The organism is Pantoea sp. UBA7232 (assembly GCF_002473195.1).
GTDB classification, from domain to species: domain Bacteria; phylum Pseudomonadota; class Gammaproteobacteria; order Enterobacterales; family Enterobacteriaceae; genus Pantoea; species Pantoea eucrina.
In genome coordinates, this window is record NZ_DKTK01000005.1 from 1 (window position 1) to 115,343 (window position 115,343).

The window sequence follows — 115,343 nt, forward strand, 5'->3', positions numbered from 1 at the left end:
CTTTTTTACGTCTGCAGAAAATAACTTTTACGTTCGCTCACGGGTATTGCTGAAGCATCAGCATGCTATGGGTACTTTTTTTACCTCAAAAAAGATCTTACCGTCTCGCTTTTAGTGCCGGCGAAATTTCCTTTCTTCTCTGTCGCTGTCGGTTATGCCACATTAAGCTGAAACATTTTCATAAATAGCATGAAGTCTCGACATTCCGCGTATGCCAGGCTAATCTCGGGCATCTGGATGTCTAAACGTTTATATGGTTATCAGCAAGAGGTGAGCAGGTTATGCCAATCAGGGTGCCCGACGAATTACCGGCAGTGAATTTCTTACGTGATGAAAATGTGTTTGTGATGACCTCATCGCGCGCCCGTGTTCAGGAGATCCGCCCGTTAAAAGTACTGATCCTTAACCTGATGCCAAAAAAGATCGAGACTGAAAATCAGTTTTTACGTCTGCTCTCCAACTCACCGCTGCAAATTGATGTGCAGCTATTGCGGATAGACAGCCGCGAATCGCGCAATACTCCCAGCGAACATCTGAATAACTTTTACTGCAATTTCGAAGAGATACAGCACGATAACTTCGATGGCCTGATTGTGACAGGTGCGCCGCTGGGTCTGGTTGACTTTAACGACGTCGCCTACTGGCCGCAGATCCAGCGCGTGCTGCACTGGGCAAACGAGCATGTCACCTCTACGCTGTTTGTCTGCTGGGCGGTACAGGCTGCGCTGAACATTCTGTATGGTATTCCCAAGCAGACGCGGCAAAACAAACTGTCAGGCGTCTATGAACATCAGATCCTGCATCCGCACGCTTTGCTGACGCGCGGCTTTGATGACAATTTTCTGGCGCCGCATTCGCGCTATGCGGATTTTCCCAGCCAGCTTATACGCGACTACACCGATCTCGAACTGTTTGCTGAATCTGAGGCAACCGGCGCTTATCTGATGGCGAGCCGGGACAAGCGGCTGGCCTTTGTAACCGGGCACCCGGAATATGACGCGCTGACCCTTGCAGGTGAATTTCACCGGGATAATGATGCGGGTCTGCAGCCGGAAGTCCCGTTTAACTATTTCCCGCAGAACAATCCGGCCCTGCCGCCGCGTGCGACCTGGCGCAGCCACGGCAACCTGCTGTTCTCTAACTGGCTGAACTACTATGTTTACCAGATCACGCCGTTTGATCTGCGCCATATGAATCCGACTCTCGACTGATCTCTTTTTAGCTTCTCTCCACCGCGATCGCCCTCAGGCCATCGCGGTTTTTTTATGTCTTTTCCAAAGCAGAAACCATTGCCTTTATTTTGATACTTTAAATAACAGTATATACAGAGAGTTAATGCTTATCTTTTCATAAAATGGAAATAGTTTTTGAAATAAAAATTAAAATGCATATGCTCTGATCCTGTCGGTTACAAAACATCCAGTATTCCGATCCCGGCAGTAAACCAGGATCGCTTCAGGAGAGAGCCAGCATGACAGACACGATTATTCACTCTACGCTGACCTTCACTCAGCCCTTCTCAGACGGGGAGCAGCAACTGCTGACGCCGGCGGCTATCGATTTTCTGCAGGCGCTGGTCGTGCGCTTTGCCCCGGAACGCGATCGACTGCTTAAAGCGCGGCAGCAGCGCCAGCGGGACTACGATCGCGGAGCGCTGCCTGACTTTAATGCGGAAACCACTTCCATTCGTGAAAATGAATGGCAGGTGCGCCCGCTGCCTGAGCTGCTGTGCGATCGCCGGGTCGAAATTACCGGGCCACCCGATCGCAAAATGACCATTAACGCGCTGAACGCCAACGTTAAGGTTTTTATGGCGGATTTCGAGGATTCGCTGGCTCCGTGCTGGAGCAAGCTGATTGAAGGGCAGCAGGTGCTGCGTGAAGCGGTCGCCGGTACGCTGCGATTCACGCGCGATGATGGCCGGATCTACCAGCTGCGCTCCGATCCTGCACTGCTGATGTGCCGGGTACGCGGATTACATCTGGCTGAAAAACATGTGGAATGGCGCGATAAAGCGATTCCGGCTGGCCTGTTCGATTTTGCCCTCTACGTGTTCCATAACGTGCGGGCACTGCAGGAGAAAGGGCACGCGCCGTGGTTTTATCTGCCTAAAACCGAACACGCCAGTGAGGTGGCATGGTGGCGTGAGATCTTCCGCTTCAGCGAAGATCGATTTGATCTGCCGCGCGGCACGATCAAGGCCACGGTACTGATTGAAACGCTGCCCGCGGTGTTTCAGATGGATGAGATCCTGTGGGAGCTGCGCGACCACGCGGTGGCGCTTAACTGCGGCCGCTGGGATTACATCTTCAGCTACATCAAAACGCTGGGCCAGCATAGCGATCGCATTCTGCCCGATCGGCAGCAGATCACCATGGATCAGCCCTTTCTGGATACGTACTCCCGGCTGCTGATTAAAACCTGCCACCGGCGCGGCGTACTGGCAATGGGCGGCATGTCTGCACTCATTCCGGCGCAGGAAGAGACGCGCAATGCGTGGGTAAAAGATAAAGTTGAGGAAGATAAAGCGCGCGAAGCGGGTAACGGCCATGACGGGACATGGGTTGCGCATCCTGGCCTGGCAGATATTGCCATGAAGGTGTTTGATCGCCAGCTGGGCGATCGCGCCAATCAGCTGCATGTGACGCGTGATACCGATTCGCCGGTAACGGCTGAGCGGCTGCTGCGTCCCTGTCGCGGTTTACGTACCGAAGCGGGCATGCGCGCAAACATCCGCGTTGCGCTGCAGTATCTGGAAGCGTGGATTAGCGGTAACGGCTGCGTGCCGATTGAGGGACTGATGGAAGATGCGGCAACGGCTGAAATCGCCCGCGCCTCTATCTGGCAGTGGATCCGTCACAAACAGATCCTGAGTGATGGCCAGCTGGTCACCGCTGCCCTGTTTGAGCAGTTTCTTGACGAAGAGCTGGCCGCGCTGCGTCAGCGCTACGGCGACGAACGTTTTCAGCAGGGACGCTTTGAAGATGCAGCCGCGCTGATGGCGCAAATCACCACGGATAACGAGCTGGTTCCATTTCTGACGCTGCCAGGCTACCGCCTGCTGCCCTGACCCCGGAGAGAGTGCTATGAATCGGACACAACAGATCACACAGCTGGAAATGAGCTGGCAGGATGCGCGCTGGAACGGTATCACGCGTCCCTATCGGGCGGAGGAGGTCATCAGCCTGCGCGGATCGGTGACGCCGGCCTGCACGCTGGCAGAGCGGGGCGCCGTCAGGCTCTGGTCGCTGCTTAACGGCGGTGCGGCAAAAGGTTATATCAACAGTCTCGGCGCATTAACCGGCGGTCAGGCGCTGCAGCAGGCGAAAGCCGGTATCGAAGCTATTTATCTCTCTGGCTGGCAGGTGGCGGCGGATGCGAACCTCGCCGGGCAAATGTATCCCGATCAGTCGCTCTATCCGGTTAACTCTGTACCGGAGGTGGTGCAGCGGATTAATCAGAGCTTTCAGCGCGCCGATCAGATCCAGTGGGCCAGCGGCCTGTCGCCGGAGGATGACGCGTATGTCGACTATTTTCTGCCGATAGTGGCCGATGCGGAGGCGGGCTTTGGCGGCGTACTGAACGCTTTTGAGCTGATGAAATCGATGATTGTGGCCGGGGCTGGCGCCGTGCATTTTGAAGATCAGCTGGCGGCGGTAAAAAAATGCGGCCATATGGGCGGTAAGGTGCTGGTGCCAACGCAGGACGCGATTCAGAAACTGATAGCTGCACGCCTTGCGGCTGATGTCATGAATGTGCCAACCGTGCTGATTGCGCGCACCGATGCGGACGCTGCTGACTTAATTACTTCTGACTGCGATCCGAACGACAGCGCGTTTATCACCGGTGAACGTACGCCGGAGGGATTTTATCGCACCCGTGCCGGGATCGAGCAGGCGATCAGCCGCGGTCTTGCCTATGCGCCCTATGCCGATGTTTTATGGTGTGAAACCTCCGCGCCCGATCTGGCGCTGGCGCAGCGCTTTGCTGACGCGATACACGCGCGCTATCCCGGCAAACTGCTGGCCTATAACTGCTCGCCTTCATTTAACTGGAAGAAAAACCTCGACGATCGCACCATCGCACGCTTTCAGCAGGCGCTGAGCGACATGGGCTATCGCTTTCAGTTTATTACGCTGGCCGGGATCCACAGCATGTGGTTCAGCATGTTTGACCTGGCGCACGCGTACGCGCAGGGCGAGGGGATGCGCCACTACGTTGAAAAAGTGCAGCAGCCGGAATTTGCGGCGCGCGACAAAGGCTACACCTTTTCATCGCATCAGCAGGAAGTGGGCACCGGTTACTTTGATCGCATCACCACGGTGATTCAGGGCGGCGCATCTTCTGTGACGGCCCTGACCGGCTCAACGGAAACCGCGCAGTTCTGATCGGATCGGCAAGAGAGGCGCCGCTGCTGTGCAGCGGCTCATGGCCACCGCGTACCGGAGATAACTGATGTCACCCGGAGAATCCCTTATTGCCCATACCATTCTGCAGGGCTTTGACGCGCAGTACGGTCGTTTTCTCGATATCACCGCCGGTGCGCAGCAGCGGTTTGAGCAGGCGGACTGGCCGGCGGCGCAGCGCGCCATGAAGGAGCGCATACATCTGTATGATCATCATGTCACCCTGGTAGTCAGTCAGTTGCGCGTGCTGAACGGGCAGGCGGAGTGGGATACCGCCTTCTGGCTGCGGGTAAAGGCGCACTATGAGACGCTGCTGCCGGGCTATCCGCGCCATGAAATTGCAGAGAGCTTTTTTAACTCCGTTTACTGCCGGCTGCAGGGGCACAGCCATCTGTTTCCGGAGCGGCTGTTTATTCACTCCTCGCAGCCGGGTTTGCAACAACCGGAAGCGCAGCGTCCACTGTCGCGTCGCTATGCTCCCCGGCCGGACTGGCAGAGTGCGCTGCGGCAGCTGCTGTCCGATCTTCCCCTGCGGCTGACGTGGCAGGATCGGGCACGCGATATCCGCTGGATTGAGCGGCATCTGAAGGAGCAGTTCAGCGCGGCGCAGCTGGCCGGTGCCGTGCTGGAGGTCGCCAGCGAACTTTTCTATCGTAACAAAACCGCGTGGATTGTCGCGCGGCTGCAGTTCCGCAGCGGTGAGATCCTGCCCTGTCTGCTGCCGATCCAGCGCGACAGCGATGGACAGCTGTGGATCGATACCTGCCTGATGGATCGCGATGAGGCGAGCATCGTATTTGGCTTCGCCCGCGCCAGCTTCATGGTTTACGCCCCGGTGCCTGCGGCGCTGGTGGCGTGGCTGCAGCCGCTGCTGCCAGGCAAAACCCTCGCCGAGCGCTATATCGCCATTGGCTGCCAGAAACACGGTAAAACCGAGAGCTACCGCGAATATCTGCACTATCTGGCACACCATGATGACGCATTTGCGCCTGCGCCTGGCGTGCGCGGCATGGTGATGCTGGTGTTTACTCTGCCGGGCTACGATCGGGTATTCAAGGTCATTAAAGACCGTTTCGCGCCGCAAAAGGAGGTAACGGAAGCGCAGGTGCACGACTGCTACCGGCTGGTCAAAGAGCACGATCGCGTCGGACGCATGGCGGATACGCAGGGGTTTCGCTATTTTGCCCTGCCGCGCGCGCGGATCCCGGACGCGCTGATGGCGGAGTTCATGCGCGATATACCGGAAAAGATCACGCTGCGCGATGAGAACGTTATCATTCGTCATCTCTGGCTGGAGCGTCGCATGGAGCCGCTCAACCTCTGGCTGCAGCACGCCAGCGAGGCGCAGCGTCGGCATGCGCTGGAGGAGTATGGCAATGCCATCTGTCAGCTGGCGGCGGCTAACATTTTTCCCGGCGATATGCTGTTTAAAAATTTCGGTATGACGCGCCACGGGCGCGTGGTGTTTTATGACTACGATGAAATCCGCCTGATGACTGAGCTGATATTCCGTGACGTTCCGCCCGCGCGTTATGAAGAGCAGGAGCTGCAGGCAGAGCCCTGGTACAGCGTCGGGCCCGATGACATATTTCCGGAGACGTTCCGTTACGCGCTCTGCAGCGAACCCGCGACCGGCAGGCTGCTGCAGACGCTGCATCCGCAGCTGTTTGACCCCGGCTGGTGGCGATCGCTGCAGGCGCAGATCCGCAATGGCCATGTTGAAGAGGCGATGGCGTGGCGTAACGCCCGGCGCTTCAGCGTGCGCTACGCCACGGTAGCAGTTTAACGCCCGGCGTACGTCTGCGTGACCGTTCGGGCGGCGCGGATCACCAGCGCACCCAGCTCGGTAATACGATCGTCCGTCATACGGGCCAGCGGGCCTGAAATAGAGATCGCGGCAAACGCGTCGCCGTGCTCGTCATAAATAGGTGCCGCCACGCAGCGCAGCCCCAGCGCATGCTCCTCATCATCATGCGAGAAGCCCATTTTGCGGATCAGCGCCAGATTCTCTTTCAGCGTATGCGGCGACATCAGCGTTTTAGGCGTATAGCCGTGCAGGCCTTTCTGATGCAGCAGTGCAGTTACCTGATCGTCATTCAGATGGGCCAGAAAAGCTTTCCCGGCGCCGGAAGCGTGCATCGGCAGCTTGCCGCCAATCGGGGCTGACATACGCATCAGCTGCGTGCACTGCACCTGATCAACAATCACCGCCTGATAATCACTCAGGTCCAGCACCGCCAGATTCACCGTCTCGCCAGCTTCCTCCATCAGTCGCCGTAACACCGGATGCACAATGGCCAGCAGATTGCGGCTCTGCAGAAAACTGCTGCCCACCACAAAGGCGTGGGCGCCAATCGTCCAGTAGCCCAGATCGCCCACCTGATGCACAAAGCCCTGCTGCTGCATCGTGGAGAGCAGACGATGCGTGGTTGAATTTGGCAGGCCCGCCTGCTGCGCCAGCTCGGTCAGCGCCACGCTGCCGTGCGCGTCGGCAATTAGCTCCAGCAGACGCAGGCCGCGCGTCAGCGACTGAACCTGACCGCCAGCCGGCGGCGTAGCCGCAGGGGAGGTAACGCGAGGTTTTTTTCCGCGTTTAGCCGGTACCGGGGTAGCCATAGTTGCTCCATTTCAGCGTTGTACGTGGAAACCATTTTCGTTTTAACCATTATGGAGGCAAATGCAGTTGTGCTGGTCGGATCTGTGAGCAATGAGGAAAGAAAGCGTGCGGAGTCTGACTGATGCCAGGGGAAAGAGGGGTGGAGAGCATCAGCACAGATAGAGTGCGCGGGTGTTACCCCGCGCCCGATCTTAATTAAACCGCGCGTCGCGATCGGCGGTCAGATCGTAGAGCTGATATTTACGACTCAGCATCTGGCCACCATCACGCGTCAGCGGCACCCAGTTCACCTGTGCACGGCCGCGCGTTGGCGTGACGGTAAACAGATCCATCGGAACCGAAATATAGAAGCCTTTGGTAAAGTCGCCTTCGCCATACGCTTCAGATGAAACGTTGGTTTTGGTGGCGTAGAAGCCCACGGTGACGCCGCTGTCGTAGCGTTTGGAGATATCCAGCGTGGCGCCTTTATCCTTCGCCAGGTATTGCCCCACGCTCGCTTTCACCAGCACATCCTGCATAAACCACGGGCGCCAGTAGGCGGTCAGATGACCGGTTGGCGCTTTGTAGTCGCGGAACTGCATCATGTTGTCCCAGTCGCGTTGTTTGACATAGTTGGCATCAACGCCCACCGCCCAGTTGCTGTCTACCGGGCGGTAGAGCACTTCAGCACCGGCGCCGCCATACATGGTCTCCAGATAGCCGCCATAAACCTGACCATACAGGTTATTACCGAGGTAATGCATATAGTTGGCCTGCAGATCGTTTACGTAGACATTGTTTTTCACATAGTCGCGGATATGGGTACGCACGCGCGGCAGCGTGGAGTCAGAGGGCGCGCCGTTATAATTGAAGCGGTCATAGTTGTTCACGATATTGCCGAACAGGCTGCCGCCCACCAGCAGGTGATCGGTCAGCCAGTAATCCGCGTTTGCCATCGCGCCAACCTGATACATATAGAAGCTTTCCGGCCCGCCAACTGACTGGTTGAGCACCGGTGACAGGCTGTAGTTCAGGCGATCTTTACGCATAAACAGGCCCTGCTCGGTTACGCCCGGATCGACCGGATTAACGCGCGACTGCTGCAGCGGCTGCTCATGCCCCAGCGGATAGCCGCTGAGCGTATTATGCAGGCTGGCAACCTGCGTGCGCGTCGTCACCTGCGGCATATTAAAGCGCGACTCCGTGACGGCAATCGTGTCAATGCCGGTCGGCAGGTGATTCATCATAATACGATTGGCGCGATCAACGCCTTCGCGCGTATCGCGATATTTGATCTGCTCACCGCTGACGTAAAGGGTAGCGCCTTTGGTCTGAATGCGCGGGCCATTGAATCCGGCGTCATACTTCAGTGCGCTAAGCTGGCTGGCGACCACGGCAGAATCCAGCAGATCGCCCTGCGGATGCGGGTCGTAAGCAGGCTTCGGCGTATCGATATGCGTCTGGCGCAGATCGTTGAAGTTGGTGCGAATGGTGACGCCAAACATAAAGGTGTTGCCGCGCTCATAGCTGGCATTGATATCTGCCCAGTCAGTAAGGCGATAAATCGCACCGGCGTTGACTTTGCTGCGCTGCTCCAGCCGTCCGGCAAAGTCATCCTGATAGTCGTTGCCCTCATACTCCAGCTTAAGGCGCAGCGGCTGCCACGGCGTCTGATACTCCACGCCGCCAAACAGGGCAGCAGGGCCATGAAACAGCTGTGAGCCATTGACTGAACCAGCCGTGCCGCCACCGGTGCGGCTGCAATAGCTGTCGCTGTAAGAGCAAAACGGGTTTTTCACGGTGCCGCTGTTGCCGAGATAGCCCCAGCCAAGGCCCAGCGTAAAATCGAACGGCCCCCAGGCTTTAGACGCCACCAGATATTCGCTGTCAAACAGCCCGGTACCGCCGAGGTCGCGTGAACCCACCGCCACCTCCGGCAGCCAGTAGCTCTCCTGCCAGAGGCGCAGTTTCAGATCGAACGCTTTATCTTTATAACTCTGGTTGCCGCTGAAATCTTCCACGCCGCTGTAGCGACGGGTCCGCACATCGGTATAGCGTACGGTGGTTTCCAGCCACGACAGAAGCTGAAGCGAGGCGGAGTAGTAGCGATACTGATCGTTATCCCGCGCGTTAAGGCTGAATTCACCCTCTTTCGCCATGCGGGCGGTAGGCGTCTGCAGCAGGCCGACGCCGCCAAAATCGGATTGTGAAGGACCCACCGGCTGCGGCCAGGTTTCAGCCTGCACCTGGCAGGCGGCAGAGACAGATGCAGCCAGCAGGCTGAGCAGTAGTTGTTTTTTCATTATTGCGGGATCCGGTGAGTCAGAACAGAAATCAGACGCGTATTTAAATCTGCCTGGCCCCACGGCAGGCTCCATGAGGTAAAGCCGAGCCAGATAATGCTGCCGGGTTCAACTTCAGCATGACGCTGATTCCAGTAGGCGACCGGAACCTGACGGACCTCGCCAGATGGCGCAATAACGGTGGCCACGCTGCGATCGCCGCCGGTCAGGCGTTCGTGTGCGGCGAGATAGTCGCGTACGCTGCGTCCGGGCTGCCAGCTCTCTGCGCCAGGCCGGGCGAGGGCGCCCATAATCAGTACCTGGTGCGGTTCCGGCAGGGTATAGAGGTCATAACTGCCCTGCAGCGCACGATCCGCTTCCGGATGCAGCCGCAGCCAGTCGATATCCAGCGAGGTAAACTGCCGGCCGGTAACCGGCAGCGCGTTGAGCTGCCGGATCACTGCACCGATGGTTGCGCCGAGTGCGGCATCGCTGCTGCCCTGCCAGGCGCGCAGATCGGTCAGCAGCTGGTGGCGCTGTTGCTGTACGGCAGCGGTAGCACCGCGCTCTGCTATGACGGTGCCGGGCCACCAGGTATTGAGGCCGGGATGCGTCAGCAGCTGGCTCAGACGCTGAACGTCATCAATCTGCATGCTGCTATCGCCTGTCGCAGCGTGCACGGTAATCTGGCCTGCGGCCAGCGCGTTGCCTGCCGCAGGCAGAGCCAGTGCAGCCAGCAGAGTGATTATTTTTTTCATGATTTAGCCGGCTTCAGAAGGGTGGTTACAACAGGAAACTGGTCAGCGGCAAGCATCTGCTGCGCCTGCAGCACCGTGCCGTCGCGGTTGTCGATCCAGAACGTGTTCTGCCAGGTGCGGTTCAGGCTCGCCATCGACACATTTTCCTGCCAGACGCGGCACGGTATCGCTTCTCCCGCCAGCGTCAGCACTTCATCTGTGCCGCGCTCAAACTGCGAGACCGCCGTTGCGGCGCGTACCCGATCCTGTTCACGCCACTGCACGACGCGTGTCCAGCTGGCACCGTTCTGCAGATGCAGCGCATCAGCCAGCGGATCCCCGGCGAGGTTGCTGACCGCCTGCAGGTTGTCGCGCAGTCCCAGCGTTTTCACCAGGCGGCCATGCTGCATCACCAGCATGGCTTTGTCCTGAGTCACCCACTTTTGCTGACCCGCTTCAAGGTAGCCGAGTACCACAAAGATACGTGCGCCATTGTCGATGCGGGCGTACATACTGGCGTAAGGGAGTTTCTGAATCTGTTCGGCACTGACCGTGACGTCGTCGGGACCATTGACGGCAAGCATAACGGTCTGCTCAAGACCTTTTTGCGTCTGTGTGCAGGCCTGCAGCAACAGACAAAGCAGCAGCAAAGAGAGTTGGCGCACTGTGTGTATCCCTGTCTAAAAAACAAAAGCAAAAAATAACCACACGGCGGTGTGGTCAGGAGTCAAAGCGTATTATCAGCGGGTCGTGCCCGTTGTGGTTGTTGTTGTACCGGTATTTGCGCCATCACCGCCGCCGCCGCCAGCAGCGGCAAGGCCGAGACCTACCAGCGCGCCGAGCGCGCCAATCCCCACCGCGGTCGATGCGCCAGAGGAGATCGCGCCCGCCTGTGCGCCGGCTGCTGCGCCGGTCTCTTCCGGTACGGCGTGGGCGGCAGAAGCGACCGCGAGATATAACAAGGCTGCACCGGCAGCCACGAGTTTTTTCATAACAGCGTTTCCTGCATTTAGAAAAAAATGAATGAAGGAGCTATCCTGGTTTCAGGCGCATTTACGTCAGAGCAATAAAATATCAGCCTGTAGCAGGCTAAAAAGCGCGCCTGTATCCGGCTGCTGTGGTATTGCAGTCAGAAAAAACCGGCGTGAATAGCTTTTTTCCGTGGCCCGTTTGCTGCTGCCTGAAGCGTAAATATGACGACATTATATACGGCAGGATTTTACACTTTTTTAGTAAAATTTGGCACGGAATAGGAATTATCGGATTTTCCTGATGGGTTGTAAATTTAAATCCGCGTGGATTCAGGGGGGCTGAGCGCCTGTTGCACACAATCAGATCCGGTAAAATCTGTGATTTTTGCAGAGGCTTAGCGCAACATCAGATTTTCTGTAGCCAGCCGAAGGGATATTTCATCAGCAATGAATGGCCGTATTAAAACCGGCAAATAAGCGGAATAAAAAAGGCGGCCAGCGGCCGCCCTGATGATCCTGATGCAAATTAACGCCAGGATTTGTAGCGATTGATCAATCCATTGGTCGAGCTGTCGTGACTGGCAATATCTGCGTCATTTTCCAGCTCAGGCAAAATACGATTTGCCAGCTGTTTGCCCAGTTCCACGCCCCACTGATCGAACGTGTAAATATTCAGAATGGCACCCTGCGTGAAAATCTTATGTTCATACAGCGCAATCAGCGCACCCAGGCTGTAAGGGGTAATTTCGCGCAGCAGAATGGAGTTAGTCGGACGGTTACCTTCAAACACTTTAAACGGCACAACGTGCGCCACGGACTCCGCCGATTTGCCGGCATCGGTAAACTCTTTCTCTACCGTATCGCGTGACTTACCAAACGCCAGCGCCTCGGTCTGAGCAAAAAAGTTCGACAGCAGCTTCTGGTGGTGATCGGCCAGCGCGTTATGGGTAATGGCCGGTGCAATAAAGTCGCACGGCACCAGCTTGGTGCCCTGATGGATCAGCTGATAAAACGCATGCTGACCATTGGTGCCAGGCTCGCCCCAGATAATCGGGCCGGTCTGATAGTCGACCGGATTGCCTTCACGATCGACATACTTGCCGTTCGATTCCATGTTGCCCTGCTGGAAATAGGCAGCAAAGCGATGCATATACTGGTCGTAAGGCAGGATCGCTTCGGTTTCGGCACCAAAAAAGTTGTTGTACCAGATACCGATCAGCGCCAGCAGCACCGGCAGGTTCTGCTCCGCCGGAGCGGTGGCAAAATGCTGATCCATCGCGTGTGCGCCGCTGAGCAGCTGCGTGAAGTTGTCAAAGCCGATGGAGAGAATAATAGAGAGGCCGATGGCCGACCAGAGCGAGTAGCGCCCGCCAACCCAGTCCCAGAACTCAAACATGTTGCTGGTATCAATACCAAACTCGCTGACCGCTTTGCCGTTGGTAGAGAGCGCGGCAAAATGTTTTGCCACGTGCTGCTGATCGCCCGCCGTTTTCAGGAACCAGTCGCGTGCGCTGTGCGCATTGGTCATGGTTTCCTGCGTGGTGAAGGTTTTTGAGGCCACCAGGAACAGCGTGGTTTCCGGGTTCAGATCTTTCAGCGTCTCAGCAATATGCGTGCCGTCAACGTTGGAGACAAAGTGCATATTCAGATGGTTTTTATAAGGGCGCAGCGCCTCAGTTACCATAAACGGACCGAGATCGGAGCCGCCAATGCCGATGTTGACCACATCGGTAATGGGCTTACCGGTGTATCCCTTCCATTCGCCGCTGATGATACGCTCAGAGAAGCCTTTCATCTTGTCCAGCACGGCGTTGACTTCCGGCATCACATCTTTGCCATCAACCAGAATCGGCGTATTGCTGCGGTTGCGCAGCGCCACGTGCAGCACGGCGCGCTCTTCCGTACGGTTGATCTTCTCGCCGGAGAACATCGATTTAATGGCGCCCGCCAGGTCAGTCTCTTTAGCCAGCGCCTGTAATTTTGTGAGGGTTTCCTCAGTGATACGGTTTTTTGAGAAATCCACCAGCATCTGGTCATCGAACGTAGCGGAGAATTTCGCAAAACGATCGGCATCCTGCTGAAAAAGATCGGCGATCTGCACTGATTTCATCTGTTCAAAATGCTGCTGCAGCGCTTGCCACGCTGCGGTTTGTGTCGGATTGATATTTTTCATGGCAACACTCTTGTTGATATAAGAACCGTCATTTCATCCGGGCGCGTTCCGCTGGCCCGGCATGCTTAGTTTCTCTTACGGCGCGCTGCTGATACCCCGGTGTGCGCCTGTTTATCAGGGGCATAACCGCGTCGGGTACAGTCGAACAGGCATCGCGCAAACGCATTTCAGTATGACCATAGTTGCAGGCGAAAGGAAAAATTTTGTGACCCTGGCCGCACGGTTTCAGTGAAATCCAGGCGCCAGTATGCCGCATGCGGAAAAGATAAATTCTGCGGCGCGTCAGTAAAAAGCCGCGTAAGCGGGCGCTTTTGTATCAGGGATCCCGCATCGGGCGCGGCGCGTATTTACAGCGGGGCTGCACGCGTTAAAAAATCATTTCTCCGGGTGCCACAAGGCTGGACAGCAGCACAATTTGTCGATAATTTATGCCCGCGACTTGCACCTCCGGGTGCAAGCCAGAAGAGGCGCGTCGCCCAGGCAGTGTGTTTGAGGATCCGTATCCGGCGAAAACACATCAGGGGGTGCGACGCCGAGATGGCATAACACGCGGAGTGTTGTGCTGTCGGCTGCAGGGGCTGAATCCTCTGGGTTGTCACCAGAAGCGTCCGCAGTCGGACGTTTCGCAAGGTGAAGTGCTTTTGGTGACTCATCTCCTGATCTTGTCTGTCCAATTCCGCTCTTCTCTTGTGCCAAGGCTGTTATCCCTGTCTTCTGAACCGAATTCCCGGCGGAAGATAACCTGACACGAGGTTTGTTACATGTCTCAACCGTTGATTGTGGCAAAATTTGGTGGCACCAGCGTTGCCGATTTCGATGCCATGAACCGCAGCGCAGACGTTGTGCTGTCCGATGCCCACACCCGTCTGGTCGTTCTCTCTGCGTCTGCTGGCGTGACGAATCTGCTGGTCGCGCTGGCCGAGGGCCAGGATCAGGCAGAGCGTACCCAGATGCTGGATGAAATTCGCCGTATCCAGTACGCCATTATCGATCGCCTTGCTGCGCCGGATGTGATCCGTGAAGAAATTGACCGCGTGCTGGAAAATATCACCATGCTGTCAGATACCACGGCGCTGGCCAATTCTCTGGCTCTTACCGATGAACTGGTCAGCCACGGCGAACTGATGTCAACGCTACTGTTTGTCGAGATCCTGCGCGAGCGCGGTGTCAATGCAGAGTGGTTTGACGTTCGCAAAGTGATGCGCACCAGCGATCGTTTTGGCCGGGCCGAGCCGCAGGTGGCTGAGCTGCAGACGCTGGCAGCGGCGCAGCTGCAGCCGCGCATTGCCGAAGCGCTGGTGGTGACTCAGGGCTTTATCGGCAGCGAGAGCAAAGGGCGCACCACCACGCTGGGCCGCGGCGGCAGCGATTATACTGCTGCGCTGCTGGGCGAGGCGCTGCAGGCTGAGCGCATCGATATCTGGACCGACGTGGCAGGTATCTATACCACCGATCCGCGCGTGGTGCCGGCTGCGCGCCGTATCGAAGAGATCACCTTCGAAGAGGCGGCAGAAATGGCAATTTTTGGCGCGAAAGTGCTCCATCCCGCCACGCTGCTGCCGGCGGTACGCAGCGATATCCCGGTGTTTGTTGGCTCCAGTAAAGATCCGGCCGCCGGCGGCACGCGCGTCTGCAATGAAACGCGTAATCCGCCGCTGTTCCGCGCGCTGGCACTGCGTCGCAAGCAGACGCTGCTGACGCTGCACAGCCTGAACATGCTGCACGCGCACGGTTTTCTGGCTGAGGTGTTTGCGATTCTGGCGCGCCATAATGTTTCTGTGGATCTGGTCACCACCTCTGAAGTCAGCGTGGCGCTGACGCTGGATAACACCGGCTCCACCAGCAGCGTGGATAGCCTGCTGACGCAGGCGCTGCTTACCGAGCTCTCTTCGCTGTGCCGCGTGGAAGTTGAAGAGAATCTGGCGCTGGTCGCTATTATCGGTAACAACCTGTCGAAAGCCTGCGGCGTGGGCAAAGAAGTCTTTGGTGCGCTGGAGCCGTTTAATCTGCGCATGATTTGCTACGGTGCCAGCAGCTACAACCTCTGTTTCCTGGTGCCGACGCCAGATGCGGAAGCGGTGGTGCGCGCGCTGCATCACAATCTGTTTGGTGCCTGATACCCCCCTTATGATGCTGATTAGCCGGACGCTGTCCGGCTTTTTTTCCGCCTGAACCCGCCATATCTGCTGGCGTTTGCCGCAAAGCGCAGTGTTATTTCCCGCTTCAGGGCGTAATACGCAGCAGCTGATAGGCAATTGCCGCCGGCACCGTCGTCGGCGATAACGAAATGTTATGATCCCTTCCGATTGCAGCGGTCGTTCCCCGTGCGATCTTTCACCTGTGGCACATTATCTAAAACCTCTCCGGCTCGTTTTTGTAGCGGACAAAGGTCTCTGAAAAAGGAAGTGTTTCATGCTCGCCAGTCTCACCCGCCTGTTCCCACTCTGGGCTGTACTGCTCTCAGTCGCCGCCTATTACTCGCCATCCACCTTTACCGGTATCGGTCCGTGGGTCTCTTATCTGCTGATGCTGATCATGTTTGGCATGGGCGTTACGCTAAATATTGATGATTTTAAACGCGTGCTGGTGCGTCCGGCTCCGGTGATTGCCGGCACCTTTCTGCACTATCTGGTGATGCCGCTGGCCGCATGGGCGCTGGCAAAGCTGTTTCAGATGCCGCCCGATCTGGCTGCCGGCATGATTCTGGTCGGCAGCGTCGCCAGCGGAACCGCGTCAAACGTAATGATTTACCTGGCGAAGGGCGATGTGGCGCTCTCGGTGACGATCTCTTCCGTCTCTGCGCTGGTGGGCGTATTTGCCACTCCGCTGCTGACCCGTTTTTACGTTGATACGCATATTCAGGTCGACGTAGTGGGGATGCTGCTGAGCATCGTGAAAATTGTGGTGATCCCGATTTCACTCGGGCTGATTATTCATCACACCATGAACAGCGTGGTGCGCCGCGTTGAACCCTGGCTGCCGGCGTTTTCCATGCTCTGCATTTTGCTGATTATCAGCGCGGTGGTGGCGGGTAGCCAGAGCTTTATCGGATCGGTGGGCCTGATGGTTATTCTGGCGGTGATCCTGCATAACGCCATTGGTCTGCTCGGCGGCTACTGGGGCGGCAAGCTGTTTGGCTTTGATGAGTCGACCTGCCGCACGCTGGCGCTGGAGGTGGGGATGCAGAATTCGGGGCTGGCGGCTACGCTCGGCAAACTCTATTTCTCACCGCTTGCTGCCCTGCCGGGTGCACTCTTCTCGGTCTGGCACAACCTCTCCGGCTCACTGCTGGCAGGCTACTGGTCTGGCAAACCCATAAAGAAAAAATCCTGAATGGTTGATGCGGGCGATGCCAGTCGCCCGCAGCCATAGCATGCGGTTATAACTTCAGATACGCCCGGATCCCATCCAGAAACATCTGCGTCGCCAGCATAATCAGGATCAGTCCCATCAGCCGCTCCAGCGCGTTAACGCCTTTGTCGCCCAGCAGGCGCAGAAACACTCCCGACAGCAGCAGAATGATAACCGTAGCTCCCCAGGCGATCAGCAGCGCGCCGACCAGATGGCTCATCTGATGCGGGTACTGGTGCGACAGCAGCATCAGCGTGGCCAGCAGTGAGGGGCCGGCGACCAGCGGGATGGCCAGCGGCACGAGAAACGGCTCCTCACCGGCCGGCAGGCCGCTGCTGCCGGTGTCGCCGGAAGGAAAAATCATGCGAATCGCGATCAGGAACAGAATAATGCCGCCGGAAATAGAGACCGTTTCGGTGCGCAGATTCAGGAACATCAGAATGCGTTCACCGGCAAACAGAAACAGCAGCATCAGACCGAGCGCAATCAGCATTTCGCGCATCAGCACCACGCGACGGCGTCTGGGTTCCAGATGTTTCAGCACCGACATAAAAATAGGCAGATTGCCGAGAGGATCCATGATCAGCAGCAGCAGCACGGTCGCAGATATCATTTCAGTCATGGGCGGTAAACCACTCCTTTCTGTTGGTGTTCACTATTATTAGCTCTGTTGCTGAAAAAACAGGTGTAATCGAATTAATTCACTTGCCAGAAGTGCAGCATTTTGTAGAGTTGAAGGTCGCAGGTAAACCTGAATATTACGCAGGCTCGCGCATCGTTAGCGCCGGGTCTGATACATGCACTATACAGGCCTCGGCCCGAGCTCCTGAGACGGACAGAAAATGAAGAATGTAGGTTTTATTGGTTGGCGTGGCATGGTCGGCTCTGTGCTGATGTCACGAATGAGCGAAGAACGCGATTTTGACGTGATCAATCCGGTGTTCTTCTCTACGTCACAGCTGGGTCAGGCTGCGCCCGCGTTTGGCGGTAAGTCAACCGGCGCGCTGCAGGATGCGTTTGATATTGACGCGCTGAAAGCGCTCGACATCATTATTACCTGCCAGGGCGGCGACTATACCAGTGAAGTCTATCCAAAGCTGCGCGAGAGCGGCTGGCAGGGCTACTGGATTGATGCAGCTTCTACGCTGCGCATGAAAGATGACGCCATCATTATTCTCGATCCGGTCAACCATCAGGTGATTCGCGACGGCCTGAACAACGGCATCAAAACCTTTGTCGGTGGCAACTGCACCGTCAGCCTGATGCTGATGTCGCTGGGCGGCCTGTTTGCAAACGATCTGGTAGAGTGGGCCTCGGTGGCGACTTACCAGGCGGCGTCCGGCGGCGGCGCGCGTCATATGCGCGAACTGCTGACGCAGATGGGTATGCTGCATGACCATGTCGCTCCGGCGCTGCAGGATCCCGCTTCCGCTATTCTGGAGATTGAGCGCAGCGTGACTGATTTTACCCGTTCCGGCACGCTGCCGACGGATAACTTTGGTGTGCCACTGGCGGGCAGCCTGATTCCCTGGATCGACAAGCAGCTCGACAATGGCCAGAGCCGCGAAGAGTGGAAAGGGCAGGCGGAGACCAACAAGATTCTCAACACCGGCAACATCATTCCGGTTGACGGCCTCTGCGTGCGCGTCGGTGCGCTGCGCTGCCACAGCCAGGCGTTTACGCTGAAGCTGAAAAAAGATCTGCCGCTGGCAGAGATTGAGCAGCTGCTTGCAGCGCATAACGAGTGGGTAAAAGTGGTGCCAAACGATCGCGAGATCACGATGCGCGAGCTGACGCCCGCCGCGGTTACCGGTCGCCTGACCACGCCGGTTGGCCGCCTGCGCAAACTCAATATGGGACCGGAGTATCTTTCCGCTTTCACCGTTGGCGATCAGCTGCTGTGGGGTGCCGCAGAACCGCTGCGTCGCATGCTGCGTCTGCTTATCGACTAAGCGCAGCGACATCAGACAGGCCGGGGTTTCCCGGCTTTTTTTTAATCAGCTGACGGGCAAAACATAAGGCAAATTGCCGCCAGCGAGTGATCGGCTTCCCTTTTTTGTTTTTCCGATAACAATTTTTCACGTTCCTCCCTGGCTTCTGCCAACCCCAAGCTATGATTTAACTGAGAAGTACCGATTGTTAACAGGTTGTACTTTGTAAGCGAATTAGTAGTGGTACCTGGCAACGAATTTTCCCATGGAGGGTGGCCTCTCTTGCCAGTGTACGTATGACTCAATGAAAAGCAGCGCACTTACAGCGGCACAGCTGCCCCTGCGGTCGCCTGCACAAAATCATAGGAAGAAAGTCATGTCAGAGTTTCCCGATCGCGATGCGATCAATGCGCTTTTTGCCGGGGATTACGCCGACCCCTTTTCTGTCCTGGGAATGCACCAGACCGTTCAGGGCCTTGAAGTCCGCGCGCTGCTGCCGGATGCGTCTGAAGTCTGGGTGATTGAAACCAAAACCGGCCGCAAATGTGGTCAGCTGAAGTGTCTGGATTCACGCGGCTTTTTCAGCGGGATTATTCCGCGCCGCAAGAACATGTTTCGCTATCAGCTGGCGGTGAACTGGCATGGTCAGCAGAATCTGATTGATGACGCCTACCGTTTTGGCCCGCTGCTGGCCGATATGGACGCCTGGCTGCTGGCTGAAGGTACGCACCAGCGTCCGTATGAAACCCTGGGTGCGCACGGCGCGACCATTGATGGCGTCAGCGGCATCCGCTTTGCCGTATGGGCGCCGAATGCCCGGCGCGTCTCTGTGGTGGGCGACTTCAACTTCTGGGACGGCCGCCGTCATCCGATGCGCTTCCGGCGCGAACTCGGTATCTGGGAGCTGTTTGTGCCGGGTGCGGTAAACGGACAGCTCTATAAATATGAGATTGTCGATTTACACGGGCAGATGCGTATCAAAGCTGACCCGTTTGCGTTTGAAGCGCAGATGCGCCCGCAGACGGCATCGATGATCTGCGGCCTGCCGCCGAAGGTTGAGATGCAGCCAGCGCGCAAAGCGGCGAACGGTTTTGATCAGCCTATCTCTATTTATGAGGTGCACCTCGGCTCATGGCGACGCCACACCGATAACAACTTCTGGCTGAGCTACAAAGAGCTGGCTGAGCAGCTTATCCCCTATGTCAAAGAGATGGGCTTTACCCATATCGAGCTGCTGCCGATTAATGAGCATCCGTTTGACGGCAGCTGGGGTTATCAGCCGCTGGGCATGTATGCGCCGACGCGGCGCTTCGGCACGCGCGATGAGTTCCGTCAGTTTATTGCAGCGGCACATGAGGCGGGTATCAACGTACTGCTGGACTGGGTACCGGGCCATTTTCCTGACGACGACTTCGGTCTGGCGAAATTTGACGGCACTGAACTCTATGAGCACAGCGATCCGCGCGAAGGGTATCATCAGGACTGGAATACGCTGATCTATAACTTTGGCCGGCGTGAAGTCAGCAACTATCTCTCCGGTAACGCGCTTTACTGGCTGGAGCGGTTTGGCATTGACGGCCTGCGCGTGGATGCGGTGGCTTCAATGATCTACCGCGACTACAGCCGTAAAGCGGGCGAGTGGATCCCGAATCATCTGGGCGGGCGCGAAAATCTGGAAGCGATTGCATTTCTGCGTCATACCAACCAGACGCTGGGCACGGCGGTACCTGGCAGCATCACCGTGGCGGAAGAGTCAACCGACTTCCCTGGCGTCACGCGCCCGAGCGAAAATGAAGGGCTGGGCTTCTGGTTTAAGTGGAACCTGGGCTGGATGCACGACACCCTCGACTACATGAAGCTCGACCCGGTACATCGCCGCTATCATCACAATCTGATGACATTTGGCATGGCCTACAACTACAGCGAAAACTTCGTGCTGCCGCTCTCCCATGACGAAGTGGTGCACGGCAAGCGCTCTATTCTCGATCGCATGCCGGGTGACGCCTGGCAGAAGTTCGCTAACCTGCGCGCCTACTACGGCTGGATGTGGGCGTTTCCGGGTAAAAAGCTGCAGTTTATGGGCAATGAGTTTGCTCAGGGGCGCGAGTGGAACCATGACGTCAGCCTCGACTGGCACCTGCTGGAAGGTGATGACAACTGGCATCACGGCGTGCAGCGTCTGGTACGCGATCTCAACCACACCTATCGCCACTATGCGCCACTTTATCAGCTCGACTTTGATCCGCAGGGCTTTGAGTGGCTGGTAGTGGATGACCACGATAACTCGGTATTTGTCTTTGTACGCCGCGACCGCGAAGGCAATGAGATCATTGTTGCCAGCAACTTTACGCCGGTCACGCGCCAGGATTACCGTTTTGGCGTCAATCAGGCGGGCAGCTGGCGCGAAGTGCTGAATACCGATCAGCACGACTATCACGGCAGCGACGTGCGTAACCACAGCATCGCCCGCACCGACGAGATTGCCAGCCACGGCCGCGCGCAGTCGCTGAGTCTGACCCTGCCACCGCTGTCGACCATCTGGCTGGTGCGGGAGGCGGACTGATGATCGAAGCGGGCCAGCCTGCGCCGCACGGGGCCCGCTATGATGGACGCGGCGTCAACTTCACGCTCTTCTCGCGTCACGCAGAGAAGGTGGAGCTCTGCCTGTTCAGCCGTGAAGGAGAGGAGCAGCGTCTGACGCTGCCCGCCCGCAGCGGCGATATCTGGCACGGCTATATTGTCGGGCTGAAGCCGGGCCAGCGCTACGGCTATCGCGTTTATGGTCCGTGGGATCCGCAGCGGGGACACCGTTTTAATCCGGCTAAACTGCTGGTGGACCCCTGCGCCAAAGCCGTTACCGGCAGCGTTGCGGATGACGCCGCGCTGTATGGCGGCATCGCGCAGCCTGACAATCAGGACAGCGCCGGCTGCATGCCCAAATCGCTGGTTATCGCTGAAGACTTTGACTGGGAAGACGATCGGCCACCGCGTACGCCCTGGGGCAAAACGGTCATTTACGAAGCGCACGTGCGCGGTCTGACGCAGCTGCATCCGGAAATTCCTGAAACGCTGCGCGGGACGTATGCGGCGCTCGGCCACCCTGCTATGGTGAAGTACCTGCGCGACCTCGGCATTACCGCGCTGGAGCTGCTGCCGGTGGCGGCGTTTGCCAGCGAGCCGCGGCTGCAGCGGACAGGGCTGCAAAACTACTGGGGCTACAACCCCTACGCGCTCTGGGCGGTACACCCGGATTATGCGTCAGGGGAAGCGGGCGTGACAGCGCTGCAGGAGTTTCAGCAGGCGGTGAAAACGCTGCACGCAGCAGGTATTGAAGTGATCCTGGACGTGGTCTTTAACCACTCCGCAGAGCTGGAAGAGATTGGCCCGACGCTGTCGCTGCGCGGGGTGGATAACGCCAGCTACTACTGGCTTGATGAGCAGGGGAATTACCAGAACTGGACCGGCTGCGGCAACACGCTAAATCTCAGCGATCCGCAGGTGGTGGCGTGGGCGCTGGAAGCGCTGCGATACTGGGTACAGCACTGTCACGTTGATGGCTTTCGCTTTGATCTCGCCAGCGTGCTGGGGCGTACGCCGGACTTTTGCGCTGAAGCGCCGCTGCTGGCGGCGATTCGCGCCTGTCCGGTTCTGTCGCAGGTCAAGCTGATTGCTGAGCCGTGGGATATCGGCGAAAACGGCTATCAGGTGGGCCGGTTTCCGCCAGGCTTTGCCGAATGGAACGACCATTTTCGCGACGCCGCACGCCGCTACTGGCTGCATGGCGAACTGAACAACGGCGAGCTGGCGCGTCGGTTTGCCGCCTCAGCCGATCTGTTTCAGCAGGCAGGGCGCCGGCCGCACGCCAGCATTAATTTTATTACCGCGCATGATGGCTTCACGCTGCGCGACCTGGTGAGCTATAACCATAAACATAATCAGGCTAACGGCGAGGATAACCGCGACGGCAGCAGTGACAACTTCAGTCATAACCACGGGCATGAAGGGCTGAAAGCGAATCCGAATGTCCTGCAGCGGCGGCGGCACAGCGCGCATGCGCTGCTGACCACGCTGCTGCTGGCACAGGGCACGCCGATGCTGCTGGCGGGCGATGAGCGCGGCCAGAGCCAGTATGGCAACAACAACGCCTACTGTCAGAATAACCTGCTGACGTGGCTCAACTGGCAGCAGGATGATGAAGGACTGGTCGACTTTACTGCGGCGCTGATCCAGCTGCGCCAGCGCATTCCGGCGCTGACGGCAGACTGCTGGTGGCAGGAAGGTGATGGTCAGGTGCAGTGGTTCAATGCCAGCGGCAAACCACTGGAACCAGAAGAGTGGGAGCGGGGTGCGCATCAGATGCAAATCCTGCTGTCGGACCGCTGGCTGATAACAATAAATGCAACAGATGCAATCAGTGACCTAGCCTTACCAGACGGAGAATGGCATGCCATACCTCCTTTCGCCGGGGAAGATAATCCCATTTTGACAACTGTCTGGCACGGGCCCGCACGCGGCGTGTGTGTGTTCCTAAAGCAATCATAAGGAGTCAGACATGGTGAAGTTAGACAGAAACGATCCTCTGATGCTGGCGCGCCAGCTCCCTACCCAGACAGTTGCCCTGATCCTTGCTGGCGGACGCGGTACGCGTCTGAAAGATCTGACCGCAAAACGCGCGAAGCCTGCCGTTCACTTTGGCGGCAAGTTTCGTATCATCGACTTTGCCCTTTCCAACTGCATTAACTCAGGCATCCGGCGCATTGGCGTTATTACCCAGTATCAGTCGCATACGCTGACGCAGCATATTCAGCGTGGCTGGTCACTGTTTAACGAAGAGATGAATGAGTTTGTCGATTTGCTGCCCGCTCAGCAGCGCGCCGCGACGGAGTACTGGTATCGCGGCACCGCCGATGCGGTGACGCAGAACCTCGATATTATCCGGCGCTATAACGCACAGTACATCGTGATCCTTGCCGGCGATCACATCTACAAAATGGACTACTCGCGTATGCTGCTCGACCACGCTGAACGCGGGGCGAAGTGCACTATCGCCTGTCTGCCGGTTCCGCTGGCGGAAGCGACCGCCTTTGGCGTGATGGCGGTAGATGCTGACAACAACGTGGTCGATTTTGTTGAAAAACCCGCGACTCCTCCCGCTATGCCTGGCGACGCAGATAAGGCGCTGGCAAGTATGGGTATCTATGTTTTCAATGCCGACTATCTTTATCAGTTACTGGAAGAAGATTTGCTGGTAGAGAACTCCAGCCACGACTTTGGCAAAGATCTGCTGCCAAAAATTGTGGCGAGCGGTGAGGCGTATGCACATTCATTCACGCTCTCCTGCGTGCAGAACGATGAGAATGCAGAACCCTACTGGCGTGATGTAGGTACGCTGGAGGCCTACTGGCGTGCGAATCTTGATCTGGCATCCGTGACGCCAGAGCTGGATATGTATGACCATGAATGGCCCATCCGGACCCATATGGAGCCACTGCCGCCGGCTAAATTTGTGCAGGATCGATCCGGCAGTCATGGCATGACCATGAACTCGCTGGTATCGGGCGGCTGTATTATTTCCGGCTCCGTAGTCGTGAATTCAGTGCTGTTTCCGCGCGTGCGCGTAAACTCATTTTGCAATATTGATTCAGCGGTGCTGCTACCGGATGTTGTGGTAGGCCGTTCGTGCCGGCTTCGCCGCTGTGTAATTGACCGTGCCTGCGCAATCCCGGAGGGCATGGTGATTGGAGAGAATCCGGATGAAGACAGCCGGCGTTTTTACCGATCGGAAGAGGGCATCGTACTGGTGACGCGCGCCATGCTGGCCAGGCTGGCCACCGCGGGTCAGTGAGTGGCGACAAGCATACAAAAAAACCGCCGCGTGGAACGCGCGCGATAACATAATAGGGGTTCAGGATGCAGGTTTTACATGTCTGTTCAGAGCTTTTTCCGCTGCTGAAAACGGGCGGGCTGGCTGATGTCGTCGGCGCATTACCGCAGGCGCAAATAGCCGATGGTACGGATACGCGGGTACTGATCCCGGCGTTTCCGGATCTGCGTAAAGGAATTCCTGATACTGACGTGGTGGCGGAGCTGCAAACTTTTGCCGGGCCCGTGCGCCTGCTGTTCGGGCAGTACAACGGTGTCGGTATTTATCTGATTGATGCGCCAGGACTGTATGACCGTCCCGGCAGCCCCTACCACGACACGTCGCAGTTCGCATACGTAGACAACTATCTGCGTTTCGCACTGCTGGGCTGGATGGGCGCCGAGCTGGCCAGCGGAGTAGATGGCCTGTGGCGTCCGCAGATTGTGCACGCGCATGACTGGCATGCCGGTCTGACCTGCGCCTATATCGCCGCGCGCGGCAATCCGGCTAAAACGGTCTTTACCGTACACAACCTTGCCTATCAGGGGCTGTTTAACGCCCGGCATCTGGATGAGATTCAGATCCCGCGCGAATATTTTGGCATGCATGGCCTGGAGTTTTACGGCCAGATCTCTTACCTCAAGGCTGGCCTGTTCTTTGCCGATCACATCACGGCGGTCAGTCCGACCTATGCGCTGGAGATCACCCGACCTGAGTTTGGTTATGGTATGGAAGCGCTGCTGGAGCAGCGTCTGCGTGAAGGTCGTCTGAGCGGTATTCTCAACGGCGTGGATCCGGGCATCTGGGATCCGGCTCATGACCTGCTGCTGACCGCCCGTTATGACCGCGAAACCCTAGAAAGCAAAGCGGAAAACAAACGTCAGCTGCAGATCGCCATGGGACTGAAGGTCGACGATAAAGTGCCGGTTTTCTGCGTCATCAGCCGGCTGACAAAACAGAAAGGGCTCGATCTGGTGCTGGAAGCGCTGCCGGGTCTGCTGGCGCAGGGCGGGCAGCTGGTGCTGCTGGGTCAGGGCGACGCCGAACTGCAGCAGGGTTTCCTTGCGGCCGCGGCGGAACACCCCGGCAGCGTAGGCGTGCAGATTGGCTATCACGAAGCGTTCTCACACCGCATTGTTGGCGGTGCCGATGTGATTATGGTTCCCAGCCGCTTTGAACCCTGCGGGCTGACGCAGCTCTATGGCCTGAAATATGGCACGCTGCCGCTGGTGCGTCGTACCGGTGGCCTGGCCGATACCGTACAGGATAGCTCTCTGGAGAACCTGGCGGATGGTGTTGCCAGCGGCTTCAGTTTTGAAGACAGCAATGCCTGGTCACTGCTGCGGGCTATTCGTCGCGCCTTTGTACTCTGGTCACGGCCTTCACTGTGGCGCTATGTTCAGCGCCAGGCCATGGCGATGGATTTCAGCTGGCAGGTGGCTGCGCAGGCCTACCGCGATCTTTATCAACGTATGCTGTAATTGAGAGATTGGGAGCCCGGATATGAATGCACCTTTCACCTACGCCTCACCCACGCTGACGGTTGAAGCGCTGAAGCACTCAATCGCCTATAAGCTGATGTTTACGATTGGCAAAGATCCTTCAATCGCGAATAAGCATGAGTGGCTGAACGCCTCGCTGCTCGCGGTGCGCGACCGTATGGTGGAGCGCTGGCTGCGTTCCAGCCGTGCGCAGCTGTCGCAGGATGTGCGTCAGGTTTACTACCTGTCGATGGAGTTCCTGATGGGCCGCACGCTGGGCAATGCGCTGCTGGCGATGGGCATTTATGACGATCTCAATCAGGCGCTGGATGAGATGGGACTCAATCTCAGCGAACTGATGGAAGAGGAGAACGATCCCGGACTCGGCAACGGCGGCCTCGGTCGTCTGGCCGCCTGCTTTTTAGATTCGCTGGCAACGTTAGGCCTGCCGGGACGCGGTTACGGCATCCGCTATGACTACGGTATGTTCCGGCAGAACATTGTCGACGGCCAGCAGCGTGAGTCGCCGGACTACTGGCTGGAGTATGGCAATCCGTGGGAATTTCAGCGCCATAATACCCGCTATAAAGTGCGTTTCGGCGGTCGTCTGCAGCATGAGGGGGCGCTCGTCCGCTGGATTGAAACGGAAGAGATTGTCGCGATGGCGTACGATCAAATCATTCCCGGTTTTGACACCGATGCCACCAATACCCTGCGGCTGTGGGGGGCGCAGGCGAGCAATGAGATCAATCTCGGCAAGTTTAACCAGGGCGACTACTTTGCGGCCGTCGAGGACAAAAATCATTCCGAGAACGTTTCGCGCGTTCTCTATCCGGATGATTCAACCTACTCAGGACGCGAGCTGCGGCTGCGTCAGGAGTACTTTCTTGTCTCCTCTACGGTGCAGGATATTCTGCATCGCCACTGGAAAATGCATGAAACCTGGGACAACCTTGCTGACAAAGTCGCTATCCACCTGAACGACACACATCCGGTTCTGGCGATCCCGGAGCTGATGCGGCTGCTGATTGATGAGTATAAATTCAGCTGGGATGACGCGTTTGAAGTCACCTGTCAGATCTTCTCCTATACCAACCATACGCTGATGAGCGAGGCGCTGGAGACCTGGCCGGTAGATATGATCGGCAAAATTTTGCCGCGTCACCTGAGTATTATTTTCGAGATCAACGATTACTTCCTGAAGACGATTCAGGAGCACTATCCCGACGACTGGGATCTGATGTCGCGCATCTCGATTATCGATGAGAATGATGGCCGCCGCATCCGTATGGCGTGGCTGGCGGTGGTGGTGAGTCACAAAGTAAACGGCGTCTCTGAGCTGCACTCCAATTTGATGGTGCAGTCGCTGTTTGCCGACTTTGCCCGACTCTTTCCGGGACGTTTTTGCAACAAAACGAATGGCGTGACGCCGCGTCGCTGGCTGGCGCTGGCGAATCCGGCGCTCTCCGGCGTGCTGGATGAAACCATTGGCCGCACCTGGCGCACCGATCTGTCACAGCTCAGCGAGCTGCAGCCGCATATCGACTACCCGGCGTTTATTCGCCAGGTTGCCGATGCCAAATTTGCCAACAAGCAGCGGCTGGCGGCATGGGTCGCCAAAAACATGGATATCGTGCTCAATCCGCACGCGCTGTTCGATGTACAGATCAAGCGTATTCACGAGTACAAACGGCAGCTGCTTAACGTGCTGCATGTGATCACCCGCTATAACCGGATCAAAGCCGATCCCGATGCCAGCTGGGTGCCGCGCGTAAATATTTTTGCCGGTAAAGCCGCCTCGGCCTACTACGTGGCAAAACACATTATCCATCTGATCAACGATGTGGCTGACGTGATCAACAATGATCCGCAGGTAAAGAACAAGCTGAAAGTGGTGTTTATTCCTAACTACGGCGTCAGCCTCGCGCAGATCATCATTCCGGCGGCCGATCTTTCCGAGCAGATCTCCACGGCGGGTACTGAGGCCTCCGGCACCAGTAACATGAAGTTTGCGCTAAACGGCGCGCTGACCATCGGCACGCTGGATGGCGCAAACGTGGAGATGCGCGAGCACGTGGGCGCAGAGAACATCTTTATCTTCGGCAACACCACGCCGCAGGTTGAGCAGCTGCGCAAAGAGGGCTACAACCCGCGCAAATACTTTGAGGAAGATGCTGAGCTGCACCAGGTGCTGACGCAGATTGCCACCGGCGTCTTCAGCCCGCAGGAGCCGGGACGTTACCGTAACCTGTTTGATGCGCTGGTTAACTTTGGCGACCATTATCAGCTGCTGGCGGATTACCGCAGCTATGTGGATACGCAGGATAAAGTGGATAAGCTTTACCGGCAGCCGGATGAGTGGCAGCGGCGTGCAGCGCTGAATATTGCCGGTATGGGCTACTTCTCGTCAGATCGCACCATTCAGGAGTATGCGGATGAGATCTGGCATATTTCGCCGGTGCGGTTATAAAAAAGGTCGCCATGAATGGCGACCCTGCAAAATATGGCCCGATGCGCATTAATGCGCATCGGGTAACGGCTTACTTCAGGGTAATGCTCTTCACAATGCTGTCTGCATCGCTCTGCGCCTGCTGCTGATTCTCTGCCGGCAGGGTGATCTGCAGCGTCAGCAGCTGGTTATCGACTTTTGCCAGCACCACCGTTGACCACGATGTCTGGTTGTTAGCGGAAATCACCGTATCCAGCTGCTGTGCCGGCTGGTCTTTCAGCGTTACCGCTTTATTCGACACCACCTGCAGCTGCGGATCGCGATTGCGCTGCTGCTGCTCCAGACGTTTTGAGAGCGTCTCAAGTGAGTCACTGGTCGGGTCGCCGGCAATCACGATAATGGCGCGCTGGCCGGTTTCATTAGCGTAGACGTGCATATTGGTGGATTCAGAGCCGAGTTTACCGCTCTTATCAGACATGCCCGCAGGCAGCGTAAAGCTCAGTTTCCCTTCCATCAGATTCACCGTCTGAGCGGACTGGCTGACGCTGGTACCGCTGTTGTCAGCAGCATCCTCTTTTTTCTGATCGCACGCCGCCAGGCCCAGCACCAGCAGGCCGATACCTGCATACTTCACTACGTTGCGCATTCTGTTCCCTTTTACAATTCCAGTCTGGCTTATACAAACGGAATCGGCGGTCAAAAGCAACCGCCGATGTGTCAGGAAATCTTAGCGCACCGCGCCATTTCGTCTATGGCACATTAGCCGAAATTGATCTGGCGGGCCTGATGCCGTTCCGCCATGCGCTTCAGGGCGGCATTCAGCAGCAGGCCGTAGGCGGGCAGGAAGAAGATCAGGCAGATCAGCACTTTGAAGCTGTAGTCCACCAGGGCAATCTCGACCCAGTGCGCTGCCATGAAGGGATCCTGGCTCTTATAAAAAGCGATAAAGAAAAAGGCCAGCGTATCGCTGACGTTGCCGAGAAACATGGCGCAGGCTGGCGCTATCCACCACTGCGGCAGCTGGCGCAGACGGTTAAAGACGTGAACGTCAAGGATTTGACCCAGCGCATAGGCCATAAAGCTGGCGCAGGCGATACGGGCGACAAACAGATTGACCTGCTGCAGCGACGCCCAGCCCTGCCATGCCCCCTGATAAAAGAGGCAGGAGATAGCGTACGAGATAAATAGCGCCGGGATCATCACCGCGAGAATAATGCGTCGCGCGAGCGGGGCGCCAAAAATACGCACGGTCAGGTCGGTTGCGAGAAAAATAAAGGGAAAGCTGAACGCACCCCAGGTGGTATGAAAACCGAAAATAGCGACCGGCAGCTGAACCAGATAATTGCTGGAGGTGATCACCAGCAGATGAAACAGCGACAGCCAGAAAAGGGCGTGCATGCGCTGACGCGCAGAAAAAGCGATCATATTGAGCCTTTTTTAACAATGGGGTGAGGGAACCCATCCCTTCATCGTTCGCATTTTTGCTGCGCTGGCTGCGCGTGCCAAAAGACTAACGATTTTGGGGACTAAGCAACGGTATTGAAAAATCGGACGGCATCTTAACCCGTTGCGCAATTTATGCAACGGTTAATTTTAACGCAATCGTTGTCGCCTTGCGCTGCGGAAATGGCGAGCTAGAATGAGCATCCCTGTTTACTGACCGATAAGAGAATCATGAGCGATCCTTTCTCTGCACCCGACCATACGCTGGACGCGCTGGGCCTGCGCTGCCCTGAACCCGTGATGATGGTACGCAAGACGGTACGCACGATGCAGGCGGGTGAAACGCTGCTGATTATTGCCGACGATCCGGCGACTACGCGCGATATCCCCGGCTTCTGCCGCTTTATGGATCACGATTTACTGGCACAGCAGACCGAAGCGCTGCCGTACCAGTATCTGATCAGGAAAGGCGCGGAGGCCTGACGGGGGGCTGGCGCAGCAGACGCAGAGCGTTTGCGGTCACCAGCGCCGTAGCGCCCGAATCGGCCAGCACTGCCAGCCACAAGCCGGTTAAGCCGAGCAGCGTCGTGAGCAGAAACAGCGCCTTCAGCCCCAGCGCCAGCGTAATATTCTGCAGTACGATGGCGCGGGCGCGGCGCGCCAGCGCGACGGTCTGCGGCAGAAGGGTCAGACGGTTCTGCGTCAGCGCAGCGTCGGCCGTTTCCAGCGCCACGTCGGTGCCGCTGCCCATAGCAATCCCGATAGCCGCCGCTTTCATCGCTGGCGCATCATTAATGCCGTCACCTACCATCGCCAGCGGCTGCTGCTGGCTCAGCGCGCGTACGGCACTGACTTTGTCTGCCGGCAGCAAACCCGCCCGATATTCAATATTAAGTTCTGCCGCTATGGCGGCGGCCGCACGCGGGTTATCACCGGTCAGCATGACGCTGGCGATCCCCGCGGCTCTGAGCTGATCGATAGCCGCCGCAGCCTCTTCACGCAGCCGATCCTGCAGCGCCAGCAGCCCCAGCGGCCGATCTGCCTGCAGCAGGATCACCACCGTGTTGCCCTCGCGCTCGTATTCCATCACACGCTGCCGCTGCTGATCGCTCAATCCCGGCGCGGCACGCGGTGTCAGCAGCTGATAAGGGACGCCGTCGATGCTCGCGCGAATGCCGCTGCCCGCCAGCGCCTGCTGCTGTTGCGCATCCGGCAGAGTCAGCTGCCGTTTCGCGGCTTCTGCGACAATTGCCTGCGCCAGCGGATGCCCGGACCCGCGCTCTGCCGCCGCCGCGAGGCGCAGCAGCGCCGCTTCATCAGTCTGACCAAAAGCGTGGATTGCCGTAACCTGCGGTTTACCCAGGGTCAGCGTGCCGGTTTTGTCGAAGGCGATAACCTGCACGCGGCTCAGCTGCTCCAGCGCGGCGCCACCTTTAAGCAGCACGCCCTGACGCGCGGCAGAGGCCAGCGCTGAAGTCACCGCCGCCGGCGTTGAGATCACCAGCGCGCAGGGGCAGCCAATCAGCAGCAGCGTCAGCCCTTTATAGATCCACGGCTGCCACTCTCCCAGGCCAGAGAGCGGCGGGACCACCATCACCAGTAGCGCCAGCAGCATAATGGCCGGCGTATAGATGCGGCTAAAGCGATCGATAAAGCGTTCTGCCGGTGCGCGATGGCTCTCCGCTTCATCAATGAGCTGCAGGATACGATCGATAGCGCTCTCTCCCGGCAGGGAGGTCACTTTTATCTGCACCAGCCGATCAACGCTGGTGGCGCCCGCCATCAGTCGATCGCCGGGCTGGTGGCTCACCGGCAGGGACTCACCGGTTAATGCGCTTTCATCAAAGCTGGCGCTGAACTGCAGCAGCTCGCCATCAACCGGCAGGCGGCCGCCGGCGGCAACTTCAATAATGTCGCCCGGCTGCAGCGCCGCCAGCGGGACCGCAACGCGCTGCGCGCCCTGCAGCCGTGTCGCACGCTCCGGACGCAGCGCCATCAGAGCGGTCACACCGCGTCGCGCCTGCGCTGCGGCCCAGGCCTCAAGCCGCTCACCGATTAAAAACAGCAGCAGCACCATCGCAGCTTCGGCATGAGCGCCCGTTACCAGCGCGCCGGCTGCAGCCGCCGTCATCAGCGTTTCGATTGAGAAAGGCGAGCCGCTGCGGATCCGCTGCCAGGCGCTGTGCGCGACCGGCAGGAGAGCGGCCAGCGCGGTCGCGACAAACAGGCGATCGCCCCAGATCGGCGACTGCTGACTTATCAGCCAGCTCGTCAGCATCAGCAGTGCCAGCAGCAGCAGCGCGGCGCGATCGCGCCAGCGTGAATCAGCAGGCGGGAGAGCGGGGGCATCAGCAGCGTGCAGCCTGAAGCCCGCCTGTTTTACCGCCTGTTCTATGACGGCCTGCATGGCGGCGGGGGCACAGACTTCCAGCTTTTCACTGGCAAAAATCACGCGCGCCTGCGTGACCTGCGGCAACTTTTGCACGGCGGTTTCGATAGTGCGCGCGCAGCCCGGGCAGTCCATCCCGGTAATTCGCCAGCGCAGTGCAGGCTGCCCGTTAGCAGAGTCTCTGTTTTCATCCGCGTCAGCTGACGCCGCGCTTCCGGCACAGCAGGCGGCGCCGGTCGTGACGGGCGTGGTCAGACGGGTGAAGCGGGCCGCGGGCAGGGGGCGCACGGCAGCGTGTGGCTGCAGTTTGCTACCCGGCCGGTCACAGCCGCAGGGGGAAATCTGTTGATGCATGAAGCCTCCGGTATCAGTAACGGGCAGCTGCCCGTTACTGAAGGCTACACTCTGGAGTCAGCTCCAGAGTCAAGCCCGGAATGGCCGGTGTATCAGGAGAGCCAGAGTGAACGCACGATCATAAAATGACCGGCAAAATAGCAGGCGGCGACAATGGCGCTGTCAGCGCTGAAGCGGCGGCGATAATGTGAAATAAACCAGATAATATTGGCCAGCAGCAGCAGGCCCGCACCAATCAGCAACGAGAAACTGTAGTCGGTCGGACGGAAAAAGTAGTTTTCAGCCGCCATCCAGTTCATCACCAGCGTCATGCCAATCAGGGTACAGATGGGCCAGCGCAGCTCCTCCAGCCGCGTCCAGAGCAGCGCAATGACCGCAACGCCGATAATCAGAAACGTCAGCGGAATAGGCCAGTAGAAGCTCATGGTCATATGGGCGGTAAAACTGATGGTGTAGAGCAGATGCGAAAGGAAAAACGCGCCCAGCGCATAAAGCATTTGCTGTCGGGGCAGCAGCATCAGCGCATCGCCTGCCAGCGTGGCAATCAGTCCGGCAAGGATCAGATAGTCAGTGGTGTTCACGGCAGGTGCCTGCCAGGCCCAGGCAACCAGCAGCAGCAGGGTAACAGGTTTAAACAGCCAGCGTTGCCACTGCGGACCGCGATAGGAGGCATCCACATAAAGCCAGCCGGAAAAAAGTACTGCAAGGAAAGACCAAAGCATTTTTTCTCCCTTTTGTAGACCAGATGTCCACACTGTTGAAATATCCCAGACTCTCTTTGAGTTTAAGTTACCGCTGGCAAATGTGACAATCGGGCAACTCTGGTTGTATGCTTTAGCTTCTTTTTTAATGATCAAATGAAGTGAAGTGCGAGCAAAAACATGAGCAAACCACCGCTAATCTTTTTTATCGTCCTGGCGATTATCGCCATTCTGGCGACCCGGCAGTTTATCAAGCAGCGGCGGGAAGCTGCGGTTAACGACGCCTCCCCGGTACGATCGCTGACCGTGCAGGTAAAAACCAAGCGTGAATATCCGGCACCGAATCGTCGTTCGCGTCAGCGCGAAGAGATTGCTGGTGAAGAGATGAAATATGAAGCCTGGTTTCATCCGCTGAACGGGGCGAGCGACATTAAAACCGCGGTCAGCGCCAGCGATTATCACCAGATGGATAAGGGCGTAAAAGGCGAGCTGAAGATGCAGGGCAGCCGTTTTGTCAGCTTTACCCCCGCGCGCTGAAACCGGAGCACCGGCAAAGGTGGTCCGGTTAGCGCCGGATCACATCTTCGGATAGTGCTTTTTCTGCCAGGCGAGCAGTTCAAATACCCCGAAAAAGAAAATCTTAGCCTGCGTGGCGCCGCTCAGCTTCGGCGCCTCTTTGGGCTGGGTGGCGCGCAGCAGCACCAGCTGCAGTCCATGCATAATCACCATGAAAAACAGGGCGACATGCACAAAATAGCGCAGCGGTGTGGGGAAAGGGTGCACCAGATTAAGCAGCAGAAAAGCCCAGACGCAAATCATCAGTAACCGTCCCAGATTAAGCCACATCATGCGCCTCCTGTTGGCGTTGATAGAGTCGATAGGCGACCTGACCGGCGATCTTCTCCCGGTAAAGCTGCCAGCTGGCGGGCACGTCAGGGGCCCCCTGTTCCACTTCACTTTCCACATAAATCAGCGCGTCTGCGCTCAGCCACTGATTGCGCTCCAGCAGCGCCAGTGTCTCCGCCAGCAGCCCTTTGCGAAAGGGCGGATCGACAAATACGATATCAAAAGCTGCGCCAGGCTGCGCCAGCCACTGCAGCGCGCTGGTCTGCACCACCGTCGCCTGCGTGGCGCGCAGCGTGTCGACATTGCGCGACAGCTGCTGCGCTACGCTGCGCTCCAGCTCCAGCAGCGTGACTGAACCCGCATAGCGCGACAGCGCTTCGAGACCCAGCGCACCGCTGCCGGCGAAGCAGTCGAGGCAGCGCGCCTGCGGAAGGTCGGGTGCCAGCCAGTTAAACAGGGTTTCGCGTACGCGATCGGTCGTGGGGCGCAGGCCTGCGCTATCCGGCACCGGAAGTTTACGGCCGCGCCACTGGCCGCCAATGATGCGGATCTGGCCAGCGCCGCCGCCGCTGCGGGGTGATTTACTCATTTTGCTCACAACTCGTCATAATTTGTTGCGTAGTTTAACGGGCGCGACAGGCAGAAGAAACGTAAAAAAGGGTGCTGTGGTGCGCTGGCCGGAAAGTGTTAGACTATTGAACGATACAGGCGTGCGTAATTCGCTGATTTTACGCCGCAGAAAGCTAAAAAACTGAATTTATATCCCCTGGGGACAGCGTGCTACCGGGAATAAGCCATCGAGGAGTGTAGTTACACAATGGCAAAAGAGAAAAAACGCGGCTTTTTTTCCTGGCTGGGATTTGGCAAGGAAGAGCAGGCACCCGCCCCGGCTGAAGAGCAGGTAAAAGAGCAGCCTGCAGAGGAGGCTCAGCCCGCTGCCGCTGAAGAGAGTGCGTCAGAGCGTGCCGAAGCGCAGGCAGCAGAAACCGTTGCGCTGACGGAGCAACTGGCGAAAGAGCAGGCGGCAGCAGATCAGGCAGCCCGGCATGCGCTGCCACCTGAAGAGGCCATCATCACCGCTCAGCCGGAGGAGATCCTGCTGGAAGAGGAGCCTGAGCTGACGCCGCTGCCGGTCAATGAAGAGATCCTGCCGGAAGAGGAGCCCGGGCTGGCGCCGCTGCCGGTTAATGAAGAGATCCTGCCGGAAGAGGAGCCTGAACGGGCGCCGCTGCCGGTTGCTGAAGAGACCCTGCCGCAAGAAGAACCTGAACTGGCGCCGCTGCCGGAAGAGATACCGGCTGCCACTGCCGGGGAGCCACCGCTGACAGCCGCCGTCGCGCCGGAACCGGTTCTGCCCGGCGATGAAAGCCAGCTGGCGGAAGCGGAACCTCTGGCAGATGAGGATGCGCCGCTCAGCGATGAAGAGCTGGAGGCACTGGCGCTGGCGGAAACCTACGCTGAAGACGCCGCTGCAGACTCTGCAGACTCTGCAGACACCGTAAGCGATCTTCCGCTGGCGGCCGCGCCTATTGTGGCGCAGGAGCAGGAGCGCCCGACTAAAGAGGGCTTTTTTGCGCGCCTCAAGCGCAGCCTGGTTAAAACGCGCACCAACCTTGGCTCAGGTTTTATCAGCCTGTTTCGCGGTAAAAAGATTGATGACGACCTGTTTGACGAGCTGGAAGAGCAGCTGCTGATTGCGGATGTGGGCGTGGAAACCACTCGCCGGATTATCACCAGCCTGACTCAGCAGGCGAGCCGCAAACAGCTGCGCGATGCTGAAGCGCTCTATGGTCTGCTGAAGGCGGAAATGGCCGGCATTCTCGATAAAGTCGATGCGCCGCTGGATGTCAGTGGCAAAACGCCGTTTGTGATCCTGATGGTCGGCGTAAACGGCGTTGGCAAAACCACCACTATCGGTAAACTGGCGCGCCAGTATCAGGCGGAAGGCAAATCGGTGATGCTGGCTGCCGGCGATACCTTCCGTGCCGCTGCGGTCGAGCAGCTGCAGGTGTGGGGAGAGCGCAATCATATTCCGGTTGTGGCACAGCATACCGGTGCGGATTCCGCCTCGGTGATTTTCGATGCTATTCAGGCGGCGAAGTCGCGCAATGTGGATGTATTAATTGCCGATACCGCTGGTCGCCTGCAGAACAAATCGCACCTGATGGAAGAGCTGAAAAAAATCACCCGCGTGATGAAGAAGCTGGATGAGGATGCGCCGCATGAAGTGATGCTGACGTTAGATGCCAGCACCGGACAGAATGCGGTGAGTCAGGCAAAACTGTTTAATGAAGCGGTAGGACTAACAGGTATCGCCCTGACCAAGCTGGACGGCACGGCGAAGGGGGGCGTTATCTTCTCTATTGCCGATCAGTTCGGCATTCCTATTCGCTATATCGGTGTCGGAGAAGGCATCGAAGATTTACGGCCATTTAAGGCCGAAGACTTTATTGAGGCACTGTTTGCCCGAGAGGAATGATTGGCATGATTCGCTTTGAAGAAGTCAGTAAGGCTTATCTGGGAGGACGCCAGGCGCTGCAGGGGGTCGATTTTCATCTGCGTCCCGGCGAGATGTCCTTCCTGACCGGACACTCCGGCGCGGGTAAAAGTACCCTGCTAAAGCTGATTTGCGGCATTGAGCGTCCGAGCGCCGGGCAGATCTGGTTCAGCGGGCACGATATCTCCCGCCTGCGTCACAGCGAAGTGCCGTTTCTGCGGCGCCAGATTGGCATGATTTTCCAGGATCACCATCTGCTGATGGATCGCTCTGTTTATGACAATGTGGCTATCCCGCTGATTATTTCCGGCGCCAGCGGCGAAGATATCCGCCGTCGTGTTTCAGCGGCCCTGGATAAAGTCGGCCTGCTCGACAAAGCGAAAAGTTACCCGATTCAGCTCTCCGGCGGTGAACAGCAGCGCGTAGGTATTGCGCGCGCGGTGGTTAATAAACCCGCCGTACTGCTGGCAGATGAACCCACCGGTAACCTCGATAATGCACTGTCAGAAGATATCCTGCGCCTGTTTGAAGAGTTTAACCGGGTCGGGGTAACGGTACTGATGGCAACCCACGATCTGGGGCTGATCGCGCGGCGCAACTATCGCGTGATGACGCTGAATCAGGGACGTCTGCACGGAGGCCACGATGGTCAATAAACGCAACAAGCGCCCGGCGGCGGCCAGAGCGGCAAAGCAGCCTAAAACCCCGTCAAAGCGCAAGGCGCTGAAAGGTGGCTGGCAGGAGCAGTGGCGCTACGCCCTGCGCAGTACGCTGTCTGATATGTGGCGCCAGCCGCTGGCAACGCTGCTTACCGTTATGGTTATCGCGATTTCACTGACGCTGCCCAGCGTCTGTTACATGGTGTGGAAAAACGTCAGCCAGGCGGCCACCCAGTGGTATCCGGCGCCGCAGCTGACGGTCTATCTCGACAAGACGCTGGACGACAGTGCGGCAGAAAGCGTCACCGCACAGCTTAAGCAGCTGGAAGGCGTCGACAGTGTGAACTACCTGACGCGCGACGAGGCGCAGAGTGAGTTTCGCAACTGGTCTGGCTTTGGCGGCGCGATGGATCTGCTGGAGCAGAATCCGCTGCCGGCGGTGGCTATCATCACGCCGAAGCTTAATTTCCAGAACTCCGACACTATGGCAAGCCTGCGCGATCGGGTGGCAAAAGTGCAGGGCGTGGATGAAGTACGGATGGATGACAGCTGGTTTGCCCGTCTGGCGGCGCTGACCGGTCTGGTCGGGCAGGTGGCCTCTATGATCGGTCTGCTGATGATTGTGGCAGTGTTCCTGGTGATTGGTAACAGCGTCCGGCTCAGCATCTTTGCCCGGCGTGACACCATCAACGTCCAGAAGCTGATTGGCGCAACGGATGGCTTTATCCTGCGGCCGTTCCTCTATGGCGGTGCGCTGCTCGGTTTTGCCGGTGCGCTGCTGTCGCTGGTGCTGTCTGAAGTACTGGTGCTGCGACTGCAGTCGGTGGTGGCGCAGGTCGCGTCGGTGTTTGGCACCGCCTTTACGCTGGAAGGTTTTGCGTGGGACGAAGGCCTGCTGCTGCTGCTGATTGCCGCCATTATTGGCTGGATTGCTGCCTGGCTTGCCACTGTACAACATTTACGCCGATTTACGCCGCAGTAACCCATGGCAACGATTTTTTGATATACTCTTCCTCTGCCGCCAGCGATGCAGGCGCAGAGGAATGCTCCGATTTTCCCCGCTGTCACCTGTGTGTAAAATATTCACTGCTATAATTGAACTTGTGGATAACCCTGGCGTCTAATTAGCACAGATTGCTGTTGGTTTTCGCCTGACGTTGACATACTGTAGCGTCTGCGTAAGGACACGCGCAGCAACTCCATTGAATTTGTGAGGGTTTGAATGACCAAAGAAATGCAAACTTTAGCGATTGCTCCTCTGGGCAACCTGGAATCTTACGTTCGGGCTGCCAACAACTGGCCGGTATTGACGGCAGAAGAGGAAAAAGCACTGGCTGAGCGGCTGCATTACCAGGGCGATCTGGATGCAGCGAAAACGCTGATCCTGTCACACCTGCGCTTTGTTGTTCACATCGCACGTAACTATGCAGGTTATGGTCTGCCACAGGCGGATCTGATTCAGGAAGGCAACATCGGCCTGATGAAAGCGGTGCGCCGTTTTAATCCGGAAGTCGGCGTGCGCCTGGTCTCATTTGCAGTGCACTGGATCAAAGCAGAGATCCACGAGTACGTGCTGCGCAACTGGCGCATTGTCAAAGTCGCTACCACCAAAGCGCAGCGTAAGCTGTTCTTTAACCTGCGTAAAACCAAGCAGCGTCTGGGCTGGTTTAATCAGGATGAAGTTGACATGGTGGCGCGTGAACTCGGCGTCAGCACGAAAGATGTGCTGGAGATGGAGTCGCGTATGGCGGCACAGGACATGACCTTTGATATGTCCTCTGACGATGAGGCGGGCGACGGCAAGCCAATGGCTCCCGTACTCTACCTGCAGGATAAAACATCAGACTTCGCTGACGGTATCGAAGAGGATAACTGGGACGCCCACGCAGCGGATAAGCTGAGTGATGCGATGCTCAGCCTGGATGAGCGCAGTCAGCATATCATCCGTGCCCGCTGGCTGGATGATGACAATAAAACCACGCTGCAGGAGCTGGCCGACCGCTATGGCGTTTCAGCGGAGCGCGTGCGTCAGCTGGAAAAGAATGCGATGAAAAAGCTGCGCATGGCGATTGAAGCCTGACAGTTCGCAGACGGTAATAAGGGCAACCTCAGGGTTGCCCTTTTTTATGTCCGCCGTCCGGCCGCGCAACGCTACTCTGCCACTTTTACCCAGCCATCTGCCTGCGCGCGGAAGCCACACGCCTGCATAAACGCTGCCCGGATCCCCTGGTCAGCATAGCCATCATCCGCAATCCACCAGTGATCCTGCGAACCATTCTGCGCCAGAGTCTCCTCCAGTAAGTAACGCCCGACGCCGCGCCGGCGCGTAGCCTCACGGACTTCAAAGTGCGTGATTTTGCCGTGGGTACCGCGGATTTCCAGCTGCAGCGCGCCCAGCAGCCGATCGTTAAACCGCGCGGCATAGAGCCGCTGCGTATCACTCAATGTCTTTTCCAGCTGCGCAATATCCTGCTGTGGCCAGATTTTAGCGAGATCGATGCGATCCTGCGGCGTAAGTGAAACGATACGCTGAATAGTGAGTTTCATAACCCGTACCTGTACTGGCAGAAAGGGCATAGTGTAGCGAATTTATACAGTCAGAGCGCTGTCACTTTTTTGCGATAAAAACAGGTCAAATGGCAGACACTTTGCCAGGATTGTGGAGTAAGCCCGCAACGATTGCCGAATAAGCCAGCATAACGCGCTACCCTGGTGCACAAATTACGGCCATAACCTCCAGAGTATTATGCTGTTCAGGCCGCTCATTACTGAATATGTCAGTTGATTTACAGCAGAAAATTCCTGTTTAATAACCTGAAAATAAAGCTGTTTTAACAAAAAAAGCCAGATAAGAACGCTAACTCCTTCTATCTGAATCAGTTTCCTCTTTCACTGGCTGAAATAAAACCAATCACAACAGACACGACATAACAGATGGGGAAGTACGCATGAAGATGAGTAAAGGACGCGCGTTACTGGCGGGCTGCGTTGCGCTGGCAATGAGCCATGCCGCGCTGGCTGCCGATATTAAAATCGCTATCGTGGGTGCAGCAACCGGCCCGGTGGCGCAATATGGTGATATGCAGTTCACGGGTGCAGCGCAGGCGATCAAAGATATTAATGCCAAAGGCGGCGTAAACGGCGACAAGCTGGTTGGCGTGGAGTATGACGACGCGTGCGACCCGAAACAGGCGGTTGCGGTGGCGAACAAAGTGGTTAACGACGGCATTAAATATGTTATCGGCCATCTCTGCTCCTCTTCTACGCAGCCTGCATCTGACATCTATAACGATGAAGGCATTCTGATGATTACGCCGGCCGCCACTGCCCCTGAGCTGACCGCGCGTGGCTATGCTGACGTCATGCGTACCACCGGCCTCGACTCCGATCAGGGCCCGACAGCAGCGACCTATATTCTGGAGCAGATCAAGCCGAAGCGTATTGCCGTCGTGCATGACAAGCAGCAGTACGGTCAGGGTCTGGCGGAGTCCGTGCAGAAAACCCTGAAGGCCAAAGGTGGCAACGTGGTGCTGTTTGAGGGCATCACCGCCGGCGATAAAGATTTCTCCACGCTGATTGCCCGCCTGAAGAAAGAGAACGTCGATTTTGTTTACTACGGCGGCTACTACCCGGAGCTGGGGCAGATCCTGCGCCAGGCAAAAACTGCCGACCTGAAAGCGGGCTTTATGGGACCAGAGGGCGTGGGTAACGCCTCACTCTCCAATATTGCTGGCGATGCGTCAGAAGGGCTGTACGTCACGCTGCCAAAGCGTTATGACCAGCTGCCGGAGAACAAAGCGATCGTTGATGCCATTAAGGGCAACAGCGCTTCAAACCGCAAAGATCCGACCGGCCCGTTTGTCTGGACCACCTATGCCGCAATCCAGTCGCTGGTGGCGGGCATTGAGCGCAGCAAAAGCGATGAGCCCGATGCGATTGCCAAAAACCTGAAAGAGGGCGCACCGGTGCCAACCGTGATGGGCAACCTGAGCTGGGATCAGAAAGGCGATCTGAAAGGGTTCGAGTTCGGCGTGTTTAAATGGCACAAAGATGGCTCATCAACCGCAGTGAAATAAGCGCTGTTAACCGGTTCTACCGCATAGCGTAACTATCTCCCCCTCCCGTGCGCGGGCGGGGGCAGGGAGCTGGCAGACGCGCCGCGAGCGGTTTGCTGCCCTGACCCTTTCTTACCCCAGAGAGGGAATCTCTGATCCACTTGCAGGTCCTCATTATGTCCGAGCAGTTTCTCTATTTTATTCAGCAGATGTTCAACGGGGTCACCCTCGGGAGCACCTATGCGCTGATCGCGATTGGCTACACCATGGTCTATGGCATTATCGGCATGATCAACTTCGCCCACGGCGAGGTTTACATGATCGGCAGCTATGTCTCTTTTATTGTCATTGCCGCCCTGATGATGATGGGCATTGATACCGCGTGGCTGATGATCGCCGCCGGTTTTATCATGGCAGTGATCATCTCCAGCGCTTACGGCTGGAGTATTGAACGCGTTGCCTATAAGCCGGTGCGCTCTTCCAAGCGGCTGATTGCGCTTATCTCCGCCATCGGGATGTCTATTTTCCTGCAAAACTACGTCAGCCTGACCCAGGGCTCGCGCGATCTGGCGCTGCCGAGCCTGATCACCGGCCAGTGGACATTGGGTGAAAGCAACGGCTTCGCCGCCACGCTCACCACCATGCAGCTGGTGATCTGGGTAGTGACGTTTCTGGCAATGCTGGCGCTGACGCTGTTTATCCGCTATTCGCGTATGGGTCGCGCCTGTCGCGCCTGTGCGGAAGATCTGAAAATGGCCAGCCTGCTGGGCATCAATACCGATCGCGTTATTTCGCTGACCTTCGTGATCGGCGCGGCGATGGCAGCGGTCGCGGGCGTATTGCTGGGGCAGTTCTACGGCTCAATCAACCCGTTTATCGGCTTTATGGCCGGCATGAAAGCATTTACTGCAGCGGTGCTGGGCGGTATCGGCAGTATTCCGGGCGCTATGATTGGCGGGCTGGTACTCGGCATTGCGGAAGCGCTGACGTCAGCTTACCTCTCGACGGAATATAAAGATGTGGTCTCCTTTGCGCTGCTGATCGTGGTGTTGCTGGTGATGCCAACCGGTATCCTGGGTCGCCCGGAGGTAGAGAAAGTATGAAGCGTCTCGGTCTGCTTAACGCCGTGCTCTCTGCGGCAATGCTGCTGGTGCTGGCCAGCTTCTTTATGGGCATGCGTCTCGACCTGGATGGCACCCGGCTGATTGTGGTCAGCGCGGGCGAGGTTCGCTGGAACTGGATCTTCGCCGGCTGCGCGGTGGTCTTTATCTTTCAGCTGCTGCGTCCGCTGTTTTCAGGCCGGTTTCGCCGCAGCGGTAAAGCCTTTGTGCTGCCGGCGTTTGATGGATCTACCGCGAAGCAGAAACTGCTGATGGCGCTGCTGATCGTCGCTGCCGTTGCGTGGCCGCTGTTTGCCTCACGCGGCAGCATCGACATTGCTACGCTGACGCTGATCTACGTCATGCTGGGACTGGGGCTTAACGTGGTGGTTGGCCTCTCCGGACTGCTGGTGCTGGGCTACGGCGGTTTTTATGCCATTGGCGCCTATACCTTTGCGCTGCTGAACCACTACTACGGTTTTGGCTTCTGGGAGAGCCTGCCGCTGGCGGGCATCGTGGCGGGCGCCTTTGGCCTGATGCTGGGATTTCCGGTGCTGCGCCTGCGCGGCGACTATCTGGCGATTGTCACGCTCGGTTTCGGTGAAATCGTGCGTATTCTGCTGCTGAACAGTACGTCGATTACCGGCGGGCCGAACGGTATCGCGCAAATCCCCAAACCCGGCCTGTTTGGCATTGAGTTTGGCCGCCGCGTCAGCGAAGGGGGCTGGACGACGTTCCACGAGCTGACCGGGCTTGCCTACAACCCCAATCACCGCGTGATTTTCCTCTATCTGGTCGCGCTGCTGCTGGTGGTACTGACGCTGTTTGTGATCAATCGCCTGCTGCGTATGCCGCTGGGGCGCGCATGGGAAGCGCTGCGCGAAGATGAGATCGCCTGCCGCTCGCTGGGGCTGAGCCCGACGCGCATCAAGCTGACCGCCTTTACCATCAGCGCCGTATTTGCCGGTTTTGCCGGGACGCTGTTTGCAGCGCGCCAGGGCTTTGTCAGCCCGGAGTCGTTTACGTTTGTTGAATCCGCTTTTGTGCTGGCTATCGTGGTACTGGGCGGGATGGGGTCTCAGCTGGCGGTGATCCTCGCGGCGATCCTGCTGGTGGTATCGCGTGAACTGATGCGCGATCTTAATGAGTACAGCATGCTGGTGCTGGGCGGCCTGATGGTGCTGATGATGATCTGGCGTCCGCAGGGGTTGCTACCGATGAAGCGTCCGCATCTGAAACTGAAAAAGAGCAAACAGGGAGAGCAGGCATGAGTCAGCCTTTATTAGCCGTTGAAGGCCTGATGATGCGTTTTGGCGGCCTGCTGGCCGTCAACAATGTGGCACTGGCGCTGCATCCGCAGGAAATTGTTTCGCTTATCGGACCCAACGGTGCCGGTAAAACCACCGTGTTTAACTGCCTGACCGGCTTCTATAAGCCGACCGGCGGCACCATTAAATTGCGCGATCGGCCGCTGCAGGGCCTGCCGGGACAGAAAATCGCGCGCATGGGCATTGTGCGCACGTTTCAGCACGTGCGGCTGTTCCGTGAGATGACGGTGATTGAAAATCTGCTGGTGGCGCAGCATCAGCATCTGAAAAGCGGCGTCTTTTCCGGCCTGTTAAAAACACCGGCGTTTCGCCGCGGTGAGAGCGAGGCGCTCGATCGCGCAGCCATCTGGCTGGAGCGTATCGGCCTGCTGGAGCTGGCAAACCGCCAGGCGGGTAATCTGGCTTACGGCCAGCAGCGCCGGCTGGAAATTGCCCGCTGCATGGTCACGCGCCCGGAGATCCTGATGCTGGACGAACCGGCCGCGGGCCTTAACCCGCGTGAAACGCATGAGCTGGATGCGCTGATCGCCGAGCTGCGCAGCGAGCACAAGGTATCAGTACTGCTGATTGAACACGATATGAAGCTGGTGATGGGCATTTCCGACCGCATCTACGTGGTCAATCAGGGAACGCCGCTGGCGAACGGTACACCGGAACAGATCCGCAACAACCCGGACGTGATCCGGGCTTATTTAGGTGAGGCGTAAGATGGCAAACCCGATGTTAACGCTGCAGGGTGTAAGCGCCCACTACGGCCCGATCCAGGCGCTGCACAATATTAATCTGCATATCAGTCAGGGGGAGATTGTCACGCTGATTGGTGCCAACGGCGCCGGTAAAACCACGCTGCTGGGTACGCTGTGCGGCGAGCCGCGCGCCAGCAGCGGCACCATTGTGTTTGACGGAAAAACCATCACCGACTGGCAGACAGCAAAAATTATGCGGGAGGCGATCGCGATCGTGCCGGAAGGGCGTCGGGTGTTTTCCCGCATGACGGTCGAGGAGAACCTGGCGATGGGCGGTTTCTTTGCCAGCCGGCATGAGTATCAGACGCGTATTGAGCGGGTTTACCAGCTGTTTCCCCGGCTGGCAGAACGCAAAGTGCAGCGTGCCGGTACCATGTCCGGCGGTGAACAGCAGATGCTGGCGATTGGTCGTGCGCTGATGAGCCAGCCGCGTCTGCTGCTGCTGGATGAACCCTCGCTCGGGCTGGCGCCTATCATCATCCAGCAGATTTTTGACACCATCGAGCAGCTGCGTAAAGAGGGGATGACCATCTTTCTGGTTGAGCAAAACGCCAATCAGGCGCTGAAGCTCGCCGATCGCGGTTACGTGCTGGAGAACGGTCACGTGGTGCTGGAGGACAGCGGCGAGGCGCTGCTCTCTAACGAAGCGGTGCGCAGCGCCTATCTCGGCGCCTGATCGACCTGCGGTCCGGTATCCTGCCGGGCCGCGGTTTTCCTGCCTGCCGCTTTTTTTGCTGAAAAATGTGCACAGCGTTCACGTTTTACCGTCTGGCTGGCGCGTTTCTGTGTGTCATATCTCTGTCATATTTCGGTTATTTTTCTATCATCTTCCCGTGTCATGTTACTCCGCGAACAAAAAATGCGTGATATTGCGCGTACCTAACAGCACAGGAAAACTTTATGACCGCTTTAACGCTTCGTCCCCGTCTGATGAGTGTGTTGCTTGGTCTGGCGCTCAGCGGTAACGCGCTGGCTGCGACCGAAATCCCTTTCTGGCACTCAATGGAAGGGGAGTTAGGCAAAGAAGTTGACTCTCTGGCACAGCGTTTTAACCAGGCGCATCCCGATTACAAAATTGTGCCCACTTACAAAGGTAACTACGAGCAGAGCCTGGCAGCGGGGATCGCAGCGGTACGCACCGGTAAAGCGCCTGCGCTGCTGCAGGTCTATGAAGTCGGTACGGCAACCATGATGGCCTCGAAAGCGATTGTGCCGGTGCATGACGTGTTCAGCCAGGCTGGCGTGCAGATGGATGCGAAGCAGTTTGTACCAGCCGTGGCGGGTTACTACAGCGACAGCAGCGGTCAGCTGATCTCTCAGCCATTTAACAGCTCAACGCCGGTGCTCTACTACAACAAAGATGCCTTTAAAAAAGCGGGGCTGGATCCGGAGCAGCCGCCGAAAACCTGGCAGGAGCTGGCAAAAGACGCTGCTGCGCTGCGTAAAGCCGGCATGAGCTGCGGCTATGCCAGCGGCTGGCAGGGCTGGATCCAGATTGAAAACTTCAGCGCGTGGCATGCGCTGCCGGTAGCCAGTAAAAACAACGGTTTCGACGGCACGGATGCGGTGCTGGAGTTCAACAAGCCGGTGCAGGTGCGGCATATCCAGATGCTCGAAGAGATGAACAAAAAAGGTGATTTTACCTACTTTGGACGCAAGGATGAGCCGACCGCCAAGTTTTATAACGGCGACTGCGGGATCACGACCGCCTCTTCCGGCTCGCTGGCGGATATCAAGCACTACGCCAAATTTAACTTCGGCGTAGGCATGATGCCGTATGACGAGACCGTGCCTGAAGCACCGCAGAACGCCATCATCGGTGGCGCCAGCCTGTGGGTGATGAAAGGCAAAGATGCGGCCACCTATAAAGGGGCGGCGGAGTTTATGAAGTTCCTCGCGCAGCCGGAGATTGCCGCCGAATGGCATCAGAAAACCGGCTACCTGCCGATCACTACCGCCGCCTACGAGCTGACCAGAAAGCAGGGTTTCTATGAGAAGAACCCGGGCGCGGATATCGCTACCCGGCAGATGCTCAACAAAGATCCGCTGCCATACACCAAAGGGATGCGTCTCGGCAATATGCCGCAGATCCGCACGGTGGTAGATGAAGAGCTGGAAGGCGTCTGGACCGGCAAGCAGACGCCGCAGGCAGCGCTGGATAACGCGGTTAAGCGCGGTAATGCACTGCTGCGCCGCTTTGAACAGCAGGTGAAATAAATCCGATCCACCGGGAGCGACGCTGGGTCGCTCCCGCTTTCAGCGTGAGTTCGCTATGCCCTCATCGTCTCGTCCGGTCTTTCGTGCCCGGCTGCTGCCCTATTTGCTGATGGCACCGCAGCTGATTATCACCGCCATCTTCTTTCTCTGGCCTGCCGGAGAGGCCCTCTGGTATTCGCTGCAGAGCATCGATCCGTTTGGCATCTCCAGCACCTTTGTCGGGCTGGAGAACTTCAGTCGTCTGTTCAGCGATCCCTACTATCTCGACTCCTTCTGGACCACGATAGTGTTCAGCCTGCTGGTCACGGTGCTGGGGATGCTGTTCTCGCTCCTGCTGGCCGCGCTGGTTGACTATGTTGTGCGTCTGCAGAAGCTCTATCAGACCCTGCTGCTGCTGCCGTACGCGGTGGCGCCGGTGGTCGCCGCAGTGCTGTGGATGTTCCTCTTTAATCCAGGGCTTGGGCTGCTCAGCCATCTGCTTAATCAGATGGGCTATAACTGGAACTATGCGCAGAACAGCGGTCAGGCGATGTTTCTGATCGTGCTCGCCTCTATCTGGCAGCAGATGAGCTACAACTTTCTGTTTTTCTTCGCGGCGCTGCAGTCGATTCCGAAGTCGCTGACTGAGGCGGCCGCTATCGACGGGGCCGGGCCGGTACGGCGCTTTTTTCATCTTTCTCTGCCGCTGATTACGCCGGTGAGCTTCTTTCTGCTGGTGGTCAACCTGGTCTACGCCTTCTTTGACACCTTCCCGGTCATTGATGCCGCCACCGGTGGCGGGCCGGTACAGTCCACCACCACGCTTATCTACAAAATTTATCGGGAAGGATTTACCGGTCTCGATCTCTCCTCATCTGCTGCGCAGTCGGTCGTGCTGATGCTGCTGGTGATTGGCCTCACTATTCTGCAGTTCCGCTTTGTTGAGCGTAAGGTGCAATATCAATGATTGAGAACCGACGCGGGCTGGATATTTTCAGCCACACGCTGCTGATTCTGGGCGTGCTGACCATTCTGTTTCCGCTCTATGTCGCCTTTGTCGCCGCCACGCTGGATAACACTGCGGTTTATCAGGTGCCGATGACGCTGTTGCCCGGCACGCATCTGTGGGAGAACATTTCGCGTATCTGGACGCAGGGCGTTAACGGCAGCGCGGCGTTTGGCATGATGTTGCTGAACAGCTTTATCATGGCGCTGGCGATTACGATCGGCAAAATCAGCGTCTCTATGCTCTCAGCTTTTGCGCTGGTCTGGTTTCGCTTTCCGCTGCGCACGCTCTTTTTCTGGCTGATTTTCATTACGCTGATGCTGCCGGTTGAAGTGCGTATCTTTCCGACGGTTGAGGTGATCGCCACCCTTAACCTGCTCGACAGCTACAGCGGGCTGACGCTGCCGCTGATGGCGTCGGCAACGGCCACCTTTCTGTTCCGCCAGTTCTTTCTGTCGCTGCCGGACGAGCTGATTGAAGCCGCGCGCATTGACGGTGCCGGGCCGATGCGCTTCTTTTGGGACATTGTTCTGCCGCTGTCAAAAACCAACCTTGCCGCGCTGTTTGTGATCACCTTTATCTACGGCTGGAATCAGTATCTCTGGCCGCTGCTGATTATCAATGATGCCAGCCTGAGCACCGCCGTAGCGGGGGTAAAAAGTATGATCAACACCAGCGGCGGCCCGACGCAGTGGAATGAAGTGATGGCGGCGATGTTATTAACCCTGATCCCACCGGTTGTGGTGGTTCTTGTAATGCAGCGCGCGTTTGTGCGTGGCCTGGTGGAGAATGAGAAATAGATGGCAGGCGTAACCTTACAGAGCGTGACGAAATCGTATGACGGCAAAAATGCGGTGATCCAGCCGCTGACCATCACCATCAACGAGGGCGAGTTTATGGTGATGGTGGGGCCCTCCGGCTGCGGCAAGTCGACGCTGCTGCGCATGGTGGCCGGACTCGAGCGCGTCAGCTCCGGCGACATTTTTATTGCTGAGCAGCGGGTCACGGAGATGGAGCCGAAAGATCGCGGCATTGCGATGGTGTTTCAGAACTACGCGCTCTACCCGCATATGACGGTAGGCGAAAACATGGGCTATGGCCTGAAAATCCGCGGCATGGGCAAAGCGCAGATCGCCCAGCGCGTGCTGGAGACCGCGCGTAGTCTGGAGCTTGACCACCTGCTGAACCGGCGACCGCGTGAACTCTCGGGCGGGCAGCGGCAGCGTGTGGCGATGGGACGCGCTATCGTGCGTGAACCGGCTGTCTTCCTGTTCGATGAACCCCTCTCCAACCTGGATGCGCGCCTGCGCGTGCAGATGCGTCTTGAACTGCAGCAGCTGCACCGCCGCCTGAAAACCACCAGCCTTTACGTCACGCACGATCAGGTTGAGGCGATGACGCTGGCGGAGCGGGTGATGGTGATGAACAAAGGGATTGTGGAGCAGGTTGGCACGCCGGTAGAGGTTTATGAGCGTCCGGCCAGCCAGTTTGTTGCCGCCTTTATCGGCTCCCCGGCGATGAACCTGCTGCCAGGAGAGATCAGCCGCGACGGCCTGCACTTTACGCTGGATGCGCTGAACAGCCTGCCGCTGGGCGAGAGACGGCCGCAGTGGGCTAACAGGCCGCTGACGCTCGGCATCCGTCCTGAGCATATTCATCTCTCTTCGCGTGAAGCAGGCGGCGTGCCGCTGGTGGTCGATACGCTGGAGATCCTCGGCGCAGATAACCTTGCGCATGGCCATCTGGGCCAGGCGCGGCTGGTGGTCCGGCTGCCGCACAGCGAACGTCCGCAGGCGGGCAGCACGCTGTGGCTGCATCTGCCGCCGGATGCGTTACACTTCTTCGATTCTGTTCATGGAAAACGTCTGGAATGAGTAACCACAACTGGCCCTACCCGAAAATTGTGGCCCATCGCGGCGGCGGTAAACTTGCCCCGGAAAACACGCTGGCGGCAATTGATACCGGCGCGCGTTATGGCCATACCATGATTGAGTTTGATGCCAAACTCTCGCAGGATAAACAGATCTTTCTGCTGCACGATGACACGCTCGATCGCACCAGCAGCGGCTGGGGCGTGGCTGGCGAACAGACGTGGGCGCAGCTGGCACAGCTCGATGCCGGCGACTGGTTCAGCGGGGCGTTTACGGGCGAGCCGCTGGCGCTGCTGACGGACGTGGCGGCGCGCTGTCGTCAGCACCGGATGATGGCGAACATCGAAATTAAACCCACCACCGGCACCGACGCGGAGACGGGCGCTGCCGTGGCGCTCGCCGCCCGTCAGCTCTGGCAGGGGCAGACACCTCCGCTGCTCTCCTCATTCTCACCTGAAGCGCTGGCGGCAGCACAGCAGGCTGCGCCAGAGCTGCCGCGCGGTCTGCTGCTCGATGAGTGGGATGACGCATGGCAGGCGCTGACCAGCCGGCTGGAGTGCGTGTCGATTCACCTGAATTACCGGCTGCTCGACGCGGAGCGCACTGCGCTGCTGAAGGCAGCCGGGTTGCGTATCCTGGCCTATACGGTTAACCGGCCCGCGCGTGCCCGCGAGCTGCTGAGCTGGGGTGTGGATGCCATCTGCACCGATCGCATCGACATTATCGGTCCCGATTTCAGTTAGTTGTTATTCGGCATGGTGCCGTTCTGCTGCGTATTCTGACCCGGCTGCGACTGCAGTACCTGCTGCCGGGTGCTGTCGCGTTTTTCCTGCAGCTGCCGCTGCATATTTTGCGTCTGCCGCTGCTGATCCTGGTGCAGCAGGCGCTGCTGCTGCTGCTGCTGGGTCTGCATCTGGGTCTGCATACGCTGCTGGCTTGGGTTATAGCCGGGCTGATTCACATTATTGTTATTCAGCGTATTTGCCATACCGCTCAGCGGCAGCAGGGCTGCCAGCGCAATAAGCCATGTTTTCATTATTCCCTCCGATCGTCTGACCTGCTGTGTAAACAGGCGGCCCGCAGGTCGTCTGCCTCTTAAGCATAAGTTTATGCGATATCACAAAGCCTGAAATCGGGCGTGCGTGCAATTTGCGTTAAGTGTTATGTTTTTACTGCTTTAGCAAACACTTGCATCGATAAATAACAAATGTAAACAACTGAAAAGGATGGTGGCAGGATGAGGACAGCAGGCAGGTTGCGCCAGTTTAGCTGGGCGATGTTAATGAGTTTTACCGTGGTGCAGGGGGCTGCTGCGGCGCCCGCAAGCGCGCCGCCGATCTCCTATGGCGTTGACAGCGACACCTTTCATCCGGTAAAGGCGCAGCACGGCATGGTCGCTTCGGTGGATGCGATGGCAACGCAGGTGGGCGTGGATATTCTCAGACAGGGCGGCAATGCGGTGGATGCGGCGATCGCCGTGGGCTTTGCGCTGGCCGTTACTCATCCGCAGGCGGGTAATCTCGGCGGTGGCGGCTTTATGCTGCTGCGCACGGCGTCCGGGCGGACTGCTGCTATCGACTTTCGTGAAATGGCGCCGGCGCGCGCCTCGCGCGATATGTTCCTTGATAAGCAGGGCAATGCGGATAGTAAGTTATCACTTACTTCTCACCTGGCGTCTGGCACGCCGGGTACGGTTGCGGGATTTGCGCTGGCGGCAAAGAAGTATGGCACGCTGCCGCTGCGCACGCTGCTGGCCCCGGCTATAAAGCTGGCGCGTGACGGCATTATCGTCAACGATGCGCTGGCGGACGATCTCGCCACCTATGGCAAAGAGAACCTGATCAATCACGCCACCAGCCGGGCAATTTTTTACAAAGCGGATGGCAGACCTTACCAGAAAGGCGATCGGCTGGTGCAGAAGAACCTGGCGCGCAGCCTGCAGCTGATTGCGCAGCAGGGGGCAGACGCATTTTATAAAGGCCGCATCGCTGATGAGATCGCCGGCGAAATGGCACAGCACGGCGGGCTGATTGGCAAAGCGGATCTCGCCGCTTACCGTGCCGTGGAGCGTAAACCGGTCAGCGGCACCTACCGCGGCTATGAAGTGTTCTCCATGCCGCCACCCTCATCGGGCGGGATCCACATTGTGCAGATCCTGAATATTCTGGAGAATTTCGATCTGGCGAAGTGGGGCTTTGGCAGCGCAGACGCCATGCAGGTCATGGCAGAAGCGGAGAAGTACGCTTACGCCGATCGCTCAGAGTATCTTGGCGATCCCGATTTCGTTAAAGTGCCGCAGCAGGCGCTGACCAGCAAAGCCTATGCCAGGACCCTGGCGCAGCAGATCGATGTCAGCAAAGCGCGGCCGTCGTCAGAGATCAAACCGGGTAAGCTGGCACCGTACGAGAGCAATCAGACCACCCACTTCTCGGTGGTGGATAAAGCGGGCAACGCTGTGGCGGTAACCTATACCCTGAACACCTACTTTGGCAGCGGGATCGTGGCGGGCAACAGCGGCATCCTGATGAACAACGAAATGGATGATTTCTCTGCGAAGCCGGGTACGCCAAACGTTTACGGTCTGGTCGGCGGCGAGGCGAATGCGATTCAGCCGGCGAAGCGTCCGCTCTCCTCCATGTCACCGACGATTGTGGCCAAAGAGGGGAAAACCTGGCTGGTCACCGGCAGTCCGGGCGGCAGCCGGATCATCACGACCGTGCTGCAGATGGTGGTTAACAGCATCGATTTCGGGATGAACGTGGCGGAAGCGACTAACGCGCCGCGTTTTCATCACCAGTGGCTGCCCGATCAGCTGCGCGTGGAGAAAGGTTTCAGTCCCGATACGCTGCGCCTGCTGGAAGCGAAAGGCCAGCACGTGAAGGTGCTGCCGGCAATGGGCAGTACGCAGAGCATCATGATCGGTCCGGATGGCATGCGCTACGGCGCCTCCGATCCGCGTTCGGTTGACGATCTCAGCGCCGGTTATTAATCGCCGGTAAGTCCGATACTGCTCACGGTATTGTTTAGCCAGCCTGCGTGCTGGCTTTTTTTATTGCCGATCAACCCATCCGGCGTGCGGGCGGGCATCAGACGCGGAAGCGGTAAAAATAGTGATAAACTCAGCCTATCTCTGGCCTCAGGTGCATACGATGAAGAAGAAAAGACCGGTATTACAGGACGTCGCCGATCGCGTCGGCATCACCAAAATGACCGTCAGTCGCTATCTGCGCGACCCGGAGCGGGTCTCTGCCGCGCTGCGTGACAAAATTGCCGTCGCGCTGGATGAGCTGGGCTATATCCCTAATCGTGCACCCGATATGCTCTCAAACGCCACCAGCCGCGCCATTGGCGTGCTGCTGCCTTCCCTGACCAACCAGGTCTTTGCTGACGTGCTGCGCGGCATTGAAACCGTGACCGATGAGGCGGGATATCAGACGCTGGTCGCGCACTTTGGTTACAATCCGGAAAAAGAAGAGCGGCAGTTGCGCTCGCTGCTGGGCTGGAATATTGACGGCGTGATCTTAACCGAACGCACCCACACCACCGGTACGCTGCGCATGCTGGAGGTAGCCGGGATCCCGGTCATTGAGATCATGGACAGCGTCACGCCGTGTCTGGATATGGCGGTGGGATTTGATAATGTCGAAGCGGCGCGACAGATGACGCAGGCTATCCTGAAGAAAGGGCATCGCCATACGGTCTATCTGGGGGCGCGGCTCGATGAACGTACGCTGCAGAAGCAGCAGGGATATGAACAGGCAATGCGCGAGGCGGGGCTGACGCCGCACAGCGTGATGATGGAAGACGCCTCTTCCTTCAGCGCCGGCGCGCAGCTGCTGTGCGAGGCGCAAAAGCGCTATCCGGCAACCGACAGTCTGTTCTGTACTAACGATGACCTGGCCGTAGGCGCCATGTTTGAATGCCAGCGTCAGGGGCTGCGCGTGCCGGAGCAGATGGCGATCGCGGGCTTTCATGGTCACGATATTACGCAGGTCGTGACGCCGCGGCTGGCAACCGTGCTGACGCCGCGCGAACGGATGGGGAGCGAGGCGGCTGCCATGCTGCTGGCGCGCATTGGTGGCGATCGTTCATTTAGCGGCCCGCTCGATATCGGCTTTGAGATTGCTGAAGGTGACAGCATCTGATTTTGGCGATTGTATGAGCCACTTCACACTTTTACGCTTTTCCGGCTGACGAGGGTTGTCAGCATCGGGACGCACTCCGACAATGAATGACAGATTTGTTATCGGTAACATTGGCAGAATAAGCTGCCGGAGCGCAAAACTATGATCACGCCATCTTCATCACATCACGTTTTTATCCTGATGGGTGTATCCGGCAGCGGAAAGTCTGTCGTTGCTAATCGGGTATCACACGAACTGAATACCGCTTTTCTGGATGGAGATTTCCTTCATCCGCGCAGCAACATCATGAAAATGGCGGAAGGCCATCCGCTGGATGACAACGATCGCCAGCCGTGGCTGCAGGCGCTGAACGACGCGGCTTTTGCCATGCAGCGCACTCAGGCGGTGTCGATTATCGTCTGCTCGGCGCTGAAAAAGTCCTATCGTGACATTTTGCGCCAGGGCAATCACAACCTGAAATTTATCTATCTGAAAGGCGATTTCGAAACCATTGAAACCCGCCTCAAAGCCCGTAAGGGTCACTTCTTCAAGCCGCAGATGCTGGTAACGCAGTTTGCCACGCTGCAGGAACCTGGCACAGATGAGGCAGATGTCCTGATGGTGGATATCAATCACTCGCTGGATGACGTTGTTGCAGCTACGGTTGCGACCATCAGGGATGCAATCAACAAGGGCGAGTAATGAGTACCGCAACGCTGGTGTTAACCGCAGCAGGCTCTGTCCTGCTGCTGCTGTTTCTGGTAATGAAAGCGCGGATGCACGCCTTTGTCGCCCTGATGTTAGTTTCTATTGGCGCCGGACTTTTCTCCGGTATGCCACTCGATCAGATCGCCGATACGATGCAGAAAGGCATGGGCGGCACGCTGGGCTTTCTTGCTATCGTCGTAGCGCTTGGCGCAATGTTCGGCAAAATTCTGCATGAAACCGGCGCGGTGGATCAGATCGCTATCCGGATGCTGAAAACCTTTGGCGAGAGCCGGGCGCACTATGCGATGGGGATCGCCGGGCTGATCTGCGCGCTGCCGCTGTTTTTTGAAGTCGCGGTGGTGCTGCTGATCAGCATCGCCTTTGCGGTGGCACGCCGCACGCATGACAACCTGGTGAAGCTGGTGATCCCGCTGTTTGCCGGCGTAGCGGCGGCGGCGGCGTTTCTGCTGCCGGGACCTGCGCCGATGCTGCTGGCGGCACAAATGCACGCTGATTTCGGCTGGATGATCCTGCTGGGACTCTGTGCAGCCATTCCGGGGATGCTGATCGCCGGGCCGCTGTTTGGCAGCCTGATCGCCCGCCACGTCAGCTTCAGCGCGCCGCCGGAAGATCATCAGCCGGATGTGGACGAGGGCAGGCTGCCCTCATTTGGTTTCAGCCTCTCTCTGATCCTGTTTCCGCTGCTGCTGGTCGGGCTGAAAACCATCGGTGCGCGCTTTACCACGCCGGATACCCGGCTCTACGAATGGCTGGAATTTATTGGCCATCCGTTTACCGCGATTCTGCTGGCGCTGCTGGTGGCGATCTATGGCCTGGCGTACCGGCAGGGCATGGATAAAGAGAAGGTGATGCAGGTGTGCGGCAGCGCGCTGCAGCCCGCCGGCATTATTCTGCTGGTTATCGGTGCCGGCGGCGTCTTTAAGCAGGTGCTGGTTGACTCCGGCGTGGGGCCGGTGCTGGGTCATGCGCTGACCGGCGCTGGTATGCCAATCGCGCTGGCCTGCTTTATTCTGGCAGGCGCTATCCGGGTTATTCAGGGCTCTGCAACCGTGGCCTGTCTGACCACCGTAGGGCTGGTAATGCCGGTGATCGAACCGCTGCACTACAGCGGCGCACAGCTCGCGGCGCTCTCAATCTGTATCGGCGGTGGCTCTATTATTATCAGCCATGTCAACGATGCCGGCTTCTGGCTGTTTGGCCGCTTTACCGGTGCCACCGAGGGCGAGACGCTAAAGACCTGGACGCTGATGGAGACCATCCTCGGCACCACCGGCGCCATCGTCGGCATGATTGCGTTTAGTTTGTTATCGTAAATAAACCAGGGGCGCATAAATGCGCCCCCTACATCGCCCTCGTAGGGGCGTCATTAATGACGCCCTGGCCGATGTCCGCACCGGATCCAACGACGCGGTTTATGGCGGTTGATACGGTGCCGCATCACACCAAGAGCGCATAAATGCGCCCCCTACATCAACCTCGTAGGGGCGTCATTAATGACGCCCTGGCCGATGTCCGCACCGGATCCAACGACGCGGCTTATGGCGATTGATACCGTGCACACCCTAAACCAGGGGCGCATAAATGCGTCTCTGGTTCCTTACCTTAATCTACTTCCCGCTCATCATCTGGCTGGTCGAGAACGGTATAAGCCACCGCGCAGAACAGGGAATTAAGGCGCTTCATATCTCCCAGCAGCCCCAGATGCAGCGAACTGGTCTCAATGCTCTGTACATTATTCAGATGCAGCCGCTCCACGTGCGAGTGAGAGAAGCGGCGGATCAGAATACGGAAGCGATGTTTGGCCCGCCGCAGACGTTTCGCGCTGGTGATATCATGCGACAGAAATACTGAGAGGCTCAGGCGCAGGTTATTCAGCACCTGCTCCTGCAGCGTATTCAGCTCTTCCAGCCCTTCTGCCGAGAAGGCCCGCCGCGCCTGTAACGATTTATCCGCAACGTCACCGCTCATGCGCTCAATGATGTCACCCGCCTGTTCAAGATTCAGCGCCATCTCAATAATTTCAGCCCAGCGCCGCGCATCCTCCTCCGCCAGATCTTCGCGCGGCATGCGGGCCAGATAGAGTTTGATGGCGGTATAGAGCACGTCAACATCATCATCCAGCTGCCGCACCCGGTGCGATTCACGCAGTTCGCCCCGGACTACGCGGCTGAACGACTCCAGCATCTGCTCCAGCACGTCGCCCATGCGCAGGGTCTCACGCGCGGCATTGACCAGCGCCAGCGCAGGCGTATCCAGCGCGCTTTTATCCAGATGTCTGGGCTTGAGGTGCGCCTGATGCTCTGCATCGTCAGAAATCATACGCTGGCAGAGTCGCGCCATCGGTGCGGCAAACGGCACCATGATCAGGCAGCGTGCCAGGTTGTAGAAAACGTGGAAAAAGATCACCAGCTCTTCATCATTCACCGGCAGGCGATCCAGCAGCTCAGCAATAAAATCAACAAACGGCAGTACCGCAATGCTGCCGATAAGCTTGAACAGCAGGCTGCCGAGCGCCACCCGCTTGCCAGCCGCATTGGAACCGCTGGCGTTGATCATCGCCAGCAGGCCGCTGCCGAGATTGGCACCAATGACCAGACAGAGCGCCACCTTAAATGAGATCACGCCAGCGGCCGTCAGGGTCGCGGTGATTAGCACCGCCGCCAGGCTGGAATAGCTGATGATGGCAAAAACAGCGCCAATCAGGGCGTCCAGTAGCGTATCGCCGGTCAGGGTGGAGAAGAGCACCTGTACGCCCGAAGCCTGCGTTATCGGACGTGCTGCGGTGACAATCAGCTGCAGTGCCAGCAGGATCAGCCCGAGACCAATGGCGGCCCGGCCCATCTGTCCGACGCGCGTCTGTTTGCGGCTGAGAAAAAAGACCACGCCAAAAAAGATAAACAGCGGGGAGAGCCAGGAGAGATCGAAGGTCAGCACGCGCGCCATAATGGCCGTGCCGACGTCAGCCCCCAGTACCACCACCAGGGCAGGCGTCAGGCTGACCAGGTTTTGCGCCACAAACGAGGTGACCAGCAGCGTGGTGGCGTTACTGCTCTGTACCAGAGCGGTAACGCCAATGCCGGCCAGAAAAGCCATCGGTTTTTTTTCCACGCTGCGGCTCAGTACCCGGCGCAGATCGGCACCGTACACGCGCATGATGCCGGTGCGCACAATGTGGGTGCCCCAGACCAGCAGTGCGACAGCAGAAAGCAGATTAAGCAGAGTTAGCACGGTCGCAGGCTCCTGTATGCCAGGCAAAAAGCAGCCAGCTGCCTGCCTGGCAAACACGGCAGCGGGGGAAGACCGGTAGCGCACCGCATGAATTTTTCGTTAGATATAAATAACCTGAAGCGGTGTCGACCTGTTAACTGTAGCTGAATCCGGTTCACCGCGATGAGATATCCGCGGCGTTTACGCTGCCCCTGACGGAGAACCGCCACCTTAACGTCATATTGTGATTCAGATCACATTGCAGCATGATAGCGCTCTTCTTATTTGCGCATTAAGGACGCAGCAATGACAGATAAATCAGCCGCCGGTCAGCTCATCGCGACGGTGCTGCAGTGGGTACTTAACATCGGCCTGTTGATCCTGGCCGTGATCCTGGTAGTGTTTCTCGGCAAGGAGACGATTCATCTGGCTAACGTGCTGTTCAGCACCGGTGAACAGGCGTCATCCTATCTGCTGATTGAAGGCATTGTGATCTACTTTCTCTACTTTGAATTTATCGCGCTGATTGTGAAATATTTTCAGTCGGGCTATCACTTTCCGCTGCGCTACTTTGTTTATATCGGCATCACCGCCATTATCCGGCTGATTATCGTTGATCACAAAAATCCGTTCGACACGCTCTGCTATTCCGCTGCGATCCTGATTCTGGTGGTCACGCTGTGGCTGGCAAACAGCAACCGGCTGAAGCGCGAATAAACGGCTCTTATATCTCCGGCGTTCGCGGCCGTGCCAGCGGCCGCGCTCTGCGGTAAACTAAGGCAACTTTTTTGCCGGAGATCGCCTGATGTCGCACGATGCGCTGCGCCAGTTATATGCCTTGCAGTGGTTACCCGCCTCCTCGCTGCTGCCCGCACCGCTGACCGACTGGCTGATGGAAGAAGATTCCATGACGCGCCGTTTTGAGCAGCACTGCCGGCAGGTTACCGTTCAACCCATCCGTGAAGGCTTTGTCAGCGCGGCGGAGGTCGCAGCAGAAGCGGCTTTTCTGCCGGACAATACGCGCTTCTGGCTGCGCGAAATCGTGCTGTGCGGCGACGGCGAGCCGTGGCTGCTGGGCCGCACCGTAGTGCCCGAGAGTACGCTACAGGGACCGGAGCAGATGCTGCAGCAACTTGGCACACGCCCGCTGGGGCGCTATCTTTTTGCCTCTTCAGCGCTGAGCCGCGATTTTATTCATCCCGGCCAGGCCGGCGATCTGTGGGGACGGCGTTCGCGCCTGCGCCTGTCGGATAAGCCCCTTCTGTTAACTGAACTTTTTTTACCGGCATCGCCGCTTTACCGCGCGCTGCAGCAAGGATGAGACCCGTGCAAAAATCATTATCCGTAAGCAAATGGCAGGCTTACAGCCGCCTGATGCGCATCGACAAACCTATCGGCACGCTGCTGCTGATGTGGCCTACGCTCTGGGCGCTGTGGCTGGCTGGCATGGCGGTGCCGCCGCTGCCGGTGCTGATTGTGTTTGTGCTTGGCGTCATCGTTATGCGCGCTGCCGGCTGCGTCATCAATGATTACGCCGATCGCAAAGTGGATGGTCACGTTAAACGCACCGCCGGCCGGCCGCTGGCGAGCGGGGCGGTTTCAGAGAAAGAGGCAAAGCTGCTGTTTGCTGCGCTGGGCCTGCTGGCGTTTATGCTGGTGCTGACCATGAATCGCATGACCATCCTGCTCTCTTTCGGCGGGCTGGCGCTGGCTTGGGTCTACCCCTTTATGAAACGCTATACCCATCTGCCGCAGGTGGTGCTCGGCGCAGCCTTTGGCTGGGCGATCCCGATGGGGTGGGCTGCAGTAAGTGAGTCCTTACCTTTAGTTTGCTGGCTGGTGTTCTTCGCTAACATCTGCTGGACGGTGGCCTACGATACCCAGTACGCCATGGTGGATCGCAATGACGATTTAAAGATAGGCGTTAAATCTACGGCGATTCTGTTTGGTCGTTTTGACAAGCTGATTATTGGCCTGCTGCAGCTGGCCACGCTGGGGCTGATGGCGCTGGTGGGAAGTATGCTGAATCTGAACGGGGCATTCTACTGGTCACTGCTGGCTGCCGGCGCGCTGTTTGTCTATCAGCAGAGCCTGATCGCCCGCCGCGAACGCGACGCCTGCTTTCAGGCCTTTCTGAACAATAACTATGTGGGACTGGTGCTGTTTGCTGGCGTGCTGCTGAATACGCAGCCGTTTCTGGCGCTGTTCTGAACCGGCAGGGACGCATCCTGCGTCCCTGCCTTGCCTTACTCGTGTGCGACCGCACTCTCTATCGTCAGACGCACATCGCTGGTGACCAGCTCTGCCAGCATCTGCCACATCGCGTGCGTGCGCTCCGCATCGGCATCACCTGAGTCGCTGATATAGCGCTCATCGCGCAGCGTCAGCACCAGCGTGGTAAATACCGCCTTATCAAAGAACTCCGGCGCATTGATACCGTGCAGCACTGACAGACGCTGCGCCAGCGTGCGGCTCTCTTTCTCCAGCGTGCCGCGGTTGATCGTCGGTTTGGCACTGAGAATGGCGAAGGTGATCGCAAAGCGCTGCAGCGTTTCGCGAATACCGGCTGCCAGCAGCTGCAGCGTGCGATAGCGCGCGGCGCTCAGCTTAATCTGCCCATCCAGCTGCGTTACCAGCCCCTGTCGCGCCATCTCCGCGCACAGCGCGCTAAGCAGCGCCGGCAGTTCGGCACTTTCCCAGCGCAGGAACAGTTCACTTTTCAGCATCGGGTAGACCAGGCTTACCTGACGCAGAAGCTCTGCTTCGCTGATTTCGCGGTGCTGCTGCACAATCGCGGCAATCAGCGACGGCATCACCAGCATGTGCTGAATGTTATTCCGGTAGTAGGTCATCAGCACGGCCTGCTCGCGCGGCAGAATAATGATATCGCCGATGCTGTCCTGCTCGGTTTCAAACTTATTCATGCCCATCGCGTGATCCAGCAGCGCTTCGGCGCTCAGATCGGGCACCGTCGCTTCCGGTGAATAGGGCACGTTGCGCAGCAGCTGGGTGTAGCACTCCAGCTGCTCCGTCAGCTGCTCACGCGTCAGCGAGCGCTGACGGGACGCAAGCAGCGCGGTCACACACAGATTCATGGCGTTGGCCGCACCCGCTTCGTTAATGCGCACCATCAGGCGGGCAGCGATATCGTTTACCGCTGGCGTCATCCACGCGGGGCGCTGCGGATCGATCGGGTCGATCGCCTCGCGCCACTCGGGAATATGCTTGTTCAGGTAGTTAACCAGCGGCAGCGGTTCGCCAAAGTTAACGTAGCCCTGACCGAGATTGCGCAGCTTACGCAGGCCGCGCACCATCTGCACAAAGCCCTCTTTCTCTTTCGCTGCGCCGCGCAGCTCTTTGGCGTAAGTACCCACTTCCATTACGTGCTCATAGCCGATGTAGATCGGTACAAACGTAATCGGACGGCTGCCGCCGCGCAGCAGCGCCTGCAGCGTCATTGAAAGCGTGCCGGTTTTGGGATCGAGCAGGCGACCGGTGCGCGAGCGTCCGCCCTCAACAAAGTACTCAACCGAGTAGCCGCGGCTGAACAGCTCGCCCAGATATTCGCGGAATACGGTGGAGTAGAGTTTATTGCCCTTAAAGGTACGGCGAATAAAGAAGGCCCCCAGCCGGCGGAAAATGGGCCCGGCTGGCCAGAAGTTAAGATTGATACCGGCAGCGATGTGCGGCGGCACCAGCCCCTGATGATAAAGCACGTAGGAGAGCAGCAGATAATCCATATGGCTGCGGTGGCAGGGCACATAGACTATTTCATGACCATCCTGCGCCAGCTGACGCACGCGCTCGCCGCCGTTGACGCTAATGCCCTGATAGAGGCGGCTCCAGAGCCAGCCCATGATGCGGTCGGTAACGCGGATCGCCTCATATGAGAAGTCTGCCGCGATCTCTTCCATCATCTCAACGGCGTTTTGCTGCGCTTTTTCATGCGAAATCTTTTTGCTGCGCGCTTCATCTTCAACCGCTTTTTCAATCGCCTTCGACTGCAGCAGCTTGTTGAACAGATCCTGACGGGCGGGCAGGCTTGGTCCCACCGCGGCGAGACGCTGGCGGGCAAAGTGAATACGCGCCACGCGCGCCAGCTTCTGCGCAATCGACTTATCCGTGCCGTGTTCGGTCGCCATCTGGCGCAGCGAGACGGTGGAAGAGAAACGGACAAAGCTGTCGCGACCGTGCCAGAGAATGGCGAAAAACTTCTGTACGCCATTCAGTACGCGCAGATGCGGCGTAGGCTCGCCCTGAATTTCACGACCCGGCGCACGGCCAAACATCACCGCCACCGGCAGCATCTGGACATCCAGCTGCGGGTTATTACGATGCAGATCCAGATAGTCGTGAAACAGTTTCACTGACTCCGGGTTCGCCACGTAGTAAGGAAAGACACGCGGGCCATCATGGATAAACACATGGCGCGGCAGCAGCGTGCCGTCAATCTCCAGCGGCGCGAGCGGATCGGGCAGATCAAGCCGCAGACACTGGTTGCGTAATGTAAGCAGGTCCGCCTTTGAATCATAAGGCAAAACATACATCACGGGACGAGTGGGATCGATACCGTGCTCCGAAACCGGATCGGTCGGTATGACCTTACTTTTTACCAAAATAGAGAGTGGTAAATTCAATAATTTGTAATAGAGTTTACGCCAACCTGACATAGACAACTTGAAGCCTCTTGTTAGCAAAGCGCGGCAAGCATACCAGAAAGTGCAGCGGAGATCTGTGGCTGTGCCATCGCACGCTGCGCACTCATTGACGCCAAAATTACTCAAGGGTTCCCTATTCATGGCAAATAACGTTACCGGCCTGCTGCGTATTATCAAAGCGGCGGGCTACTCCTGGCAGGGAATACGCGCAGCCTGGCAACATGAAGCGGCCTTTCGTCAGGAGGCAGTTGCCGCGGTGATTGCGGTAGTTGTCGCCTGCTGGCTGGATGTGGACGCAGTGACGCGCGTACTGCTAATTGGTTCGGTGATACTGGTGGTGGTGGTGGAGATCCTCAACAGCGCGATTGAGGCGGTGGTCGACCGAATCGGCCAGGAGCGTCATCCGCTGGCGGGCCGCGCTAAGGATATGGGTTCTGCCGCCGTACTGCTGACGATCCTTCTCGCGCTGTTTGTCTGGATAACGCTGCTCTGGCCGCACGCATATTAAGGCCGCCCGTACCGATATATCGCTGATTTTTGCCGCAGCTGCGGTTTTCATTTCGCCAATACCTGTATATACTCACAGCGACTGTATAAACAACCAGGGGGCGGGATGAAAGCGTTAACCAGCAGGCAGCAGCAGGTCTATGACCTGATTCGCGACCATATTAATACAACCGGCATGCCGCCAACGCGTGCTGAAATCGCTTCACAGCTGGGCTTCCGCTCACCCAATGCAGCTGAAGAGCACCTGAAAGCGCTGGCGCGTAAAGGGGTCATTGAGATTGTCTCTGGCGCCTCGCGCGGCATTCGCTTGCTGATGGAAGAAGAGACAAGCGGCGGACTGCCGTTAATCGGGCGTGTCGCTGCCGGCGAGCCGCTGCTGGCTCAGGAGCACATCGAGACCCACTATCAGGTCGATGCTAACCTGTTCAAGCCGAGCGCGGATTTTCTGCTGCGCGTTAGCGGCATGTCGATGAAAGATATCGGGATTATGGATGGCGATCTGCTTGCCGTGCATAAAACCCAGGATGTGCGTAATGGCCAGGTCGTGGTGGCGCGCATTGACGACGAGGTCACCGTAAAACGCTGGAAAAAGCAGGGTGCTATCGTGCATCTGCTGCCGGAAAACAGCGATTTTCAGCCTATCGAAGTGGATACGCGCCAGCAGTCTCTGACCGTTGAAGGTCTGGCTGTCGGTATTGTCCGTACCGGTGAATGGCTGTAATACCTGGTTAGTCCCCCCGCTGCGGTCTGTGCCTGCACAGGCCGCGGTCTGCTATATTACCCCTCTGCTTCCAACCGTGGCGCCGTGCAGCTGCATGAGGCGCGTTGCCCGCAATAACAGGACTGGCTGATGCCGCTGTTTACCTCTTCTGATCGCACGCTCTGGCGCCTGGCGCTGCCCATGATCCTCTCTAACATCAGCGTACCGCTGCTGGGCATTGTGGATACGGCTATCATTGGCCACCTCGACAGCCCGGTTTACCTCGGCGGCGTAGCCGTGGGTGCAACGGCCACCAGCTTTGTCTTTATGCTGCTGCTCTTTTTGCGGATGAGCACCACTGGCCTGACGGCGCAGGCGTTCGGCGCCCGCGATAAGCCAGCGCTGGCGCGGGCGCTGATCCAGCCGATGCTGATTGCGCTGACGGCAGGCGTGCTGTTCATTGCGCTACGAACGCCGGTCAGCGAGCTGGCAGCCGCGCTGATGGGCGGCAGCGAGGCGGTGCAGCAGCAGGCACAAACCTTTATCGCTATCCGCTGGCTCAGCGCGCCTGCCACGCTGGCAAATCTGGTGATCCTCGGCTGGCTGCTCGGCGTACAGTATGCGCGCGCGCCGATGGTGCTGCTTATTACCGGCAACGTCGTGAATATCCTGCTCGATCTGCTGTTTGTTCTGCAGTGGCACTGGGGCGTGGCGGGTGCCGCAGCGGCCACCGCCGTCGCGGACTATGTGACGCTGGCCGTGGGGCTATGGATGGTGGCGCGGGTGCTGGCGCTGCGCGGCATATCATTTTCGCTGCTTAAAGCCAGCTGGCGCGGCGACGCCGCGCGCCTGTTCCGGCTTAACCGCGACATCATGCTGCGTTCGCTGCTGCTGCAGCTCTGCTTCGCCTCGCTGACGCTACTGGGCGCGCGACTCGGCGCTGACGTGGTCGCCGTCAATGCGGTATTGCTGATGTTCCTGACTTTTACTGCCTATGCGCTGGATGGTTTTGCGTATGCGGTGGAAGCCTGCTCCGGTGAGGCGACCGGCGCAGGCGATCGCAGCCGGCTGCGGCTGATCTGGTATGCCGCCTGCCGGCAGGCGGGCATTGTGGCGCTGCTGTTCGCTGTGATTTACGCCCTCTGCGGTCCGGCAATTATCGCGCTGCTGACCTCGATTGAGTCGCTGCGTGAGGCGGCTGACCGCTATCTGATCTGGCAGGTGATCCTGCCGCTGGCTGGCGTCTGGTGCTATCTGCTGGATGGGATGTTTATCGGAGCCACGCGCGGCCGGGATATGCGCAACAGCATGCTGCTGGCGGCGCTGGGCTATGCGCTGACGCTGCTGACGCTGCCGTGGCTCGGGAATCATGGTTTATGGCTGGCTATTACCGTATTTCTCGCGCTGAGAGGCATTACGCTCGGGCTGATCTGGCGTCATCACTGGCAGCGCGACAGCTGGTTCAGCGTGTGATAGCAGCCGGTCAGGCGGTAGCCCACAAAACTGGCAGTTTGTGCTGCAGCGGTTAACCTTAACGTGACAGCACGCGGGTTATACGGCGGTTCAGCCCGCGCTGTGGTGGCATACCGTCTGGCTCAGCAAACCGGGGAGAGATGCAATGAACAAAGATGAAGCGAGTGGCAGCTGGAAACAGTTTAAAGGAAAATGCAAAGAGCAGTGGGGCAAGCTGACCGATGATGACCTGAGCGTGATCGAAGGCAGACGCGAGCAGCTGATCGGCAAAATTCAGGAGCGCTACGGCTATGCCAGAGCAGAAGCGGAGCGCGAAGTAAACGAATGGGAAAGCCGGCACAACGATCCACCCAGCTAGTGCCACCCCGCTTCAGAGCATAACCCGCCCGCATGCCTTCAGGCGTGCGCTCAGCCCTTTTTGCCGCGTTTTTTACTCATCGCTTCATGATCGTGCGCGCAGCTGGCGTGCTGTGTACAGGCAGCAATTTCCGCACAGTTTTCGCACAGGCCGTGCGCTTCAATTACCGTATGGCGCAGGCTGAAGTTTGCCTGGTCAGCCAGTCCCGCAATGATTTTTTCCACGCCGTGCGCCTGCTGTTCACTCACTGCGGCACAGCTGTCGCAAACCAGCATGACAGAGCTGTGGGCCGGCTCATTGAAATGATGGCAGACCACATAGCTGTTGTTGGACTCCACGCGGTGGATAAATCCCTGCTCCAGCAAAAAGTCGAGGGCGCGGTAAATCGTGGGCGGCTTCGCCTGAGGCTCACTCATACGCAGCTGATCCAGCAGATCGTAGGCGCTGACAGAACCTTTCTGCTCAGCCATCAGGCGCAGTACTTCGGCACGCTGTGGCGTAAGACGCACGCCGCGATCGAGACAGAGCGCCTCGACCTGGGTCAGCAGCTGCGCTGGGGTAAGAGTTGACATAATGTTCTCCGGCTAACAGGTGATGTTATTTTATCACACTCCATCCGCCCATGCTGTTTTTGCCTGCCCTGGCCGAAGCGTGCTGTCGATCACACTTATCCGGCAATTTTAAGCGTGTTTAGCGCGCTATTTTTGCTTTGCAAGTGACCAGATTCCCGATATGGTTCAGGCAGGCTAAAGTTATCACTGGCCTTATAAGAGCAATAATTCGCCTGAGTGGCTAAAAAAAGCGCAGTGTGACGCAATCGTGTCCAATTCTGCGAACAGCAGTGCTTATCCCTTTCAGTTCACAGCAATGAAGCGTTAGCCGCCATTCAGAATAGCGGTTAACACCATTATTTCGCCTACGCGACACTCAATAATTTTTTAAGGTGATAGCAGCCTCATGATGACAACACGCTTTACGCTGGCCCGGGTGGCTTATTTTGCTGGTTTAAACGCGCTGCTGGTTTCCTCTTCAGCGCTGGCCGCGGGAACCTGGTATGATGCGCGCAATGATGCGATGGGCGGAACCGGTGTCGCATCGTCGCACTGGAGCTCTGCCGTGCTGGCTAACCCCGCGCTGATGACACGCGCGCAGCCGGAAGAGAACGCCGGCATTATTTTTCCCTCTGCCGGGTTACAGGTGACGGATAAAGACAAGCTGGTCGATCGCATTGATGACATCACCGATACGGTTGATCGCTATCGCGACGTGATTGATAACATCAACGCGAATCTCATCTCGGATCCGTTTGCCGCCATCAATGCGGTACCGCAACTGCGTGCCGCAGCCGGTGATATGGCCGATCAGCTGCGCGGGCTTAAAGGTAACAAAGCGGATGCCACCGCTGGCGTTGCGCTGGCCGTCACCGTTCCCAATGCGACGCTGCCGTTTGCTTTTATTACCAAAGCCTATGGCACCGCCCATATCCGGGCCAATGTGGCTCAGAGCGATATCGATTATCTGGATAGTCTGGCAAACGGGGCGTTTCCGCAGCCGGGCGATCAGGATAACCTGCGCTCCAGCGCGAACGGACTGGCAGCGCTGGTCACCGATTATGGTATCGCCATGGCGCATGAGTTCACGGTTGCCGGTCATCCGGTCTCGCTCGGTATTACGCCCAAGCTGCAGAAGACCTGGCTCTATAACTACAGCGCCAGCGTCTATAACTACGATAAAAACGATCTTAAAAACGGACGCTATCGCAGTTCAGACACCGGCTTTAACGTTGATGCCGGTCTCGCAACCGCGTTTGCTGAAAACTGGACGTTTGGTCTGACCGGGCAGAACCTGATCTCACGCGATCTGGAAACCAAAGTCGTCAATGGCTATCGTGATACCTATCAAATCCGTCCGCTGGTGACAACCGGACTGGCATGGGAGCGCGGGCCGGTTACCCTGACCGGCGATGTGGACCTGACGGAAACCAAACGCTTTAAGTCGCAGGAGAGCAGCCAGTATGCGGGCGCAGGCGCGGAATATCGCGTGCTCGACTGGCTGGCACTGCGGGCAGGCTATCGCGCCGATCTGAAATCAAATGACGTTAACGTGGTTACCGCCGGCCTCGGGCTGTCGCCGTTTAATAATGCGGTGCATCTGGATCTCGCGGGCTCCGCCGGTAAAGATCGTACCTGGGGTGCGATGGTACAGCTCGGCTTTAACTTCTGACGGGTCTGTCACGGGCGGCTGTGTCGTCCGTGACGGCTGTGGTATCATTGCGCAGTTTCTCATCATTTAACTCCGGATCTACTGCGCTTCATGACTGATAACTTCTCTTCGCAACGCTTCTCTATCGCGCCGATGCTCGACTGGACCGATCGTCACTGCCGCTATTTTCATCGCAAGCTGACCGGCGATACGCTGCTCTATACCGAAATGGTGACGACCGGCGCGATTATTCATGGCAAAGGCGATTACCTTGCCTATAGCGAAGAGGAGCATCCGGTTGCGCTGCAGCTGGGCGGCAGCGATCCGGCGGCGCTGGCGCAGTGTGCCCGACTGGCTGAAGCGCGCGGTTACGATCAGATCAACCTTAACGTGGGCTGTCCTTCCGACCGCGTACAGAACGGTCGTTTTGGTGCCTGCCTGATGGCGGATGCGAACCTGGTGGCTGACTGCATTAAAGCGATGCGCGATGTGGTTTCTATTCCGGTCACGGTAAAAACCCGCATCGGTATTGATGAGCAGGACAGCTACGCGTTTCTGCGCGACTTTACCGGCACCGTGGCAGAGCGGGGCGGCTGCGACACCTTTATCATTCACGCTCGCAAAGCCTGGCTGTCAGGCCTGAGCCCCAAAGAGAACCGGGAGATCCCGCCGCTGGACTATCCGCGCGTTTATCAGCTAAAACGTGATTTTCCGGCGCTGACCATGGCGATCAACGGCGGGGTAAAAACGCTGGAAGAGGCCAAGACGCACCTGATGCATCTGGATGGCGTGATGATGGGCCGCGAAGCGTATCAAAATCCTTCCGTGCTGGCGCAGGTTGACCGCGAGCTTTTTGGCCGCACAACGCCGGCAGTGGATCTGGTCGCCGCTGTGCGTTCAATGTATTCCTATATCGAAGCGGAACTGACGCAGGGCACTTATCTGGGGCACGTCACCCGGCATATGCTGGGGCTGTTTCAGGGTATTCCGGGTGCCCGTCAGTGGCGACGGTATCTGAGCGAAAATGCCCATAAACCGGGTGCTGATGTGCGGGTGCTGGAAGCCGCGCTGGCGCTGGTGGCCGATCGCATCCCCCAGGAAGCGTAATCCGCGCTCTCTGAAAACCGCAGCAGAAATGGTGCGGTTTTATTTTGCCTGAAACCTGGTTTTTCTCACCACTTCTACAGCAGCGCCCTGAATAAATACTTTTCAATCAATATCTTATAAATTAACCAATCTGGCACGAAAATTGTATCTGTCAGCAGAGTCCTGACAGAGGAGAATAGACGTGGAAATTGTATTTGTGCTTGGGTTCTTTGTAATGCTGTTGCTGACCGGCGTTTCCCTGCTGGGGGTGATTGCGGCTTTAGCCGTTGCCACCGTGCTGATGTTTTTAACCGGCCTGTTTGCCTTTGTTATAAAACTGTTACCCTGGCTGCTGCTGGCCGTGGTCGCCGTCTGGGTCTGGCGCAGCGTTACCACACCGGGTAGCAGCACCAGACTGAACCGGCTCAGGAGAAAAATCAGCAGGATGGAGCGACGCGGCTGGTAAAAAATGCGGCTCAGATCACAGCGCTGAATTCCGCTGGCGCTAAATAAAACGTAAACATATTTTTTACTTATGTTTTCTGCCACTATACGTATACAGATTCAGTACCGCTGTCCCTACACAGCGCGAACTAAAAAAAGAATCAGGGGCTTCCTTCAGGAAGCCCTCTTTTTTTGCCTGCATCAGGGCAGCAGCAGGCTGGAGCCCTGGGTCGCACGACTCTCCAGTATCTGATGCGCGCGCATGGCATCGCGCAGCGGGAACTTCTGCTGCTCCGGTACGTTTACCTGAATGGCGCGGCTGGCTATCAGGGAAAAGAGTTCACTGCTCGCCTGCTCCAGCTCCTCACGGTTTGTGATATAGCCAAACAGCGACGGGCGGGTGACAAACAGAGAGCCTTTCTTATTAAGAATCCCTAAATCCACGCCGGTTACCGGGCCGGAGGCGTTGCCAAAGCTGACCAGCAGCCCGTGGCGCTGCAGAGAATCGAGCGATGGTTCCCAGGTATCCTTACCGACAGAGTCATACACCACGGCCACTTTTTTCCCCTGCGTCAGTTCGCTGACGCGCTGTGCAATATCCTCTTCGCGATAGTTGATGGTGGCCCATGCGCCAGCCGCTTTGGCAATCTGCGCTTTTTCGGCAGAACCCACCGTGCCGATAAGATGTGCACCCAGCGCTTTGGCCCACTGGCAGGCAATCAGACCCACACCGCCTGCGGCAGCATGAAACAGAAACGTCTCATCCGCTTTGACTTTCCAGGTTTGTCGCAGCAGATACTGGACCGTCAGCCCTTTAAGAAATGAGGCAGCCGCCGTTTCAAAAGAGATACTCTCCGGCAGCAGCGCCAGCCGCTCTTCCGCAACGTTGTGAAGTTCACTGTAAGCGCCCAGAGCGGCCTGACAGTAAACCACCCGATCGCCAGGCTGAAAACGCGTGACCGCTGCGCCCACTTTGCTGACCACGCCTGCCGCTTCGGTACCGAGTCCGGAAGGAAAGGCTGAAACCGGGTAGAGCCCGCTGCGCACATAGGTGTCGATATAGTTGATGCCTATCGCCCGGTTTTCTACCTGCACCTCATGCTCAGCCGGATCGGCAGGATCAAAATCTGCCCACTGCAAAACCTCCGGACCACCGTGCTGACTGAACTGAATACGCTTTGCCATGCTGACTCCTGTGAATGTTCATCCGGGGGCGGTATACTTGCGCGTCCCTTTCACGATCGGTAATGCATTCACTATGGCAGGAAACAAACCCACCAACAAATCGAACGAACCCCGCGATCGGCAGCTGGAAGGCGTAAAAATGCCGCCGCACTCCATAGAAGCGGAGCAGTCGGTGCTGGGTGGGTTGATGCTGGACAACGAGCGCTGGGACAACGTCTCTGAGCGCGTTGTCGCAGACGATTTTTTTAACCGCTCACACCGCATGATTTTTGCTGAGATGCAGCGGCTGCTGGAGCTGGGCCAGCCTATCGACCTGATCACGCTGTCAGAGTCGCTGGAAACGCGCGGCGAGCTGGAGATGGCGGGCGGCTTTGCCTATCTGGCCGAACTCGCGAAAAATACGCCAAGTGCGGCTAACATCGGCGCCTATGCAGATATCGTGCGCGAACGTGCGGTAGTGCGTGAGATGATTGCGGTTGCCAATCAGATTGCCGACGCCGGTTACGATCCGCAGGGGCGGAGCAGTGAAGATCTGCTCGACTTTGCCGAATCCAACGTCTTTAAAATCGCCGAGCAGCGCGCGAATAAAGATGACGGCCCGCAGAACATTGAGCAGATCCTTGAAGCCACCGTGTCCCGTATTGAAGCGCTGGTCTCAACGCCGCACGATGGCGTAACCGGCGTAGATACCGGCTATCAGGATCTGAACAAAAAAACGGCTGGCCTGCAGGGGTCCGATCTGATTATCGTGGCGGCGCGTCCCTCAATGGGTAAAACCACGTTCGCCATGAACCTGTGCGAAAACGCCGCGATGCTCAATGAGAAACCGGTGCTGATCTTCAGTCTGGAGATGCCCAGCGAGCAGCTGATGATGCGTATGCTGGCATCTCTGTCGCGCGTGGACCAGACGCGTATTCGTACCGGCCAGCTGGAAGATGAGGACTGGGCGCGCATCTCCGCCACGATGGGTATTCTGCTGGAGAAGAAAAACATCTTTATTGATGACTCTTCCGGCCTGACGCCAACCGAAGTACGCTCGCGTGCCCGCCGCGTGTTCCGCGAAAATGGCGGTCTGAGCATGATCATGATCGACTATCTGCAGCTGATGCGCGTGCCGTCGCACTCCGAGAACCGTACGCTGGAGATCGCCGAAATTTCGCGTTCATTGAAAGCGCTGGCCAAAGAGCTGAATGTGCCGGTCGTGGCGCTGTCGCAGCTAAACCGTTCACTGGAGCAGCGCGCCGACAAACGTCCGGTTAACTCCGATCTGCGTGAATCAGGATCGATCGAGCAGGATGCTGACCTGATCATGTTTATCTACCGCGATGAGGTTTATCACGAAAACAGCGATCTGAAAGGCATCGCTGAGATCATCATCGGCAAGCAGCGTAACGGGCCGATCGGTACCGTGCGTCTTACCTTCAACGGCCAGTGGTCGCGCTTTGACAACTACGCCGGCCCGCAATACGACGACGAATAAGCCTTTGCCTGCCAGTGCATGCACGTTTTGTGCATGCATCTCACGTCATCAGAAAATAGTGTTGGACAAGGCGACCCGCTATCAGGTTATCTGTGCCAAAGCGAATGTGACAACGCTGTGGGATCAGAATGACGCAGGTAGATGATTACGATCTTAAGATATTGACGCTATTACAATCTAACGGCCGTCTTACCAATCAGGAACTGAGCGATCTGGTGGGGTTATCCGCATCACAATGCTCACGCCGCCGCATCAACCTTGAACAGGCGAATTTAATCCTTGGCTATCATGCCCGGCTGTCGCCTGATGCGGTGGGTCTCGGCATGGTCGGACTGATTGAAGTGCGGCTGAAAAACCATACGCCTGATTACGAAGATAATTTTTTGCAGATGGTGGAAGCGGAACCCGCCATTGTTGACGCGTTTAAAACCACCGGAGACGCTGACTATCTGCTGAAAGTGGCGGTGGCCGATCTCGCCTCGCTGAGCGCGCTGATCAGCCAGCTGGTGGCGGGCCATCAGAGCGTGTCGCACGTTAAAACGGCGGTGGTACTCAACCGGCTGAAAGAGAATGGCCTGATGATGAAGCCTGCGCACAAAGTGCGCCATAAAGGTGCATAACGCGCCATAAAAGTGCATCAGGCTCCCTCTCTCTGCTTATTTCTCGCGATTAATACCGAACTTGTGCATGAATCAACGGTTTTATTCTGATTCATGCATAAAACTGTGCAATAAAGCGCCTTAGATATCAATGGGATATTCGCTGGCACCCTCCGGCTAAGCAGCAGCGAGGCCGGAGTGGTGCGTTTTTTGCAGCTATATCGCTTTTATTTGCACAGAGAACTCCTGATGGACAACATCGCTCAGCCAGTGGCGGCTCCTCACTCCCGTATCGAAGATGCGCTGGCTATCGTGCTGGGAACGCTGATGGTCTCATTTGGCGTCATGCTGCTGAAGCAGGCGGGCGCGCTGACCGGCGGAACGGCCGGTATCGCGTTTTTAATCAGCTACCTTTCATCCTCCTCTTTCGGCGCCGCCTTTTTTGCCATCAATCTGCCGTTTTACTGGCTGGCGATACGCCGCATGGGGTGGGAATTTACCTGCAAAACCTTTGGTGCCGTGGCGCTGGTTTCCCTGTTCACACAGCTGCATCCGCTGTTTATCCACTTTTCGGCATTAAATCCTTTTTATGCGACACTGTTCGGTAACGTGGTCATGGGGATCGGGTTTATAGTGTTGTTTCGTCACAAAGCCAGCCTGGGTGGTATCAATATTCTGGCGCTCTGGCTGCAGGATCGCACCGGTCTGCGTGCCGGGAAGCTACAGATGATGGTTGATACCTGTGTGGTATGCGCCTCGCTGTTTGTTGTACCGCTACCGATGCTGCTGGCCTCTGTTGCGGGCGCGGCGATCCTCAACCTTATCATTGCGCTGAACCATCGTCCTGGCCGCTATCAGGTATAAAAGCGCCGTCTTACGCTTACTCATGCATTTTTATGGAGATCTGCACCGTGTTTCAAAACGTTGATGCCTACGCCGGCGATCCGATTCTGTCGCTGATGGAAACCTACAAACAAGATCCGCGCGCGCATAAAGTCAATCTCAGTATCGGCCTGTTCTACAACGAAGCAGGGATCGTTCCGCAGCTGCAGGCCGTTGCGGCAGCTGAAGAGCGTCTGCAGGCGCAGCCGCATCAGGCATCACTCTATCTGCCGATGGAAGGTTTAGGCCCTTACCGTAACGCCATTGCGCCGCTGCTGTTTGGTCACGAACACCCGGTGCTGAAAGCGGGACGCATCGCGTCTATTCAGACGCTGGGTGGTTCCGGTGCGCTGAAAGTGGGGGCTGATTTCCTGAAGCGCTATTTTCCGCACTCAGAGGTCTGGGTCAGCGATCCGACCTGGGAAAATCACGTAGCGATTTTTAACGGCGCGGGCTTCGCGGTAAACACCTACCCCTGGTACGATGCTGAGACCAACGGCGTTAAGTTTGACGCATTTATCCGCTGCCTGAAATCGCTGCCGAAGCATGCCATTGTGCTGCTGCATCCCTGCTGCCATAACCCGACCGGCGCCGATCTCACTGACGCCCAGTGGGATGAGACCACCGCCGTGCTGAAAGCGCAGGAGCTGATCCCGTTCCTCGATATCGCCTATCAGGGCTTTGGTGCAGGAATGGAAGAGGATGCTTACGCCATTCGCGCTATCGCAGCCACGGGTCTGCCGGCGCTGGTGAGCAACTCATTTTCCAAGATCTTCTCGCTCTATGGCGAGCGCGTGGGCGGGCTCTCTGTGGTCTGCGACAGCGCTGAAGAAGCGGGACGGGTGCTGGGTCAGCTGAAAGCCACCGTGCGCCGCAACTACTCCAGTCCGCCAAATTTTGGTGCGCAGGTAGTCTCCTGCGTGCTGAATGATGCCGCACTACTGAACATGTGGCTGGCAGAAGTTGACGCGATGCGCCTGCGTATTGCGGAGATGCGCCAGGCGCTGGTCAGCGAGCTGCAGGCAATTCTGCCGGGTAAAAATGTCGACTATCTGCTGAAGCAGCGCGGTATGTTCAGCTATACCGGTCTCAGCGCACAGCAGGTTGATCGCCTGCGCGATGAGTTCGGCATCTATCTTATCGCCAGCGGACGTATGTGCGTTGCTGGTCTGAACCACGGTAACGTTAAACGCGTTGCAGAGGCGTTTGCTGCCGTTATGTAACCGCCGGACGCGAAACCAGAAACCATCCGTTTTCATGCGGATGGTTTTTTTTTGCGTCTGCCAGGCAGGCTGATGCTTTTTCCTGCGGCAGGGTTTACCTTTCGCCAACATGCTGCACACTTAAGAGACCTGTTTTTTTAGGACTTTGCTATGTGGCAGCAACAGACCCTCACCCTGAGCGCAAAAGCGCGCGGGTTTCACCTCATTACCGATGAGATCTTAAGCCAGCTTAACGGCCTCAATGGCGTGCGCATCGGCCAGCTGCATCTGCTGTTACAGCATACCTCCGCGTCGCTGACGCTGAATGAAAACTGCGATCCCACCGTGCGCAGCGACATGGAGCAGCATTTCTTACGCCAGGTGCCTGAAAACGCAGGGTGGCAGCACGCTTATGAAGGCGCAGACGATATGCCTGCCCATATCAAGTCGTCACTGCTGGGCGTTTCACTGCTGCTGCCGGTCAGTCGCGGGCGGCTGATGCTGGGGACCTGGCAGGGCATCTGGCTGGGCGAACATCGCATACAGGGCGGTGCCAGACGCATCGTCGCGACTTTACAAGGGGAATAACCAATGACGATTTCTGAGCTATTGACCTACTGCATGAGCAAACCCGCCGCAGAACAGGACATTAAAGAGGCGTGGGATGCAACGCAGATTAAGAGCCACGGTGTGCTGTTTGCCATGCTTTATGAGAAAGCAGGGCGGCCGGCGGTGACGCTGAAAACCTCTCCCGCACTGGCTGAACTGTTGCGTGAAGAGCACAGCGACGTCTTTCCCAGCGAATATCTGAATAAATCCTGCTGGAGCACGCTGTGGCTGGATGGATCGCTGAAGGATTCGCAGATTTACTATCTGGTTGACGCCTCTTACCAGCAGGCCGACGCCACGCACGCGGCGGGCGCCAGCCAGCACAACGCCTGAGCCGTTACGCCGCAGGCGTATCGCGCAGGGTATTGATATCGATGACAAAGCGATATTTTACATCGCTTTTCAGCATGCGCTCAAACGCCTCATTAATTTGATCCATGGCAATCAGTTCAATGTCTGAGGTGATGTTGTGCTCGCCACAGAAATCGAGCATCTCCTGCGTTTCAGCGATGCCGCCGATCAGCGAGCCAGAGACACTGCGGCGTTTGAAAATCAGGTTAACCACCTGAGGTGCCGGATGATCGTGCTCGGGCACACCGACCAGCGTCATATTGCCATCACGCTTCAGCAGGGTGATAAACGGGTTGAGATCGTGCTGTGCGGCTACCGTGTTCAGAATAAAATCGAAACTGTTAGCGTGGGCCGCCATCTGATCGGCATCTTTAGATATCACCACTTCATCAGCGCCAAGACGTTTGCCATCTTCGACTTTTGATGGCGATGTCGTAAACAGCACGACCTGCGCGCCCATCGCATGGGCAATTTTCACCCCCATATGGCCCAGGCCGCCGAGGCCTACGATACCCACTTTTTTGCCCGGCCCGACATTCCAGTGGCGCAGCGGCGAATAGGTGGTGATCCCCGCGCACAGCAGCGGCGCAACGCCTGCCAGGTCGAGGTTTTCCGGCACGCGCAGCACAAAATCTTCGTTGACCACCATGCTGGTGGAGTAGCCACCGTAGGTGACCGCGCCGGTTTCGCGATCCTGGCCGTTGTAGGTGCCCGTCATGCCCTCTTCGCAATACTGCTCCAGCCCTTCCTGACAGCTCGGACAGCTGCGGCAGGAGTCAACCATACAGCCAACGCCCACCAGGTCACCGGGCTGATATTTATGGCTGTGCGCGCCTACGGCGGTTACGCGACCGACAATTTCATGGCCCGGTACGACCGGAAAAATTGTGTTGTTCCATTCGTTGCGCGCCTGGTGCAGATCGGAGTGGCAGACGCCGCAATAGAGCACTTCAATCTCCACATCATGCTCACGCAGTTCGCGCGGTTTGTAGTCGAACGGGGCGAGTTTTGATTTGGCGTCCTGTGCAGCCCAGGCATGGGTAATATTCATGGTGTCTCCAGTCGGATGTGTCGTGAGTAGGGTATGCAAACGCCTTACGGAGTTCGAAAGGCCGCAACGCTGAGGCAGCGTTGCAAGCAGACCGCTATAAGCGTAGTCAGCTCGCCTGGATGCGACCATGCCTGAAGTTGTCTGATTCTTGCCTGTTTCTGCATTTTGTTGCGTAATCAGGCACGTCTGAATAACCGGCAAATAAAAAGCCGCCCCGGAGGGCGGCCTGATAATGGTAAAGGCGCAGACAGAAAAGCCTTACTTCTTCAGCATCGGTTTCAGGAAGCGTGCGGTATGTGACTTTTCACACTCTGCCACGGTTTCCGGCGTACCGGCGACCAGGATCTCACCGCCGCCGCTGCCGCCTTCGGGACCCAGATCCACGATCCAGTCTGCGGTTTTAATCACATCCAGATTATGCTCAATCACCACAATGGTATTGCCCTGATTACGCAGCTGATGCAGGACTTCCAGCAGCTGCGCAATATCGGCAAAGTGCAGGCCGGTGGTCGGCTCATCCAGAATATAGAGCGTCTGTCCGGTACCGCGCTTCGACAGCTCACGCGCCAGCTTGACGCGCTGCGCCTCACCACCGGAGAGCGTGGTGGCGGACTGGCCGAGACGGATATAGGAGAGGCCGACATCCATCAGCGTCTGCAGCTTGCGTGCCAGCGCCGGGACCGCTTCAAAGAAGTCGCGCGCTTCTTCAATCGTCATCTCCAGCACTTCGTGAATGCTTTTGCCTTTGTACTTGATCTCCAGCGTTTCGCGGTTATAGCGCTTGCCTTTACACTGATCGCACGGCACATAGATGTCGGGCAGGAAGTGCATTTCCACTTTGATCACGCCATCACCCTGGCACGCTTCACAGCGTCCGCCGCGCACGTTAAAGCTGAAGCGGCCCGGATTGTAGCCGCGCGAGCGCGACTCCGGCACACCGGCAAAGAGTTCACGCACCGGCGTAAAAATGCCGGTATAGGTCGCCGGGTTAGATCGAGGCGTACGCCCGATCGGGCTTTGATCGATGTCGATCACTTTATCGAAGTGCTCAAGGCCGGCGATCTCACGATAAGGTGCCGCTTCACCGCTGGTTGCACCGTTAAGCTGCTGCTGCGCGATCGGGAAAAGCGTATCGTTGATAAGCGTTGATTTCCCGGAGCCGGAGACGCCGGTGATGCAGGTAAACAGGCCAACCGGCAGCGTCAGCGTCACATCCTTCAGGTTATTGCCGCGCGCGCCGGTGAGCTTCAGCACTTTAGCCGGATCGCCTTTCACCCGCTCGGCCGGCACTGCGATTTCGCGCTTGCCGCTCAGGAACTGGCCGGTCAGCGACTCTTCATGCGCCATAATGGCGTGTACATCACCTTCAGCCACTATCTGTCCGCCGTGCACGCCCGCGCCCGGACCGATATCAATGATATGGTCAGCCGCTCTGATCGCGTCTTCGTCATGCTCTACCACAATCACGGTATTGCCGAGATCGCGCAGGTGGATCAGGGTCGAGAGCAGGCGTTCGTTATCGCGCTGGTGTAACCCGATAGAGGGCTCATCAAGAACGTACATGACGCCAACCAGGCCCGCGCCAATCTGGCTGGCCAGACGAATACGCTGCGCCTCGCCGCCGGAGAGCGTTTCAGCCGAACGTGACATGGAGAGATAGTTCAGGCCGACGTTGACCAGGAAACTCAGCCTATCGCCGATCTCTTTCAGGACTTTCTCAGCAATTTTTGCGCGCTGGCCGCTCAGTTTAAGGTTGGTGAAAAACTCCATCGCATGACCAATACTCATTTCAGAGATGGTAGGCAGGTTAGTATCTTCAACAAACACGTGGCGCGCTTCGCGGCGCAGGCGGGTACCGTGACAGCTGGTGCAGGCGCGGTTGCTGATAAACTTCGCCAGCTCTTCGCGCACCGCATTGGACTCCGTCTCTTTATAACGGCGCTCCATATTATGCAGCACCCCTTCAAACGGATGACGCCGCACGGAAGTATCACCGCGATCGTTGATATATTTGAATTCAATATTCTCTTTGCCCGAGCCATACAGGATCACCTGACGCGCTTTGTCGCTCAGGCTGCTGAACGGCGCCTCCACGTCAAAATCGAGATGCTCAGCGAGCGAGCGCAGCATCTGAAAATAGTAGAAGTTGCGGCGATCCCAGCCGCGAATCGCACCGCCCGCCAGCGACAGCTCAGGGTTCTGCACCACGCGATCGGAATCAAAGTATTGCTGCACGCCAAGGCCGTCACAGGTTGGACAGGCGCCGGCCGGGTTGTTGAACGAAAACAGGCGCGGTTCCAGCTCACGCATGCTGTAGCCGCAGATCGGGCAGGCGAAGTTGGCGGAGAAGAGCATCTCTTCGCTGTCAGGATCATCCATGTCCGCCACGATCGCGGTGCCGCCGCTGAGTTCAAGCGTGGTTTCAAACGACTCCGCCAGACGTGTCGCGAGATCGTCGCGCACGCGAAAACGATCGATGACGACTTCAATAGTGTGCTTTTTCTGCAGCTCAAGTTTCGGCGGATCGGAGAGATCGCACACTTCACCATCGATGCGGGCACGGATGTAACCCTGTGCCGCCAGGTTTTCCAGCGTTTTAGTGTGCTCACCTTTGCGATCTTTCACCACCGGCGCCAGCAGCATCAGGCGGCGACCCTCTTCCTGCGCCAGCACCTGATCCACCATCTGGCTTACGGTCTGCGCCGCAAGCGCGACGTCGTGATCGGGACAGCGCGGCTCACCCACGCGGGCAAACAGCAGGCGCAGGTAGTCGTGGATTTCAGTAATAGTACCCACCGTCGAGCGCGGGTTATGCGAAGTCGATTTCTGCTCAATGGAAATGGCGGGCGACAGGCCTTCGATATGATCGACATCCGGCTTCTCCATCAGCGAGAGAAACTGGCGCGCGTAAGCAGAGAGGGACTCTACATAGCGCCGCTGACCTTCGGCATAGAGCGTATCAAACGCCAGCGATGACTTCCCGGAACCTGAGAGACCGGTGACAACGATCAGCTTATCGCGTGGAATGATCAGGTTAATATTTTTCAGATTGTGGGTGCGAGCACCGCGGACTTCGATCTTATCCATTCACCTTTCCCGGATTGAACTACACCCGCTATGCCAGCAAAGCATAACGGATAGAAACGCATCATTATGGCACAAAAAATAACCTGAATAAATATCCAGTAGTTTTATCCTTTGGTACACTAGAGGCGCAAAACTGGAAGCACGCTCCAAAGTATCCATCATAGATCAGGACGTGTTAAACTTTGTCGTTTAGACTTATAGCATCAACTCATCGGGAGAGAGCAACATGGCCAGTCGTGGCGTAAACAAAGTGATTCTTGTCGGGAATCTGGGTCAGGATCCGGAAGTGCGTTTCATGCCAAACGGTGGCGCTGTAGCCAACTTTACGCTGGCCACGTCTGAAAGCTGGCGTGACAAGCAGACCGGTGAAAACAAAGAGAACACCGAATGGCACCGCGTTGTGCTGTTTGGCAAACTGGCTGAAGTTGCCGGTGAATATCTGCGTAAAGGCTCACAGGTCTATATTGAAGGTCAGCTGCGTACGCGCAAGTGGCAGGATCAGAGCGGTCAGGAAAAATATACCACCGAGGTTGTTGTCAACGTAGGCGGCACCATGCAGATGCTGGGCGGACGTCAGCAGGGCGGTGCGAATGCAGGTGGCGCACCGATGGGCGGCCAGAGCGGCGGCGGAAATAACAACGGCTGGGGTCAGCCACAGCAGCCGCAGCAGCAGCAGTCTCAGGGCGGCAATCAGTTCAGCGGCGGCGCGCAGCAGCGTCCACAGCAGCAGAGCGCACCGGCGAACAACGAACCGCCAATGGATTTCGACGACGATATCCCGTTCTGAAGCTGACTGATCAGTCACCTTTAAAAATATGTGCGCAAGCCCCTGTTAATACAGGGGCTTTTTATTTTGTACTTTTGGCACTCATCAAATATCAATTCATATCCGTTTTTTGATCCAAAGATCCTGCATGACAGCCAGGAGAAAAAAGAGTGGCATATTTTATCTGTATGGACGCGCCAGCTAATGCAAAGCAGAAAAGACCAATATTAGCCTTAAACTCATTATTAGCTGCGCAGCTAATGATGCGATTACGACTAATATTAGCTAAGCTAGCTTTATTTTTGCACAGCTAATAACGGGCTGGAAACGAATGTCATGAGCCATTACCCACATTATTCAGAATTCGAACAACAGATGCTGGATGCACTGAGGGAAGCTATTGCTGAAGCCTTCGGCTCCGAAGCTTCTGTACTGAATGCCTCACACGAGCTTCCCGAAGCTGGAGTTGAACTTGATGGCAAGATTGTGATCAAGACTCCGGGTAAAACCCTGCAGGTATTCGTCGAGGTCAAAAAACAGGTCTACCCAAGAGACCTGAGAAATGCTGTCTACCAGCTTCGCAGAGGCATAGATGAAACCAGTGATTGTCACGAAGCGATTGGACTGCTTGCTGCAGGTGAGTTGAGTCCCGGGGCTAAACAGGAGCTCAGGAATCAAAATATCGCCTCATTCGAGCTGGGGGGTAGCCTTTATCTGAAGCATGAAGGCTGGCTCATTAACATCGAAAAGCCTTCCCACCGTACCAAAAAGAACACTCATGGCATTGAGCTTTTCACTGAGGCTCGGGAAAGTGTAATACATGCGCTTCTGATGAATAGCCATAAGTGGTTGACCGGCGCAGAACTGGCCGAAAAAGCCGAAACATCTCCATACACCTGCTCTCTCGTCCTGCAGGAGCTGACATTGCGTGAATGGGTGGAGTCTACTGGTAGAGGACCGGGCAAGCGCAGAATGCTCACTCACCCTGATAAGCTTTTGGACGCCTGGTCTGAGCAGTGGCAGGGACGTAAAGAAAAGAGGTCAAAGTGGTACACCTTTGTCGAAACGCCCGAGCATCTGCTGGCTCACCTGGCGGAAGAGATAGACCGTCAGAAAGTGGATTATCCGTGGGCATTTACGGGTGCTGCTGCAGCGAATGTTTATGCTCCACTGCTGACCAGTACTGAGGGAGCAGAAATTATTGTGCCCAGGGGCTACGCGGATAAGATGGCTGATAGATTAGGCCTGAAGCCAGTGAGCAGAAGGGCAAACGTTACGCTCATTGAGCGCGAACCTGCGAGTTTGCTTTATCGATATATGCGCTCGGATCAGCCTGTCTTTTTTGCCAGTCCTTACATTCTGTATCTGGACTTATTAGATGGTCGGGGCCGCAACAAGGAACTGGCGCAACATATCAGAGAACGATTGGAGTCTTTATGGCAACGGAATTGAAACCTCGTACAGCGGCTGGATACGATCAAAATGTCACACTGGCATGCGAGAGGACGCTGCTTACACTGTTAAGCGCCTTTGGAAATTTGAGAGAAACTCTGAGACTTGTCGGTGGTTTGGTCCCCCGTTGCCTATGCACGTTTCCATAGCGGGAACGATGAAGACGAAGATGAGCTTGTTAGCCGACAGCGTTTTGCTGCAGGGTTAGTCCAGAAGTTACTGACTGAGATTGAGAGGCAACGGACAGCCTGACGAAAACAGAAGTGCCGTAGCGTCAGCCCGGCAGGTTTACGCTGCGATATAGCCCGCCAGCAGTGACGCGCTTTTTACAGCCAGAGGCGTGCCGGTTTTGCTCTGCGTATTATGTCGCTAACAGCTTTTGCTGAGGTTTCCGGACTCTCTGTTCTTCACGCCTCCTCATTCTGTGGCTACGACCAGCGATGTTCAGGCAGCGTTGATCTGCAGCGTTATACCGACGTTTTTAAGAATTTAGCCCACCCGTTTTTGCCTGGTTTGCCCGTCTTACCGCCTGAACATTCGCCGCTATATGCTCCTGAGCAGGCAGACAGGTTGTCTTTTAATCACCTTTTGACATAACGCCCGGCTGCTATAGCGTGCTTACCCCGGTGATAGATGTGTCTTGGCGTCTGTTTTTTATGCAGAACAGAGCAGCAGTTGCATATTGATGAGACGAAATGAGAATAAAAATTGGCTGTAACCGCTCTGCGGCCCCCGGTTTTAATCAGAGAGTGGTCCTGTTTAGTGGTAAGAAAAACCATTCAGGTATCAAGCGAGGGCGCTGCGGTTAAGAATGATCCCGGTCACATTCCGCATAAAAATATTAAAACCCGCGACAAATAACCGAATGTTATTTATCGATCATATCGCTTTTTATCTTACATAGTTTAAAGCTCATTACGTTTTTGGGCGGGAAAATTCCTGGAGAAATTAAATCATAAATTGTTTATCCCACGCGACGCGCCGATTTTTAAGCGCAACCGTCAGGGCCAGGATAAATGAGAGGAGAAAAGTGGTGCAGCCGGAGGAGATGTTCAGTTGTGCTAACTAAAAACAACTGTGATTTAAGGTCAGCAACAGCGGCGTTAATGCAATAAACGAAGCGCCAATCTCACCGCAATGAGATTGGGCAACGTCTAAATGACTTAAAATAAAAGACTTTTGCTGGTGTGAATCAATTTTACCGCAAAAAAAGAAGCATTTTCCTGCCATTAATCATCAGGAAAAAGAGGTGCGAATTGTTATATTGTGAACGCCGGATTAAATGATCTTCATCTCTTCTGGTAAGAACAAATCTCAGCATTTAGTCAAATAACAGCGGCCTTACAACTATTAGCGATTTTCCGATCCTGACGGATAGTGGTAAACGCTGCGGCTGATGTCGAGCAAACGACAGCTGCGGCGGGTTCCAATATCAAAGGTTGTCTGCAAAAAGTTGACTGCCTGACGCTTTTCATTGGTGGTAAAGAAGTTTTTGAGCACGCTCTGCAGCATCTCTTTATCGGAACTCAGCGTTTGCAGTTCGCGGGTAAGGTTCTGTAGTTTGTCCTCTAACTCTTTGATCTTTCTTCCTTCTTCAGAAGAAAGGCCTGAAAATTTCTTCTTCCAGCTGTAGAAGGTAGCCTCTGAAATGCCGAGCTCTTCACAAATCTCCCTGACTTTTACTCCTGTTTCAGAAGCTTTAATGGCATTTGTGATTTGCTCTTCGCTATATCGTGACTTTCTCATAAATGCTCTTACCTTTCTTATCAATTAGTGGATGAGAATTACTGTATTAATATCTGGTACTGCAAAAACGGTATTAATGCAGTATTAAAGTGCGCGATTTGAATTGCGAGGGATAAATTAAGATATTTAGAATAAATATCATCATGGGATAAATCTTATTTTATTATGAATGCCAATGAACATCTTCCTGGTATTGGCTTTTTGATATAGATTCATTCCATCCCAAATGCAGAAAAATACGACAAACATTGGATATTCGGTACAGCTTTCTTGCAAAAAAGAGAGGGCGTGCCAGTAAACTTTTGTCTCGAATTCGGGTTGAAATCGTTTACATCCGCTGAAATTCGCACCAGATTTAATCAGAATTTTCCTGAATTTCTCTTCTAAATCCTGACGCGAGTCTCATTTTTCGGACCAGCCTGGTTTGAAGTTATTAATTTTTGTCAGGCCCACTGAGCGCTTGTTAATTCATTTCAAGGACGTTTTACCGCAAGGCAGTTGCTGTAAGTAATACTAAGGACCAGTCAATGAAATTGAGCGTAATGTCTAATGCCGTCTGGATGATGTCTGAAAAAGTCGTCTCGGTGTTCGGCGTCATCTTTGTCACCTCCTATGTGGCAAAATCGTTTGGCCCGACCATATTTGGCCAGATGGCATTTTCAGCTTCGCTATTCTCCATGGTGCAGACCGTGGCGATTTTCGGTACCGAAACCATCCTGTTTAAGCGCATCAGCAAAAGTGCGCCTAAAGGTCTGCGTCTGATGGCCGTGGCGCGCACCATGCGCCTCGCGCTGCTGCTGCTGACCTCCATTCCGGTCTTGATTTGGGTCTGGTACAACATGCAGGAGAATTTTCTCGCATTTGCGCTGGCCTCATTTATCTCCTCGGTATTTGTAACGCAGGACACTTTTAGCGTCTACAACAATGCGCGTCTCGCGTCGCGGCTCAATACGCTGGCTAACTCAGTGGGACTGCTGCTTGGCTTCGCGCTGAGCTTTACCATCGCGTGGCTGCATCTCAATCCGCTGTGGCTGACCGTATCCATCGTGGCGGTAACGCTGGTGCCTTATCTCATCAAGCGCATCAATTTTTACCGTGAGCATCAGGACATTGCGCCGCCGCAGCAGAAACGCACTACCTATCTGCGCTACCTGATGTATGCCGGTCTGCCGCTGGCTATCTCCAGCATTTTTATCTCCGTGCAGGTAAAAGCGGCGCAGATGTTTCTGGCCGGTATCGCTTCCGCCCGCGATCTGGGCCTGTTCGCCGCGGCCAACACCATTTCGGCTTCCTGGATTTTTATCCCGGTTGCCATCATCACTTCCTGCTTTTCGGAAATTTTCCGTGAGCGTGGAGCAGCCGCAATCAAACTCACCGCGCGGCTGAACGGCTATGTCATGGGAGTTTCATTGCTGTTATTGGCGGTGATCGCCATGTTTGGCGAGAAGATCATCATCGCGTTATATGGTCACGAGTACACACAATCGGGAAGTCTCGTTACGTTACTGTCGTTAGCAACCTGCTTTTCGGCAATGGGGACCGTAGCTTACCGCTACATGGTCAAAGAGGGCGGGTTTAACTATCTGCTGAAGAAGATCCTCTGCCTGATGGTTATCAGCCTGCCGCTCTCATGGTGGCTGATCCAGGGGTACGGCATTATGGGTGCCGCCTGGAGCGTCTTCATCACTGAGCTGCTCTCCCTTACCGTAATGAATTACTTCTTTAAAAACGGCGTCATTCAAAAAATTCAGGTTTCCTCACTCAACTACAAAACCTACAAATGAGGTCAGATATGCTCAGGTTGAAAGAAGAACTCAGAAGAAGCGTTCAGTATTTTATCAAGAAGATGCCCTGGGCTACGCAGGATCGCATCTACTACTTCCGTAAATTCCGTAAGCTGCCTAATCTGCGCGAGCCAAAGGTGTTTAACGAGAAGGTGCTGTATCGCAAATTTGTGTATGGCGACTATCAAATCTATGGTCGCCTGTCGGACAAGTATTCAGTACGTGAATACATTGCTGAGAAGGTAGGCAGTGAGTATCTGATCCCGCTGGTTTACGAGACCAGCGATCCGCATTCGCTTCACACGCTGTCGCAGTGGAAGAATACTGTGATCAAGCCTAACCATGGTTCCAACATGGTTGAGATCCTGCTGGAAGAGCCGGATGCGCTGAAGAAGCAGCAGATCATCAGCGACTGTCATCGCTGGCTGAAAACGGACTTCGCTAATGAAGCGCGTGAGATCCACTATCGCTACATCAAGCCGCGGATTCTGGTAGAGCAGTACATTGGCGATGGCAAAAGTGCGCCGATTGACTACAAATTTCACATGTTCAATAAGCGCGATGGCAGTTTTGAATATGTGCTGCAGGTGATCTACAACCGCTGCAACCCGCTGTTGTCGATGAACTTTTACGTCAACAATCTGAACGAGGCGTATCATAAGATCCGCGATACCGGTCTGGATGTTGAGCCTATTCTGCCGCAGCTGCAGAAGGCGCTGGCGCTGAGCAAGACGCTGGCCAGCGATTTCGACTATGTCCGCGTTGACTGGTATATCCACGGTGAAGAGATCTACTTTGGTGAGCTGACCTTCACGCCGGGTGCCGGACTGGTAACGGGTCTGGACCGCGGGCTGGACCAGATGATGGGTGATATGTGGATTCAGGATCGTCGCGGTACGAAGAGACCGGGCGTTTCGGTTGCGGAAGTCGGTATTCCCGCCGTGTTGAAGAAAATTTGATCGCACAGCAATATAAAGAACCCCGCAGCGCGGGGTTTTTTATGCATACTATTCAGGGAATTGGCCACTCAGTCGGCGCCTGACTCATCACATCGATAAAAGCCTGTTTGCCAATCTGCATAAAGTTGTGCACGTTCTCCATGCTCAGCGTAATACCCAGCAGTCCGGTCACAAACCAGCACGACATCCCCACGCCCAGACCGCCACACAGCAGCGCCATAATCGGATGGCTCTTTTGCCGCAGTTTTATTTTCATTGAGCTGGCGAGAAACATCAGAACGGCGCTCAGAATACCCCAGCGCATTACCAGTAAACTGGTTGTTAACGTAGCCATTAACGCAAAACCTCTTCGAATCAGTGATATCCCTGACATTAACCGGACATCACTGACGGCAAAGAGCGCGTCAGGAAACGCTCTCACGTCGGATTAAGTGTGATTTGGATCACATTATATCAGCGGATTTGAATTTTTGAACAAATTTTGTACCCGCGAAGGCGGGCTGGGACGCGCGGCTAAAGCTGGAAGAGAGCGCCTGAAGCAGGCGCGCTGATTACCGGACAGGGCAGCATTCACCGGTGGTGCGCTGGGCGAAGCTGTTCATATTGTCGCTGCAGTCAAAGCTAAGCAGGCGAGGCCGTTGCGCAATCGCCTGACGACGCATGGCGTGACGATACGCCGTAGGCGTCTGCGAAAACTGCCGGCGAAACACGCGCGAAAAGGTTTGCTGCGAATCGTAACCATACTGCATAGCGATATCAAAAACCGGTCGCTGCGTCTGCAGCAGCGCTTCTGCCGCCATCGTCAGACGCCGTTCACGAATATAGCCACCCAGCGTCTGTTTCGTCACGGTACGGAACATACGCTGCAGGTGCCATTTTGAGTAACCCGATTTTGCTGCCACATCATCAATCGACAGTGCTTTATCCAGATTCTGATCGATCCAGTTAGTCAGTGAATGAATGATTTCCTGTTGCATCATAGCCTCATCCTTCTGAAGGGGTATCACCCGGTGAGAAATTCGTACTTTTGATGGTGAGCGAGTATAGTTCCTCAAGTTAACTTGAGGTAAAGGCTGATGGTAAAAAAAGAGCGTAACTATCCAAAGCCGGTGCTGACGCCAGGAGAAGTGGCAAAACGTAGTGGCGTAGCGGTCTCGGCACTGCACTTTTATGAAACCAAAGGATTGATCTCCAGCACCCGTAATAATGGTAATCAGCGACGCTACAGCCGTGACGTACTGCGTCGCGTAGCGATTATTAAAATTGCGCAGCGTATCGGTATTCCGCTGGCGACGGTGAGTGAGAGCCTGATGCATGTCCCGGCGAATAAACGGATGTCGACGCAGGAGTGGGATGCACTGACGCAGCACTGGCGTGAAGAGCTGGATAAACGCATTGAGACGCTGACGCGGCTGCGGAACGATCTGGACGGATGTATTGGCTGTGGCTGTTTGTCGATGCGCGACTGTCCGTTACGCAATCCCGGCGACCGGCTGGCGCAGCAGGGTTCAGGCGCCGTGCTGCTTGACCCGGAGCAGGATGAGCAGGGGTGTTAATCCGCTATACTGGTGCGATACCTTTATCAGCAAGGAGCTGTACATGATCACCGTTCATCATCTGGAAAACTCCCGTTCGCATCGTGTGTTATGGCTGCTGGAAGAGCTGGCGGTGCCGTATCAGATCAAACGTTATCAGCGGGAAAATACGATGCTGGCACCCGATGAGCTGAAAAAGGTGCATCCGCTGGGGAAATCACCGGTGATAACCGATGGCAACCGCGTTATTGCTGAATCCGGCGCCATTCTGGAGTATCTGCAGCTGAAGTATGACAGCGAGCAGCAGCTGACGCTGAGCAATGAAGATGAACAGATTCAGGGACGCTACTGGCTGCATTATGCCGAGGGATCGCTGATGCCGCTGCTGATCATCAAGCTGGTTTTTGCGCAGCTAAGCAAAAAACCGGTTCCCTGGCTGCTGCGCCCGATCGGTGGTGCCATGCGTAAAGGAATGGAGAAAGCCTGGCTGAATAAGCAGCTGGCGTTGCATAGCCGCGTGATTGAACAGCATTTAAGTCAGCATGCGTTTTTTGCCGGTTCGCGTTTCAGCATCGCTGATGTTCAGATGAGTTTTCCGCTGCTGGCGCTTCAGATGCGCGGCGGCCTGCACAATCTGCCTGCCACCACCCGCTGGCTGGAAGAGATGCAGCAGCGCGCCGCCTGGCAGCGAGCGCTAAAGCAGGGCGGCCCGATTAAATTCAGCGACTGACGCCGGCCCGGAATCCGGTAATCGTAGGGGGCGCATTAATGCGCCCCGAATTGGTCCGCCGTCACCGCAGGCGTGCTTTCTCCAGTCCGGTGACGATTAACAGTTGAAAACGTCACCCCAAACGCCAGATAATCGCCTGCCATTTTATCTCCCCCTCTTTGACGGGAAGTACATAGCTGCGTAATCGTTTGCGCCTCTTTTCTCTTTGAGAAATCCCCACCAGGATGATGCGTAAGCGGCAGCTGTGCGGCGACTTACATCTAAAATATGCAGAGGAATAATTATGTCTGGCGACTCACGCCCGGCCAGTGGAAAACTGGACGCCTGGTTCCACATTTCAGCACGCGGCAGCAACGTGCGGCAGGAAGTGCTGGCGGGGCTTACCACCTTCCTGGCCATGGTCTACTCAGTTATTGTGGTACCGGGCATGCTTGGTAAAGCGGGCTTTTCTCCGACGGCGGTATTTGTTGCCACCTGCCTGGTCGCCGGGTTTGGCTCCCTGCTGATGGGACTCTGGGCCAATCTGCCGCTGGCTATCGGCTGTGCTATCTCGCTGACCGCCTTCACTGCATTCAGCCTGGTCCTTGGGCAGCACATCAGCGTACCGGTCGCGCTGGGCGCCGTATTCCTGATGGGATTACTGTTTACGTTTATCTCGGTAACCGGTATCCGCGCCTGGATCTTACGCAATCTGCCGATGGGCGTGGCGCACGGTACCGGGGTTGGTATCGGCCTGTTTTTACTGCTGATTGCAGCAGACGGTATTGGCCTGGTGGTAAAAAACCCGGCCGCAGGCTTGCCGGTGGCGCTGGGCGATTTTACCGCGTTTCCGGTCATCATGTCGCTGGTGGGTCTGGCGGCAATCTTTGGCCTGGAAAAACGCCGCGTACCTGGCGGCATCCTGCTGACTATACTGGCTATCTCACTGATTGGGCTTGTGTTTGATCCGGCGGTGACCTGGCAGGGGCTGTTTGCGATGCCAAGCCTGAAGGATGCCAGCGGTCAGTCAGCGATGTTCAGTCTGGATATCGCAGGCGCGCTGCAGCCAGCCGTACTGCCCAGCGTTCTGGCGCTGGTTATGACAGCGGTATTCGATGCGACCGGCACCATTCGTGCGGTTGCCGGGCAGGCCAATCTGCTGGATAAAGAAGGGCAGATCCTCAATGGCGGCCGGGCGCTGACCAGCGACTCCCTCAGCAGCCTGTTTGCCGGCCTGGTCGGTGCGTCTCCGGCAGCAGTCTATATTGAATCAGCAGCCGGTACGGCAGCGGGTGGCAAAACCGGCTTAACCGCTATCGTCGTAGGCGTACTGTTTCTGCTGATGCTGTTCATGTCGCCGCTTGCCGGTCTGGTGCCGGCCTATGCGACCGCGCCGGCGCTGATGTATGTCGGGCTACTGATGCTGAGCAACGTGGCAAAAATTGATTTCAGCGATTTTGTAGATGCCATGTCAGGCCTGCTGACCGCGGTGTTTATTGTGCTGACCTGTAACATCGTGACCGGCATTATGCTGGGCTTCGCCTCGCTGGTGATTGGCCGTCTGTTTGCCGGGGAGTGGCGCAAACTCAACGTGGGGACGGTAGCGATCGCTGTTGCACTGGTCACCTTTTATGCGGCAGGCTGGGCTATCTGACCACAGGTTCCAGTAATTTCCAGATAATCCCCTGACTTTGCCAGCGCCGCACATCGGGTCCCCCTATGTGCGGCGTTTTGTTTTACACTTTTTAGCGTAACGACCCTCGCTTTTAACCATTTCGATTCGCCTAAGGAAAGCATGGAAATCTTTTTTACTATTCTCATTATGACGCTGGTGGTGTCACTCTCCGGCGTCGCGGCAAGAATCCTGCCGTTTCAAATTCCGCTGCCGCTGGTGCAGATCGCAGCGGGTGCCTTACTTGCCTGGCCCACGTTTGGCCTGCATGTCGATTTCGATCCGGAACTCTTTCTGGTGCTGTTTATCCCGCCGCTGCTGTTTGCTGACGGCTGGAAGACGCCTATCAATGAGTTTCTGAGCCACGGTCGCGAGATCCTCGGGCTGGCGCTGGTACTGGTGCTGATCACCGTGGTCGGTATCGGCTACCTGATCTACTGGCTGGTGCCGGGTATTCCGCTGATCCCGGCTTTTGCACTGGCAGCCGTGCTGTCACCGACCGACGCCGTGGCGCTGTCGGGTATCGTTGGCGAAGGGCGCATCCCAAAGAAAATCATGTCGATTGTGCAGGGTGAGGCGCTGATGAACGACGCCTCTGGCCTGGTATCGCTGAAATTTGCGGTCGCCGTGGCGATGGGCACCATGGTCTTTACCTGGGGCGGCGCCAGCGTTGAGTTTCTTAAAGTGGCCATTGGCGGACTGATTGCCGGCGTGGCCGTTTGCTGGCTCTATGGCCGCTCGCTGCGCCTGCTGAGCCGCTGGAGCGGAGACGATCCGGCGACGCAGACCGTGCTGCTGCTGTTGCTGCCGTTTGCCTCCTACCTGATTGCTGAACATCTCGGCGTCTCCGGTATCCTTGCCGCCGTCGCGGCCGGGATGACCATCACGCGCTCCGGCATCATCCGTCAGGCGCCGCTGGCGATGCGCCTGCGTGCAAACAGCGTCTGGCAGATGCTGGAGTTTGTGTTCAACGGCATGGTGTTCCTGATGCTCGGCCTGCAGCTGCCGGATATCCTTGCGACGTCCGTTGAGCAGGCGAATGCCGATCCCAACGTCGAGCTGTGGATGCTGTTTACCGATGTCGCGCTGGTGTATGCGGCGCTGATGATTGTGCGTTTTGGCTGGCTCTGGATCATGAAGCGCGCCAGCATGCGCCTGCTGAAGAAAAAACCGCTGGAATTCTCAAACTACTCGCTGCGCGAGCTGCTGATTGCCTCTTTTGCGGGCGTACGCGGTGCGATTACGCTGGCGGGCGTGCTCTCTATTCCGCTGTTTCTCAGTAATGGCGAGCCCTTCCCGGCGCGTTATGAACTGGTATTCATCGCCACCGGCGTGATCCTCTTCTCGCTGTTTGTTGGCGTTATCCTGCTGCCTCTCCTGCTGCGCGGTATCGACAGCCATGATAAAGCAGGCCACCGTCATGAACTGCAGCATGCGCGAGCCGCGATGGCGGGTGTGGCGATTGAAAGCCTGCATAAGATGGAGCAGCGGCTGGAGAGTGATACCGAAGAGAATATCGATCCGGAGCTGCTTAAAGAGGTCAGCCTGCGGGTGATTGGCAACCTGCGCCGCCGCGTGGATGGCAAGGATGACGTGGATCAGGCGCTGTTTGCTGAGAACCTGGAGCGTCGTTTCCGTCTGACCGCGCTGCGCGCCGAACGTGCTGAAGTGTATCACCTGCGCGCAACGCAGCAGATTTCCAATGAAACGATGCAGCGCCTGCTGCGCGATCTCGATCTGCTGGAAGCGCTACTGATCGAGAAAGAGGAGTAACCTCCTTTGCATGCCGCCGCGTCTCACACCTGCAGACGCGGCGCATCATCCGGCCAGTGTGTGCGACAGCAGCTGATCCAGGCTTCCGCACTGCGCGACAGATAGCTCCCTTCACGCCAGATCAACCCGATACGCCACTCCAGCGCAGATGCCAGCGGCAGCCACGCCAGCGACTGCGGATCCAGCCGCTGACAGATAGGTTCCGGCAGTACGGCTACGCCCATCCCCGCCTGCACCATCGCAGCCAGAAAATCCCACTGACCGCTGCGCAGCGCAATCTGAGGCGTTACGCCTTCACGCTGAAATGCCTGCATCAGCTGGCGGTTAAGGGCAAACTCTTCATTCAGGATCAGCAGCGGATGCTGCGCCAGTTCTGTCAGCGTCAGATGCGGGCGGGCGTGCCAGGCCGCGCTGCGCGACACCAGCACGCAGAGCGGATGGCGCATCAGCTCCAGCGTGTTAAGCGGTAAATCGGGCTCAACCGGCAGGGCGGTAAGCGCAATATCCAGCGCGCCGCTCAGCACCGCCTGCTGTGCGGTCAGCCCGCCTGATTCTGCAATATGCAGCTGCACGCCGGGATAGCGGCGCTGAAATGCTGAAATTGAGCCGGCAATCTGCATGCCCACCATCGGCGGAATACCCAGGCGCAGCTCACCGGTTTTCAGCTGATTGATATCACCAATCTGCGCCTCCAACTGATGAAACTCCTGCAGGATCGCGAGACCGCGCTGGTAGACCGCCTGACCGCTGTCGGTGAGATGCAGACGGCGTCCCTCCCGCCGCAGCAGCGCGCACCCCAGCTCCTCTTCCAGCTGGCGCACCATTTTGCTGATGGTGGGCTGCGTAACATAAAGCTGCTCTGCTGCACGGGTAAAGCTCTGCTGCTGTACTACGGCGACAAAGTAGCGCAGGGCACGTATATCCATGATCATTCCTTAATGGCATAGTCCGGATGATTTTAATTCATTTCTTTCACGGTTAGCGGCAGATTTATACTGCGTTTCTCACATTCCTTACCGGAGATCGCCATGGCTGCCGCCATTAATCCGCGCCCCCGTCTGTTACAACATCTGATACTGCCGCTGCAGCTGCTGCTTTATATCGGGCTATTCAGCGTCTGCGATCTTCTGGTGCGCTGGCTGCACCTGCCGCTACCGGCAAATGTACTCGGCATGGTTATGCTGCTGTTATTGATTGTTTTGCGCGTATTGCCGCTGGGCTGGGTCCGGGCCGGGGCAAACTGGCTGCTGGCTGAAATGCTGCTGTTTTTTATTCCGGCGGTGGTGGCGGTGGTCAATTACAGCGATCTGCTGCGCAGTGAGGGATGGCGTATTTTTATCGTGATTGCGATCAGCACGCTGCTGGTGCTGGCGGTCACATCGCTGGTGGTTGATCGCCTCTACCGGTTTGAAATGGCGCGTGCGGCACGCAGGCAGAATATCCATGAGTAACGCCATCATCAGTCTGCTCTGTCTGGCACTCACCCTGCTGGTCTATTACCTCAACAAGCGTCTCTACCGGCGCTGGCGGCGGCTGATGCTGATGCCGCTGGTGCTGACGCCGCTGATACTGGTCGGGCTGCTGCTTATTACGCATGTCAGCTGGCAAAACTATATTGCGGAGAGTCACTGGCTGCTCTGGCTGCTGGGACCCGCCACGCTGGCGTTTGCCGTGCCGGTGTATGAAAACATGGCGCTCATCCGGCGTCACTGGCTGTCGCTGAGTGCGGGGGTTCTGTGCGCTACCACGGTTGCCGTGTGTAGCTCAGTCTGGCTGGCGCGATTACTGGCGCTGCCGGAGAGTATTCAGCGTAGTCTGGCCGTGCGTTCAATCACCACGCCATTTGCGTTGGCCGCCGCCGGTCCGATGGGCGGACAGCCCGATCTGGTCGCGCTGTTTGTGGTGATCACAGGCGTGTTTGGCATGGCGGCAGGGGATATTCTTTTTCTGCGCATCGCGATAAAACAGGGGGTGGCAAAAGGCGCCGGGCTGGGTGCTGCCTCTCACGGTGCCGGAACTGCGCGCGCCTATCAGATTGGTCAGCAGGAGGGGGTGGTATCCAGCCTGGTGATGATGCTTTCGGGCGTCGTCACGGTTCTGCTGGCGCCGCTTCTGAGCCATCTGCTGTGGCACGCATGACACGTTTATCGATAAATCGTTCCCATTGTAATTTAATTTTACGTAAAGGTTTCCAATAAAAGTTGTGTCTGACGACTATGCTAACTACTCTTTGCGCCGACTTATTTTTTACTTCATGGAGTGGATTAGCATGATCAAGCAACTTGTTACCGGAAGCGTTTTGGGCCTTGCACTGCTGAGCGGTAGCGTACAGGCGATTGAGGGCAGTGTTGACGTGGGTGAGCACAGCACCAACCTGAACCTTGGCCTCGGTACTACCTCTCCGGGTCTGTTTCTGAAAGGTAACTGGCTGCGCAGCGACCATGACGGCAGCACCTACGGTGCAGGTCTGGGCTATAACATCGATGTTGGCGATCTGCGCGTCGCGCCGACGGCAAAAGCGCTGTTTACGCACCCGGAAGATGGCCGTGATGGCTTCACCATCGCCGTGGGTGCAGGTGCACAGTACAGCTTCAACAGCATGTGGGGCCTGTATGGTGAATATTACTATGCGCCAGAGGCGTTTTCCGATCGTCTGGACAGCTATCAGGAAGCGTCAGGCGGCCTGAGCTTTACGCCAGTTTCACTGCTGAACCTGCGCGTGGGTTACCAGTATATCGAGCTGAACAATAAAGGCAGCCGCAAAGATAACGTGCTGGTAGATGGCCCATACGTAGGTGCCTCACTCCGCTTCTGATCTGCCGCTGCAAACCAGGGGCGCATAAATGCGCCCCCTACATCACCTCGCAGGGGCGCCATTAATGGCGCCCTGGTTGATATCCGCCCCGGTTCCGATGACATCATTAATGACGCCCTGGTCGATTCCCGCACCGGATCCGATGACGCCATTTATGGCGCCCCTGTCGAACCCGGTGCGGCTGCGATCAGTGCGATTTCCCCTGTGAAATACCGATACCGGTTTGCGAACGAATAAACTGTCCGCGGAACCGTGCGCGCTCCTGTGCACCCTGAGCGGAGTGATCGGTGATGGAAAAGAACCAGGTGCAGACAAAAGCGACCAGCATGGAGAACAGCGCCGGGTACTCGTAAGGATAGACCGGGGTAGCGTGACCCAGCACCTGAACCCAGACGGTAGGGCCCAGAATCATCAGCACCACCGCCGTCAGCAGTCCCAGCCAGCCGCCCACCATCGCGCCGCGTGTGGTGAGCTTCGACCAGTACATGGAGAGCAAAATAATCGGGAAATTGCAGCTGGCTGCAATAGAGAAGGCCAGACCGACCATAAAGGCGATGTTCTGCTTCTCAAACAGGATCCCCAGCGCAATGGCAACCACACCCAGCACCAGCACGGTAATTTTAGAGACGCGCAGCTCTTCACGCTCCGTTGCCTGACCTTTGCGGATCACGCTGGCGTAGAGATCGTGCGACACTGCCGACGCGCCCGCCAGCGTCAGCCCGGCGACAACGGCCAGAATCGTGGCGAAAGCCACCGCCGAGATAAAGCCGAGGAACAGGCTGCCGCCTACCGCATTCGATAGATGCACCGCTGCCATATTGGTGCCGCCAATCAGGGCGCCGCTGGCGTCTTTAAACAGCGGGTTTGCACCCACCAGCAGAATCGCACCAAAGCCGATAATAAAGGTCAGGAAATAGAAGTAACCCATAAAGCCGGTTGCCCAGAACACGCTTTTACGCGCCTCGCGCGCATCCGCCACGGTAAAGAAGCGCATCAGAATGTGTGGCAGTCCCGCTGTACCAAACATCAGCCCCAGCCCCAGCGACAGGGCGGAGATAGGATCTTTCACCAGTCCGCCGGGCTGCATAATCGCCGCGCCTTTAGGATGGACCGCCATCGCCTCCGTAAACAGCGTGTTAAAGCTGAAACCGGTAGCTTTCATTACCATAATCGCCATGAAGCTGGCACCAAACAGCAGCAGCACCGCTTTGATGATCTGCACCCAGGTGGTCGCGAGCATGCCGCCGAACAGAACATAGAGCACCATCAGAATGCCAACCAGTACCACGGCGATATGATAATCAAGGCCGAACAGCAGCTGGATAAGCTTGCCGGCCCCCACCATCTGCGCAATCAGATAGAGCGCAACCACCACCAGCGAACCGCAGGCAGAGAGGGTGCGGATCGGCTTCTGCTGCAGCCGGTAGGAGGCCACATCGGCAAAGGTATAGCGTCCAAGATTGCGCAACCGCTCAGCGATCAGAAACAGGATCATCGGCCAGCCGACCAGAAAGCCGAGCGAATAGATCAGTCCGTCATAGCCCGAGGTATAGACCAGCGCCGAAATACCAAGAAATGAGGCGGCGGACATAAAATCGCCCGCCATCGCCAGGCCATTCTGGAAGCCGGTAATATTGCCGCCTGCGGTGTAGTAGTCGCTGCGTGAGCGGGTACGCTTTGATGCCCACCAGGTAATACCCAGCGTGAACGCGACAAACACCACAAACATGATTATCGCTTCATAGTTGGTCGCCTGCTGCTGGACGTCGCCGGTCAGCGCATCGGCTGCCAGTACGCCCGCTGGCGCCAGCGCCAGCAGAATCGGGAGCGCGCGCTTCATGATTTTACCTCGCTGACGATCTGTTTAGTCAGGCGATCAAACTCGCCATTGGCGCGCCAGACATAGACGCCGGTAAGCAGAAAAGAGACCACAATCAGGCCCACGCCAATCGGAATACCGCGCGTCACATTGGTACCGGCATGCAGCGGCGTGCCGAGCCAGCCGGGCGCAAACGCGATCAGCAGGATAAATCCGACATACAGGACCAGCATAATAATGCTCAGCAGCAGCGCAAAAGACTGGCGCTTATGGACCAGCTCCTGAAAACGGGGGTTATTTTCTATTTGTTGCCAGACGGCTTCCTGTTGATTCAGGGTGTCATTCATCACAGTTTCTCCAGAGGCAAAGCAGACGGAAATCTCACATTAATGTGATTTAACGGATTGAATATTCTGGTTATCAGGGTTGTGCGATGGTGAACAGCATACGGCGTAAGGTGAACTAACGGAGAGAAGCCTGCCGGGGACAGGCTGATGCTCTCCGCTGATAAGGGCAACGATTACGGCATGGCGATCGACTGCTTCTCCTCCAGTAATTTCTCTACTACACCTGGATCGGCCAGCGTAGAGGTATCGCCAAAGTTGCTGGTATCGCCCGCTGCAATTTTGCGCAGAATACGCCGCATAATTTTACCGGAGCGGGTTTTCGGCAGCGAGTCGGTCCAGTGCAGCACGTCCGGCGTGGCGATAGGGCCGATCTCTTTGCGTACCCAGTTGCGCACTTCCGTATACAACTCCGCTGACGGCTCTTCGCCCTGATTCAGGGTGATATAGGCGTAAATAGCCTGCCCTTTAATGCTGTGCGGAATACCGACCACGGCCGCTTCAGCAATTTTCGGATGTGAAACCAGCGCGGACTCAATCTCTGCCGTGCCCAGACGATGTCCGGAAACGTTCAGGACATCATCCACGCGTCCGGTGATCCAGTAGTAGCCATCTTCATCGCGCCGCGCGCCGTCACCGCTGAAGTAGCGATGCTTAAACGTGGAGAAGTAGGTCTGTTCAAAGCGTTCATGATCGCCAAACAGCGTGCGCGCCTGACCAGGCCAGGAGTCATTAATAACCAGGTTACCCTCGGTTGCGCCCTCAAGCTGATTGCCTTCGTTGTCCACCAGCGCCGGCTGTACGCCAAAGAAGGGTTTGGTGGCCGAGCCCGCTTTCAGCTCGGTTGCGCCCGGCAGCGGCGTGATCATAAAGCCGCCGGTTTCGGTCTGCCACCAGGTATCGACGATGGGACAGCGGCTGTCGCCAATCTTTTTGTAATACCACTCCCAGGCTTCCGGATTGATCGGTTCACCCACGGAGCCCATGATGCGCAGGCTGCTGCGTCGGGTGCCTTCAATCGCCCGATCGCCTTCCGCCATCAGCGCGCGAATCGCGGTGGGCGCCGTGTAGAGCAGGGTAACGTTATGCTTGTCGACGACTTCCGCCATCCGGCTCGGCTTCGGCCAGTTGGGCACCCCTTCAAACATCAGCGTGGTTGCGCCACAGGCCAGCGGCCCATAGAGCAGATAGCTGTGACCGGTGATCCAGCCGACGTCTGCGGTGCACCAGTAAACGTCGTCGTCATGGTAATCAAAGACATATTTAAAGGTGCTGGCCGCATAGACCAGATAGCCGCCGGTGGTATGCAATACGCCTTTTGGCTTGCCGGTCGAACCGGAGGTGTACAGAATAAACAGCGGGTGTTCCGCTTCAACCGCCACCGCTTCGTGCTCTGCGCTGGCCTGGCTGACGAGATCGTGCCACCAGAGATCGCGTCCCTCATGCCACTCCGTGGTTTTTCCGGTGCGCTTAAATACGATTACCTGCTTCACGCTGGTCACCAGCGGATTTGCCAGCGCGTCATCAACATTCTTTTTCAGCGGAATGGCACGTCCGGCGCGGATACCCTCATCCGCCGTGATCACCAGTTTCGCATTGCTGTCGACCACGCGTCCCGCCACGGCTTCCGGCGAAAAGCCGCCAAAAATCACTGAATGCACGGCACCAATGCGCGCGCAGGCCAGCATGGCGACAGCGGCCTCCGGCACCATCGGCATATAAATGGCCACCACGTCGCCTTTTTTAATCTCAAGCTGCGTTAATACATTTGCCATGCGGCAGACGTCAGCGTGCAGCTCCCGGAAAGTCAGCGTTTTACTTTCACTGGCGTCATCCCCTTCCCAGATAATGGCCGGGCGATCGCCCCGCGTCGCCAGATGGCGATCCAGGCAGTTAGCCGCAAGATTCAGCGTGCCATCTTCATACCAGCGAATAGAGATATTGCCCGGCGCAAACGAGGTATTTTTCACCGTGCTGTAAGGCGTGATCCAGTCGAGAATCTTTCCCTGCTCACCCCAGAAGGCGTCAGGATCGTCCACGGACTGCTGATAGCGCGCCGCATACTCGTCGGCATTAATCAGGGCGTTTGCTGCAATGGCAGCGGGTACAGGATGCTTGTGAATTTGGCTCATGGCTGACCTCCTTGAAGATGTTAATCATATGTCAATCAAAGGTTAATTGAAGAGGGGGCAGGGGCTTTGTTTCGGTTTTGCAGTCTGGATCACGGCCTGCCAGCATGCGCTAAAGCGCGCAAAAACGGCGCTTTTTGCGGCAAAAAAGCAGCGTGCTGAAAGCGGCTGTCAGCAGGCAACAGAGGGTTTTGTGATTAAATGTTAAGCAAACGCGCCGGGCGATAAAATCGTCAGATCTGAATAGCTATGCGGAAAATTATCGAATTAACGCTTTTCATAACAGCGGGTTATAGCCACAGGATAACAGCAGCATTTTATGCTACTGAGCTGCGCACGATTTAAGCTATCGCGCCGGGGGTTGCATTTACCGTAGTGAAAATGGTACTTATCTGGCCGCTGTTCAGCAGGTATCAACTCAGGCTGTATCCTTGCGCTGGCGCAAACCGCCGGCAGAACAAAGCGGAATACAGCCCATTATAACCCTCTATTTTATCGGGCTTTTGCTCACTTCCCTGTGTGTACCATCTCCTGCACCTTCGCAGCAGAGCAAAGGGGTTTTAACTGAGGAAATAACGCGTTATGAAAGGTTTTAAACTCACCCTCGCCTGGCAGATCCTGATTGCCCTGATCCTCGGCATTATCGCAGGAACCGTGCTGCATAATCAGCCAGACGATCGTGAATGGTTAATCACCAATATTCTTACTCCTGCCGGTGATATCTTCATTCATCTGATCAAGATGATTGTGGTGCCGATTGTTATTTCCTCGCTGATTGTTGGCATTGCCGGCGTCGGGGACGCGAAAAAACTCGGGCGTATCGGGGTGAAAACCATTATCTATTTTGAAGTGATCACCACCATTGCCATTGTGGTCGGCATCACGCTGGCTAACGTATTCCAACCCGGCAGCGGCATTGATATGTCAACGCTGGCAACGGTGGACATCTCTAAATATGAAGCTACCACCGAAGCGGTTCAGGGCGCTCCTCATGGCCTGGTCAGTACCATCCTGTCACTGATCCCGCAGAACATCTTCGCCTCGCTGGTCAAAGGCGATATGTTGCCGATTATTTTCTTCTCAGTGCTGTTCGGCCTGGGTCTGTCGGCGCTGCCGTCGGAACATCGCGATCCGCTGGTCGGCCTGTTCCGCTCGGTATCAGAAACCATGTTCAAAGTGACTCATATGATCATGCGGTATGCGCCGGTGGGCGTATTTGCACTGATTGCGGTGACCATTGCGAACTTCGGTTTTGCATCGCTCTACCCGCTGGCGAAACTGGTACTGCTGGTTTATGCCGCCATCCTGTTTTTCGCCTTTGTCGTGCTCGGTGCGGTCGCGCGCTTCTGCAAGCTGCGTATTACGACCCTGATGCGTATTCTGAAGGATGAGCTGATTCTGGCTTACTCTACCTCCAGTTCAGAGACGGTGCTGCCACGCATTATGCAGAAGATGGAGGCGTATGGTGCGCCGAAAGCGATCACCAGCTTTGTGGTGCCTACCGGCTACTCCTTCAACCTGGATGGCTCTACGCTCTATCAGAGTATTGCCGCCATCTTTATTGCCCAGCTTTACGGCATTGACCTGTCGCTGACCGATGAGATCATCCTGGTGCTGACGCTGATGGTAACCTCAAAAGGGATTGCCGGTGTTCCGGGCGTCTCCTTCGTGGTGCTGCTGGCGACGCTGGGCAGTGTGGGGATCCCGCTTGAAGGGCTGGCGTTTATCGCAGGCGTTGACCGCATCATGGATATGGCGCGTACGGCGCTGAACGTGGTGGGAAATGCGCTCGCTGTGCTGGTCATTGCACGCTGGGAAAATCAGTTTGATGCTAAGCAGGCCGCCGCCTACGAGCTGCAGCTGCGTATGCAAAGCGCCACCTGATCCGCTACTAAGCAGAACAAAACCCGCCGCTGGCGGGTTTTTTTATGCCTGCAGTAAAAATAAAAAAATTCTGCGCCGCTGCACATGAATTAACAATTCTTTGTGATATAAGTTTTTCAGAATAAATTATTCATTTGCAGGAGCGTATTATGACCCTTGATCTCAACAAGATGATCACCGAGAGCCGCAATCCGGCCAGCCAGAATATTGACGAGCTCAGCACGGAAGCGATGCTGCGCGTCATTAATGACGAAGATAAAAAAGTGGCGCTGGCGGTAGAGGCGATTGTGCCGCAGATCGCACAGGTCACAGAGGCGATTGCGCACGCCTTTAGCCAGGGCGGGCGACTAATTTACTGCGGCGCCGGCACGTCCGGCCGGCTCGGTATCCTGGATGCCAGTGAGTGCCCGCCTACTTTTGGTACGCCGCGCGGTCAGGTGGTGGGGCTGATTGCCGGCGGGCATACGGCGATCCTGCAGGCGGTTGAGAACGCGGAAGATAACGCCGGACAGGGCGCACAGGATCTGGCGGATATCGGTTTCAGCCCCCGGGACGTGCTGGTCGGAATTGCGGCCAGCGGCCGCACCCCCTATGTGCTGGGCGCGCTCGCTTACGCACGTGAACAGGGCGCGTTTACTGCCGCGCTGACCTGCAATCCCGACAGCGCGATGGCGCAGGCGGCTGATGTCGCGCTGACGCCGGTTGTGGGGCCGGAGATCGTCACCGGATCGTCGCGCATGAAGGCGGGCACGGCACAGAAACTGGTGCTGAATATGCTGAGCACCGGCGCGATGATCCGCAGCGGCAAGGTGTATGGCAACCTGATGGTAGATGTGGAAGCCACCAACCAGAAACTGGTTCAGCGCCAGATAAACATCGTTAAGCAGGCCACCGAATGCGACGACGCCACGGCTCAGCAGGCGCTGACGGCGTGCGGCGGCCACTGCAAAACCGCTATCGTCATGGTGCTGGCGAGCCTGACGGCGGAAGAGGCGCGCGCGCTGCTGGATCAGAACCGCGGGTTTATCCGCGCCGCATTACGTGACTCAGGAGTACGCTGATGGCCGCAATCACTGAAACGCTGCTGCGCGATATTCTGCGGGCCGTGGGCGGGCCGGGTAACGTAGCGATGTGCGGCAACTGCATGACCCGCCTGCGCCTGACGCTGGTGAACGCTGCGCTGGCGGATAGCCCGCAGCTGAAACAGCTGCCGGGCGTACTGGGCGTGATTGTCAGCGACGCCCAGCTGCAGATTGTTCTGGGGCCGGGCAAGGCGCAAACCGCAGCGGAAAAGATGCAGCTATTGCTCAATGACGGCACGCCGGCGCAGGATCTGCAGGCGATCGCCCAGGCGCAAAAGCAGCAGTTAAAAGCGAAACAGAGCAGTGCGTTGCACCGCTTTCTCGCCTGCTTTGCCACCATCTTTACGCCGCTTATTCCGGGATTTATCGGAGCTGGCCTGCTGCTCGGTTTTGCCACCCTGACCGAGCAGCTGTTTCACCTTAATCAGCCGGGTGAGCACGCCCCGTGGCTGCTGGCGACCGTGGCCTACATGAAAGTGTTTGGCAAAGGACTGTTTACCTTTCTCAGCATTCTGATTGGCTATAACGCGCAGAAAGCGTTTGGCGGCACCGGCGTCAACGGCGCAATTATCGCCTCGCTGTTTGTGCTTGGCTACAGCCCGGAAGCCACCGTCGGGTACTACAGCGGGATGGAGAACTTTTTCGGGCTGACGATCGATCCGCGCGGCAACATTATCGGCGTGCTGCTGGCCGCGATATTTGGTGCCTGGACAGAGAAGCAGTTGCGTAAAATCATTCCCGATAACCTGGATATGATCCTCACCTCGCTGCTGACGCTGCTAATTACCGGCGCCGTGACGTTTCTGCTCATCATGCCGGTGGGGGGTGAGCTGTTTAAGGGGATGTCGTGGCTGTTTATTCACCTTAATAACAATCCGTTTGGCTGTGCCATTCTGGCCGGGCTGTTTTTAATTGCGGTGATGTTTGGTATCCATCAGGGCTTTATTCCGGTCTATTTCGCGCTGATGGAGACGCAGGGCTTTAATTCGCTGTTTCCCATACTGGCTATGGCGGGAGCGGGGCAGGTCGGTGCCTCGCTGGCGCTGTGGTGCAAAGCCGGAAAAGCGTCGCTGCTGCGCAGCCAGATCAAAGGAGCCATTGTGCCGGGGCTGCTGGGCGTGGGGGAACCGCTGATTTACGGGGTCACGCTACCGCGCCTCAAGCCTTTTATCACCGCCTGCTGCGGGGGTGCACTGGGCGGCTTCTTTATCGGTCTGGTGGCCTGGCTCGGCCTGCCGGTGGGGATGAATACGGTGTTTGGCCCCTCCGGCCTGGTGACGCTGCCGCTGATGACGTCAGCACAGGGCATTTTTGCCGGCATGGCGGTCTATCTTGCCGGTCTGCTGGTCGCCTGGACGGGCGGGTTTCTCTTCACCTGGTGGTGGGGCATGAAAAATATCGATTTGGGTTAACGCCCGCTGCGGGCGCTGCTGCGCCCGTAAATATTTACCGTTTCCTCCATTCTGGCTAAATAATGGTGTGAGCCGCAACGCATAATCCTGTTTTCATCTTTCAGTTTTTACCATTCAATACAGTTATTTATAAAAACTTCTCTTTTTTAGCAGCAAGAAATAAATCATCAGCGCTTAAGTCGTTCCGCTAATCAGCCGATAGATCCGGAATAACGTTTATCAGCCTGAATTGACCAGGGATCTCTGTATGCGCAATAACCAGCCCGTGACACAGCGTGAATTCGTTTTCAATGACGATGCGACGCTGATGTCGACTACCGATCTCAGCAGCCATATTACCTACGCCAACGACGCTTTTATTGAGGTCAGCGGCTTCACGCCGGAAGAGGTAAACGGTCAGCCCCACAACATGGTGCGCCATCCGGATATGCCGCCCGAAGCCTTTGCCGATATGTGGCATACCCTGAAGCAGGGGCAGCCCTGGAGCGCACTGGTGAAAAACCGGCGTAAGAATGGCGATCACTACTGGGTGCGGGCCAATGCGGTGCCGGTGGTACGCGAAGGATGCGTGCGCGGCTATATGTCGGTGCGGACCAAACCTTCAGCAGCGGAAGTGCAGCAGGCTGAAACCCTGTACCGCGATTTTCGCGAAGGGCGCAGCAAAGGACGCTGCTTCTATAAAGGATTGATTATCGGCAGCGGCTGGCGCCGCGCCACCTCACTGCTGAAAACGCTGCCGCTGCGCTGGCGCATTCGTTCAGCGCTGGCGCTGCTGCTGCCGCTGATAGCGGGCAGCGCCTGGGGGGCAGGCCTGACGGCGCTGGCACTCGGCGGCTTCAGCGTTGCGACGGCACTCTGCCTGCTGCTGGCGAGCCTCTGGCTGGAGCAGCAAATTTCACGCCCCATTGAGCGGATGTGCCAGCAGGCGCTGAGCGTGGCGACCGGCAACAGCCATAAAGTCGATCAGCCCGACCGCGTGGATGAAATCGGCATGACGCTGCGCGCTATTGGCCAGCTGGGACTGATGTTCCGCTGGCTGGTGGATGACGTCAGTGGCCAGGCGATCAACGTCCTCAGCGCCAGCGATGCGATGGCGCGCAGTAACAGTGAGCTCTCCCGCCGGACTGAACAGGCAGCCGCTAACGTGCAGCAGACGGCCGCCACCATGAATGAGATGACGGCCACCGTGAAGAGCAACACGGAAACCGCCAGCGAGGTCAATGCGCTGTCGGGCACCACCAGCCACGCTGCTATCAAAGGTGGCGAGGTGATGCAGGAGATGGCAGGCATGATGGGCGATATTGCCGACAGCGCGAAACGCATCGCCAGCATCACCAGCGTGATCGACAGCATCGCCTTTCAGACCAATATCCTCGCGCTCAATGCGGCGGTAGAGGCGGCGCGGGCCGGTGAGCAGGGTAAAGGGTTTGCCGTAGTCGCGGGTGAAGTGCGCAATCTCGCGCAGCGCAGCGCAAAAGCCGCCAGCGAAATCAAAACGCTGGTAGAGACCAGCGCCAGCCGCGTAGCGTCAGGCAACGACTATGCGGCAGCCGCCGGCCGCACCATGCAGGATATTGTCAGCCAGGTGCAGAACGTGACGACGCTGATTGCGCAGATCAGCGCAGCCACCGCCGAGCAGGCCACGGCGCTGAGCGAGGTCAGCACGGCGGTAGAAGATCTGGATGATATCACCCATCAAAACGCCGCGCGCGTGGCTGAAGGCGCAGAAGCCTCAACCCGCATGGCGCATCAGGCGAACCGCCTGGTTGAGGCGATTAGCGTCTTTCGCTAACGCTTATGCTACTTCCCGCCCGGCGCGCAGCGCGCCGGGTGACGTGCCCGTTATCCGTTTAAAGGCGCGGCTGAACGCAGCCAGCGATCCGTAGCCAAGCTCAAACGCAACGCTCTCTACCGCCTCGCCCTGATCAACGATACGCTCTTTCGCCAGCCGCATACGCAGTTCGGTAAGATAGCGCAGCGGCGTCATGCCGGTGGCGTTCTGAAAGCGGGCAGCAAATACCGAGCGCGAGCTGCCGGACGCACGCGCCAGCCGCTCCACCGTCCAGTTTTCTCCCGGCGCACGGTGCATCGCCGCCATCGCCAGGCTCAGGCGCGGATCGCGCAGCGCCTGGACCAGACCGCTGCCGGCGCCGCAGCCGTTCTCTACCCAGCCGCGCACAATCTGCGCGGCCACCACATCCGCCAGCCGCGACAGAATACCGGCGAAGCCCGCTTTGCGCTGGCGGGTTTCCCGCTCCATCGCATCCAGAATCGGCTGGATTTCCGGATACTGTCCCAGCAGGGTGCTGACCAGCATGACATCCGGCATGGTGTGTACCAGCGGCTGCATACCGCCCAGTTCAAACGCCATGCAGGCGCTGAACAGGATCACATCGCTATCCGCCGGACAGAGATCGGCATCTGCCGCATCGTTGATCGCGCAGACGCTGGGGCAGATGGGCTTACTGTTAAACGTGGTGATCGGTTCACAGTGCGCCGTCTCATCTGAGATCAGCGCATGCGTTTTTCCGTGCGGGATCAGTAACGCATCGCCTGCCTGCAGCGGATAGATCGTACCGGAAGCGGCGCGCAGCAGCAGCGTACCGCGCCCGACAAAATGCAGCTGCGCCCGGCCAGGCGCGTCGTCATACTGCAGGCCAAAAGGCGCATGCAGCGCAATACGCTGATATTTTACGCCGTACAGGCGCATGCCCATCAGCAGCTCGCTGGTTAAATCTTCATAACGGCTCATCGCAATCCAGACGAATTATCAACTAATAAACTTTCTGTATCATAGATCGTCTTACCGCAGCGCTCTATCCTTAGCGAAACTATTTTTTTGTGATGGGGATCGCAAATGAGTCTGGAAACTGAACTGACAGCTGCCCGCGCGGTGGCAGAAAAACCCGCGTGGGGCGCGGTATTTGCCATGGCATTTGGCGTGTTTGGCCTGATCACCGCTGAGTTCCTGCCGGTCAGCCTGCTGACGCCGATAGCCGCGTCGCTGCAGGTCAGTGAAGGTCAGGCGGGGCAGACGGTGACGGTAACCGCGCTGGTTGCGCTGCTCACCAGTCTGGTGATCGGCACGCTTACGCGGCGGTTTGATCGTCGTCTGGTGATGCTGGCATTTACCCTGCTGCTTATCGCCTCGGCGCTGCTGGTGGCGCTGGCGGACAGTCTGCCGATGATCCTGCTGGCACGTGTGCTGCTGGGTATGGCGATTGGCGGCTTCTGGACGCTGTCAACCGCCATTACCATGCGACTGGTGCCGGCGGAGCAGGTGCCGCGCGCGCTATCGATTGTCTTTAGCGGCATCTCGCTGGCGACAATTATTGCGGCACCGCTCGGCAGCTATCTCGGCGATGTGATTGGCTGGCGCAACATTTTTCTGATGACGGGGCTGCTGGGCGTGCTGGCGCTGCTGTGGCAGTTCTTCACGCTGCCGGCAATGCCGCCGGAAAACCGGACGCAAAGCGGCGGCGTGCTTGATCTGCTGCGCCAGGGCGTCATGCGCTGGGGCATGCTGGCGGTGATCCTGATGTTTACCGGACATTTTGCTTTCTTTACCTACCTGCGACCTTATCTGGAGGGCAGCACGCAGCTTAACGTTAATCAGCTGTCGCTCGCGCTGCTGGCGTTTGGAATAGCTAACTTCTTTGGCACCTCGCTGGCGGGCGTGCTGGTTACGCGCAGCGTCTCGCTGACGCTGACCGGCATGGCGCTGCTGATGAGCGTGACGGCGGTGGTACTCTCCGCAATGGCGCAGCTGCCGTGGCTGGTGGGAGCCGGCGTGGCGCTATGGGGACTGGCATTTGGCTCCATGCCCACCGGCTGGTCAGCATGGATTTCGCGTGCCGTGCCTGATGATGCAGAGTCGGGCGGCGGACTGCTGGTGGCGACCATTCAGCTGGCGATCACGGCGGGCGCGGCGGCCGGCGGCTGGATGTTTGACCTGCAGGGCGCGGGCGGCGTCTTTATGGCAAGCGGCGTCATGATGCTGCTGGCGGCGGTAACCATCTACACGCGCGTCAGGCAGCATGGCTAAGGTGCAGCGGCAGGGCTTTTTCTGATTCAGGGGCGGCGTGTGCCGCCCTTTGCATTTCCGCGCGTTGCTTTGACGGTTTTCTGCACAGATGCGCTACCTTTAGTGACAACTACACCAGGGGGAAAAAAGCGATGAGCCAGTTTTTTATGCATGAAAAGAACGATCTGATTAACGAAGCCATCGAAGGTATTTTACTCAGCACGCCGTGGCGTAACCTGCGTCGTCTCGATTTGGGCGATGATATCCGCGTTGTGGTGCGTTCAGACTGGGATAAAAGCCGGGTGGCGCTGATCTCAGGTGGCGGATCGGGCCATGAGCCGGCGCACGCCGGGTTCGTCGGCAAAGGGATGCTGACTGCGGCCGTCTGCGGTGATATTTTCGCATCGCCCAGCGTGGAGGCGGTGCTTAACGCCATTATCAACGTGACCGGTGACGCGGGCTGTCTGCTGATCGTTAAAAACTATACCGGCGATCGCCTTAATTTTGGTCTGGCGGCTGAGAAAGCCAAAAACCTGGGCTATCACGTAGAACTGGTCATGGTCGAGGATGATATTGCGCTGCCTGAAAACCCGCAGCCGCGCGGTCTCGCCGGCACCGCACTGGTGCATAAGATTGCTGGCTACGCGGCTGAGCACGGGCATTCACTGCAGGAGGTGAAGGCGCTGGCGCAGCGGGCGATTGAGTCTGTTTTCTCTATTGGTCTGGCGTTTGCGACCTGCCATCTTCCGGGTGAGAAGCGCGAAGCGCGCGTGGCGCCAGGCCACAGTGAACTCGGTATGGGGATCCACGGCGAGCCGGGGGTCATTACGCTGGATACGCAGGACAGCGGAAAAATCACCGCTCTGATGACGGATAAACTGGCGCAGGCGCTGCCGGACGGTAAGCTGGCGCTATTGCTTATCAACAATTTAGGCGGTTTTTCGCAGCTGGAGCTGGCGCTGCTGACGCGTGAAGTCCTGCGCACGCCGCTGGCCGCGCGTATTACCCATCTTATCGGTCCCGCTACGCTGGTCAGCGCGCTGGATATGAAAGGCTTTTCACTCTCCGTGCTGGCGCTGGAAGAGCCGTTCCTGCTGGCGCTGCAGGCACCGGTTCAGGTGCAGGGCTGGGTTGCGCCCTATGAGTTTGCGCCCATCAATCTGCAGACGGCAGAGAAAGTCAGCAGCGCGCTCGACTTCGATCCCTCTGAAAATGATGAGGTGGCGGGCTGGATCACGCGCGTTACGCAGACGCTCATCGATCTGGAGAGTGAACTGAATACGCTGGATGCAAAAGTGGGCGATGGTGATACCGGCTCCACGTTTGCTGCGGGTGCAAAACGTATTCAGCGCGCGCTGCAGGAGAAGCAGCTGCCGCTGAACGAGCTGCCGACGCTGATCGCGCTGATTGGCGAGCAGCTGGCAGGGGCGATGGGCGGCTCCAGCGGCGTACTGATGTCGATTCTGTTTACCTCCGCCGGACAGCATCTGGAAGAGGGCAGCTCACTGCCGGAGGCGCTGATGCAGGGGCTGGAGCGCATGAAGCACTATGGCGGCGCGCAGCCGGGCGATCGCACGCTGATTGATGCGCTGCAGCCGGCGCTGGAAAAACTGGTGGCGGGCGAATCGCTGACGGCGGCCGCGCAGGCGGCGGCGCAGGGCGCAGAGGCTACGGCGCAGATGAACAGTGCGAAAGCGGGACGCTCAGCCTATCTCAACCAGCAGAGTCTGGATGGGGTAAAAGATCCCGGTGCGTATGCGGTAGAGAAAGTGTTTCAGGTGATGGCAGGCTGAGTTGCCTGCCAGGGTGACACCGCACCAGGCTGCGCCCGCCTTCCCGGCCATGCAGAAGGCGGGCGCAGGATGCCGTTACTCGCCGGCTGGCTCTTTCGCCGCCTCGCGCAGCATCTCCTGATGCGGGATATCCTGCAGGATCTGCTCAAAGCTGCGCAGACGCTTGTAGATAGACATCAGCTCGACCAGCGTCGACCAGGAGGTGATCAGATACTGGAAGGAGGAGCGTACCTGGTCAAACACGTTGAGGATCTGATTCATCAGGCCCAGCGTCAGCGCACCGGCCACGATCGCCGGAAACAGCAGAAACACGCCAAAGACATTATCTACCTGCAGATAGAGAAAACGCGTGACGTTGAAATAGAGGTAGTGGAAGTAGAGCCGGAAATAGTTGTAGCGCACCCGGCTGAACAGCGCCTGCACCGTGGGCGGTGACGCGCGCGACGGATCGTCTTCGCCATAGACCAGCTCTTTACGGTAGGCCGCTTCCACCCGCTGATTGCGGAACTCCAGTCCCGGCAGCTTAATGCCGACCAGCGCCAGCAGCGCGGTGCCGAACACCGACCAGAGAATAGCGGCGATCACCAGGCCATAGGGTATCGAACCGAGAATCGGTATATCTTTCACATGTTTCGACAGCGCCAGCAGCACCGGCAGGAACGCTACCAGCGTCATGATCGCCTTAATAAAGCTGACGCCCCAGTCCTCCAGCGTGGTGGAGAAACGCATCGTATCTTCCTGCACACGCTGTGCCGCCCCCTCCACATGCCGCAGACGCTGCCAGTTGTGCATGTAGTAGCTGTTCATCGCGGTACGCCAGCGGAAAATCCAGTGGCTGATGAAAAAGACGTTGGCGACCAGAATCGTCACGGCGATAAGCGCGATGCCGAGAAAGTCGCTGATTTCGCTGTAAAACTGGTTAATTTGTACGGCACCCGCTTTGGTCAGCGCTTTCTGAATCAGATCGTAAAACGGCTCATACCAGGCGTTGACCGCCACGTTGACCTGGACGTTGAACCAGGTGACAAAGATGATGAGCGCCGTGCCCCAGACCGACCAGCGCTGCCACGGATGGCGATCGATTATCATCCACGCCAGGGCAAACAGCGCAACCGCAGACCAGTAGTAGCCGTAAAACCAGAGCTGGCTGGCGTGAATAAACCGGCTGGCATTGGTAGGCAGCGGCTGCTGCATCGCGGCCTGCAGTGCGGGCCAGCGCGCCGGCAGGTCGCTGAAAAAGCCAAACCAGGCAAAAATAACAAGCACGCTCCAAATCGCTGCCGAGCTGAAAAATGCGCCGGGCCGCGGAAAAAAGGATTTAAACATAAGCACTCCGCTGTGGTGTAGACACGTTTATACCGCTATTTCTGTTTATCTGTCTGTAGTGGGTTGTTTCCGGGCATGACAATTCCGTCGCCGGAATGTAAACCAGCGCGGGAAAATGTTAAGTATTTTGTGCGTAATTGTTTCGGAAAACTAAATTCGTTACCGTTTCGGTGTTACAATTGTCATCTTGTTACCGGTAACAAACGTGCTGTATCCCTTAAGTCAAGAATAAAAACCATTACAACGCAACTACTTAACCTTCCATGCCGCATTATATGCGGTACTGAGGCAATGTCATGTCAGAACAAAAAAAGGGTCATTCACGTCGTGATTTCCTGCTGAGGACGATCACCCTCGCACCCGCTATGGCGGTCGGTTCAACCGCCATGGGCGTGCTGGTCGCGCCTGCTGCTGCCAGCGATGCAGCAGCGCCAGCGCAGCCGGCACGCGACTATCAGCCAGGCTGGTTTACCGCCGAAGAGTTTGCCTTCATCACCGCCGCCGTGGCGCGGCTGATCCCCAGCGACGAGCGCGGACCAGGCGCGCTGGAAGCAGGCGTACCGGAATTTATCGATCGTCAGATGAATACGCCTTACGCCACCGGCAGCAACTGGTATATGCAGGGACCTTTTCACCCGGATATGCCGAAAGAACTGGGCTACCAGCTGCCGCTGGTGCCGCAGCAGATTTATCGCTTAGGCATTGCCGACGCCAATGCCTGGAGTCAGAAACAGCATGGCAAGGTGTTCGCCAGCCTGAGCGGCGAACAGCAGGATGCGCTGCTGAGCGCCTTCGAAACCGGTAAGGCTGAGTTTGCCCAGCTGCCGGCAAAAACCTTTTTCTCTTACCTGCTGCAGAATACACGCGAAGGCTTTTTCTGCGACCCGATTCATGGCGGCAACCAGGGCATGGTGGGCTGGAAGCTGATTGGCTTCCCGGGCGCCCGCGCCGACTTTATGGATTGGGTAGAGCGCGGTGAACGTTATCCGTTCCCGTCAGTCGACATTCGCGGAGCGAGGGCGTAAGCGTGGCAAACGAATTAAAACAAGTTGATGCAGTGATTGTGGGCTTTGGCTGGGCGGGCGCCATTATGGCGAAAGAGCTGACCGAAGCGGGTCTTAACGTCGTTGCGCTGGAGCGCGGTCCGCATCGCGACACCTATCCGGACGGCTCTTATCCGCAGTCGATTGATGAACTGACCTACAACGTTCGCAAAAAGCTGTTTCAGGACCTCTCTAAAAGCACCGTGACTATCCGTCACGATGCGTCGCAGACCGCGGTGCCTTATCGCCAGCTGGCCGCTTTTCTGCCCGGCACCGGCACCGGCGGTGCGGGCCTGCACTGGTCCGGCGTGCATTTCCGCGTCGATCCGGTTGAGCTGAATCTGCGCAGCCACTATGAGCAGCGCTACGGTAAAAGCTTTATTCCGGAAGGCATGACCATTCAGGATTTTGGCGTCAGCTACGATGAGCTGGAACCGTTCTTCGACAAAGCCGAAAAGGTGTTTGGCACCTCCGGCAGCGCCTGGTCAATCAAGGGCAAAGTGGTCAATAACGCACACGGCGGCAACCCGTTTGCGCCGGATCGCTCCAGCGACTTTCCGCTGCCGGCACAGAAGCGTACTTACTCTGCGCAGCTGTTTGCGCAGGCGGCGGAGTCGGTTGGCTATCACCCTTATGATATGCCATCAGCGAACACCTCCGGACCCTATACTAATACCTACGGTGCACAGATGGGGCCGTGCAACTTCTGCGGCTTCTGCAGCGGCTACGCCTGCTACATGTATTCCAAAGCGTCGCCTAACGTCAATATCCTGCCGGCACTGCGTCAGGAGCCGAAGTTTGAGCTGCGCAACAATTCATACGTTCTGCGCGTCAATCTGACCGATGATAAAAAGCGCGCTACCGGCGTAACCTACCTTGATGGTCAGGGACGTGAAGTGGTGCAGCCGGCCGATCTGGTGATCCTCTCCGCCTTCCAGTTCCACAATGTTCACCTGATGCTGCTCTCCGGGATCGGCAAACCTTATAATCCGATCACTAATGAGGGCGTGGTGGGGCGCAACTTCGCCTATCAGAATCTCTCCACGCTGAAAGCGCTGTTTGATAAAAACACCACCACCAACCCGTTTATCGGCGCAGGCGGGGCGGGTGTGGCGGTAGATGATTTTAACGCGGACAACTTTGATCACGGGCCGCACGGTTTTGTTGGCGGGTCTCCTTTCTGGGTTAACCAGGCCGGCACCAAGCCTATCTCCGGCGTGCCGGTGCCAGCCGGTACGCCAGGCTGGGGCAGCCAGTGGAAAGCGGCGGTAGCCGATACCTATACGCACCATGTTTCCATGGATGCGCACGGTGCGCACCAGTCCTATCGCGCTAACTATCTCGATCTCGATCCCAACTATAAAGATGCGTACGGCCAGCCGCTGCTGCGTATGACCTTTGACTGGCAGGATAACGACATCAAAATGGCGCAGTTTATGATTGGCAAGATGCGCAAGATCACCGAGGCGATGAACCCGAAAACCATTATCGGCTCCGCCAAAGCGCCGGGAACCCATTTTGATACGACCTCCTATCAGACCACACATATGAGCGGCGGTGCGATCATGGGTGAAGATCCGCAGACCAGCGCGGTCAACCGCTATCTGCAGAGCTGGGATGTGCCCAACGTCTTTGTGCCGGGGGCGTCAGCTTTCCCGCAGGGGCTGGGCTATAACCCGACCGGTATGGTCGCTGCACTGAGCTACTGGTCAGCGAAAGCGATCCGCGAACAGTATCTGAAAAACCCGGGTCCGCTGGTACAGGCATAAGGAACATGACGATGATGAAATCAGTTTTGGCCCTGATGCTGGGCACCCTGACGTTCAGCGCGCTGGCTGACGATGTGGCCGCCGAATCACTGATCAAACGCGGTGAATATCTGGCGCGCGCCGGGGACTGCGTGGCCTGCCATAGCGCGGCCGGCGGCAAGCCGTTTGCCGGCGGACTGGCAATGGCGACGCCGATTGGCACCATCTACTCCACCAATATCACACCTGATAAAGCGACCGGCATTGGTGACTACAGCTATGACGACTTTCAGAAAGCAGTGCGTCATGGCGTAGCGAAAAATGGCGATACGCTCTATCCGGCGATGCCTTATCCCTCCTACGCGGTTGTCAGCGACGAGGATATGAAAGCGCTTTACGCTTATTTTATGCACGGCGTGGCGCCGGTCAGCCAGGCGAACAAAGAGAGCGACATTCCTTGGCCGCTCTCCATGCGCTGGCCGCTGGCGATCTGGCGCGGCATCTTTGCACCGGACGTGAAAGCGTTCCAGCCCGCCGCACAGGAAGATCCGGCGCTGGCGCGCGGACGCTATCTGGTTGAAGGGCTCGGACACTGCGGAGCGTGCCATACGCCGCGCAGCATTACGATGCAGGAGAAAGCGCTGAACAACGGTGACGGCAGCGACTACCTTGCCGGCAGCAACGCACCGATTGATGGCTGGACCGCCAGCAATCTGCGCGGTGACAACCGTGACGGGCTGGGCCGCTGGAGCGAAGAGGAGCTGAAGCAGTTCCTGCGCTTTGGCCGTAACGATCACACCGCGGCGTTTGGCGGTATGACCGAGGTGGTGGAACACAGCCTGCAGCATCTCAGCGATGAGGATATCAGCGCGATTGCGAAGTATCTGAAGTCGCTGGGCGCCAAAGATCCGCAGCAGGCGGTATTTACCCCGGATGATACGGTAGCGAAAGCGCTGTGGCACGGCGATGACAGCCAGCCGGGCGCGTCAGTCTACGTAGACAGCTGTGCTGCCTGCCATAAAACTGACGGTTCAGGCTATCAGCGCTTCTATCCGGCGCTGCGCGGCAACCCGGTCGTGATGGCTGACGATCCGGCTTCGCTGATCCACATTGTGCTGGTGGGCGGTACGCTCCCAGGCGTGAAAGGCGCGCCGACGACCATCACCATGCCGGCATTTGGCTGGCGTCTCAGCGACCAGCAGGTTGCGGATGTGGTGAACTTTATTCGCAGCAGCTGGGGCAACGGCGTTACCACCCGCGTAACGGCTGGCGACGTGGCGAAGCAGCGTAAGGATAAAACGGTACAGCCTTATCAGGGCAGCGCGGATATCCACGCATTAGAGAAGTAAGCGCGCCTGCGGAGCGTTAATTATCCGGGCCTGGTGCCCGGATTTTTTATGGGCGAAAAACAGCGACGGATCAGCCAAAGCCAGCGCGGGCGGGGGCTGAACGCGATCGTCTACACTTAGTGGTGAGTGCAAAAGCTCACTAACTGATAAGCGGAGGGAACGATGCAAGTAAGTCCTTATTTGTTTCTGTATGGTCGCTGTGAAGAAGCCATCGAATTTTACCTGCAGGCCACCGGCGGCAAAGTGCTGCAAAAAATGACCTTCGGCGATAATCCGGAGCAGGGAGAGCAGGTGGGCGATAAATCCGCACCGCCGCTGCCACCGGAAAAAATCATGCATGCACATCTGCAGATTGGTCAGGGCGAGCTGATGCTGAGCGACGGCGATACCAGCAAGCCACCGGCCTCTGAGCACGCGGGTTATGCGGTAAGCCTGGCAACCACCGATGAGAAAGAGGGCAAAGAGTGGTTTGATAAACTCTCTGCTGGCGGCAAAATCACGACCGAATGGCAGAAGACATTCTGGTCAGACGGCTTCGGCATGTTTATCGATAAGTTCAACATTCCGTGGCGCATCAACGTCGTGAAATCGCAGGATTAACGCCTCTGTTTTTGCCCCTCCGGCGCTGCATCCGGCGGGGCAAAACTGCCATGCTTAGAAGTTGTAACCTGCCACCAGATAGTAACCCCAGCCGGTTGATTTCACTTCAAACGGACCATTGCCGAAATTCAGCTCCTGACCATCCGCCCACTGACCGCCGTTATGGAAATAACGCGCAACGGCAGAGACGTGCCAGTGATCGTAGTTCAGCGAT

Annotated in this window: 100 protein-coding genes and 1 riboswitch (1 of these 101 running past the window's edge); of the genes, 69 read left to right on the plus strand and 31 right to left on the minus strand. The window is 57.1% G+C overall.

Annotation, left to right across the window (positions count from 1 at the left end; all coding sequences use genetic code 11):
- Nucleotides 1–281 precede the first annotated feature (281 nt).
- From metA to aceK, 4 genes are all read left to right on the plus strand, one after another.
- Nucleotides 282–1,211 carry a homoserine O-acetyltransferase MetA gene (gene metA / locus B4056_RS02025; RefSeq protein ID WP_039381857.1) on the plus strand — a complete coding sequence of 310 codons (930 nt, stop codon included), beginning with the start codon at nucleotides 282–284 and terminating at the stop codon, nucleotides 1,209–1,211.
- Nucleotides 1,212–1,471: 260 nt separating this feature from the next.
- Nucleotides 1,472–3,070 carry a malate synthase A gene (gene aceB, locus B4056_RS02030; RefSeq protein WP_094112278.1) on the plus strand — a complete coding sequence of 533 codons (1,599 nt, stop codon included), beginning with the start codon at nucleotides 1,472–1,474 and terminating at the stop codon, nucleotides 3,068–3,070.
- 16 nt (nucleotides 3,071–3,086) lie between these two features.
- The gene (gene aceA, locus B4056_RS02035; RefSeq protein ID WP_288653695.1) at nucleotides 3,087–4,388 is read left to right on the plus strand and encodes an isocitrate lyase; all 1,302 of its coding nucleotides are present in this window, start codon (nucleotides 3,087–3,089) and stop codon (nucleotides 4,386–4,388) included.
- A 67-nt stretch (nucleotides 4,389–4,455) separates the two neighbouring features.
- Nucleotides 4,456–6,192 carry a bifunctional isocitrate dehydrogenase kinase/phosphatase gene (gene aceK / locus B4056_RS02040; RefSeq protein WP_288653696.1) on the plus strand — a complete coding sequence of 579 codons (1,737 nt, stop codon included), beginning with the start codon at nucleotides 4,456–4,458 and terminating at the stop codon, nucleotides 6,190–6,192.
- Here aceK and iclR read toward each other — a convergent pair.
- The 6 genes from iclR to pgi form a co-directional block, all read right to left on the minus strand.
- Entirely contained in the window at nucleotides 6,189–7,022 is an 834-nt protein-coding gene (iclR, locus tag B4056_RS02045) for a glyoxylate bypass operon transcriptional repressor IclR (protein ID WP_150034797.1), read from the minus strand. The two genes, aceK and iclR, sit on opposite strands and share 4 nt — an antisense overlap.
- 192 nt (nucleotides 7,023–7,214) lie before the next feature.
- Nucleotides 7,215–9,305, minus strand: a complete 2,091-nt coding sequence (locus B4056_RS02050) for a YjbH domain-containing protein (RefSeq protein WP_094112275.1) — start codon at nucleotides 9,303–9,305, stop codon at nucleotides 7,215–7,217.
- Nucleotides 9,305–10,042, minus strand: a complete 738-nt coding sequence (locus B4056_RS02055; protein ID WP_039381872.1) for a capsule biosynthesis GfcC family protein — start codon at nucleotides 10,040–10,042, stop codon at nucleotides 9,305–9,307. Before B4056_RS02055 ends, B4056_RS02050 begins: the two co-directional genes overlap by 1 nt.
- On the minus strand, nucleotides 10,039–10,686 hold the full coding sequence (locus B4056_RS02060; RefSeq protein WP_094112274.1) for a YjbF family lipoprotein: 648 nt from the start codon (nucleotides 10,684–10,686) through the stop codon (nucleotides 10,039–10,041). Before B4056_RS02060 ends, B4056_RS02055 begins: the two co-directional genes overlap by 4 nt.
- A 75-nt stretch (nucleotides 10,687–10,761) precedes the next feature.
- Entirely contained in the window at nucleotides 10,762–11,013 is a 252-nt protein-coding gene (gene yjbE / locus B4056_RS02065) for an exopolysaccharide production protein YjbE (RefSeq protein WP_113655588.1), read from the minus strand.
- A gap of 505 nt (nucleotides 11,014–11,518) precedes the next feature.
- The gene (gene pgi / locus B4056_RS02070) at nucleotides 11,519–13,165 is read right to left on the minus strand and encodes a glucose-6-phosphate isomerase (RefSeq protein WP_065650404.1); all 1,647 of its coding nucleotides are present in this window, start codon (nucleotides 13,163–13,165) and stop codon (nucleotides 11,519–11,521) included.
- Nucleotides 13,166–13,619: 454 nt separating this feature from the next.
- Nucleotides 13,620–13,814, plus strand: a riboswitch (Lysine riboswitch).
- Nucleotides 13,815–13,926: 112 nt separating this feature from the next.
- On the opposite strand from pgi, the gene lysC reads away from it, so the two are divergent.
- Nucleotides 13,927–15,282 carry a lysine-sensitive aspartokinase 3 gene (gene lysC, locus B4056_RS02075; RefSeq protein ID WP_094112172.1) on the plus strand — a complete coding sequence of 452 codons (1,356 nt, stop codon included), beginning with the start codon at nucleotides 13,927–13,929 and terminating at the stop codon, nucleotides 15,280–15,282.
- A gap of 295 nt (nucleotides 15,283–15,577) precedes the next feature.
- Nucleotides 15,578–16,498 (plus strand): ketopantoate/pantoate/pantothenate transporter PanS, encoded by a 921-nt coding sequence (panS, locus tag B4056_RS02080; RefSeq protein WP_039381880.1) that lies wholly within the window; start codon nucleotides 15,578–15,580, stop codon nucleotides 16,496–16,498.
- Between the two features lie 46 nt (nucleotides 16,499–16,544).
- On the opposite strand, the gene B4056_RS02085 is transcribed toward panS, so the two are convergent.
- Complete coding sequence (locus B4056_RS02085; protein WP_094112171.1) at nucleotides 16,545–17,138, minus strand: YhgN family NAAT transporter; 594 nt, start codon at nucleotides 17,136–17,138, stop codon at nucleotides 16,545–16,547.
- A 220-nt stretch (nucleotides 17,139–17,358) separates the two neighbouring features.
- Between B4056_RS02085 and asd the strand changes: the two genes are divergently transcribed.
- From asd to glgP, 6 genes are all read left to right on the plus strand, one after another.
- Complete coding sequence (gene asd / locus B4056_RS02090) at nucleotides 17,359–18,468, plus strand: aspartate-semialdehyde dehydrogenase (RefSeq protein ID WP_071668465.1); 1,110 nt, start codon at nucleotides 17,359–17,361, stop codon at nucleotides 18,466–18,468.
- A gap of 355 nt (nucleotides 18,469–18,823) precedes the next feature.
- On the plus strand, nucleotides 18,824–21,010 hold the full coding sequence (gene glgB, locus B4056_RS02095; protein ID WP_094112169.1) for a 1,4-alpha-glucan branching enzyme: 2,187 nt from the start codon (nucleotides 18,824–18,826) through the stop codon (nucleotides 21,008–21,010).
- Nucleotides 21,010–22,989, plus strand: coding sequence for a glycogen debranching protein GlgX (glgX, locus tag B4056_RS02100; RefSeq protein ID WP_113655587.1), 1,980 nt, complete (start codon nucleotides 21,010–21,012; stop codon nucleotides 22,987–22,989). Before glgB ends, glgX begins: the two co-directional genes overlap by 1 nt.
- A 10-nt stretch (nucleotides 22,990–22,999) precedes the next feature.
- Nucleotides 23,000–24,292, plus strand: coding sequence for a glucose-1-phosphate adenylyltransferase (gene glgC, locus B4056_RS02105; protein ID WP_094112167.1), 1,293 nt, complete (start codon nucleotides 23,000–23,002; stop codon nucleotides 24,290–24,292).
- Nucleotides 24,293–24,357: 65 nt separating this feature from the next.
- On the plus strand, nucleotides 24,358–25,791 hold the full coding sequence (gene glgA / locus B4056_RS02110; protein ID WP_094112166.1) for a glycogen synthase GlgA: 1,434 nt from the start codon (nucleotides 24,358–24,360) through the stop codon (nucleotides 25,789–25,791).
- A 22-nt stretch (nucleotides 25,792–25,813) separates the two neighbouring features.
- On the plus strand, nucleotides 25,814–28,261 hold the full coding sequence (gene glgP / locus B4056_RS02115) for a glycogen phosphorylase (RefSeq protein ID WP_113655586.1): 2,448 nt from the start codon (nucleotides 25,814–25,816) through the stop codon (nucleotides 28,259–28,261).
- Nucleotides 28,262–28,331: 70 nt separating this feature from the next.
- Here the strand turns inward: glgP and B4056_RS02120 are convergent, their stop codons facing one another.
- Together B4056_RS02120 and B4056_RS02125 are read right to left on the minus strand one after the other, a co-directional pair.
- Complete coding sequence (locus B4056_RS02120) at nucleotides 28,332–28,886, minus strand: DcrB family lipoprotein (RefSeq protein ID WP_039381890.1); 555 nt, start codon at nucleotides 28,884–28,886, stop codon at nucleotides 28,332–28,334.
- Between the two features lie 113 nt (nucleotides 28,887–28,999).
- Nucleotides 29,000–29,665: a 7-cyano-7-deazaguanine/7-aminomethyl-7-deazaguanine transporter gene (locus B4056_RS02125; protein WP_039381893.1), complete on the minus strand. Its 666-nt coding sequence runs from the start codon at nucleotides 29,663–29,665 to the stop codon at nucleotides 29,000–29,002.
- A 249-nt stretch (nucleotides 29,666–29,914) separates the two neighbouring features.
- Between B4056_RS02125 and tusA the strand changes: the two genes are divergently transcribed.
- Nucleotides 29,915–30,166: a sulfurtransferase TusA gene (gene tusA, locus B4056_RS02130; RefSeq protein ID WP_039381895.1), complete on the plus strand. Its 252-nt coding sequence runs from the start codon at nucleotides 29,915–29,917 to the stop codon at nucleotides 30,164–30,166.
- On the opposite strand, the gene B4056_RS02135 is transcribed toward tusA, so the two are convergent.
- Nucleotides 30,144–32,426 (minus strand): zinc/cadmium/mercury/lead-transporting ATPase, encoded by a 2,283-nt coding sequence (locus B4056_RS02135; protein WP_288653703.1) that lies wholly within the window; start codon nucleotides 32,424–32,426, stop codon nucleotides 30,144–30,146. The two genes, tusA and B4056_RS02135, sit on opposite strands and share 23 nt — an antisense overlap.
- 92 nt (nucleotides 32,427–32,518) lie before the next feature.
- Entirely contained in the window at nucleotides 32,519–33,148 is a 630-nt protein-coding gene (locus B4056_RS02140; protein WP_039381901.1) for a lysoplasmalogenase, read from the minus strand.
- A gap of 159 nt (nucleotides 33,149–33,307) precedes the next feature.
- Here B4056_RS02140 and B4056_RS02145 point away from each other — a divergent pair, with 159 nt between their 5' ends.
- Nucleotides 33,308–33,664 (plus strand): DUF2500 domain-containing protein, encoded by a 357-nt coding sequence (locus B4056_RS02145; RefSeq protein WP_039381903.1) that lies wholly within the window; start codon nucleotides 33,308–33,310, stop codon nucleotides 33,662–33,664.
- 39 nt (nucleotides 33,665–33,703) lie between these two features.
- Here the strand turns inward: B4056_RS02145 and B4056_RS02150 are convergent, their stop codons facing one another.
- Together B4056_RS02150 and rsmD are read right to left on the minus strand one after the other, a co-directional pair.
- Nucleotides 33,704–33,973, minus strand: coding sequence for a DUF1145 family protein (locus tag B4056_RS02150; RefSeq protein ID WP_039331733.1), 270 nt, complete (start codon nucleotides 33,971–33,973; stop codon nucleotides 33,704–33,706).
- On the minus strand, nucleotides 33,963–34,562 hold the full coding sequence (gene rsmD, locus B4056_RS02155; protein ID WP_288653704.1) for a 16S rRNA (guanine(966)-N(2))-methyltransferase: 600 nt from the start codon (nucleotides 34,560–34,562) through the stop codon (nucleotides 33,963–33,965). Before rsmD ends, B4056_RS02150 begins: the two co-directional genes overlap by 11 nt.
- Before the next feature lie 228 nt (nucleotides 34,563–34,790).
- On the opposite strand from rsmD, the gene ftsY reads away from it, so the two are divergent.
- The 4 genes from ftsY to rpoH all read left to right on the plus strand — a co-directional run bounded on the left by ftsY (nucleotide 34,791) and on the right by rpoH (nucleotide 39,209).
- Nucleotides 34,791–36,452 carry a signal recognition particle-docking protein FtsY gene (gene ftsY, locus B4056_RS02160; RefSeq protein ID WP_150034792.1) on the plus strand — a complete coding sequence of 554 codons (1,662 nt, stop codon included), beginning with the start codon at nucleotides 34,791–34,793 and terminating at the stop codon, nucleotides 36,450–36,452.
- 5 nt (nucleotides 36,453–36,457) lie between these two features.
- A complete protein-coding gene (gene ftsE, locus B4056_RS02165) occupies nucleotides 36,458–37,126 on the plus strand; it encodes a cell division ATP-binding protein FtsE (protein WP_065650521.1) in 669 nt (222 codons plus the stop codon).
- On the plus strand, nucleotides 37,116–38,111 hold the full coding sequence (gene ftsX / locus B4056_RS02170; protein ID WP_094111285.1) for a permease-like cell division protein FtsX: 996 nt from the start codon (nucleotides 37,116–37,118) through the stop codon (nucleotides 38,109–38,111). The genes ftsE and ftsX overlap by 11 nt, the downstream gene beginning before the upstream one ends.
- 240 nt (nucleotides 38,112–38,351) lie before the next feature.
- Nucleotides 38,352–39,209 (plus strand): RNA polymerase sigma factor RpoH, encoded by an 858-nt coding sequence (gene rpoH, locus B4056_RS02175; protein ID WP_039381911.1) that lies wholly within the window; start codon nucleotides 38,352–38,354, stop codon nucleotides 39,207–39,209.
- A gap of 71 nt (nucleotides 39,210–39,280) precedes the next feature.
- Here the strand turns inward: rpoH and panM are convergent, their stop codons facing one another.
- Nucleotides 39,281–39,676 carry an aspartate 1-decarboxylase autocleavage activator PanM gene (gene panM, locus B4056_RS02180; RefSeq protein WP_039381914.1) on the minus strand — a complete coding sequence of 132 codons (396 nt, stop codon included), beginning with the start codon at nucleotides 39,674–39,676 and terminating at the stop codon, nucleotides 39,281–39,283.
- A 401-nt stretch (nucleotides 39,677–40,077) separates the two neighbouring features.
- Here panM and B4056_RS02185 point away from each other — a divergent pair, with 401 nt between their 5' ends.
- The 10 genes from B4056_RS02185 (at nucleotide 40,078) to ugpQ (ending at nucleotide 50,174) form a co-directional block, all read left to right on the plus strand.
- Nucleotides 40,078–41,205 carry a branched-chain amino acid ABC transporter substrate-binding protein gene (locus tag B4056_RS02185; protein WP_094111287.1) on the plus strand — a complete coding sequence of 376 codons (1,128 nt, stop codon included), beginning with the start codon at nucleotides 40,078–40,080 and terminating at the stop codon, nucleotides 41,203–41,205.
- Nucleotides 41,206–41,360: 155 nt separating this feature from the next.
- Entirely contained in the window at nucleotides 41,361–42,287 is a 927-nt protein-coding gene (gene livH, locus B4056_RS02190) for a high-affinity branched-chain amino acid ABC transporter permease LivH (protein WP_094111288.1), read from the plus strand.
- Nucleotides 42,284–43,555 (plus strand): high-affinity branched-chain amino acid ABC transporter permease LivM, encoded by a 1,272-nt coding sequence (locus tag B4056_RS02195; protein WP_094111289.1) that lies wholly within the window; start codon nucleotides 42,284–42,286, stop codon nucleotides 43,553–43,555. The genes livH and B4056_RS02195 overlap by 4 nt, the downstream gene beginning before the upstream one ends.
- Nucleotides 43,552–44,319: a high-affinity branched-chain amino acid ABC transporter ATP-binding protein LivG gene (gene livG / locus B4056_RS02200; RefSeq protein ID WP_039381923.1), complete on the plus strand. Its 768-nt coding sequence runs from the start codon at nucleotides 43,552–43,554 to the stop codon at nucleotides 44,317–44,319. The genes B4056_RS02195 and livG overlap by 4 nt, the downstream gene beginning before the upstream one ends.
- A 1-nt stretch (nucleotide 44,320) precedes the next feature.
- Nucleotides 44,321–45,034 carry a high-affinity branched-chain amino acid ABC transporter ATP-binding protein LivF gene (gene livF, locus B4056_RS02205; protein ID WP_094111290.1) on the plus strand — a complete coding sequence of 238 codons (714 nt, stop codon included), beginning with the start codon at nucleotides 44,321–44,323 and terminating at the stop codon, nucleotides 45,032–45,034.
- A 224-nt stretch (nucleotides 45,035–45,258) separates the two neighbouring features.
- Nucleotides 45,259–46,575, plus strand: coding sequence for a sn-glycerol-3-phosphate ABC transporter substrate-binding protein UgpB (ugpB, locus tag B4056_RS02210; protein WP_071668456.1), 1,317 nt, complete (start codon nucleotides 45,259–45,261; stop codon nucleotides 46,573–46,575).
- Between the two features lie 55 nt (nucleotides 46,576–46,630).
- Nucleotides 46,631–47,521 (plus strand): sn-glycerol-3-phosphate ABC transporter permease UgpA, encoded by an 891-nt coding sequence (ugpA, locus tag B4056_RS02215; RefSeq protein WP_039381930.1) that lies wholly within the window; start codon nucleotides 46,631–46,633, stop codon nucleotides 47,519–47,521.
- Nucleotides 47,518–48,360: a sn-glycerol-3-phosphate ABC transporter permease UgpE gene (gene ugpE, locus B4056_RS02220; protein WP_094111291.1), complete on the plus strand. Its 843-nt coding sequence runs from the start codon at nucleotides 47,518–47,520 to the stop codon at nucleotides 48,358–48,360. Before ugpA ends, ugpE begins: the two co-directional genes overlap by 4 nt.
- Nucleotides 48,361–49,434, plus strand: a complete 1,074-nt coding sequence (locus B4056_RS02225; RefSeq protein ID WP_094111292.1) for a sn-glycerol-3-phosphate import ATP-binding protein UgpC — start codon at nucleotides 48,361–48,363, stop codon at nucleotides 49,432–49,434.
- Entirely contained in the window at nucleotides 49,431–50,174 is a 744-nt protein-coding gene (gene ugpQ / locus B4056_RS02230) for a glycerophosphodiester phosphodiesterase (protein ID WP_094111293.1), read from the plus strand. Before B4056_RS02225 ends, ugpQ begins: the two co-directional genes overlap by 4 nt.
- Here ugpQ and B4056_RS02235 read toward each other — a convergent pair.
- The gene (locus B4056_RS02235; RefSeq protein ID WP_039381941.1) at nucleotides 50,171–50,467 is read right to left on the minus strand and encodes a DUF2756 domain-containing protein; all 297 of its coding nucleotides are present in this window, start codon (nucleotides 50,465–50,467) and stop codon (nucleotides 50,171–50,173) included. The genes ugpQ and B4056_RS02235 overlap by 4 nt on opposite strands.
- Nucleotides 50,468–50,668: 201 nt before the next feature.
- Between B4056_RS02235 and ggt the strand changes: the two genes are divergently transcribed.
- The 4 genes from ggt to gntU all read left to right on the plus strand — a co-directional run bounded on the left by ggt (nucleotide 50,669) and on the right by gntU (nucleotide 55,597).
- Complete coding sequence (gene ggt / locus B4056_RS02240) at nucleotides 50,669–52,420, plus strand: gamma-glutamyltransferase (RefSeq protein ID WP_113655582.1); 1,752 nt, start codon at nucleotides 50,669–50,671, stop codon at nucleotides 52,418–52,420.
- 160 nt (nucleotides 52,421–52,580) lie between these two features.
- Nucleotides 52,581–53,576: a gluconate operon transcriptional repressor GntR gene (gene gntR, locus B4056_RS02245; RefSeq protein WP_039381945.1), complete on the plus strand. Its 996-nt coding sequence runs from the start codon at nucleotides 52,581–52,583 to the stop codon at nucleotides 53,574–53,576.
- Between the two features lie 141 nt (nucleotides 53,577–53,717).
- The gene (gene gntK / locus B4056_RS02250; RefSeq protein WP_039381948.1) at nucleotides 53,718–54,257 is read left to right on the plus strand and encodes a gluconokinase; all 540 of its coding nucleotides are present in this window, start codon (nucleotides 53,718–53,720) and stop codon (nucleotides 54,255–54,257) included.
- A complete protein-coding gene (gene gntU / locus B4056_RS02255; protein WP_039381950.1) occupies nucleotides 54,257–55,597 on the plus strand; it encodes a gluconate transporter in 1,341 nt (446 codons plus the stop codon). Before gntK ends, gntU begins: the two co-directional genes overlap by 1 nt.
- A 289-nt stretch (nucleotides 55,598–55,886) precedes the next feature.
- Here gntU and B4056_RS02260 read toward each other — a convergent pair whose 3' ends face one another.
- The gene (locus B4056_RS02260) at nucleotides 55,887–57,512 is read right to left on the minus strand and encodes a Na/Pi cotransporter family protein (protein ID WP_039381952.1); all 1,626 of its coding nucleotides are present in this window, start codon (nucleotides 57,510–57,512) and stop codon (nucleotides 55,887–55,889) included.
- A gap of 285 nt (nucleotides 57,513–57,797) precedes the next feature.
- On the opposite strand from B4056_RS02260, the gene psiE reads away from it, so the two are divergent.
- The 3 genes from psiE (at nucleotide 57,798) to ubiA (ending at nucleotide 59,702) form a co-directional block, all read left to right on the plus strand.
- Complete coding sequence (gene psiE / locus B4056_RS02265; RefSeq protein WP_065650366.1) at nucleotides 57,798–58,208, plus strand: phosphate-starvation-inducible protein PsiE; 411 nt, start codon at nucleotides 57,798–57,800, stop codon at nucleotides 58,206–58,208.
- An 88-nt stretch (nucleotides 58,209–58,296) separates the two neighbouring features.
- Entirely contained in the window at nucleotides 58,297–58,812 is a 516-nt protein-coding gene (gene ubiC, locus B4056_RS02270; RefSeq protein WP_094111296.1) for a chorismate lyase, read from the plus strand.
- The gene (gene ubiA, locus B4056_RS02275) at nucleotides 58,809–59,702 is read left to right on the plus strand and encodes a 4-hydroxybenzoate octaprenyltransferase (protein WP_414693132.1); all 894 of its coding nucleotides are present in this window, start codon (nucleotides 58,809–58,811) and stop codon (nucleotides 59,700–59,702) included. Before ubiC ends, ubiA begins: the two co-directional genes overlap by 4 nt.
- A gap of 35 nt (nucleotides 59,703–59,737) precedes the next feature.
- On the opposite strand, the gene plsB is transcribed toward ubiA, so the two are convergent.
- Nucleotides 59,738–62,161: a glycerol-3-phosphate 1-O-acyltransferase PlsB gene (gene plsB, locus B4056_RS02280; protein ID WP_039381961.1), complete on the minus strand. Its 2,424-nt coding sequence runs from the start codon at nucleotides 62,159–62,161 to the stop codon at nucleotides 59,738–59,740.
- 127 nt (nucleotides 62,162–62,288) lie between these two features.
- Here plsB and B4056_RS02285 point away from each other — a divergent pair, with 127 nt between their 5' ends.
- The 4 genes from B4056_RS02285 (at nucleotide 62,289) to B4056_RS02300 (ending at nucleotide 65,187) form a co-directional block, all read left to right on the plus strand.
- Nucleotides 62,289–62,657, plus strand: coding sequence for a diacylglycerol kinase (locus B4056_RS02285; protein WP_039381963.1), 369 nt, complete (start codon nucleotides 62,289–62,291; stop codon nucleotides 62,655–62,657).
- A gap of 105 nt (nucleotides 62,658–62,762) precedes the next feature.
- On the plus strand, nucleotides 62,763–63,377 hold the full coding sequence (gene lexA / locus B4056_RS02290) for a transcriptional repressor LexA (RefSeq protein ID WP_039381966.1): 615 nt from the start codon (nucleotides 62,763–62,765) through the stop codon (nucleotides 63,375–63,377).
- 129 nt (nucleotides 63,378–63,506) lie between these two features.
- Nucleotides 63,507–64,829: an MATE family efflux transporter DinF gene (dinF, locus tag B4056_RS02295; RefSeq protein ID WP_039381969.1), complete on the plus strand. Its 1,323-nt coding sequence runs from the start codon at nucleotides 63,507–63,509 to the stop codon at nucleotides 64,827–64,829.
- 145 nt (nucleotides 64,830–64,974) lie between these two features.
- Nucleotides 64,975–65,187, plus strand: coding sequence for a CsbD family protein (locus B4056_RS02300; RefSeq protein ID WP_094111297.1), 213 nt, complete (start codon nucleotides 64,975–64,977; stop codon nucleotides 65,185–65,187).
- 50 nt (nucleotides 65,188–65,237) lie between these two features.
- On the opposite strand, the gene zur is transcribed toward B4056_RS02300, so the two are convergent.
- Nucleotides 65,238–65,759 carry a zinc uptake transcriptional repressor Zur gene (gene zur / locus B4056_RS02305; RefSeq protein ID WP_071668451.1) on the minus strand — a complete coding sequence of 174 codons (522 nt, stop codon included), beginning with the start codon at nucleotides 65,757–65,759 and terminating at the stop codon, nucleotides 65,238–65,240.
- A gap of 388 nt (nucleotides 65,760–66,147) precedes the next feature.
- Between zur and B4056_RS02310 the strand changes: the two genes are divergently transcribed.
- The 3 genes from B4056_RS02310 to pspG all read left to right on the plus strand — a co-directional run bounded on the left by B4056_RS02310 (nucleotide 66,148) and on the right by pspG (nucleotide 68,941).
- Nucleotides 66,148–67,410, plus strand: a complete 1,263-nt coding sequence (locus B4056_RS02310) for a conjugal transfer protein TraF (RefSeq protein WP_166714333.1) — start codon at nucleotides 66,148–66,150, stop codon at nucleotides 67,408–67,410.
- 90 nt (nucleotides 67,411–67,500) lie between these two features.
- Entirely contained in the window at nucleotides 67,501–68,496 is a 996-nt protein-coding gene (dusA, locus tag B4056_RS02315; protein ID WP_094111298.1) for a tRNA dihydrouridine(20/20a) synthase DusA, read from the plus strand.
- A 181-nt stretch (nucleotides 68,497–68,677) separates the two neighbouring features.
- A complete protein-coding gene (gene pspG, locus B4056_RS02320; RefSeq protein WP_094111299.1) occupies nucleotides 68,678–68,941 on the plus strand; it encodes an envelope stress response protein PspG in 264 nt (87 codons plus the stop codon).
- Nucleotides 68,942–69,120: 179 nt separating this feature from the next.
- On the opposite strand, the gene B4056_RS02325 is transcribed toward pspG, so the two are convergent.
- Nucleotides 69,121–70,104: a quinone oxidoreductase gene (locus B4056_RS02325; RefSeq protein ID WP_039381983.1), complete on the minus strand. Its 984-nt coding sequence runs from the start codon at nucleotides 70,102–70,104 to the stop codon at nucleotides 69,121–69,123.
- 73 nt (nucleotides 70,105–70,177) lie between these two features.
- On the opposite strand from B4056_RS02325, the gene dnaB reads away from it, so the two are divergent.
- The 6 genes from dnaB to B4056_RS02355 all read left to right on the plus strand — a co-directional run bounded on the left by dnaB (nucleotide 70,178) and on the right by B4056_RS02355 (nucleotide 75,209).
- On the plus strand, nucleotides 70,178–71,584 hold the full coding sequence (dnaB, locus tag B4056_RS02330; protein ID WP_039381986.1) for a replicative DNA helicase: 1,407 nt from the start codon (nucleotides 70,178–70,180) through the stop codon (nucleotides 71,582–71,584).
- A 128-nt stretch (nucleotides 71,585–71,712) separates the two neighbouring features.
- The gene (locus tag B4056_RS02335) at nucleotides 71,713–72,204 is read left to right on the plus strand and encodes an Lrp/AsnC family transcriptional regulator (RefSeq protein WP_039381989.1); all 492 of its coding nucleotides are present in this window, start codon (nucleotides 71,713–71,715) and stop codon (nucleotides 72,202–72,204) included.
- A 228-nt stretch (nucleotides 72,205–72,432) separates the two neighbouring features.
- Nucleotides 72,433–73,047 (plus strand): YitT family protein, encoded by a 615-nt coding sequence (locus B4056_RS02340; protein WP_039381991.1) that lies wholly within the window; start codon nucleotides 72,433–72,435, stop codon nucleotides 73,045–73,047.
- Nucleotides 73,048–73,094: 47 nt separating this feature from the next.
- Entirely contained in the window at nucleotides 73,095–74,288 is a 1,194-nt protein-coding gene (locus tag B4056_RS02345; RefSeq protein WP_288653717.1) for an amino acid aminotransferase, read from the plus strand.
- Nucleotides 74,289–74,438: 150 nt separating this feature from the next.
- On the plus strand, nucleotides 74,439–74,855 hold the full coding sequence (locus tag B4056_RS02350; RefSeq protein WP_094111302.1) for a secondary thiamine-phosphate synthase enzyme YjbQ: 417 nt from the start codon (nucleotides 74,439–74,441) through the stop codon (nucleotides 74,853–74,855).
- Nucleotides 74,856–74,858: 3 nt separating this feature from the next.
- Complete coding sequence (locus tag B4056_RS02355; RefSeq protein ID WP_039381999.1) at nucleotides 74,859–75,209, plus strand: MmcQ/YjbR family DNA-binding protein; 351 nt, start codon at nucleotides 74,859–74,861, stop codon at nucleotides 75,207–75,209.
- A 4-nt stretch (nucleotides 75,210–75,213) separates the two neighbouring features.
- Here the strand turns inward: B4056_RS02355 and B4056_RS02360 are convergent, their stop codons facing one another.
- Nucleotides 75,214–76,278 carry an NAD(P)-dependent alcohol dehydrogenase gene (locus tag B4056_RS02360; RefSeq protein ID WP_113655580.1) on the minus strand — a complete coding sequence of 355 codons (1,065 nt, stop codon included), beginning with the start codon at nucleotides 76,276–76,278 and terminating at the stop codon, nucleotides 75,214–75,216.
- Nucleotides 76,279–76,536: 258 nt separating this feature from the next.
- Nucleotides 76,537–79,365, minus strand: a complete 2,829-nt coding sequence (gene uvrA / locus B4056_RS02365; protein WP_039382007.1) for an excinuclease ABC subunit UvrA — start codon at nucleotides 79,363–79,365, stop codon at nucleotides 76,537–76,539.
- 226 nt (nucleotides 79,366–79,591) lie between these two features.
- On the opposite strand from uvrA, the gene B4056_RS02370 reads away from it, so the two are divergent.
- Nucleotides 79,592–80,152 (plus strand): single-stranded DNA-binding protein, encoded by a 561-nt coding sequence (locus tag B4056_RS02370; protein ID WP_039382009.1) that lies wholly within the window; start codon nucleotides 79,592–79,594, stop codon nucleotides 80,150–80,152.
- A 315-nt stretch (nucleotides 80,153–80,467) separates the two neighbouring features.
- Complete coding sequence (locus B4056_RS02375) at nucleotides 80,468–81,583, plus strand: type IV toxin-antitoxin system AbiEi family antitoxin (RefSeq protein WP_113655579.1); 1,116 nt, start codon at nucleotides 80,468–80,470, stop codon at nucleotides 81,581–81,583.
- Nucleotides 81,584–82,933: 1,350 nt separating this feature from the next.
- Here B4056_RS02375 and B4056_RS02380 read toward each other — a convergent pair.
- Nucleotides 82,934–83,329 carry a transposase gene (locus B4056_RS02380; RefSeq protein WP_039382017.1) on the minus strand — a complete coding sequence of 132 codons (396 nt, stop codon included), beginning with the start codon at nucleotides 83,327–83,329 and terminating at the stop codon, nucleotides 82,934–82,936.
- A 527-nt stretch (nucleotides 83,330–83,856) separates the two neighbouring features.
- Here B4056_RS02380 and B4056_RS02385 point away from each other — a divergent pair.
- On the plus strand, nucleotides 83,857–85,113 hold the full coding sequence (locus tag B4056_RS02385; protein ID WP_039382019.1) for a polysaccharide biosynthesis C-terminal domain-containing protein: 1,257 nt from the start codon (nucleotides 83,857–83,859) through the stop codon (nucleotides 85,111–85,113).
- 8 nt (nucleotides 85,114–85,121) lie between these two features.
- Complete coding sequence (locus B4056_RS02390) at nucleotides 85,122–86,072, plus strand: ATP-grasp fold amidoligase family protein (protein WP_039382021.1); 951 nt, start codon at nucleotides 85,122–85,124, stop codon at nucleotides 86,070–86,072.
- A 52-nt stretch (nucleotides 86,073–86,124) separates the two neighbouring features.
- On the opposite strand, the gene B4056_RS02395 is transcribed toward B4056_RS02390, so the two are convergent.
- Both B4056_RS02395 and soxS read right to left on the minus strand, forming a co-directional pair.
- Complete coding sequence (locus B4056_RS02395; protein WP_039382023.1) at nucleotides 86,125–86,406, minus strand: YjcB family protein; 282 nt, start codon at nucleotides 86,404–86,406, stop codon at nucleotides 86,125–86,127.
- A 217-nt stretch (nucleotides 86,407–86,623) separates the two neighbouring features.
- The gene (gene soxS, locus B4056_RS02400) at nucleotides 86,624–87,052 is read right to left on the minus strand and encodes a superoxide response transcriptional regulator SoxS (RefSeq protein WP_039382026.1); all 429 of its coding nucleotides are present in this window, start codon (nucleotides 87,050–87,052) and stop codon (nucleotides 86,624–86,626) included.
- Nucleotides 87,053–87,148: 96 nt separating this feature from the next.
- On the opposite strand from soxS, the gene soxR reads away from it, so the two are divergent.
- From soxR to B4056_RS02420, 4 genes are all read left to right on the plus strand, one after another.
- Nucleotides 87,149–87,628 (plus strand): redox-sensitive transcriptional activator SoxR, encoded by a 480-nt coding sequence (gene soxR, locus B4056_RS02405; protein WP_288653722.1) that lies wholly within the window; start codon nucleotides 87,149–87,151, stop codon nucleotides 87,626–87,628.
- Nucleotides 87,629–87,671: 43 nt separating this feature from the next.
- Nucleotides 87,672–88,337 carry a glutathione S-transferase family protein gene (locus B4056_RS02410; RefSeq protein ID WP_113655595.1) on the plus strand — a complete coding sequence of 222 codons (666 nt, stop codon included), beginning with the start codon at nucleotides 87,672–87,674 and terminating at the stop codon, nucleotides 88,335–88,337.
- 283 nt (nucleotides 88,338–88,620) lie between these two features.
- A complete protein-coding gene (locus tag B4056_RS02415) occupies nucleotides 88,621–89,970 on the plus strand; it encodes an NCS2 family permease (protein WP_094111306.1) in 1,350 nt (449 codons plus the stop codon).
- Nucleotides 89,971–90,111: 141 nt separating this feature from the next.
- Nucleotides 90,112–91,761: a Na+/H+ antiporter gene (locus B4056_RS02420; protein ID WP_039382034.1), complete on the plus strand. Its 1,650-nt coding sequence runs from the start codon at nucleotides 90,112–90,114 to the stop codon at nucleotides 91,759–91,761.
- 23 nt (nucleotides 91,762–91,784) lie between these two features.
- Here B4056_RS02420 and B4056_RS02425 read toward each other — a convergent pair whose 3' ends face one another.
- Nucleotides 91,785–92,687 (minus strand): LysR family transcriptional regulator, encoded by a 903-nt coding sequence (locus B4056_RS02425; RefSeq protein WP_071668445.1) that lies wholly within the window; start codon nucleotides 92,685–92,687, stop codon nucleotides 91,785–91,787.
- Between the two features lie 102 nt (nucleotides 92,688–92,789).
- Here B4056_RS02425 and B4056_RS02430 point away from each other — a divergent pair, with 102 nt between their 5' ends.
- The 3 genes from B4056_RS02430 to B4056_RS02440 all read left to right on the plus strand — a co-directional run bounded on the left by B4056_RS02430 (nucleotide 92,790) and on the right by B4056_RS02440 (nucleotide 94,576).
- Nucleotides 92,790–93,212 (plus strand): CidA/LrgA family protein, encoded by a 423-nt coding sequence (locus tag B4056_RS02430; protein WP_288653724.1) that lies wholly within the window; start codon nucleotides 92,790–92,792, stop codon nucleotides 93,210–93,212.
- Nucleotides 93,205–93,900 (plus strand): LrgB family protein, encoded by a 696-nt coding sequence (locus tag B4056_RS02435; protein ID WP_071668443.1) that lies wholly within the window; start codon nucleotides 93,205–93,207, stop codon nucleotides 93,898–93,900. Before B4056_RS02430 ends, B4056_RS02435 begins: the two co-directional genes overlap by 8 nt.
- Before the next feature lie 130 nt (nucleotides 93,901–94,030).
- Nucleotides 94,031–94,576, plus strand: coding sequence for a YfaZ family outer membrane protein (locus tag B4056_RS02440; protein ID WP_039382044.1), 546 nt, complete (start codon nucleotides 94,031–94,033; stop codon nucleotides 94,574–94,576).
- Between the two features lie 187 nt (nucleotides 94,577–94,763).
- On the opposite strand, the gene B4056_RS02445 is transcribed toward B4056_RS02440, so the two are convergent.
- The 3 genes from B4056_RS02445 to acs form a co-directional block, all read right to left on the minus strand.
- Nucleotides 94,764–96,416: a cation acetate symporter gene (locus tag B4056_RS02445; RefSeq protein ID WP_094111308.1), complete on the minus strand. Its 1,653-nt coding sequence runs from the start codon at nucleotides 96,414–96,416 to the stop codon at nucleotides 94,764–94,766.
- On the minus strand, nucleotides 96,413–96,742 hold the full coding sequence (locus B4056_RS02450) for a DUF485 domain-containing protein (protein ID WP_094111309.1): 330 nt from the start codon (nucleotides 96,740–96,742) through the stop codon (nucleotides 96,413–96,415). Before B4056_RS02450 ends, B4056_RS02445 begins: the two co-directional genes overlap by 4 nt.
- A 173-nt stretch (nucleotides 96,743–96,915) precedes the next feature.
- Nucleotides 96,916–98,871: an acetate--CoA ligase gene (gene acs, locus B4056_RS02455; RefSeq protein WP_071668441.1), complete on the minus strand. Its 1,956-nt coding sequence runs from the start codon at nucleotides 98,869–98,871 to the stop codon at nucleotides 96,916–96,918.
- A 579-nt stretch (nucleotides 98,872–99,450) separates the two neighbouring features.
- On the opposite strand from acs, the gene gltP reads away from it, so the two are divergent.
- The 4 genes from gltP (at nucleotide 99,451) to B4056_RS02475 (ending at nucleotide 105,038) form a co-directional block, all read left to right on the plus strand.
- On the plus strand, nucleotides 99,451–100,752 hold the full coding sequence (gene gltP / locus B4056_RS02460; protein ID WP_071668440.1) for a glutamate/aspartate:proton symporter GltP: 1,302 nt from the start codon (nucleotides 99,451–99,453) through the stop codon (nucleotides 100,750–100,752).
- Between the two features lie 149 nt (nucleotides 100,753–100,901).
- Nucleotides 100,902–101,813, plus strand: coding sequence for an N-acetylmuramic acid 6-phosphate etherase (gene murQ / locus B4056_RS02465; RefSeq protein ID WP_288653727.1), 912 nt, complete (start codon nucleotides 100,902–100,904; stop codon nucleotides 101,811–101,813).
- Complete coding sequence (murP, locus tag B4056_RS02470; protein WP_071668439.1) at nucleotides 101,813–103,246, plus strand: PTS N-acetylmuramic acid transporter subunit IIBC; 1,434 nt, start codon at nucleotides 101,813–101,815, stop codon at nucleotides 103,244–103,246. Before murQ ends, murP begins: the two co-directional genes overlap by 1 nt.
- 247 nt (nucleotides 103,247–103,493) lie before the next feature.
- Nucleotides 103,494–105,038 carry a methyl-accepting chemotaxis protein gene (locus B4056_RS02475; protein WP_094111311.1) on the plus strand — a complete coding sequence of 515 codons (1,545 nt, stop codon included), beginning with the start codon at nucleotides 103,494–103,496 and terminating at the stop codon, nucleotides 105,036–105,038.
- Nucleotides 105,039–105,041: 3 nt separating this feature from the next.
- Here B4056_RS02475 and B4056_RS02480 read toward each other — a convergent pair whose 3' ends face one another.
- Complete coding sequence (locus B4056_RS02480; protein ID WP_288653730.1) at nucleotides 105,042–105,998, minus strand: AraC family transcriptional regulator; 957 nt, start codon at nucleotides 105,996–105,998, stop codon at nucleotides 105,042–105,044.
- 105 nt (nucleotides 105,999–106,103) lie between these two features.
- Between B4056_RS02480 and B4056_RS02485 the strand changes: the two genes are divergently transcribed.
- Together B4056_RS02485 and B4056_RS02490 are read left to right on the plus strand one after the other, a co-directional pair.
- On the plus strand, nucleotides 106,104–107,291 hold the full coding sequence (locus tag B4056_RS02485) for an MFS transporter (protein ID WP_288653731.1): 1,188 nt from the start codon (nucleotides 106,104–106,106) through the stop codon (nucleotides 107,289–107,291).
- A 131-nt stretch (nucleotides 107,292–107,422) separates the two neighbouring features.
- A complete protein-coding gene (locus tag B4056_RS02490; protein ID WP_288653732.1) occupies nucleotides 107,423–109,063 on the plus strand; it encodes a dihydroxyacetone kinase subunit DhaK in 1,641 nt (546 codons plus the stop codon).
- 75 nt (nucleotides 109,064–109,138) lie between these two features.
- On the opposite strand, the gene sbmA is transcribed toward B4056_RS02490, so the two are convergent.
- A complete protein-coding gene (gene sbmA, locus B4056_RS02495; RefSeq protein ID WP_094111315.1) occupies nucleotides 109,139–110,389 on the minus strand; it encodes a peptide antibiotic transporter SbmA in 1,251 nt (416 codons plus the stop codon).
- Nucleotides 110,390–110,685: 296 nt separating this feature from the next.
- On the opposite strand from sbmA, the gene B4056_RS02500 reads away from it, so the two are divergent.
- The 4 genes from B4056_RS02500 (at nucleotide 110,686) to yjdN (ending at nucleotide 115,129) form a co-directional block, all read left to right on the plus strand.
- Nucleotides 110,686–111,414: a gluconate 2-dehydrogenase subunit 3 family protein gene (locus tag B4056_RS02500; protein ID WP_094111316.1), complete on the plus strand. Its 729-nt coding sequence runs from the start codon at nucleotides 110,686–110,688 to the stop codon at nucleotides 111,412–111,414.
- A gap of 2 nt (nucleotides 111,415–111,416) precedes the next feature.
- A complete protein-coding gene (locus tag B4056_RS02505; protein ID WP_071668433.1) occupies nucleotides 111,417–113,201 on the plus strand; it encodes a GMC family oxidoreductase in 1,785 nt (594 codons plus the stop codon).
- A gap of 11 nt (nucleotides 113,202–113,212) precedes the next feature.
- Nucleotides 113,213–114,529, plus strand: coding sequence for a c-type cytochrome (locus B4056_RS02510; protein ID WP_288653735.1), 1,317 nt, complete (start codon nucleotides 113,213–113,215; stop codon nucleotides 114,527–114,529).
- A gap of 162 nt (nucleotides 114,530–114,691) precedes the next feature.
- Nucleotides 114,692–115,129, plus strand: a complete 438-nt coding sequence (gene yjdN, locus B4056_RS02515) for a VOC family metalloprotein YjdN (RefSeq protein ID WP_039382083.1) — start codon at nucleotides 114,692–114,694, stop codon at nucleotides 115,127–115,129.
- A 54-nt stretch (nucleotides 115,130–115,183) separates the two neighbouring features.
- Here the strand turns inward: yjdN and B4056_RS02520 are convergent, their stop codons facing one another.
- Nucleotides 115,184–115,343, minus strand: partial view of a nucleoside-specific channel-forming protein Tsx gene (locus B4056_RS02520; RefSeq protein ID WP_039382084.1) — the 3' portion only. Its footprint extends 704 nt past the window's final position; the window shows 160 of its 864 coding nt (coding positions 705–864); the start codon falls outside the window, past its right edge; it ends in the stop codon at nucleotides 115,184–115,186.

Coding starts and splice junctions, on each gene's coding strand:
- metA (WP_039381857.1), top strand. CDS start 282: ATGCCAATCAGGGTGCCCGACGAATTACCGGCAGTGAATTTCTTACGT.
- aceB (WP_094112278.1), top strand. CDS start 1,472: ATGACAGACACGATTATTCACTCTACGCTGACCTTCACTCAGCCCTTC.
- aceA (WP_288653695.1), top strand. CDS start 3,087: ATGAATCGGACACAACAGATCACACAGCTGGAAATGAGCTGGCAGGAT.
- aceK (WP_288653696.1), top strand. CDS start 4,456: ATGTCACCCGGAGAATCCCTTATTGCCCATACCATTCTGCAGGGCTTT.
- iclR (WP_150034797.1), bottom strand. CDS start 7,022: ATGGCTACCCCGGTACCGGCTAAACGCGGAAAAAAACCTCGCGTTACC.
- B4056_RS02050 (WP_094112275.1), bottom strand. CDS start 9,305: ATGAAAAAACAACTACTGCTCAGCCTGCTGGCTGCATCTGTCTCTGCC.
- B4056_RS02055 (WP_039381872.1), bottom strand. CDS start 10,042: ATGAAAAAAATAATCACTCTGCTGGCTGCACTGGCTCTGCCTGCGGCA.
- yjbE (WP_113655588.1), bottom strand. CDS start 11,013: ATGAAAAAACTCGTGGCTGCCGGTGCAGCCTTGTTATATCTCGCGGTC.
- pgi (WP_065650404.1), bottom strand. CDS start 13,165: ATGAAAAATATCAATCCGACACAAACCGCAGCGTGGCAAGCGCTGCAG.
- lysC (WP_094112172.1), top strand. CDS start 13,927: ATGTCTCAACCGTTGATTGTGGCAAAATTTGGTGGCACCAGCGTTGCC.
- panS (WP_039381880.1), top strand. CDS start 15,578: ATGCTCGCCAGTCTCACCCGCCTGTTCCCACTCTGGGCTGTACTGCTC.
- B4056_RS02085 (WP_094112171.1), bottom strand. CDS start 17,138: ATGACTGAAATGATATCTGCGACCGTGCTGCTGCTGCTGATCATGGAT.
- asd (WP_071668465.1), top strand. CDS start 17,359: ATGAAGAATGTAGGTTTTATTGGTTGGCGTGGCATGGTCGGCTCTGTG.
- glgB (WP_094112169.1), top strand. CDS start 18,824: ATGTCAGAGTTTCCCGATCGCGATGCGATCAATGCGCTTTTTGCCGGG.
- glgX (WP_113655587.1), top strand. CDS start 21,010: ATGATCGAAGCGGGCCAGCCTGCGCCGCACGGGGCCCGCTATGATGGA.
- glgC (WP_094112167.1), top strand. CDS start 23,000: ATGGTGAAGTTAGACAGAAACGATCCTCTGATGCTGGCGCGCCAGCTC.
- glgA (WP_094112166.1), top strand. CDS start 24,358: ATGCAGGTTTTACATGTCTGTTCAGAGCTTTTTCCGCTGCTGAAAACG.
- glgP (WP_113655586.1), top strand. CDS start 25,814: ATGAATGCACCTTTCACCTACGCCTCACCCACGCTGACGGTTGAAGCG.
- B4056_RS02120 (WP_039381890.1), bottom strand. CDS start 28,886: ATGCGCAACGTAGTGAAGTATGCAGGTATCGGCCTGCTGGTGCTGGGC.
- B4056_RS02125 (WP_039381893.1), bottom strand. CDS start 29,665: ATGATCGCTTTTTCTGCGCGTCAGCGCATGCACGCCCTTTTCTGGCTG.
- tusA (WP_039381895.1), top strand. CDS start 29,915: ATGAGCGATCCTTTCTCTGCACCCGACCATACGCTGGACGCGCTGGGC.
- B4056_RS02135 (WP_288653703.1), bottom strand. CDS start 32,426: ATGCATCAACAGATTTCCCCCTGCGGCTGTGACCGGCCGGGTAGCAAA.
- B4056_RS02140 (WP_039381901.1), bottom strand. CDS start 33,148: ATGCTTTGGTCTTTCCTTGCAGTACTTTTTTCCGGCTGGCTTTATGTG.
- B4056_RS02145 (WP_039381903.1), top strand. CDS start 33,308: ATGAGCAAACCACCGCTAATCTTTTTTATCGTCCTGGCGATTATCGCC.
- B4056_RS02150 (WP_039331733.1), bottom strand. CDS start 33,973: ATGTGGCTTAATCTGGGACGGTTACTGATGATTTGCGTCTGGGCTTTT.
- rsmD (WP_288653704.1), bottom strand. CDS start 34,562: ATGAGTAAATCACCCCGCAGCGGCGGCGGCGCTGGCCAGATCCGCATC.
- ftsY (WP_150034792.1), top strand. CDS start 34,791: ATGGCAAAAGAGAAAAAACGCGGCTTTTTTTCCTGGCTGGGATTTGGC.
- ftsE (WP_065650521.1), top strand. CDS start 36,458: ATGATTCGCTTTGAAGAAGTCAGTAAGGCTTATCTGGGAGGACGCCAG.
- ftsX (WP_094111285.1), top strand. CDS start 37,116: ATGGTCAATAAACGCAACAAGCGCCCGGCGGCGGCCAGAGCGGCAAAG.
- rpoH (WP_039381911.1), top strand. CDS start 38,352: ATGACCAAAGAAATGCAAACTTTAGCGATTGCTCCTCTGGGCAACCTG.
- panM (WP_039381914.1), bottom strand. CDS start 39,676: ATGAAACTCACTATTCAGCGTATCGTTTCACTTACGCCGCAGGATCGC.
- B4056_RS02185 (WP_094111287.1), top strand. CDS start 40,078: ATGAAGATGAGTAAAGGACGCGCGTTACTGGCGGGCTGCGTTGCGCTG.
- livH (WP_094111288.1), top strand. CDS start 41,361: ATGTCCGAGCAGTTTCTCTATTTTATTCAGCAGATGTTCAACGGGGTC.
- B4056_RS02195 (WP_094111289.1), top strand. CDS start 42,284: ATGAAGCGTCTCGGTCTGCTTAACGCCGTGCTCTCTGCGGCAATGCTG.
- livG (WP_039381923.1), top strand. CDS start 43,552: ATGAGTCAGCCTTTATTAGCCGTTGAAGGCCTGATGATGCGTTTTGGC.
- livF (WP_094111290.1), top strand. CDS start 44,321: ATGGCAAACCCGATGTTAACGCTGCAGGGTGTAAGCGCCCACTACGGC.
- ugpB (WP_071668456.1), top strand. CDS start 45,259: ATGACCGCTTTAACGCTTCGTCCCCGTCTGATGAGTGTGTTGCTTGGT.
- ugpA (WP_039381930.1), top strand. CDS start 46,631: ATGCCCTCATCGTCTCGTCCGGTCTTTCGTGCCCGGCTGCTGCCCTAT.
- ugpE (WP_094111291.1), top strand. CDS start 47,518: ATGATTGAGAACCGACGCGGGCTGGATATTTTCAGCCACACGCTGCTG.
- B4056_RS02225 (WP_094111292.1), top strand. CDS start 48,361: ATGGCAGGCGTAACCTTACAGAGCGTGACGAAATCGTATGACGGCAAA.
- ugpQ (WP_094111293.1), top strand. CDS start 49,431: ATGAGTAACCACAACTGGCCCTACCCGAAAATTGTGGCCCATCGCGGC.
- B4056_RS02235 (WP_039381941.1), bottom strand. CDS start 50,467: ATGAAAACATGGCTTATTGCGCTGGCAGCCCTGCTGCCGCTGAGCGGT.
- ggt (WP_113655582.1), top strand. CDS start 50,669: ATGAGGACAGCAGGCAGGTTGCGCCAGTTTAGCTGGGCGATGTTAATG.
- gntR (WP_039381945.1), top strand. CDS start 52,581: ATGAAGAAGAAAAGACCGGTATTACAGGACGTCGCCGATCGCGTCGGC.
- gntK (WP_039381948.1), top strand. CDS start 53,718: ATGATCACGCCATCTTCATCACATCACGTTTTTATCCTGATGGGTGTA.
- gntU (WP_039381950.1), top strand. CDS start 54,257: ATGAGTACCGCAACGCTGGTGTTAACCGCAGCAGGCTCTGTCCTGCTG.
- psiE (WP_065650366.1), top strand. CDS start 57,798: ATGACAGATAAATCAGCCGCCGGTCAGCTCATCGCGACGGTGCTGCAG.
- ubiC (WP_094111296.1), top strand. CDS start 58,297: ATGTCGCACGATGCGCTGCGCCAGTTATATGCCTTGCAGTGGTTACCC.
- ubiA (WP_414693132.1), top strand. CDS start 58,809: ATGAGACCCGTGCAAAAATCATTATCCGTAAGCAAATGGCAGGCTTAC.
- plsB (WP_039381961.1), bottom strand. CDS start 62,161: ATGTCAGGTTGGCGTAAACTCTATTACAAATTATTGAATTTACCACTC.
- B4056_RS02285 (WP_039381963.1), top strand. CDS start 62,289: ATGGCAAATAACGTTACCGGCCTGCTGCGTATTATCAAAGCGGCGGGC.
- lexA (WP_039381966.1), top strand. CDS start 62,763: ATGAAAGCGTTAACCAGCAGGCAGCAGCAGGTCTATGACCTGATTCGC.
- dinF (WP_039381969.1), top strand. CDS start 63,507: ATGCCGCTGTTTACCTCTTCTGATCGCACGCTCTGGCGCCTGGCGCTG.
- B4056_RS02300 (WP_094111297.1), top strand. CDS start 64,975: ATGAACAAAGATGAAGCGAGTGGCAGCTGGAAACAGTTTAAAGGAAAA.
- zur (WP_071668451.1), bottom strand. CDS start 65,759: ATGTCAACTCTTACCCCAGCGCAGCTGCTGACCCAGGTCGAGGCGCTC.
- B4056_RS02310 (WP_166714333.1), top strand. CDS start 66,148: ATGACAACACGCTTTACGCTGGCCCGGGTGGCTTATTTTGCTGGTTTA.
- dusA (WP_094111298.1), top strand. CDS start 67,501: ATGACTGATAACTTCTCTTCGCAACGCTTCTCTATCGCGCCGATGCTC.
- B4056_RS02325 (WP_039381983.1), bottom strand. CDS start 70,104: ATGGCAAAGCGTATTCAGTTCAGTCAGCACGGTGGTCCGGAGGTTTTG.
- dnaB (WP_039381986.1), top strand. CDS start 70,178: ATGGCAGGAAACAAACCCACCAACAAATCGAACGAACCCCGCGATCGG.
- B4056_RS02335 (WP_039381989.1), top strand. CDS start 71,713: ATGACGCAGGTAGATGATTACGATCTTAAGATATTGACGCTATTACAA.
- B4056_RS02340 (WP_039381991.1), top strand. CDS start 72,433: ATGGACAACATCGCTCAGCCAGTGGCGGCTCCTCACTCCCGTATCGAA.
- B4056_RS02350 (WP_094111302.1), top strand. CDS start 74,439: ATGTGGCAGCAACAGACCCTCACCCTGAGCGCAAAAGCGCGCGGGTTT.
- B4056_RS02355 (WP_039381999.1), top strand. CDS start 74,859: ATGACGATTTCTGAGCTATTGACCTACTGCATGAGCAAACCCGCCGCA.
- B4056_RS02360 (WP_113655580.1), bottom strand. CDS start 76,278: ATGAATATTACCCATGCCTGGGCTGCACAGGACGCCAAATCAAAACTC.
- uvrA (WP_039382007.1), bottom strand. CDS start 79,365: ATGGATAAGATCGAAGTCCGCGGTGCTCGCACCCACAATCTGAAAAAT.
- B4056_RS02370 (WP_039382009.1), top strand. CDS start 79,592: ATGGCCAGTCGTGGCGTAAACAAAGTGATTCTTGTCGGGAATCTGGGT.
- B4056_RS02375 (WP_113655579.1), top strand. CDS start 80,468: ATGAGCCATTACCCACATTATTCAGAATTCGAACAACAGATGCTGGAT.
- B4056_RS02380 (WP_039382017.1), bottom strand. CDS start 83,329: ATGAGAAAGTCACGATATAGCGAAGAGCAAATCACAAATGCCATTAAA.
- B4056_RS02385 (WP_039382019.1), top strand. CDS start 83,857: ATGAAATTGAGCGTAATGTCTAATGCCGTCTGGATGATGTCTGAAAAA.
- B4056_RS02390 (WP_039382021.1), top strand. CDS start 85,122: ATGCTCAGGTTGAAAGAAGAACTCAGAAGAAGCGTTCAGTATTTTATC.
- B4056_RS02395 (WP_039382023.1), bottom strand. CDS start 86,406: ATGGCTACGTTAACAACCAGTTTACTGGTAATGCGCTGGGGTATTCTG.
- soxS (WP_039382026.1), bottom strand. CDS start 87,052: ATGATGCAACAGGAAATCATTCATTCACTGACTAACTGGATCGATCAG.
- soxR (WP_288653722.1), top strand. CDS start 87,149: ATGGTAAAAAAAGAGCGTAACTATCCAAAGCCGGTGCTGACGCCAGGA.
- B4056_RS02410 (WP_113655595.1), top strand. CDS start 87,672: ATGATCACCGTTCATCATCTGGAAAACTCCCGTTCGCATCGTGTGTTA.
- B4056_RS02415 (WP_094111306.1), top strand. CDS start 88,621: ATGTCTGGCGACTCACGCCCGGCCAGTGGAAAACTGGACGCCTGGTTC.
- B4056_RS02420 (WP_039382034.1), top strand. CDS start 90,112: ATGGAAATCTTTTTTACTATTCTCATTATGACGCTGGTGGTGTCACTC.
- B4056_RS02425 (WP_071668445.1), bottom strand. CDS start 92,687: ATGGATATACGTGCCCTGCGCTACTTTGTCGCCGTAGTACAGCAGCAG.
- B4056_RS02430 (WP_288653724.1), top strand. CDS start 92,790: ATGGCTGCCGCCATTAATCCGCGCCCCCGTCTGTTACAACATCTGATA.
- B4056_RS02435 (WP_071668443.1), top strand. CDS start 93,205: ATGAGTAACGCCATCATCAGTCTGCTCTGTCTGGCACTCACCCTGCTG.
- B4056_RS02440 (WP_039382044.1), top strand. CDS start 94,031: ATGATCAAGCAACTTGTTACCGGAAGCGTTTTGGGCCTTGCACTGCTG.
- B4056_RS02445 (WP_094111308.1), bottom strand. CDS start 96,416: ATGAAGCGCGCGCTCCCGATTCTGCTGGCGCTGGCGCCAGCGGGCGTA.
- B4056_RS02450 (WP_094111309.1), bottom strand. CDS start 96,742: ATGAATGACACCCTGAATCAACAGGAAGCCGTCTGGCAACAAATAGAA.
- acs (WP_071668441.1), bottom strand. CDS start 98,871: ATGAGCCAAATTCACAAGCATCCTGTACCCGCTGCCATTGCAGCAAAC.
- gltP (WP_071668440.1), top strand. CDS start 99,451: ATGAAAGGTTTTAAACTCACCCTCGCCTGGCAGATCCTGATTGCCCTG.
- murQ (WP_288653727.1), top strand. CDS start 100,902: ATGACCCTTGATCTCAACAAGATGATCACCGAGAGCCGCAATCCGGCC.
- murP (WP_071668439.1), top strand. CDS start 101,813: ATGGCCGCAATCACTGAAACGCTGCTGCGCGATATTCTGCGGGCCGTG.
- B4056_RS02475 (WP_094111311.1), top strand. CDS start 103,494: ATGCGCAATAACCAGCCCGTGACACAGCGTGAATTCGTTTTCAATGAC.
- B4056_RS02480 (WP_288653730.1), bottom strand. CDS start 105,998: ATGAGCCGTTATGAAGATTTAACCAGCGAGCTGCTGATGGGCATGCGC.
- B4056_RS02485 (WP_288653731.1), top strand. CDS start 106,104: ATGAGTCTGGAAACTGAACTGACAGCTGCCCGCGCGGTGGCAGAAAAA.
- B4056_RS02490 (WP_288653732.1), top strand. CDS start 107,423: ATGAGCCAGTTTTTTATGCATGAAAAGAACGATCTGATTAACGAAGCC.
- sbmA (WP_094111315.1), bottom strand. CDS start 110,389: ATGTTTAAATCCTTTTTTCCGCGGCCCGGCGCATTTTTCAGCTCGGCA.
- B4056_RS02500 (WP_094111316.1), top strand. CDS start 110,686: ATGTCAGAACAAAAAAAGGGTCATTCACGTCGTGATTTCCTGCTGAGG.
- B4056_RS02510 (WP_288653735.1), top strand. CDS start 113,213: ATGATGAAATCAGTTTTGGCCCTGATGCTGGGCACCCTGACGTTCAGC.
- yjdN (WP_039382083.1), top strand. CDS start 114,692: ATGCAAGTAAGTCCTTATTTGTTTCTGTATGGTCGCTGTGAAGAAGCC.